The following is an 85,406-nucleotide window of genomic DNA, read 5'->3' as shown; positions in this document are numbered from 1 at the left end:
TGACCTGCGGGGAGCAAACTTTGAGAGCCGAAAGATCGGCTCAGGTGGCCGGCTTCATTTCGGAATGGTGGCCGACATCAAATCGGAAGCACGGCCGGCTTCAAATCGGAATCGGTGGCCGGATTGAATCGGAATTCGCAAAGAACATGAACAAGCCCGTTAATCTCACCCTCGCCGCTGCGGAAGCGGTGTATGCGGCGGCAAAAGCCAAAACCAATGCGGCCCTGCTTGATCGGTTTATTTTTGAAAAAAGGGCGGCCCGCTCTTTTAGGAGCTATAAGCGGGCAATCGAATACCGCAGGTGGTCCACGGCAAACTACCACAAGGCGGTGGAGGCCTTGGAGGCCGCAGGGCGGGCCGTGTGGGCCGCGCGTTGACGCCAGCCAAGGGCCGGGGGCATATCAGTTGCCTCCGGCCATATCCTACACCTGACGCAAGTTGACTCCGGCCATTCCCTCAAGACCTTAGCTTGGGGAGCGTGGGTTTTGTGCCTGCCGTGTGCGATTGACAGCAGCGATCTTTGCAAGGCGGGCACGTTCCAGCGCCTCAGCCGTGCGATCTTGGTCGCGCTCTAGCCTCCGCAGCACGTCAGCTGAGGTATCCCTTGCACGGGCCGCGCAAAGCGCCAGCCGGGCCTTGTCATGGGCGCGCGCGGCGCGTTCATGGGCAAGCCTCGCGGCCTGGACATTGACCGGTAGTTCGGCCTCCGGCAACGGCAATGGGAATTCGGTCACAGGTCAATCCTTGCTCAAAGCTCGCCGCCGCTCAGCGCAACAGGCCGCGCTCGACGCCCAAACTGATTAAATTCTGTAGCTCTTCAATGGTGAGGTTGCGCAGGTCAATGGGCGGGCGAGGCGCGGGCGGCGGTGGTGGTAAGGCGGCGGGCTGGTCCAATTTGAACAGACGCCGAAGCTGGCGAGATTGTTCTTCATTCGAGGGTCTCATGGCGCAACTCCTTCGACGGATACATGGCCGCATTTCAGTGCCGCAAGGCGGGCGCGGGCAGCAGCGGCGCGTTGCCGGGCGGCCTCAGTACGTCGCAGCAGTTCAGCCAGCACGGGGCTAACGGGCGCAGGCGACGGGGCGGCGGCGGGCGGCGGCGATGGCGCGTATTTCTCTTGATAGTTCTTGAAGGCCCGCGCACGGGACTTAGCGAGCGCCTTGGCCCTTGCGGCGGCGGTGGCTTCCGCTTTCCGCATTCGCTCGGCCTCGGCCGCAGCAGCCGCGTCAGCAGCCACGCGCGCCGCGCGCTCACCTTCAGATTGCGCCCAAACGAAGGCGGCATGTGATCTTGCCCACAGATTTACCGCCTGCTCATATTGGACACGGAGTTGCCGGGTTACGTCTTCAAGCCGGGCCGCCGCGTGGCAGTCATTTGCCGCATAGGCGCGGGCGCGTGCGCGCTGGGCATCCCTCAGCTTTATGCGAAGGGAATCCTTCAGTACGAACGCCCTCATGAGCGTCTGTCGCGCCAGTTCAAGATTGGACATGCTGGCGGGCCTCAGGTGGTGGGCAGGCGGCGGGTGAGGTTCGCAAGCCTCTGCTGGGCATCGGCAAGGGCGGCGCGTTCGGCGGCGGCGGCGGTGCGTTGGCTGATTTGCGAGGACTTGCGGCCAATCCATTTGTTGCAGGCGTCATTGACAGCCCGCGCCGCAAGGATTGCAGGAGCGTTCGGCGTGGTGGCGGACAGGGTGACGAACGCCGCATGAGCCGCCGCGTGCAACCGCACGGACTCGCCGTATCTTTGCAGGGCGTCATTGTCGCCGGTGGCGGCGGCAGTGCGACAACGATCACGAAGGGCGGTCACGCGGTCAAGGGCATCGGCAGCCTGTTCAAGATCAGACATTGTGCTTGTCTCCCGGTGGGATTGTTGGCCGTCCAAAATCAAGGATGTACGGCGGCTCATGACTGACAGGAGCGGGGCCGGTATTGGGCGGCAAGGCGGGCTTTGTGGGGCGGCGCGCGGCGCGCACGGGCGGCGGCAGTGCGGCGGCGGGTTGAGGCGGGCCGCATGGCGCGGGCGGCATGTGGTTGCACTCATCGTCAATCGGGGTGCAGGCATCCCCCCAACGCCCGCGCACCAACGGAAAGAGCGGGCTAAGGGATGCGAATGTGTCAAAGGCGGCAAAAAGGCGGTGCAGCATGGCGGGGGGTTCCAGTGAGGCGGGGCCGCCGCTGCTGACGGGTACAACAGCGACGGCCCCTTTACTCCCGCGAAAGTCACGACCGAGCCAGACGCGCCCTCAAACGGGAATCTTTGAAATGATGCGAGGCGGCGCGGCGGCAACCGCCTCGCTGCCCGTCAGGCCATTGTAGGAGAACAACGCCTGACGGGCGGTTGACCGGGCGGCAGCCCAATGCCAATCGTACCGCCGCCGGTCAAACTGAAGTCACCAAATGCCCGCCATCTTTTTGGCGGCGATTTCGCCGGGCGTCACAAGGATTGCGCGGCGGCTCTGGCGACCCATGCCGACCACGAAACTTTCCCGACCGTAGAAATTCGTCTGGCGCATTCCGTCATTGCCAATTGTGCTGCGAGCCTCGATGACGCCAGCGGGAACGGAGTCGTTCGAAATCGCCGCCTTTTCAGCGTCGGCGTAGCATTGCCGCTCAAGGTTGAAAAAGGCGGCGTCGGGCAGCGCCATGAAGTCCACCTTGCGCAAGGGATTATCCGCGGACAATCTCATTGCGACCTCATTTGCGCAGCGGCGGCGATAATCCGCGCTCGACTCCAACGGCATGGCGCGGGGAGCGGTGCGGCCGAACGGCTCCAAAATAGCGTCGGCGCGCGCCTGATATTCCCGGCAGTTCAGATCAGCGGTGCGCTGTCCTTCGATCAGCCGCTCGCGTTCACGCCGGTTTTCAAGCGCGTCATTGCGGGCGCGTTCGGCGGCGCGGGCGGCGGCCTGCGATTTTTCAGCCGCGTCAATCGACTTGCGAAGGCTTTCCACCTGCGCAGTCAGACGCTCGACCATTTCTTCCTTCGACTCTGCCATAGGTTTTCTCCTTAATTCGTGCGCCAAACCGGCACGGCGGCGTTGTGTGACCGGGGATCATCTGAAAACGGCGGACCTGACGGCGGGCCGCCTGCGTCCCAAACAGGAATTGCGCTGGAATCTGCGCCCTGATCGCTGCCGTGGGCGGTGGCCAGGTCAGCGACCACGCGAACGGGAATTGCGCCGCCGTCATCTGCCTGCGAATTTGGCCAAGGTCCGCCGCCGGGCTGGGCGACAAAATAGACGGGCTTGGCGCTCTGGCGGTCGCGCTGATCATTGGGCGGCGCGACGGTCCACGTTGGCTTGCCCGTCAAAAAAACGGGTAATGCGCCGCCGCTCATGTTCTGTTTGTTGGGATATCCCGCCATTGGTCAGGAATTCCCGTTGCTGATTGGGCCGGAGCGCTGGGTTTTGCCCGCCGCGCCATATTCCGGGGCCAGCAGGTCAGGGGCGGGCCGGTTGCCGCTGGGGGCCTCGCGTTGCAGGCTTGAGCGTGCGCCGGGGGATTTGATCGGGCCAGCATTGGGAAGCGGGCGGCTGATCGGGCGGCCAGATTTCATGTGCGACTCCTGCGCTGGCGCTGGGCAATTTCCTGCTCAAGGGCGTGGTGCAGTTGAACGTCTTCCTTGAGGAAGTCCTTCGCCGGACGGGGAAGTATCGCGGGCTGATTTGCCGATCCCACAAACAGCAGCACCGTGTCGGGGTTTGCCGCGCGATCCGTCAGCAGCGCGCTTGCGGCGGCCCTGAGGGGATTTGGACTTTTGGAAATTACGGTTTCACCACATCGCCTTGTGACGCGGTAGTCGCGCCCGCCAAGATGTGTGAGCATCAAAACTATTTTCTCAGCCATGGTCGCCGCCCTGTTGACAAGCAATAATGCCATGTCAAGCAAAAAACGCCAGCTTTTTACGTTGTAAATACCACTTTAATTTGCACTATTACTCAGTAGCGCCGGGCAATTGCACGCCTGCGACAAGTTGCGTATATATATTTACTGCATCTTGTTGCTCCATTCGACGGCGAAGGAGTAGTTTGTTGGTGCATTTCCCTTGCTTGGCGTCACGCTCTGCTTTTTGCACGCACGCACGGCAGGCGTTCAAATGGTTCTTGGCTTCTTGAATGGCAATGTCCTTGGCGGTATCCAGAATTTTGGGGTCTCCATCGGCACAGAGTTCTATAATAGGGCGGGCCTTGTGCGATTAAGTTCTTGATGTCCCTGAGCAGAGTGGGGTTGGTTATCAAGTCAGGTGCGAGTTATGAGCGCCGTGGCGGTGATGTTGACCCCAGCGGCGGCGGCGGCTTGGCGGTCAATGGATAAACCACCAAACGCCGCTGGCCGCGAGAACCGCCAGAAACGAGTATGCGAGAATTTGCCCAACCAGGCTTTCCTCGCGCGTCAAGGCAGGAGCGTTTTTTGAGCGGAATTGTGGGATAAGTTGCCGGAAGAAAACAAATGGTAGACTGACAATGAAGGCGACGCCCAAGGCGACGCCCACGGCGACTGCGAGATAACCAAATGCTGAGCTAAGGAAGCTAAGCGTGGCATTGAACATGGCGACGGTGAAGTGGTTGTACAGCCACCAGACGGCCGAGAAGAGAAGGGCGTTCAGGATAACGAACCCCGCCAATTCTGCCGCCAATTCGCGCATGGCCTCTTTGAACTCTTGTTTGGTCATGATGGATGTCCTGTGGTGGGGCCGTAGTGCGGGAATGGGCGTTAAATGGCAATGCCATGTTCGGCGGCCAGCGTCTTGCCAGCCGGGGTGAATTCCAGCCCGTTAAATCCGGAGCCATCAGGAACCGCCTGAGCTTGATAATCGGCTGAATCGCGCAAAAGGCTGTGGGCGATGGGGATAAGCGCGCGAAACACCGCCGATAACGAACCAATGCAAAGGTGAAGCTGATATTCAAGGTGATTGAACGTCGATTCGTAACAGGGGATAGCGGTGAGCGGAAAAGTGGTCACTCCAGCGCTGGGCGATAACTCATTTACCTGCCCGCACTGCGGCGCAAACTCGCACCAAACTTGGCTTAAGGCGTATCTCGACGGCTATGAAAAGGACTCTCGCCCCAACATGCCCGATTATAGTGCCATTGAGCGTATCAAAGCACATCGAGACCTTGACAAAGATGAGCGCGCTAATCTGCTCGATTGGATCGATAGAAAGCTAAAGAGAGAGTTATTTTTAGAGAAACCAAAAGAATACGGGGTTCATCTCAGCACCGAACTGGGAAACCTTCACATTAGCCAGTGTTACAGTTGCAAAAAGTTTGCGCTGTGGGTCGCGGATAAACTGATCCATCCTTCACAAGCCAGTGAGATCAAACCAAACCCTGAGATGCCCGACCACATCAAACATGATTTTTTGGAAGCTGCGGCAATCGTGGACGCCTCTCCAAGAGGAGCAGCGGCACTTCTGAGGCTGTCCATTCAGAAGCTGCTGGCGCATCTCGATCTTCCCGGCAAGAACATCGACGCCGATATCGGCGAGTTGGTCAAACGCGGGCTTGATGGCCGTATACAGATGGCGCTCGACGTCGTCCGGGTCATTGGCAACAATGCGGTCCATCCTGGTCAGATCGATCTCCGTGACGACACGGCAACCGCCACCAAACTCTTTGGTCTTGTAAACATTATCGTGGAGGCGTTGATAGCGACGCCCAAGCACATTGAGACCATGTTCGCCGCGCTCCCGGCAGGAGCCTTGAAGGCCATCGAGAAGCGCGACGAGCCGAAAGAAGATTAGGCGGCGGACACGTCATAAACCCCGGACGATTCCATATGAATTTCTTTCAAAGGCTTACCCTTCGTCTCTTGAGACGCCGCCCAGAGGATTACCTCACCACCGCAGAAGTCCACCAAAGGCTTGAAGCACTTTCGACAGGTCAACCTTCTGAGGAAGAGCTACGCGCGTATGCCGAATGGCGTGCGACAAATCCCAGCCCGCCCACTCCTGATGACCCGCAGCCTTGGCGCAAATTCATCAGGCAGAAGCCATCCCAATCGGTTTTCGTGTTCACGGAAGATGAAACCGGGCGTAAGGCCTTTTTCACGCTCCAATGCAAATACGGCGATAACAAAATCGAGCCGAACAAAGGGATCGTGGCCATGGTCCTCGATGCGGAGCGAGAATTCGACGCACCGACACCCGTCAAGGTGGAGGCTGACGGCAAACAGACGGCGGTTCTCCGCGTGGCGTCCCGTGACGGAGGTTTCGTTGTGCTGGCGAAAACCTCGGGACGCGGCGAACTTCTACGTCCCGGCGATTTCGTAATATGGGTCCCGAGGAATTACAGCAATGACGTAGCCGAAACTTCCAACGACGCGCGTTTCGGCTGGGTTGGATCAATTCCGGCCAAAATCAAAACACAGGGTCCCCCATTCGAAAATATTTGCCGATATCGGTGAGGGCGGAGCGGTATGCGCTGGCGCGCGAGGGCGGCCTTCAGGGGTGGTTCCGGTAGGCTAGCGCTGGCGGTGGTGTCGTTGCCGTCTCGGGCGCTGTCTGGCCGCCGTGACCGCTGCTCAAGTCAGGTCGTCGGGCGGGGCCGCGCCTGCCGGGGCCGCGCCTGCCGGGGCGGCGGGGGCCGCATGTGTGCGCCAGTCACCCCGCGCCCGGCGCAACTGCTCAAGCTGCTCGGGCGTGGCGTCCGCTTCATCGACACCGAAGATGAATATGCGGGGGTGGTCGCTGGCGCCTCCGTACACGCAGACGTCGCCGTAAACCTCATTGGACAGCAGCGCGCCGCCGGTCACGTGGAAGGTTCCGCCGGAGGTTTTGAGAATGGTTTCCACGGTGTCAGATTCCATCCCACCAGACACCAGAATTTGGACGGCTGGCCCCGTGCCCGTGGCCTGTCGGAATGAGGCGATCAGGTCATGGGCTTCTTTTTTGAGCGCAGACAGGTTCAACGGGGGATGCCCTTAAACGCGGCAACCTCCGCCCGGAATTGCTCAAGCAGAGTTTCAAGGTCTGCTGTGGCCGACACTCGCACGTAGTCGCTCAGGTTGGCGATAAGCAGACGGGAGTGATCGAGGTCGAGTTCGCCGTTTGCCGCCATTTGGGAAATGCGCGCAATTTGCTCGCCCGCCTCAATGGCGTTCCGAGGCTTGGTGAGGCCGAGGCCATTGACCACGAACTTGGTCGGCGCGACCTTGCTCTCAAAGTAGGGAGTTGCGTAATTAAGAGCTTGGAGCTTAAGAGCCGGGTCAACTTTCGGCTCATGCGCCATAGCCATCATTTCGAGGGGGCCGCGTTCCCAGCCGCGTTTTTCGAACTCATCGAGCAGGGTTTGCGTGCGCTTATTCGGAGTTCCCTTCGGTCGCCCGTTCCTATTGGTCAAGGTTTCAGGATGACCTTTATTTCCAGGTACTTTGACGTTTTCACCAGTCATCGGAATATTTACTCAGGAGTTGCCTGTAGAAGCATTGTCATACATGGGCAGCCTCGTGGCAACGCTTTTGTTTGGGCCGCTATGTGGGGCCGTCGCGGGGCACAGCGGGCCGCTGGCGGCGGTCGTGGGCTGGGCCGGTGGGGTAGCCGCAGACGGGCCGCCTCAGCCGCCCCAGCACGACCGCCGTATGGCACAGCTTCCAGCACACCGACCCCCTGCCCTCAGCCCCGCGCGATATTCCACATTGGTATCGCTGACGTTTTCCTCGTCGGACACGGCTTGGGCAGCAAGTTTGATACGGGGCGGCGGCGCGTCCCCGTTCCTGACAAACCTGCTTGCGCGCATGAGGCCCCTTTAACCAGCATGTGGGTGCGCCCAATTGTGGTGAATTGTGGCGGCCTGACAAACCTGCTTCACGTGTGAGGCCCGGCTGCGCTAAAAACCGTGCCCGTTATAAAAAAGGGGGGTTTCATATCAGACTACGCTACGCAATCAGGTTTGTCAGGTTTTGCAACCGACGCGTGTAAATGATGCCAATACAACCGCCCCTTTTAAAACGGTGGGTCATAGGCATCCCGGCTCCGGTTCGAGTAGCGTGGCCCCGCCGCCCGCCGCGCTTCCGCCTTTTGGCGCTGTTCCTCAATCCTTTCATTGCGCCGGTCGTTGAAGCTGTCATCCATAATTTCACGCAACAGCTCCTTGTCCTTTTTCTCCTTTTCAGCCCTTGCGGCAAAGTATGGGCGCACGCCGGGGTCCAAGTTCCATTCTGTCGTCAAGGGCCAGTTTTTATTCGGCGCAAGCCATCCGCCAGCCTCGAAAATCGAAATGACCTTTTGAACCTCATTCGCTGGCTTTCCCCTCAGCCCCCGAACATTTGAGCCAAAGTCAGACAGCACATACCTATCTTTTCCGCAGGTCAGCATCCAGCTTCCAAGCTGAGTTATTGGGTCTTGGCCTGAGGCTCCACCGATCATGCGGTAAAATATCGCTGCGTGTGGGATAATGAACTTGAGTACAATCTTCTCAACGCTTTCGATGGTCGCAAGGGATACCTGTTCCTTGGCGCGGTTTTTAGGGTCAGCCGCAAGGTGCAGTAGCAGCGCCAACCTGCCCGCAAGCCCGTCGAGCTTGCCGATGTACCCATTAAACCCTTTGGCCACGCCTTCGGTCACTTGCGTGAGACCAAAAAGCCGCTGGCGCAGATCGGTAAAAATTTCTATCGCATCATCCGTCATGTAAAGTGTCGTTTCAGCGGGCACGAGCAGGGCGGAATCCATCAGCCGCTCGTAATCCTGTTCTGAATATAAATCGCTATCATCCTCACCAAAAGTTGCATCTGCCATCATAACCGGGGTAAAGCGTTGCAAAAATCCGTCACTGGTCAGGGCCTTACCAAGTTCAGCAAATTTTTCAGTCTGTATTCCACCAAGAATTGAGACGGAAAGGTTTTCAATATCCCGGTCTGGTTGACTGCCCCGATCAACCGTGTGCCCTCCACCATTGTATGCCTGCAACCAAAACGGGCGGTCGCCGCCTTTTGAATAACGGTCAATGCTTTCAATAAATCCCGCAAGTTCATCGCGGTATAAAAGGGCTCCGCCGGGACTGTATTCCAACACCTTCCCTGCGCCTTCGATGGTAGTATCCGCCAGCAGTAGGCGGGCAGGTGATGGTGGGGCGTCAGATTTCTTGCCCTCATTGGCCAGATGCTGCGCAAGTTGACGCTTATATTCGCTTTTCCGCTTTCTTTCTTCTTTATTCAACACAGCAATTACACGCTCAAGCGCAGGTGACTTTTTTGCAGATACATTGCCAATAAGCGCAATCCAAAGGTTCGGGTGAACATAATACTTGTCCTGGCGCTTGAGCTTGAGGCGGATGCGATGGTCAAGCGCTCCTGAAAATACGCCCAGAGCGCCCATGGCCAGCGCGGACACGTCACAGCCAATAAATTCGGCGTTGGTTTCGGCATACTGGCGCAGATTGTCTGGTAGCGTTTCGACGGGGAATGGTGGTGCAGCAAAGCCAGACCAAGGATTGAAATATGGTAGGCGCTTGGCTTGTGGCGGCGGTGGCGGTGGCGGTGGCGTGCCCCCGTTCATCCCCGGCGGTGGCGTCGCACCGTTCAGCCCTGACGCCGTAGACGCCGACCCCATTGCCGGTTTCACCTCCCCTTCAAACTCCGCTAAAAATGCTTCCTCATCCGGCAAAACGTGCTGAAAGATTTCAGCAAGCCAGTTGAACGCCTGCCATGGGTCCGGTGCAACACCAGCCGCGATAATAAGGTCAATGGCCGTATATCCCAGCATAGGGCCGAAGTCCTTAATGCCGTCGAAGCGGATATTAAGGTTGAGCTTGCGTTGCTCAACTGGCATTGGCCCCAGCCCGCTATCCCGCCAATATGCGACGGCTTTATATCCCCCGTCCTTTTTGCAACAGCGGGGCAAGCCAAGCGCCGGAACCCATGCGTCAAGATGTTCGAGCGCCAGATCGTTCATTTTCCTGAAGGCTGACTCGTCCTCGCCGGGCTGGCGCGGCTGGCGGGGGACACGCGGGGCGGCGGTCGCTTCACGCATAAGGCCAAAGCTGTCAAGGACCGCATCGACCCTTGCGACGGCGTCGTCGGGCAGCAGCGGCAGTTCCCCAATATCGGTGTTTTCCAGAGTCTGCTCTGTCAGGTAGCGATAAGGGCGGCCTGTATCAGGATGCCAACTTGGCGGCAGAACCGTTTGATTGCCTTCAGCCAAGAACTCGACAACAGGCCGGGCCTGCCCATTGGCATCCTTCCGCCTGAGTTTGACGGGCTGAAACCCCGGCGCATGAAAGAATAGTGTCTTGCCCTTTTTGCCGAACTTGGCGATGGGCGACACAGGCAAAACGGCCTCAACCGCCGCAATCAATGCCGGGTCTGTGCTGTCGATATCCACCGCCACCAGATCACCGGACGCCCTGCCCAGCACGACGCAGACGCCCTGATTGTCATTTGGGTTTGACCAGTGATCGACTTCGGCCGGGGTCGGCGGCGCATCAATAAAGCGCTTGGTCCACTGGCCCATCTTCCGCCAAGTGTACCGGCTGCCGACCCTGACATAATCGCCCGGCATTTTGGTGCCCGGCAGTGCCGGGATTGCGCAATAGCCTCGTGCAAGCAACTGATTTGCGGCGGCGGCATAGGGCGAAGAACGCCTTGGATTCGACGCGCCGTCCTGCTTATGTTCCTTGGGGGAGTTTGGAGTTTTATCTTGGTCCACCACAATAATCCTTGATTATCTTGGGCGGACTCAAGCAGGCTTTGGTATAAAACGCTTTACAGCGTCGCCTACCTGTGGTAGATTAATACCACGTCTAGCCTATTACTTGCGCCCGCGTCCGTTGTATTGGTCTGCATCGAACTCGTCCTTGGTGGTGGCAAAGACATGGAAATAGGGGCCGCGCCTTCAGCAAGCGCGGCCTTCATTATTCAGGCCACGTGCATAAAGCACAATTGCCGTCGCATTTGCCCTCGGGGCCGGTGATCCCCACAACCTTGTCGCCCTTCCAAATGGGCGCGCAGTCTCCAGGCGGCAGCTGCTCAATTTTGCGCAGTTCGGGATCGTTGGGGCCGGTCATTGCGCGGCCTCCCCTTCAGCCGCCGCACGAGCCGCACGGGCAGCAGCCATCCGCCGGTTCATGTCGTCACGCCGGGCGACGAAGTCCGCCTGACGCCGCTCCAGTTCCGTGTCTATTGCGGAAATCTCCTTGTGCAACGCCGGGCGCTGCCCAACGGTGGCCAGCGCCAAATCAGACAGGCGCTCACGGCGCAGGGAGTTGAGGTCGTTAATGTTGAGGGAGGCGAGGTCGTTCATGGTCATGCCGCCCTCCCTTCGTCCGCAGCCCTGCGGTCCTTGGCCGCGCGTTCAGCCTCAGCCGTGGACCCGTACATGCGCGCGTTTTCAAACTCGATGACGTCCGCCAGCCGGTAGAGGAAGCTGCGTGTCCCCAGCCGAACAAACTTGGGGCCGGTGGCGTTGGCGCGCATCGCATTGACGGTTGCGACAGACTTGCGCCAACGCGTCGCGAGTTCGGCGGTGGTCAGCACCGCCCCCATGTCATTATTGTCCATTTCATAAGCCTCCAATAGCAATGAAACCCTAACATGGGCTATGTTGGTGCTATTAGCAAGCATTGACATAATAATAATTTCATGTTTACCAGCCAGATGCCCTTTGTAAACTCCTTTATACTAGCCTCAACCTTCAACTCGCCTATGCTCCATTGCCAATATCCCCGCCGTTACTGGCATAGCAAACGCGTAGCGCCGCTCCCTGTCAAAGGAACGGCGCTCGTAAGGTCTTGAAATATAATGCTTAATTCAGTTTTGTAAAATGCGTTTGACCGCAGTGCATGCTCATGTCGCCTTCCATTCAAGAGAGGAACATATGGGCGCGACAAGCAGGGTTCAGGCCAGACAATTTATGGCGCAAAAAGCGGCAGCTCATTTGCATAGGGGGAAATGACGCGCTCTGGCGCGACAAGTTTTGTCCTAGCCAAGTTCTGTCCTAGCCAAGTTCTGTCCTAGCGGAGAATCACAATGACATCGATCGAGACGACCGCCTTTGCCGGCCTCGAAAAGGAAAATCGCCTTCTCAACGCGGTTTTCAAAGGCCCCACCGGCAAGCCCGGCTATTACGGCTTTCGCGGCGATTTCGCGTTGAAATTCCAGGAGCAGCTCGCCGACGAAGCGCGCCCGCCGGAATACAAGCTCGAGCAGATCGTCGCGGTCGCGAAGGAAGGCGCCGGCACGATCGAAATCCTCGCCGGCTATCTGCACGATTTCGCCTATTTCGAAACCTTCAAGGAGGTCGTCGGACCGCTGCTGAGCCCGGAAGGCAGCTATTTCATTTTCGTCAACAACATTGATTTGCTGGCGAAATACACCATGCCGCTCGGCGATGCGACGATCACCGTCCTGCCTTGCGACGAATCCACCGTCTGGAAAGAGCTCAGCGATTTCACGGGCCTTGACAAGAACGACTTCAAGAAGCTCGACGGCGGCGGCAAGGTGCAGCTCATTCTCGAAAAGGCGGTTGAAGTCAAAGAAGCGTACGAGTCCATCTCCTACGAGCAGGGCCTCGCGCGCGCCGAGCCGGTGAAGAACCGCAACGAGAACCGCCCGGTCTGATACTTCCGCCTTTCGCAAAAAAACAGCGCGCCCCGCAGATCGCGGCGGCGCGCTTTTTCTTGCGCGCGCCGGACGGGCGCGCGCATTTTTTCAGCCTCGCAAAAACTCAGGCGACGATGACGCTATTATCATCGTCATCGTAATCTTCCTCGATCATGGTGACGCCTTTGATGCAGATGTCGCCATCGATCACCTCAAGATTGAGCGGCGACAGACTCTCCCCCTTGCACGGGCCGCTTGAACAGCGTCCGGTGCCAAGTTCGAACAAGGCGCCGTGCTTGCCGCACATCAGGCGCAGGCCCGACGGATCGAGGAACGCCTCGCGCTCCCAGTCCAGCCGCGTCCCGTGATGCGGACAGCTGTTGGTATAGCCGAAGACTTGCTTGCCCCAGCGCACAATGACGACCGGAAAGTTTATCTGCTCGCCCGCCTCGTCGAGGATGGCGAGGTCGAAACCTTTCGCTCGCTGGCTTTGAATGTCGTTGAGTTCGCAGATGACATAAGCGACGTCGGACATGGTCTCGATTTCTCCTCGTGATCGTCAGGCGGCGGCGCCGCCGGCCTGTTTCGGCGTTTCGCCCAGCTGCGGCTGACCTTTGCCGAGCAGCAACCCGTTCAGGTCGCGTGAAAACTCCGCCCAGGCGGCAGCGATGTCGCGCATGATCGCCTGCTGATATTCCTTGGCGAGTTTATGTTCGTCCGGGAAATTCGACAATGCGCAGGATGTGCTGTTGAAGGCCGCGACATCATCGAAATATTGCTTGAGGAAATCGCTGAAAGGCTGCTGCAACAGCGGCGTGAGGGCGCAACGGCCCTTCTCGACCGCGACCCCGGCCAGATCGAAGGGCAGGCTCTCCGCCTTGTCCAGCGCCTGTCCGAAAAAGGCCTCTGCCGCGCTCAACATCGCACGCTGGGTGATCTGCTCGCGCGCCTGGGTCGCCAGGCTCGCATTCATACGGCGGCGATAATCCTCGAACACGCCCTGCCCCTGACGCTCGACCCAGGCCGAAAAGCGCCGCAGGCTGGCTTCATTGACGGTTTCGCCGGGCACCGGGAGGTTGGACTCGTCTTCGACCGCCGTGTCGCGGATGATGTCGCGCCCGATGCGCTGCGCCGCCTCCAGCGCGCCTTCCATATAGCCGGCCTGACGCGAACCTGTCTCTGACCCGCCCAGATGCAAGCGTCCGCCCCAGAGCGCCCGCCGCAGCATGGGATTGGCGGTGGTGCGCGCCTCCTCGCGGCCGCGTTCGCGGTCGAGCGCGCTACAAGTCTCGGCATCATTGGCCCAGTCCTGATAAAAATGCTCGCGGCCTTCCAAAGGGATGCCGAAGACCTGTTCGAACTGACTGTGCATCAATATCGGCAGGCCGACGCGGAACGCTTCGCGCAGCTCCGGGCCGAGCGCAAGGAAGCCGCCGAGAGCAGCCTCCGCGCCCCGAGCGTCGCTGGCGTCGAAAATTTCGTCGAACACTGCCTGCTCATGCGTCACGAAGGCGTTGCCCGATTGCCCGGATTCACGCCAGGCCGCGCTCCCGAAGGTCGTCACGGCCTTGGCCTGCGCCGCCATCCAGGTCGGGGCGTCGCGCATGGTCTCGCGCATGGTTTCGTCGAGCGCCGGCGCGAAGGCGATCCGCTCTTCCGCAAGGCGCGGCGGCAGCGCGAGCACCACGCGGCGCGCTTCGACGACGCGCGTCGCCCCACCCTCTTCAATCGTCAGCACGACATGGTCTTCGCCGTCGCGCAGACCCACGATCTGGCAATCCTGATGGAGGCGGTCTTGCGGCAATTGGCGCCGCAGCGCCTCGATGACCTTCTGCGCGCCGCCCGCGATGCGCCGCGCGCCGCCATGCACGCCGCCGGCGACCTCGATCTTCTCCGGCTTGGCGTCGGCCTCGCTGAGCCGAAGTATCGCGCCTTCGTCAAACTGGGCGAAGCTCTCGAGGCCAAGCTCGGTCAACAGGGCCGTCAGCAAGGGCTGCCGTTCCGGCCAGAACCAGGATGCGCCCAGATCGATCGCATGGCCCGACAATTTGCAATCGATTGTCAGGATGCGCCCGCCCCAGCGTTGTCGCGCCTCGAACAGTTCGAAGTCCCGCCCGCGTCGCGTCAATTGCGCCGCCAGGGCCAGTCCGCACAAGCCTCCGCCGACGATCGCCGTGTCCAACATGTCGCTCTCCGCATGATTTGCGACATCGCCAAGCAAGAATCGCGCAGCTTTTCCCGTTGGGGCCAAAAAGACCGACAAAAAGGTCGTGATGGCGACGCAGGCGCGAGCTTTGCGACAGCCTTTGTTGTGGCGCGGGCGTTCTGGCACAAAACTTGATGAGGTTGGCCAGGGTTACAACAGGAGATGGGAATGAACCTCGCTTCGGCTTTCGCCAATCTTTCCAATGATGAAATCAAGGCCTTGCTCGACGGCGGCTCGCTCACGATCTATTCCGTCGCTCGGCCGATCAGCGCCGACCTGCCGGTCGAGTTCAGCAGTGCGCTCGCCGTCCTCACTTTCGCGACCCCGGCTTTCGGCGCCCCGGACGGCGATCTGGAAACGCCCGCTTTCACCGCCGAAACCTTCGCCGCGACCCATGTCGGAACGCCCGGCTTCGCCCGCGCGACCAAGGCCGACGGCACGGTCGTCGCCGATTTCTCGGTCGGCCCCGGCGACCGCGAGGTCAAGCTCGGCGAAGTCTCCTGCTCGCCCGGGGCGCCGGTGAAGGTCGTGGCGTTCAAGTTCAAGAGCGTCGGCGACTGGCCGGAGCGTCCCGACTATTACAATGCGCATCCGCGTCCCGGCTATTCGCTGCCGGCCGTGCCCTGATAGCGCCGTCACATGCGGGCGGCCCGTCCACGGGCCGCCCGTGTTCCAACCGAGAGGGGTTTTTCGACCATGGCGACACTGGTGAAAACAACGCAGGACGGACGCAAGGTCGAGGTGGTCGGCCGGGCGATTACACTCGGCGGCAGGCTTGAGACGGATGAAGTGGTTCCGGTAAAGGACATTCCAAACCGCAAGGCGATCCTCGCCGTCGCGCCGGACGCCGTCTATATGGCCGGCCGCATCGCCCTCACCGAAGCGGAAGGCAAGATTGCGCTCGAAGCTTTGGCCAAGGCCGAAGAGCAGTTCCTCACGAATCCAAAGGCGATCGAGGAGCGATTCCGCTACGCCGCACGCGCCCGCGAGGCCGAGCTCGGCATCGAGTAAGGACCGCGCGCTTCGTCTGAAACGAAAACCCCGCCGCAATCGCGGCGGGGTTTTCATGGCCGGAGAAGAATTTCAGATCCGCTCTTCGCGATAGATATGCGTGAGTTGGGCGACGCCTTCTTCGGAGCCGAAGCAGGAGGCGAAATCATTGCAATCGGAGCACACCGGCGCGGGGCACAAGGTGAAGCCCTCAGAACCACACACCAGACGATAAAGGAATTTCTTCCATTTCATGTCGCCGGTATTGCGCGCCTTGAGCCGGGGAAAATGGCGCTCCATCAATTTCGACAACTCACCACGATCGCGCAATCCGAGATCCTGCCATAGATGACGCGGCTCCTGGCACCGCCGCGCTATGAGCGTCGCCAGCGGCCGAACGAATTGAATCGGCCCCTCCGCATACATCAACAGAATGTCGACGATCGATTTTTCTTCCGGGCCTGGCGCCGGACGATCAGAGCCGACCATTTTCGCTAGCGCCTCGGCGGCCTGAGGAAACATTTCCTGCCCGATGGCGGCAAGAGCAGCAACGTCCAGACCGCTCGTCCGCGCGAGCGCGGACTGCTCCTCGCCCGCCTGGGCGATCGCAACCGCCAGGATGCTGGCGAAGACATGCCGATCGAAGCTATCGCGGCTGGAGGCGGCGCCCGCCTCCATCAACCAGCGATAGGCTCGATCGGGGCTCATCAGGCGGCCTGCGCGTCAGGGCTGTGAGTCTGACAATTGGCCGGGCAGACGCGGGCGCAGGCGCCGCAGCCGATGCACGCGCCGACGTCGGCCATCACCATGACTTTCTTCTCGACTTCATCGTCTTCGTCGTCATCGAGCGAAACGATATCGCCATCCTCATTGATGCCTTTGAGGGTCATAACTTCACGACCGCAGACCTTGTAGCAGCGGCCGCAGCCGATGCATTTCTCGGGGTCGATCGCCTGAAGATAATCGGGTTTCCAGTCCCGCCCGTCGCGCGCATTCGCCATGAGCCTCGCCTTTCCAGTTACGCCGTTTCGAGAGATTTCAGCTGCTCGCGCTTCGCCTCGAGTTCAGCGAAAGCGTTGTGGGCCTTTTGCGCGACGTCGAGAATCGTCTGCCAGTTCACCGGCAGCTCTTCCGACAAGTCATGCAGGTTCATTTTCGCGTTCATCGCGCGCGCCGAGAGCTTTTTGATCTCAGCTTTCAGGGTCTCGATATCGCTCATGCTGGGCCTCAATAATTCGCGGCGGCCGGGAATTCGGCGATCATGTCGAGGCCGGCCTTGACCTGCTTTTCGCCTTCTTCCGCCAGCTTGGCGAAGGTCTCGAAGCCGAAGCGATGCACGTCGCGCAATTGCTTGTTCACGACGATGAGACGGCCGCCGATCAGCACCATGCGGCCGAAGCCCTCGTGGCTCATCTTCAGCATGGGCGTGACCATGACGCGCGATTCGCGCTCGATCGCCAGGCCAACCGCATTGTAGAACAGCTCAATGCGCCAGATCGTCTCCGGATCCGGATCCGCGATGATCGGAATGGCCTTACGCTGTTCCTTGGTGACGATATATTCGGAAATCAATTGCGCGTCGCTTTTGGATTCCCAGGCGCCGTGCGAATCCTGGGCGCGCCAGACTTTCACCAATTGCTCCAGGAAAGGCGATTCCTTCAGGATCGCGGCGTCGTCGACGATGGCGGCTTCGGTCATCTTGTCCTCTTTGTTCTGGCCGGACGTAGGCGCCGGCTGTTCTGAAAGGCTGGAAGGCTCAGTCCTCGAAATCGAAGGCGCGTTCCTTGCCCTTGCCCATGGCCTTGCGCAGGAACGGCGGCGGATTGCCTTTGAGCACTTCCTGCAGCTTGTTGAGCAGATCCTCGATCACCTCGGGCTGCGAGACCTTGATCGGATGAATGTTATTGGCGACGACGCGCGCCGCACCGGAGCCGCCGATCGCCGCCACATAGAGAATGGCGCAATCCTTCACGGCTTCTATTTTCGGCGCGAGCTTGTCCTCGTTGCCATCTTCCTGAAGATCGCCGTCGAAGGCGATATGCTCGATCAGGCTATGGCCGTTTTCGTCGAGCTCATAAATCGAGATGTTCTTCGCCCAGCCGAAATGCGCGTCGACACGCTTCAAGTCCTGTGTAGCAAATGCGACTTTCATGGACCCGCCCTCTCTTCGCCAGACTTAATTCGCCAAGCTCGTTGCAATCGCGGCGCCAGCTTCTTGCGGCGCCGATTTGACGTCGTCGGGACCCCAGGGATTGCGCCAGGTCTCGGTCGTAACCTCATGATTTTCTTCGCGGTCCGCCATGATCAGATTAGCGACCTGGAAGATCAGATCGCGTCCGCCGCGATAGCCGACGGATAATTTATGGCCGGCGCCAAGACGGTCGAACATCGGGATGCCAAGGCGATGGAAGGGAATCTTCAAACGCGCCGCCGCCTGACGCCCATGCGAATGGGTCACGAACAAATCGCAGCCCTTGTCGCGCGCCTGAAATTCGAGATCTTCGAGATCGCCAATGACGACCTCCTCGGCCGGCACTTTCTCCAGCACGGGCGATTGCGTCGTCGTGATCGCGACCTCGATATGAGCGCCCATTTCATGCAGGAAAGAGCCGACGTCATAGAGCAGGTCGGGCTCGGCGCCGATCGCGAGCTTGCGGCCGCCGATGTGGAAATGGCCGTCGAGCATGGCGTCGACGAGCTGCCCCCGCTGGCGGCGATATTTCGCCGGCGCCGGGCGGCCTGAGATTTCCGTCAGGAAGGCGATCAATTCATCATTCGCTTCAAGTCCGCACAGCCGCTCAAACAGCCGGAAAGGAACCCCCGCCTTCTTTTCCAGCGCCTCGGCCGCCGCGCGCATCTGCGCGCCAATGGCGATGGTCCAGCCGGCGTCGCCCATGGTCGCGACTTCGTCAACGCCCACGCCGCCAATCGTCGTCGGCGTGAAATCATCGGGAATATGGCCGTCGAGCGAACCACCGAGATCCGGCAGGAAGGTCGGCTCAAGGCCGAAATCCTCGATGATCGTGCGCAGTTCCTCGATGTCGCCCGGAGTGAGGTGGCTGCCGGGCAGAACATTGATGCAAGTCGGATCGCGCCGCGCCGCATTGGCCGGCGCCTCGACCAGGTCCTCGACCAGCCGCGTCACCGCCTTTTCCCAGCCGTCCTGGAAGGCGTCCTTGAAATCGGGCGTCGAAACATAGACCATCGGAAAATTGCGCAATTCCGGATGGTTCTGGCGGATCAGCTCGATATAGCCGAGCACATCGTCGCCCTTGGTTTCGGTGACGCCGGTCGAGGCGATGCCGATGATCTCCGGCTTGGTGCGCTTGATGATGTTCATCACCGCCTGCTCGACATTTTCATAGCCGCCGAGCACTGTCGCGACTTCACTCATCGCAGTTGTCTGAAGTGGGATGGCTTCCTTGAAATGGCGCACGAACAGCACGAGGCCGAACGAGGTGCAGCCCTGCGAGCCATGCAGCAAAGGCATGGAGCCGCGCAGGCCCATGAAGGCAAGAGCGGCGCCGATGGGCTGGCTCATTTTCAGAGGATTGACCGAACAGGCTTTCTTGGAAGTTACGACCTTGGCCATGTCGCTCACTCCGCCGCAACGTTCTGAAGTTCTGTCGGTTGTCCGACAACGACGCCAGCTTCCAGAATTTCCTCGATGCGCAGCGCGCAGGCGCCGCAGCCGCCCGAAGCATTCGTCTTCTCGCGCACGCCTTCAACGCTCGTGAGGCCGAAATCGCGGATCGCGTCCTCAATGGTTCCGAGCGTGACGCTTTTGCACATGCACACCGCCTTGGCGCGACGAACCTGCTCCGCCTTGACGGGATCGGCGGCAAGCGCCGCCTCTTCCTGCGCGATCTGCGCCAGCGCCTTGTCCTGCCAGGACTCGCCGGGCTTCGCCCAAGGCGCGGGCTTGCGCACCTGCTCCCAGACCGGGTTGTAAAGCGTCTTGTCGATTTCCTTGACCAGCTTCACCATGCCGATATAGCCCATATAGGCGTGGTGGCGCTCCTGGTTGATGTCGAGCCAGGGCATGGTCGCCTTGAGGGCGATGAACTGCGAGCGGCCGCCCGACAACATGATGTCGGCCCTGGCGTCCTTCAGCATCTTGTACATTTCGCGCGGCGTCATATCGTCGATCATATGCGCGTCCTGGCCCATCAATTCCTTGATGCGCTCCTTGTCCTCGCGGGTCGATTTCTTGACGCTAGTGCCAACCAGCTCCAGCCCAGCCTCTTGCAGCGCCGCAACCACCGACCAGGATTTCACGCCGCCGGTGATGAGAAGAACCTTCTTGCCCTTGAAGCGCGGCTTGTACTTGGCGATCGCGGCCCAGGCCCTCGCCTCTTCGCGCGCAATCAGCTTTTCGGTGCGCTCCATCAGTTCTTCCGGCGCGCCTTGCGAAATCAGCAGGTGCGCGAGTTCGCGCAGCGAATCGCTGCTGTCTTCGATGCCATAGAACGAGCCTTCGAAGAAGGGGATGCCATAGCGTTCCTCCATCTTGCGGGCGACGTTGATCATCGCCTTCGAGCAGACCATCATCGACGCCTTGGCGCGATGCGCGGAGGCGACTTCATTGTAGCGGCCGTCGCCGGAAATGCAGGACAGGACGCGAATGCCCAACTCGTCGAGCAAAGGCTTCACCTGCCACAATTCGCCGGACAGGTTGAATTCGCCGATGATGTTGATGTCATAGGGCGTGGTGTATTCCGGCTCGACCGTGCCGATGACGTGATCGAGCAACGCCTCGCCGGCGAGCTTGTTGCCGAGGTTCTTGGGTCCGACAAAGCCCGGCGCGTTAACGGGAATAACCGGCTTGCCGAATTTTTCCGACGCCGCCTTGCACACGGCGTTGATGTCGTCGCCAATCATCGCCGGGACGCAGGTCTGGTAGACGAAGATCGCCGGTGGATCATATTTCTCGATGATCTCGCGGCAGGACTTGAACAGGCGCTTCTCACCACCGAACACGACGTCGGTTTCGTTCATGTCCGTGGTGAAGCTGGTGCGCCAGAGATCCGATCCGGACGAGGCGGCGCCGCGATTGTCCCAGCTGTTGCCCTCGCAGGCGATGGGGCCATGCACGAGATGGGCGACGTCCGTGAAAGGCTGGAGGGCGATCTTGGCTCCATCGAAGGCGCAGCCGCCGGCCGCGCCGCCGGGCTGCAATTGTTTTGTGCAACCCTTCTTCTTTTCGGCTTCCGATTTATTGGCGTTCTTGGCGCAGCTCGGCTCGTTGAAAACATCTTGAATGGTCGCCGAAAGGGAAGTCATCGCGTCTCTCCTGTCAGTTCGGCCGCGGCCTTCTTCAGGCGCGGAGGCGGGCGACACCTGTCGCTTTTCCGCCAGTTGGAGGCTTTGATGGGGAGGCAGCAATTTTGGCGCCGCGGCGCCTCCAGCGCGCCCCGCGTGCTGGCCCAAAGAGAAAGGCCCGGAGCGGCGGATGCGCCCCGGGCCTTGTTTGGCAGGATTGTCGGTTTGTAGCCAAACCGACAATGAACCTGATCAGCGAATGATATCGAACGAGTAGTCGGTCTTCGCCGGGACGTTGGTGGCGAGATCGATCGTGTCGAAGATCTTGTCGAGGATCGTCACGAGAACGTTCATGCCGCCCTGATAGCCCCACACCGGATAGCGATGCTTGTGGTGACGGTCGAAGATCGGGAAACCGATACGGATCAGCGGGGTGCCCGTGTCGCGCTCCAGATATTTGCCGTAGGTGTTGCCGATGATGAAGTCCACCGGATCCGTGAACAGCAGCGAGCGCATATGCCACAGGTCCTTGCCGGGATAGACCTTGCAGTTCTTGCCGAAGGGCGAGCTGTCGAACAGCGCCTGCATCTTCTTTTCCCAGGCCTTGCCGCCATTGGTGGCCAGGACCGTGGTGGGCTCGGCGCCGAGTTCGAGCAGGAATTCCGCCAGGCCGTAGCAGAGGTCGGGATCGCCGTAGATCGCGAACTTCTTGCCATGAATGTGGGCGCTGGAGTCGGCGATGGCGTCGACAAGGCGGCCACGCTCACGGGCGAGCGATTCCGGGATTTCCTTGCCCGAGATGCGGGCGAGGGTCATCAGGAAATTATCGGTGCCCTTGACCGAGATCGGGTGGTTGAGGGCCACGACTTCCTGGCCATGCTCGGCGATGAGCGGCAGGGTCTTTTCGGTGCAATATTCCTGCATCGAAATGGTCGCCTTGGCGTTGATGGCCTCGAGCGTCTCTTCGATCGTGGTGCCGCCATCATACATGCGGTACTCGCCATCGGTCGGGGTGTCCCACACGTCCGAATTGTCGCCGAGGATCGTGTACTTGATGCCGAACTCACCGAAGATGCGCTTGATTTCACGCAGGTTGCCGACGGTATAGCCATCGAAGCCGCCGAGGAAGTTGATCGAGTCATTGGGCTTGCGCTCAAGCTTTTCGATCGTTCCGGCGCGGCCGTCCCAGAAGTAGCTGATGATGCCCTTCATGGCGTTGTCGTAGCCGGTGATGTGGCTGCCGACGAAGGCCGGGGTGTGGGCGAACGGAACCGGATAGTCTTCCGGGATCGAACCCTTTTCACGGGAGGTCTTGATGAAGGCGTTCAGATCGTCGCCGATGACTTCCGCCATGCACGTCGTCGAGACGGCGATCATCTTCGGCTTGTACATGCTCAGCGTGTTGGCCAAGCCGTCAATCATGTTGTTGAGGCCGCCGAACACCGCGGCGTCTTCGGTCATCGACGAGGAGACGCAGGACGTCGGCTCCTTGAAGTGACGGGAGAAGTGCGAGCGGTAATAAGCGACGCAGCCCTGCGAACCATGGACGAAGGGAATGGTCTTTTCGAAGCCGACGGCGACGAACACGGCGCCGAGCGGCTGGCAGGCCTTGGCCGGGTTGACGGTCAGAGCTTCGCGCTTGAAGTTCAGTTCCTTGTATTCTTCCGTCTTGGCCCACTCGCGGACCCGCTCGACTTCCGCCTCGTCACGCGGATTTTCGAACATCTTTTTCTTGTTCGCCAGCATTTCCTGGTATTCCGGACCCCGGAACAGGTCGAAATGGTCGAGTACGTGATCGGCGTTCTGCGTCATGATAAAGCCCTCTGCTGTCGGTAATTCGCGGCTGGCGCCCGTCTTTCAACGGGCGCCTGCCGCGCGCGGTCACTCGGCCGCAAGGAGTTTGGAGTTGGAGTCGTCTTTCCAAGGCGCCTTGGCCATTTTCCAGACCGGCGCATTGATGGCCATATCCATGTCGCGAGCGAAGATCGCGAAGCCGTCATAGCCGTGATACGGGCCGGAATAATCCCAGGAATGCATCTGGCGGAAGGGCACGCCCATTTTCTGGAAGACGTACTTTTCCTTGATGCCCGAGCCCACCAGATCCGGCTGGACCTTTTCCACGAATTTTTCGAATTCGTAGCCGGTGACGTCGTCATAGATCAGGGTGCCGTCCTTCACATAGTGCTGGGCGGTGCGCTGATAGTCGTCGTTATGGGCGAACTCATAGCCCGTGCCGACAACTTCCATGCCGAGGTCTTCGTAAGCGCCAATGACGTGGCGCGGACGCAGGCCGCCGACGTAGAGCATGACAGTCTTGCCTTCGAGGCGCGGACGGTACTTGGCGATGACCGCTTCCATCAGAGGCTGATACTTGGCGATGACGCGCTCGGCGCCTTCCTTGATCTTGTCGTCGAAGAAGCTGGCGATCTTGCGCAGCGATTCGGCGATCTTCGACGGGCCGAAGAAGTTATATTCGCACCACGGAACACCGAACTTTTCTTCCATGTGGCGGGAGATATAGTTCATCGAACGGTAGCAGTGCAGAACGTTGAGCTTCGCCAAAGGCGTATTCTCGAGTTCCGCCAGCGAGCCGTCGCCGGACCACTGGGCGATCACGCGCAGGCCCATTTCTTCGAGCAGGATGCGCGAGGACCAAGCGTCGCCGCCGATGTTGTAATCGCCGATGATCGCAACGTCATAGGGCGTCGATTCGAACGGAGCAGGCCGGTTCGGATCCATCTTGTCGAAAACGTAATCGCGAACGGCGTCGTTGGCGATGTGGTGGCCGAGCGACTGGGAGACGCCACGGAAGCCTTCGCAACGAACCGGAACGATGGTCTTGCCGCCGAATTCCTTCGACTTCGCCTTCGACACCGCTTCGATGTCGTCGCCGATCAGACCGATCGGGCATTCCGACTGGACGGTGATGCCGTTGTTGAGCGGGAACAGCTCCTGGATTTCGTCCATGATCTTGGCGAGCTTCTTGTCGCCGCCGAAGACGATGTCCTTTTCCTGGAAGTCCGACGTGAACTGCATGGTCACGAAGCTGTCGATGCCCGTCGTGCCGATGTAGTAGTTACGACGAGCGGCCCAGGAATACTGGCCGCAACCCACGGGGCCGTGGCTGATGTGGATCATGTCCTTGATCGGCCCCCAAACAACGCCCTTCGAGCCGGCGTAAGCGCAGCCGCGAATGGTCATCACGCCGGGGATCGACTTGATGTTGGACTTGACGCCGCAATCGGACTTGCCGGCCTCGTGAACATTCAGATGTTTCGCACGGCGCTTCGCTGTCTTCTCGGGATAGACGGCCAGCACCTCTTTGATCAATTCCTTGTTGCGCGCCTTGATCTCAGCAACGCTCTCATTGTTTGCAACACTCATGTCGCCACCTCTCGCTTGCGTGCGCCGTTCGGGAGTCCGGCCCCCGGAAGGGGCCGGACCGTTTCTTCAGGCGATCTTTAGGCAGTCAGCTCGGCCGCGGTCTTGCCGACCTGGCTCTCGTCGACCTGGGCCATGACGCCATGCTCCATGAGCAGGTCTTCCAGCTCGTCCATGGTGATCGGGGTCGGGATGATGCCGTTGCCCGAATTGCCATGAACCTTGGTCGCCAGGTTGCGGTAGTGCTGGGCCTGCTGCGAGTCGGGCGCATATTCCAGAACCGTCATGCGGCGCAGCTCAGCGTGCTGAACGATATTGTCGCGCGGCACAAAGTAGATCAGCGTGGTGCCGAGCTTCTTGGCCAGCGATTCCGCCAGTTCGAGTTCCTTGTCGGTCTGGCGCTCGTTGCAGACCAGGCCGCCCAGGCGCACGCCGCCGGAATTGGCATACTTCAGAATGCCCTTCGAGATGTTGTTGGCCGCATACATGGCCATCATTTCGCCGGACATGACGATGTAGATTTCCTGAGCCTTGTTCTCACGGATCGGCATGGCGAAGCCGCCGCAGACCACGTCGCCGAGAACGTCATAGGAGACATAGTCGATGTCTTCGTAGGCGCCGTTCTCTTCGAGGAAGTTGATCGAGGTGATAACGCCACGACCCGCGCAACCAACGCCCGGCTCCGGACCACCGGACTCAACGCAACGGATGTCGCGATAGCCGACCTTCATCACGTCTTCGAGTTCGAGATCTTCGACCGAACCGGCGGCGGCGGCCAGCGACAGGATGGTGTCCTGGGCCTTGGCGTGCAGGATCAGACGGGTGGAGTCGGCCTTGGGGTCGCAGCCGACGATCAGGATCTTCTGACCCATTTCGGAAAGAGCGGCGAGCGTGTTCTGCGAGGTGGTGGACTTGCCGATGCCGCCCTTGCCGTAGAAGGCGATTTGCCTGAGTTTAGCCATTTGATGCTCCTAAAAAGTGTCCGTGTGGCATGAACTTCGCGCGTTCTGCGCGAGACTGTTTCTCTCTGTCAGAAACGGACCCGCTTTGACGGGAAGGAACGAAACGCTCGTCTAGCGTCTGCGTACGTTCAGCCCTTCACTCGCCGTTCCGCTGACAATGATTGCAACCGCCGTGCCAGAATTTTTTATCTGTAAGATCGTTGTTTTTATTGGTGTTTATCTAAAGCCTGCGCTGTGGTCGGTTCTGTGAAAAATCCGACAGCATCGTCGCAGCTGCGGCAAACAAGACACGTTTGTCGCAATTTCGCGGACGGCTCCGGCCACGCTCAAGCCGATGTCGCGTGGTCGGAACGGAAATTGCACAAGGAACGGGCGGGCCTTCGCGGCAACGACGCGCGGGCAATTCGATCCTTACGATAGAGAACGATAGAGGCGGCGATGCAGATTGGCGTTGAGACATCCAAGGCGGTCGACCAGCGGCGGGTTTTCGTGGTGGACGAGGACGAGATCATCCGCTCCGTGCTGCAATTCATGTTGCATGACGAGATCGAGACGCATGAGCTCGCCTCGCCGGAAGAAGCTTTCGAGAAGGGCCAGGACTGGCTTACGCCCCATCTCGTTCTGCTGGGCGTATCCTGGATTCAAAAGCAGGGCATGGGCGTGATCGACGCCTTCAATACGAAATATCCGGGCGTCCGCATTCTGATCGTCTGCGACAAAAGCGAAGAGAAGTTGGCGGTCGAGGCCATGCAGGCCGGCGCCCATGGCGCGATTGTCAAGCCGCTGACGATCGAGGCGGTGCGCAAGAAGGTCGACACCGTGCTCGGACGCGGCGGCGCCGCGCCGTTGGTTCAGCTCAACATTGTCTGAGCGGGCGCGACCCGCGACACAAGGCCCGAGGATCGCTGATGGCGCTCGTTACTTTCTATGAAAAGCCCGGCTGCGGAACCAATCGCAAGCAGAAGGCGATGCTCGCCGCCGCCGGTCACGAGGTCGACGAGCGCAATTTGCTGACCGAGCCCTGGACGAATGAGCGCCTGCTGGCCTTTTTCGGCGACATGCCGGTGGCGGGCTGGTTCAATCCAGCCGCCCCGCGAGTCAAATCCGGCGCGGTCGATCCGGCCGGCCTCGGCCCGGAGGAGGCGCTCGCGCTGATGCTGGCGGAGCCGCTGCTGATCCGTCGCCCCCTGATTGAGTCGGCGGGACAGCGTTGCGCCGGCTTCGACAAGGAGCCTGTTCTGTCCCTGCTCGGACAAAGCGCGGAAAATCGTGAAAGTCTGGACGCCGCCCAGGGCTGTTCGCGCCCCGCAGGTCCGCCCTGCCCGGCCCCTTCGGATCGCCGCGCCGAAAATGCCCATTCTGAAGAAGCCCATCCTGACAAAGCCTATGTCGAATAAAGCCGCGCTCTATCACGAGCGGACGAAACATCGCTTCACCGGCTACGCCAAGGGCCCGGACACGCTGGATTGGGACCTCCAGCCCAATCCTTTCCGCAGCTTCGAGGGCGCGGCCCGCGCGGACTTGCCGTTGGCGCCGGAAGATCTGCCGGCCACTCCGGCGCTGACCCGCGAGTCGCTTGGCGCCTTGCTGCATCTGTCGATGGGGCTTTCGGCCTGGAAGCAATTCGGGCCGGACCGCTGGGCCTTGCGCTGCAATCCGTCGAGCGGAAACCTCCATCCGACCGAGGCCTATGTCCTGGCCGAAGGCGTCGACGGACTCGATGACGGGCTGTTTCATTACCTTCCGCGCGATCATGCGCTGGAACAAAGGCGGCGGGACGACTCCGGACAAAAGTCCGACACGCCCTGCCTGTGGATCGGACTTTCCTCCATTCATTGGCGTGAGGCCTGGAAATATGGCGAGCGCGCCTTTCGCTATTGCCAGCTCGATCTCGGCCACGCACTCGGCGCCTTTTCCTATGCCGCCGCCGCTTTGGGCTGGCGCGCGCAACTGGTCGAAGGACTCGACAGCGCGCAAATTTCCGCCCTGCTCGGTCTCGACCGCGCGGAGGATTTCGGCCGCGCCGAGAAGGAAGATCCGGACGCCTTGATTCAGATTTTCCCCACGGTTCACGGCGACGCCGTCAGGGCGCCCGCGCTGAAAGCCGGCGTCTGGACCGGACAGGCCAATCTGCTCGACCGCTGGCCGATGTACCGCTGGCCTGTGATCGGCGAGGTCGCCGAAGCGACGCTCGGCTCCGTCGCAGCCGAGCCCGTCGCGCCGTCTACTTTGGCGCAAAGCGAGAGCGCGCTGCCGGCCGAACTCATCCTGCAACGGCGCAGCGCGCAACATTTCGACGCACGCCATGTCATGCCGGCGGAAGAGTTCTTCGCTATTGTCGAAAGCGTGACGGCCCGGCCGCGCGCGCCTTGGACAGTCTGGAATTTCGCTCCGCGCGTTCATCCCATCCTGTTCGTCCATCGCGTCGCGGGGGTCGAACCGGGACTCTATGCCCTACCGCGCGGCGCCGATTCCCTGGCGCTGTTGCGACAATCGCTCGACCCGGATTTTGTCTGGTCGCGCGTCGCGGGAGCGCCGGAAACCCTGCCGCTTTATCTGCTCAAGATCGGCGACGCGCGTGGAGCGGCGCGGCGCCTGTTCTGCAACCAGGCCATCGCGTCGGACTGCTGTTTCGGCATGGCCATGCTGGCGGAATTCGACGCCGTCGAGCAAAACCCCTGGAGCTATCGCGGCCTGCATTGGGAGGCCGGTCTCATCGGCCAGGCGCTCTATCTCGAAGCCGAACGCTACGGCCTGCGGGGCACGGGGGTGGGTTGTTTCTTCGACGACGAGACCCATGAGTTCATCGGCCTGAAATCAAGCGCGCTTCAGACAGTCTATCACTTCACCCTGGGCGGGCCGCTCACGGACTCGCGCATCGCAATTGAGCCCGCCTATCCCGACAAGCAACGCGCAAAGGCCAAAACGCCATGATTCAGGATCCCGATCTCGTGGCCTGGCTCCGTCAGGAAGGCTTTTCCGGCGACGACATCCACGGCCGCGGCGCGAATGAGATAACGCCCTTGATGCTCGCCGCGTTGAAGGGCGATTGCGACATGGCGCGAAAGATCCTGGCGTGCGGCGGTGAAATCGCCGCGCGCAACGGCGACGGCAACAACGCCTTGTGGCTTGCCTGCGTCGAGCGCCATCTCGACATGATCGACCTGCTGATCGGCGCGGGAATTGATATGGACAATCTCAACGACAATGGCGCCACCGCGCTGATGTACGCCGCGTCGTCCGGGCGCACCGATGTCGTCGCGCATCTACTGGCGCGGGGCGCGGATATCGCGCTGGAGACTCTCGACGGCTTTTCGGCCATGGACATGGCCGCCAATATCGATTGCCTGAACCTTCTGCGCGCGGCGCGGAAGAAAGCCCGCGCCGACATGACAACCGCCTGAAAGACAATCGCCTGAAAAAATGGCGGGAAGCGATCCGGCTCTGGCTTGCGGTCGCCGGCGCTTCCCGCCCATCCGGCGACATGCGCCGGACGTTGAAATATCCGCGCCTCAGCGCGTCAGCACCACCACCAGGCGTTCGACCAGCTGGCCGCCCTTGAGGTGGGTCTCGACGATCTCGTCGATGTCCTCGGGCGTTTTCGGCGCGTACCAGACGCCTTCCGGATAGACGACCATCAACGGGCCGGCGCGGCAGAAGCCAAGGCAGCCCGAGGCGGTGAAGCCAATTTCCGGAAGACGCTCGGCTTCGAGCTTCTTCGACAGGCGGTCCCACAGCGGCTGGGCGCCCTGCGCGCCGCAGGAGCCGCGCGGATGCCCCGCCGGTCGCTGGGTGTAGCAGGCGAAGACGTGGCGCGTGTAGAGCTGCGGCACGTCAGCGAAGGTGGATGCGGTTTCGGTCTCCGTGCTCATGCCGAGACCTTCTCCACGGCCTTGTCGGCGAACAGCTGGGTTAGCTCGCCCGAAGCCGCCATTTCGCGCACGATGTCGCAGCCGCCAATGAATTCGCCCTTCACATAGAGCTGAGGAATCGTCGGCCAGTTCGAGAAGGTCTTGATGCCCTCGCGGATATAGGGGTCGGCGAGAACGTTGACGGCGTCAAATTTCACGCCGAAGCCGTTGAGGAGCTGCACCACGGCGGCGGAAAAACCGCATTGCGGCTGAGCCGGCACGCCCTTCATGAACAGAACCACATCGGCGCCATCGACAATGGACTTGATGCGCTCACTGGTTTTTTCCGTCATCGAATGACCTCTCGATTGGTTCGTCACGTCTGCCGGAGCAGGCCGGGCAGAGCAGAATGGCGCGGACGATGAAAAGTCCGCTCGCGCGCTGCAATGCAAAAGTGGGACCATCGCCGCGCAGACGCCTTTGCCCGGCGCCTGCCTTTCGGGCGAAAATTTAGCAGAAAATGCGCGTCGGTTTAGCGACAAGTGTCCGTGTCCGAAACGCGACGCCGCTCCCGGCCCCGCTTTTGCAGGCGTTTGGACGAAAACTTCCCTGTCCAGAGGACCAGAAATGCCCATTCCCTTTCCGGCTCCAGAGCCTGAAACAATCAATTTCGGCGAGCTTCCCCCCGAAATCGACGATCTGCTCCAGAAAGGCGTCGTCGCCTACCGCCGCGATTTCGTCCAGGCGGAACAGCTGTTCCGCGAGGCGCTCGCCGCCGGGCCCGAGGAGCTGCCGGCCTATTATTGCCTCTATAAGATCCACACCTATCACGGCAATCTCGACGAGGCCCGCGCCGCCGCCCAAACTGGCATGCAGAAGGCCGCGCGTCAGGCCGGATGGCCTGAAAACTGGCGCGAATGGGTCCCGCAAGAGGAGATCCCCGACGGGGCCGGACGTTTCGCCCTCTATACGTTGAAGGCCCTCGCCTTCATCCATCTGCGCCGCGACGAAAGCGAGCAAGCTGGAGAGATCCTCGACGCCCTGCGCCAGCTCGATCCAACCGGCGCCGTCGGCTGGCCGGTCATCGCCGAACTCGCCGCCGGCGTCGCCCGGTGATCCACTGTGGCGCCGCCCTTGCATTCTCAGCAACGGGCGCTGCGGCGCACAAAAGGCGGGGCGCAAGCCACGTCGAACGGCGCCGCGCAAGCCATTGATTTCAATCCAACACTTGCGAAAGTCGGAAGTCTGACATGAGCGAAGAGACGGACACCCTTCAGGACCTTGCGGACCAGAAGTATAAATATGGCTTCGTTTCGGAAATCGAATCCGACTTTGCGCCCAAGGGCCTGAACGAAGACGTTATCCGCTTCATTTCGGCGAAAAAGGACGAGCCGGACTGGTTGCTTCAGTATCGCCTGGACGCGTACCGCCGCTGGCTGACGCTCGAAGAGCCGACCTGGGCCAAGCTGGATTATCCCAAGATCGACTTCCAGGACGCCTATTATTACGCGGCGCCGAAGAGCGACAGCGACAAGCCGAAGTCTATCGACGATGTCGATCCCGAACTTCTGCGCGTTTACGAGAAGCTTGGCATTCCGCTCCATGAGCAGGAAGTTCTCGCGGGCGTCGAACAGCGCAAGGTCGCGGTCGACGCGGTGTTCGATTCCGTCTCGGTCGTCACCACCTTCAAGGAAGAACTCGGCAAGGTCGGCGTGATCTTCTGCCCGATCTCGGAAGCGCTGAAGACTCATCCCGAACTGGTGAAGCAATATCTCGGCACCGTGGTTCCCGCGTCCGATAATTTCTACGCCACGCTGAACGCCGCCGTCTTCTCCGAAGGCTCGTTCGTCTATATTCCGCCGGGCGTGCGCTGCCCGATGGAGCTCTCCACCTATTTCCGCATCAACGCCGCCAAATCCGGCCAGTTCGAGCGCACGCTGATCATCGCGGACAAGGGCTCCTACGTCTCCTATCTGGAAGGCTGCACGGCGCCTCAGCGCGACGAAAACCAGCTCCACGCCGCGGTCGTTGAACTGATCGCGATGGAAGACGCCGAGATCAAATATTCCACGGTGCAGAACTGGTATCCCGGCGACGAGAACGGTAAGGGCGGCATCTATAATTTCGTCACGAAGCGTGGCGACTGCCGGGGCGACCGCTCAAAGATTTCCTGGACTCAGGTCGAGACCGGCTCGGCCATCACCTGGAAATATCCGTCCTGCGTTCTGCGCGGCGACAATTCGGTCGGCGAATTCTATTCGATCGCCATCGCCAATAATTACCAGCAGGCCGACACCGGCACCAAGATGCTGCATCTGGGCAAGAACACGTCGAGCCGCATCATCTCGAAGGGCATTTCGGCGGGCAAGGCGCAGAACACCTATCGCGGCCTGGTCAGCATCCACGCCAAGGCCGACGGCGCGCGCAACTTCACCCAGTGCGACTCGTTGCTCCTCGGCGACCAGTGCGGCGCTCATACGGTGCCTTACATCCAGTCGCGCAATCCGAAAGCCATTCTGGAGCACGAGGCGACGACCTCGAAAATTTCCGACGACCAGCTGTTCTATTGCCTGTCCCGCGGCATTCCGACCGAGGAAGCGGTGGCGCTGATCGTCAATGGTTTCTGCCGCGAAGTGTTGCAGCAACTGCCCATGGAATTCGCTGTCGAGGCGCAAAAGCTCGTCGGCATCAGCCTCGAAGGGAGCGTTGGATAATGCTTGAGATCAAGGACCTCCACGTCAACGTGTTTGGCAAGGAAATTCTCAAGGGCCTTTCCCTTACTGTGCCGCCGGGCGAAGTCCATGCGATCATGGGCCCCAATGGCGCCGGCAAATCCACCACCTCCTACACGCTCGCCGGACGCGCGGGCTATGAGGTGACGGGCGGCGAGATCGATTTCTATGGCGAGGACGTCACGGCCCTGTCGCCGGAAGAACGCGCCGCCAAGGGCATTTTCCTCGCCTTCCAATATCCGATGGAAATACCCGGCGTCTCGACCATGAACTTCCTCAAGACGGCGATGAACGCCCAGGCGAAATTACGCAATGAGCCGGAGCTCGACGCCGCGCAATTCCTGCGCACCGTGCGCGCCGCCGCCAAGGAGCTGAACATTTCCGAGGACATGCTCAAGCGCCCGCTCAATGTCGGCTTCTCGGGCGGCGAGAAGAAGCGCAATGAGACGCTGCAGATGGCGCTGCTGAAGCCCAAGCTGGCGATCCTCGACGAAATGGACTCAGGCCTCGATATCGACGCCCTGAAACTGGTCGCGGAAGGCGTCAACAAGCTGCGCGCGCCGGACCGCTCGTTCCTCGTCATCACCCATTACCAGCGCCTGCTGGATTACATCGTCCCCGACGTGATCCACATCCTGGCCGGCGGCAAGATCGTGATGTCCGGCGACAAGAGCCTGGCCCTGCAACTCGAAGAAAATGGCTACGACGCCGTCATCAACAAAGCCGCGTGAGGGCGATATGGCAAAGGTGGTCTCGCTCGACAATCTCCTGGCCAGCGTAGCGGCGCGGCGCAGCGAAGCCGCGCCCTGGCTGGGCGCGCTGATAGATGCAGCCAGCGAAAAATTCGCTCACGTCGGCCTGCCGAACCGCCGCGTCGAGGCTTGGCGCTATTCGGACCTCGCCAAGGCCCTGCACGAGACGGTCAAGGTCGAAGCCGATCTCGACACGCCGCCGGTGCTGGCCGAAGCCTGCGTCGCCGCCTTCGAGAACGGCGTGCTGAACGATACCAAATCCTCTTATTGCGCCATGGGCGCACAGAGCCTGCGCAAGGTACTGGCCGAGAAGGACTCGCCTGTCGCCGGGATCATCGGCCGCGTCAATCCGCAGGCGGATCATCCGATCATCAATCTCAACACCGCCTTGATGGAAGAGGGGCTCGTCCTTCAGGTTCCGAAGGGCGTGACTTTGGCGACCCCACTGCACCTGCGCTTCAACTGGAGCGGCGTGGATGCGGCGTCCGCCGACGGCCGTCATCTGCGCATCCTCGTGGTGCTGGAGGAAGGCGCGGAGGCGACCCTGTTCGAGTCGCATGACGGGGCGCCGAGCTTCGCCACTGTGGTCACCGAATTGAGCCTCGCGCCCAATTCCAAACTGACCCATGTCCGGCTGGAAAACTTCGCCGCCGCAGCGCGGCAGACCGCCGCGACGGTCGGCGCAATCGGCGAGAAGGCGGCCTATCGCGGCTTCTATTTCTCGCAGGGCGGACATTTCGCCCGGCATGAGGCGCTGTTGAAGCTCGCCGGCGAAGAAGCCGACGCGCGCATCGACGCCGCCTATATGGTCGCGGACAAGCGCCATTGCGACAACACCACGGTGATGGACCACGCGGTTCCCAACACCACCTCAACCCAGGTGTTCCGCGGCGTTCTCGCCGGCTCCTCGCGCGGCGTCTATCAGGGCTGCGTCAAGGTCGCCCAGGCGGCGCAGAAGACGGACGCCCGCCAGCTCAGCCGCGCCATGCTGCTGTCGCATCGCGCGGAAATCGTCACCAAGCCGGAGCTGGAAATTTTCGCCGACGACGTGAAATGCAGCCATGGCGCGACGGCCGGCGAATTGGACGCCAACGCCCTGTTCTTCCTGCGGGCGCGCGGCATTCCGGAAGCCGAGGCGCGCGCCATGCTGGTCGAGGCCTTCCTGATCGAGGCGATGGACACGGTCGAAAACGAGGCCATGCGCGAGATCGTCATCGCCTGCGCGCACAATTGGATGCTTCGTCATGCGGGCGAGGCCTCCCATGTCGAATAACGCAGCCGCCCTCAGCCAGACGATTCCGGCAAACCTCGCCAAAACGCCGGCCTTCGACGTAATGGCCGCGCGCGCGGATTTCCCGATCCTGTCGCGACTGGTCTACAACAAGCCACTGGTCTATCTGGACAATGGCGCCTCGGCGCAAAAGCCGAAGATCGTGCTCGACGCGATCCTGTCGGCCTATTCCGACACCTACGCCAATGTCCATCGCGGCGCGCATTTCCTTTCCAACGAATCGACGGTGGCTTTCGAAAAGGCGCGCGAATCCGCCCGCTCCTTTGTGAACGCCAAAAAGGTCGAGGAAATCATCTTCACCAAGGGCGGCACGGAGGCGATAAATCTCGTCGCTTCGAGCCTTGGCGCGGAAATCGGCGAAGGCGACCAGATTGTCATTTCCGAGATGGAGCATCACTCCAATATCGTGCCATGGCATTTCCTGCGCGAGCGCAAGGGCGCGGAAATCATCTGGGCGCCTCTGGCCGCCGACGACAGTTTCGACCTGGCGGCCTTTGCCAAGCTGCTGACGAAAAAGACCAAGCTGGTCGCCGTCACCCACATGTCCAACGTGCTGGGCACGGTGACGCCGGTGGCGGAAATCATCCGCCTCGCCCATGCGGTCGGCGCCAAGGTCTTGATCGACGGTTGCCAGGGCAGCGTGCATGAGATCGTCGACGTACAGGCGCTGGATTGCGATTTCTACGTCACTACCGGCCACAAGCTCTATGGCCCCTCGGGCATCGGCTTCCTCTATGGCAAATATGAATTGCTGGAGGCGATGCAGCCCTATCAGGGCGGCGGCGAAATGATCGCCGATGTGTATCGCGATCGCATCACTTACGCCACGCCGCCGCATCGTTTCGAGGCCGGCACGCCGCCGATCGTCGAAGCCATCGGCCTCGGCGTCGCGCTGGACTACATGATGGGCCTCGACCGCGCCGGAATCGCCGCGCATGAAGCGGCTCTGCTCGCCCACGCCACCGAGGAAATCGACAAGCTCGGCAAGGTGCGCATTTTCGGGCGCGCCCCGAACAAGGGCGCCATCGTGACCTTCGACGTGGAAGGCGCGCATCCGCAGGACGTCTCGATGATTCTCGACCGGGCCGGCGTCGCCGTCCGCGCTGGAACGCATTGCGCGCAGCCCCTGATGACCAAGCTCGGCCTGACCGCATCCGCCCGCGCCTCTTTCGCGCTCTACAACACGCATGACGACGTCGAAGCCCTCGTCAAGGGAATCCGCCGCGTAATGGAGCTGTTCGCATGATTGAAGGCCAGACCGCCGCGATGTCGGAGGATTCGGTCGAACTGCCCGAGTGGACCGGCGATCTCGAGACGGACGTGATCGCCGCGATCCGCACGGTGTTCGACCCGGAAATTCCAGTGAATGTCTATGACCTCGGACTGATCTACCGGCTGGACGTCGCGAACCCCGATCTCATCGACATCGACATGACTCTCACGGCGCCCGGCTGCCCCGTGGCGGGAGAAATGCTGCGCCAGGTCGAGAAGGCGGCGCTGCTGGTCCCGGGGACGAAGGCCGCCAAGGTCAATCTGGTGTTCGACCCGCCATGGGACGCGCAAAAAATGTCCGACGAGGCCAAGCTGGAACTCGGAATGCTTTAACCATCGGCCGCGCCCGTCGGCGCGGATATCAGGGGGCATTTGTAATAGCCGCTGATATTTAAGGTCAACAGGAGTCGATTCATGGACGAGCTTTACGCAATCTGCCGGACCTTCGAAATCGACGATAACGACGCCCGGGGCTTCACGCTCAAAAAGGCTGGCGGAGAGAATGGCGAAGGCACGCCCTGGTCGATCATGATCTCCCGCAAGGGCTCGAATTATTACGCCTTTGAAAACGCCTGCCCGCATCAGGGCAAGACGATCGACGGCGGCGGCGGCGAATTGATGGACGACGAAGGCAATTTCCTCGTCTGCCGCCACCACGGCGCGCAATTCGACCTCGACACCGGCCATTGCTTTTCCGGCCCCTGCCAGGGCAAGGCGCTGACGCCGATCAAGGTCGTGGTGGATGACGGCGACGTCTGCATCACGGGCGTCGAACTGGCCGAAGAAGACGGCCTCGACCTTGCCGATTCCGATGTGCCGGAAGTTGTGATCACTGGCGACTGAAATCCCGGAGCCCTAAAATGACAGACACGGCGGAACTCATCCGGCGCAAGCAGGCCATCAATCTCGCGGTCGTCCATTCGGACGCCGACGCCTTCATCGCCGCCTTTCCGGGCTGGCTTGAAATCACCGCCTTCATCAGCGCCCAGCGCGCGGGTGAGGCGACGGTTCCCGCCGACGGCGTCACCCCGGCGCTGACCCCGCTCCAACTCAAGAGCGGCGGCGTCGTCCATGTCGCCAAGGACGCCCTTTTCTCCTATTGCATGACTGCATCGCTCAAGGGCGACAAGGAAGCGGTCGACAAGGTCGAGCAAGGGCTGAAGGCGCTTTATGGCGACGACTTCCCCGGCGCCACGGCGATGTGGAGCTTCCGCTCCAAGATCGAAGAGCCGGTCTCGCTCGAAGATCATGTCGGACAAGCCGCGCAAAAAATGCTGGCCGGCGAGCCGCCGCCGCCGCCGATGCGCGCCGCCGAAAACTGGACCACCGGCCTTCGCTTTCTGGAAAAGGCGCGCAAGTCCAATTTCCCGCAGGAAATCATCTATCCCCTCGCCCTGTGGACGCGGGGCAGATGGAGCGAGACGCTCGAAAAAGGCATCGCCTTCCTGGCGCATATCGAGGATAATGTGCCGGTGTTGCGCGAGGTTCTCGACGAGCCCCGCAATGACGAGCCCTTTATCGCCAATGTGCTGCTGAAAATGGCGCCGGCCGTCGACCGCGAACTCAACGACGAGGCCCAGGGCTTCCTTAGGTCGCTGGCGCGACGCGGCTGAACCGCCCATAGCCCGGAGACCGCATGACTTTCATCGCCATGAACCGATTCCGTGTCGCGCTCGGCCGGGAGGCGGAATTCGAAACCATCTGGCGCAATCGGCAGAGCGACCTGCCGTCCATGCCCGGTTTCGTCGTGTTCCAGCTGTTGCGCGGACCAAGCGACGAGCAGGCGACCTTGTTCGTCTCCCATACCATTTGGGAGACACGCGGCGATTTCGAGGAATGGACGCGCTCGGAAGCCTTCCGACGCGCCCATTCCGGCGCGCCGAAAACGACCGGCCTCTATCTCGGCCCGCCGCAATTTGAAGGCTTCGAGGCCGTTATGGAGACGACCCGGTCAGCGTGACCAATGCCGACAGGATATGTTTCCTCATCAACACGACACGCGTGTATTCGACAAAACGAGCGCAAATTTGTGCGGAATGGCGCGATTCGAGCTCATTTCGCGGCGTTTTTTCTGGCCTGACTAATGCTTCAGAGTCTTTGTGCGGTCGCTCCGCGCGACTCGCGCCAAAAACTCAATAAGGCGATAGCGGAGGCGAGACATGAGCGCGACTGGATTTTCTGCCTTTTTTGCCGACAATTCGGCGCCCCTGGCCGTTATTCTCGGCACCAATGAAGTCGCCTCCGCCGTCGCCGTGAAGCTGCGCAAGGCGCATTTCAGCATCATCCTCAGCCACGACCCCTACCCGCCCGTCATCCGGCGCGGCATGGCCTTTTACGACGCCTTGTTCGACGATGTCGCCATCATCCATGGCGTGACCGGCGAGCGCGCCGAAACAGCGCTCGAACTCGCCGACGCCGCCTCGCGCAAGAACTGCATCGCCGTCACATCCTTGCAATTATGCGACCTGCTCGCCCTGCGCCGCATCCCCATCCTGATCGACGCGCGCATCCAGAAGCGCGTCGTCACGCCCGACTTCCGTTACTATGTCGGCCTGTCCGTGGGATTGGGCCCCAATTTCACCATTGGGGAGAACTGCGACATCGCCGTCGAAACTCTGCCTGCGAACGCGGGCGCGCTGGTCGCGGAGGGCTCGACGGCGGACGATGACGGCGAGCCTGATGCGCTTGGCGAAGTTGGGCGGGAGCGCTTTATCATCGCGCCCAGCGAGGGCGTGTGGCACACGCCGTTTGATATCGGTGCCACGGCCACGCGGGGCCAGAGCCTCGGCAATCTTGCCGGCATTTCCCTGCACGCTCCGATGGATGGCGTATTGCGCGGCGTCGCCCGCGACGGCGCCTTCGTTCCGGCGGGTGTCAAACTGATCGAAATCGATCCGCGGGGCCGGCGCGCCAAATGGACCGGACTGGATGCGCGCAGCCGCCTGATTGCGGATGCGACTCTGCTCGCGATCCGCGACGCGCAAAAGCGCCGCAAACGCGCGCCAGGCTTCGCGCAAACTCCTTTTTGAATCGACATTTTCGCCATGCCTCCGCAGATTCCCCGCGCCGAACTCGAACGCCTGCTTTTCGACGATGCGCCGCTTGGCGACCTCACCACCGATATGCTCGGACTTGGCGCCCGGCCGGGGCTGATGCGATTCTCCGCCCGCAACGCCATGGTCGCGGCCTTGACGGCCGAGGCCGCCGAGATCCTGACTCTTACGGGCGCGAGCGTGGAACTCTGCGCCGAAGACGGCCAGCGCCTTGAGCCGGGCGCCGAGATCCTTCGCGCCAGCGGACCGGCCAGCGCCTTGCTGCGCGGCTGGAAGGTCGCGCAAACGCTGATCGAGGTCTGGTCGGGCGTCGCCACTTCCGCGCGCGACATCGTGGAGGCGGCGCGCGCCGTCGCGCCGGACGTCTGCGTCGCCTGCACGCGCAAGAACACGCCGGGGGTGAAGGGCTTCGCCGTCGCGGCGGTCAAGGCCGGAGGCGCGGTCATGCATCGCCTCGGCCTGTCGGAGACGATTCTCGTCTTTCCCGAACATCGCGCCTTTCTGCCTGATGATTCGCTCATCGATATCGCCGCGCGCCTGCGCCGGGCCGCGCCGGAGAAAAAGTTGGTGATCGAGGTGGGCTGCGTCGAGGATGGCGTCTCCGCCGCGCAGGCTGGCTTCGACGTGATTCAGGCGGAGAAATTCGATCCCGCAAAAATCGAGGAACTCGTCGCGCGGACGCGCGTGCTTGCGCAACCGCCGGTCATCGCCGCGGCCGGCGGCGTCAAGGCGGCCAACGCGCGAGACTATGCGCTGGCGGGCGCGCAAGTCCTCGTGACCTCCGCGCCCTATTCCGCCCCGCCATGCGACGTTTCCGTCTGCATTTCGCCCATATAAAAGCCGTGTTTCAGCTGAGTTTTTGCCTGATTTTTTGAATGCTTCAAAAAAAGCGACATTTTTTGTTCAGCTTGCGACAAAAATGAGCGGCGCCATTTGATCTTGCTTGTTTTTTGGCGTTTGAAAGCCGTCATCGCAGGCTTATCCTGAGATCACACAAGCGATCTGGGCAAGGATGCCCCCAACGCGGATGTGACGCCTTCCATCCGTGTCTCGCGCTTTTTTCTATGTGGAGAAGACGATCTTTCGGGTCTGCGCGAATCGATCGGGAGCCGCATGATGGCAACAACGGAAAAAGTTCTCTTCGCGCCGGCTTACAAAGACGTAGCGCTTGCCGGCGTTTACGAAATATCCAAGATCCTCACCGGGGCGCAATCGCTGGAGCGGACGCTGGGCGCCGTGATCGCGGTGCTTTCCTCCTTCATGCAGATGCGACGCGGCTTCATTCTCGCGCTGGATGAAGACGGCGAGCCGGAAATCACGGCTTCGTCGGACGCCTCTCCCAAGCCCAATGGCGCCAAGACCCTGCTGCCGCAGAAAGTGATCGACCATATCGTCGCCACCGGCGTGCCGCTGGTGATCGAAGACGTTTCGATCCATCCCTATTTCACCGGCACGGCCTATCGCCATCTCCTGCCGCCGATGACCAAGGTCAGCTTCCTCGGTGTGCCGATCAAGGTCGACGGCGTCGCCAAGGGCACGCTGACCGTCGATCGCGAATGGAACAACAAGCTCGATTTCCGTCTCGAAGACGACGTGCGCATGTTGACCATGGTCGCCAATCTGGTCGGACAGGCGATGCGTATGCATGCGCTGATTGCGCGCGACCGTGATCGCCTGATCAAGGAACAGCACCGGCTGGAAAAGGCGCTGACCGACGTGCGCCTGCCGTCACCCAAGCCCTCGCCGCGCGGCAAGTCTGATTTCATCGTCGGCGAGAGCGCCGCGATCAAGGCGCTGCTGCAGCGGATCGAAGTCGCCGCGCGCTCCAACGCCACCATACTCCTGCGCGGCGAAACCGGCACCGGCAAGGAGCTGTTCGCCCGCGCCATTCACGAGAATTCGCCCCGCGCCAAGGGCGCTTTCGTCAAGGTCAATTGCGCGGCGCTGCCTGAGACGGTGATCGAATCCGAATTGTTCGGCCATGAGAAAGGCTCCTTCACCGGCGCGGTGAACCAGCGGATCGGCCGTTTCGAACTTGCGAATGGCGGCACGCTGTTCCTGGATGAAATCGGCGAGATTTCCGCCTCCTTCCAAGCCAAGCTGCTGCGCGTTCTGCAGGAGGGCGAATTCGAGCGCGTCGGCGGAACCAAGACGCTGAAGGTCGATGTGCGCATCGTCTGCGCCACCAATCGCAATCTTGAAGAAGCCGTGGCCCGCAATGATTTCCGGGCCGACCTGTATTACCGCATCAATGTCGTGACGCTGGTGACGCCGCCACTGCGCGAAAGGCCTGGCGACATCGAGCTGCTCGCCAAGCGCTTCCTCGACCAGTTTTCGCGCGAAAACGGCATCGACCACAGCTTCTCCATCAAGGCTCTCGACATTATTTCGCACTGCGCCTTCCCCGGCAATGTGCGCGAACTTGAGAACTGCGTCCGCCGCACCGCGACGCTGGCGAGCGGCGAGGAAATCCTCGAATCCGATCTCGCCTGCTGGCAGGGCTGCTGTCTTTCCGCCACCTTGTGGAAGGGCCATAACAATCTTGTCGGCCTGCACCCCCATCCGACGCCGCAACCGACATTGCCGCCCATCACGGCCATGCCCGCGCCCAAGGCCAAGGCGCCGCCGATGCCGGAACCTGTCGCCCCGCCGGCCGCCGCCGAGCCCTTTGTCGCGCCGGCGCCGATCGACGCCACGCCGGCATTGGCTGGGGCCTGCGCGGACCATGCCCTGGACGCCATGGAGCGCGGATTGCCCCATGAATGCCCGGCGCCCGACAACTGCCCGGTCGTTCATCCCACCAAGAGCGAACGCGAACGGCTGATCGAGGCGCTCGACAAGACCGGCTGGGTGCAGGCCAAGGCGGCGCGCCTGCTCGGCCTGACGCCGCGCCAGATCGGCTACGCCTTGCGCAAGCAGAATATCGACATCAAGAAATTCTGAACTCCCTGCGGCCCGTTTTGGCCAACTTCCTCACGGACGCGAGTCCGTGAGTTTTTTTGCCATCGGTCTGGCGCGGCCTTTGCTAACGCGATTCGATAGAACGAATTTGCGAGGCCGAGCATGGCGACAACCGAAGAGACGGAAGCCGCGGTCGATTGGACAGGCCGACCGTTCTCCTGCCAGGACTGCCCGCACAAGGATTTGCGCGCCGGCGGGCGCTGCGTGCTCGGCCGCATTTGCGTGCGCGACAAGCGCTCGAAGCGCATCGATGGCTTCTTCGCCGGCAATCCCGAGCTCGCCGGGGACTATCTCGACCATCTCTATTTTGAAGTCCGCGCGCTCGCCGCCAAATACGCCAATCCATTCCAGATCGCCCGCCTGATGAAGGACCGCGAGCCCGAGGTGCGCGCCATGGCGGCGCTGCGCCTGCCGATCGCCCGCGTCCGGGATATGAGCAAGGACAAGGATCGCGCGGTTCGGATCGCCTGCGCCCTGCGCCTCGAAGGCGCCGACCTCGTGGCTATGGCGCATGACGAGGACGAACATGTCCGCCTGACTGTCGTACGGCGGCTCGACCCTTCCCTGCTGCCGCTCATGTTCGACGACCCTTCCGCGACGGTGCGCCGCTATATCGTCGGGCGCGCGCCGCCCGATCGCCTGTTCGGCCTTTTGCACGACAGCGATCCGGTGGTCCGGCGCGAGGCGGCGGAGCGCGTGGCGCCGGACGCGCTGGCTCAGTTGCTGAACGACCCCGATCTGCGTGTGCGCTTCGTCGTCGCCGACCGCGCGCCGCGCGACGTCGCCCTCCGCCTGACCGACGACGAGGACCTCGAGGTGCGCGCGCGGGCGCGCGACCGCATGGCCGAGCCGAGCGCCTGACCGACAAAAAGGCGGGCGGCATACAAAGCCGCGTCGGTTCGCCAAGCCTTGACGAACACTTCTGTAGGAATGCTGACAGGTTCGTTTCGCGGTCGACGCGCCGTAAAAACAGGCGCCAATCTATCTCATTGTTTTTTAATATCTTAAATGACGCCAAGCGGGTTGGTACGGAGCTTGCGACGCCTCGCCCGAAATCAGCGTTCCTCGGTAAACGATTGCGGATGAAACCGCCGGAGGCGAATATGCATTTTGTCGTCTGCATCAAACAGGTTCCGGACTCGGCGCAGATCCGCGTCCATCCGGTGACCAACACGATCATGCGGCAAGGCGTGCCCACGATCATCAATCCCTATGACCTGTTCTCGCTCGAAGAAGCCCTTCGGCTTCGCGACAAGGTCGGCGGCGAAGTCACCGTCCTCACCATGGGCCCGCCGATGGCCTCCGATTCCCTGCGCAAGGCGCTGACGATCGGAGCCGACCGCGCCGTGCTGCTGACGGACCGTTTCTTCGCCGGCTCGGACACGCTGGCCACCACCTATGCGCTGGCCCAGGCGATCCGCAAAATCGGCGAGACCTTCGGGCCGCCGGACATTGTCTTCGCGGGCAAGCAAACCATTGACGGCGACACCGCCCAGGTTGGCCCCGGCATCGCCAAGCGCCTCGACATGCTCCAGCTCACCTATGTCTCCGGCATCGTCGATCTCGACAACGAGTCCCGCGTCATCAAGCTGGAGCGCCGCTCCGAAGGCGGCACGCAATTGCTGCAATCCCGGCTGCCCTGCATGATCACGATGCTGGAAGGCTCGAATGTCGTGCGGCGCGGCCGCATCGACGACGCCCTGCGCGCCGCCCGCGCCGAGATCGTCACCTGGAGCGCCAAGGACGCCGGCATCGAAGATCTGCAGCTCTGCGGCCTTCGCGGCTCGCCCACAGTGGTGAAAAAGGTGTTCGCGCCGCCGGCCCGCGCCGAAAAGGCCGCTTTGGTCGAAATCGGAGCGACGCCCGGCGACACCGCCGAAGCTTTCATCGAAGCGATTTTCGCCAAATCCCCCGCGCTTGAAGCCGATGTGGCCAAGCTCGCTTCCGGATTTTGACGCCGCCCGCAAGAATTTGAGGATGGGAACATGAGCGAACAGAAACCCGCGCCGCAGGCGGCAGGCAGCCGCGCTTCGATGAAGAAGGAGCTGCCGGAGAAATATCGCAACCACAAGCACGTCTGGGTCTATATCGAGATGGAGCGCGGCGTCGTGCATCCGGTCTCGTTCGAGCTGCTCGGCGAAGGCCGCAAGCTTGCCGACCAGCTTGGCGTCGATCTCGCCGGCGTCGTCATGGGCGCCCCGGGCGAGGACGTCAAACAGGCTGCGCGCGAAACCTTCGCCTATGGCGCCGACGTCGTCTACCTGGTCGAAAATCCGGTGCTCGCCGATTATCGCAACGAGCCCTATTCCAAGGCGCTGACCCAGCTGGTCAACGCGCACCAGCCGGAAATCTTGCTGCTTGGCGCGACCACGCTGGGCCGCGACCTCGCCGGCTCCGTGGCGACGACCCTGCTGACCGGCCTTACCGCCGATTGCACCGAATTGCGGGTGGACGACGACAAGTCGCTCGCCGCGACCCGTCCGACCTTCGGCGGCTCGCTGCTCTGCACGATCTACACCCTGAACTACCGCCCGCAGATGGCGACCGTGCGTCCGCGCGTCATGCCGATGCCGCCGCGTCAGGAAGGCCGCGAAGGCCGGATCGTTCCCTTCGTCACGGACCTGACCGAATCCGACATCATCACGAAGATCCTGAGCTTCATGCCGGATCGCGACTCCAACAAGTCGAACCTCTCCTTCGCCGACGTCGTCGTCGCCGGCGGCATGGGCCTGCAAAGCCCCGAAAATTTCCAGCTGGTCAAGAATCTCGCCGCCGTGCTCGGCGCCGAATTCGGCGCCTCGCGTCCGTTGATCCAGAAGGGCTGGGTCACGGCGGACCGCCAGATCGGCCAGACCGGCAAGACGATCCGGCCGAAGCTTTATATCGCCGCCGGCATTTCCGGCGCGATCCAGCATCGCGTCGGCGTCGAAGGCGCCGACATGATCGTGGCGATCAACACCGACAAGAACGCGCAAATTTTCGATTTCGCCCATCTTGGCATCGTGACTGACGCGATCCGCTTCCTGCCCGCTTTGACGGAAGCCTTCCGCAAGCGCCTTTCCCCCCATTCCAATGACCGGCTCGCCGGCTAATTGCAGGAGACGAAGACAATGATCGACGAAAAATTCGACGCGATCGTCATCGGCGCCGGCATGGCTGGCAACGCCGCCGCCTATACGATGGCCTCGCGCGGACTGAAGGTTCTCCAGCTTGAGCGCGGCGAATATCCGGGCTCCAAGAACGTGCAGGGCGGCATTCTCTATGCCGACATGCTCGAAAAGATCGTGCCCGATTTCCGCGAAGAGGCGCCGCTGGAGCGCCGCCTGATCGAGCAGCGCTTCTGGTTCATGACCGACAAGGCCCATACGGGCATGCATTATCGCTCCGACGAATTCAATGAGGAGCGTCCCAACCGCTACACCATCATCCGGTCGCAGTTCGACCGCTGGTTCGCGCGGCAGGCGCAGTCGAAGGGCGCCATCCTGCTCTGCGAAACCACCGCGATCGAACTGATCCGCGACGCCTATGGCAAGGTCGTTGGCGTGCGCACCGACCGTTCGGGCGGCCCGATCCACGCCGATGTCGTCGTGCTGGCGGAAGGCGTCAATGGTCTGCTCGGCACGCGCTCGGAACTGCGGCCGCGCCCCAGCGCGGCGCATGTCGCGCTCGCGGTCAAGGAAATGCACTTCCTGCCGCCGGAAGTCATCGAAGCCCGCTTCAACCTCAAGGGCGATGAAGGCGCGGTGATCGAAGCCGCCGGAACCATTTCCGAAGGCATGGCCGGAATGGGCTTCATCTATACCAACAAGGAAAGCATTTCGATCGGCATCGGCTGCCTGGTTTCTGATTTCGCGGAAAGCGAGACCTCGCCGGCGAAACTGCTCGACATCTTCAAAAAGCATCCCTCCGTCGCGCCGCTGATCGCCGGATCGGAAGTGAAGGAATATGCCGCGCATCTCATTCCGGAAGGCGGCTACAAGGCGGTCCCGCAATTATTCGGCGACGGCTGGGTGATCTGCGGCGACGCGGGCCAGCTCAACAACGCAATTCATCGCGAAGGCTCCAACCTCGCCATGACGTCGGGCCGTCTCGCCGGCGAAGCGATCTTCCAGATCAAGTCGCGCCGCGATGCGATGACCAAGGCCAATCTGTCGCTCTACAAGAAATTCCTCGACGAGAGCTTCGTGCTGAAAGACCTGAAGAAGTACAAGGATATGCCCGAGCTTCTTCACACCCAGGCCCAGAACCTCTTCCTCACCTATCCGCAGCTCGTCTCCAAGGCGATGGAGAATTTCCTCCGTGTCGACGGCAAGCCGAAGATCGAAAAGGAAAAGGACACGTTCCGCAATTTCCGCAAGGCGCGCGGCTTCGGGCTGATCGGCGACGCTTTCCGGATCGCCCGCGCCTGGCGCTGAATCTGGCGCTCAACAGCTTCTTCCAGCGAAAGGGGAGATGGTCATGTCTATCGAGGGCGAGTTCCAAAAGGTCGAGGAAAAGCTTTTCCAGAACCGCTATCTGGTCGATTCCGGCCAGCCGCATATCCTGGTCGCGCCGCATGAAAAGCCGTCCAAGAATCTGCTGGCCATGACCCATCTGTGCCCGGCCGGCTGCTATTCGCAGGCTGAATCCGGCCAGGTCGAACTGACCGCCGACGGCTGCCTGGAATGCGGCACCTGCCGCGTCTTGTGCGAAGAATCGGGCGACATCACCTGGAACTATCCGCGCGGCGGTTACGGCATCCTGTTCAAATTCGGCTAAGGCCAGGCGCCGCCCTTCGCAACGGCGAGGCTCCCCACAGGGGCGCGCGTCCGCGCATCCTCGCCAAAAGGCGACCGTCTGATATAATCGCGCTCTGCACGGCAGGAGCGCGCATGCAGATTGAGCGTAACATGACGGCCACGCCAGAAGGTATGGCCGAATTGCTGGCCCGGCAGCGCCGCGCCTTCCAGGATGAAGGCGCGCCATCCCATGATCAGCGCCGCGCCGACATCTCGCGCCTGCGCGACGCCTTGAAGCGCCGGGCAGCCGCCTTCGCCGCGGCCGTATCGGACGATTTCGGCGTGCGGGCGCGGCAGGAGACCTTGCTGGCGGATGTGTGGCCATCGCTCCAGGCCGCGCATCACGCTTTGCGGCATTTGCGGAGCTGGATGAAGCCGCGCCCTGTGCCGGTGGGGCTGGAGCTCATGCCGAGCCGCGCGCGCATCCTGTCGCAGCCGCTTGGCAATGTCGGGATCATTGTGCCCTGGAACTATCCGGTCCAGCTCGCGCTTTCACCTCTGATCGGCGCTCTCGCCGCCGGCAATCGCGTCATGCTCAAGCCCTCGGAGCTGACGCCCCGCACCTCGGACCTGCTGGCGGCCATGCTGGGCGAGCTGTTCCCCCAGGAGCAGGTCGCGGTCGTTCTCGGCGGCCCGGATGTCGGCGCCTCTTTCGCCAGCCTGCCTTTCGATCATCTGTTCTTCACCGGCTCGACCGCCGTGGGGCGGCGGGTGATGCAGGCGGCGGCGCAAAATCTAACCCCGGTCACGCTGGAACTGGGCGGCAAATCGCCCTGCGTCGTCGGGCCGGACGCCGATCTGGACCAGGCCGCGCTGCGAATCGCCAATGGCACATTGTTCAGCGCCGGGCAGACCTGCATCGCGCCCGATTACGCGCTGGTCCCTCGCGACAAACTCGAGAGCTTCGTCTCGGCCTTTGTAGCGGCGGCGAAAAAGCTCTATCCGACCCTTCGCACAAATCCGGATTACACCTCCATCGCCACGCCCGCGCATTATGCCCGGCTGGTCGGCGCGCTAGCCGAGGCGCGCGAGGCCGGCGCGCGGATCGTCGCCATCGCCCCGGCCGGAGAAGACGACATGGCGGCTGAGCGGAAGATCGCGCCGACCTTGCTGATCGACCCTCCCGACGATCTCATCCTGATGCGCGACGAAATTTTCGGGCCGATCCTGCCGGTGAAGACGTACGACAAGCTGGATGAGGCGATCGCCTTCATCAATGCGCGCCCCCGCCCGCTGGCGCTCTATTACTTCGGCGTGCACGCCGAAAGCCGCGACGTGGTCCTGTCCCGCACCATTTCCGGCGGCGTCACCATCAACGAAACCTTGTCGCATATCATCGTCGAGGGCCTGCCCTTCGGCGGCGTTGGCCCGTCCGGCATTGGCGCTTATCATGGCGAAGACGGCTTTCGCGTCTTTTCCCATCGCCGTGGCGTCTTCATGCAGGGACCGGTGGACACCAAAATGCTGCTGCGCCCGCCCTATGGCCGATTGTTCGCGGCGACCATCGGGTTCCTCATGCGGCGCTAGAGCCCCGATCCGATAGAATCGGATCGGGGCTCTAGCCTTTTGTTTTGACGCGTTTTCTTCACGCGAACCGGCATCCGCTTCGCTTGAAAACGCTATAAAGCATTGGCGCAAACACGCCCCTGCCGCTGCGCAAGCATTCGAACTCCGCTAGTGGCGGCGCGGCCGGCTAGAATGCTATAAAGCAGGTCGGGTTTTGATTCAGCCGCCAACGGGACTTCGATTTCCGCATGTGGATCGTCAGCATCGCGCTCAAGCGCCCCTATACCTTTCTGGTCATGGCGCTGACCATCGTGCTGGCCACGCCATACATGCTGTTGACCATGGCCACGGACATCCTTCCCGAGATCAATATCCCGGTCATCAGCATCATCTGGTCCTATTCCGGCCTGTCCGCACAGGAAATGGGCTATCGCATCACCGGCCCGAGCGAACGCATCCTCACCACGACGGTCAATAATATCGAACATATCGAATCGCAGACGCTTTCCGGCGTCGCAGTGGTGAAGATCTTCCTGCAGCAGGGCGCCAATCTGCAGACGGCGCTGGCCCAGACCGTCGCGACCGAACAATTCATGATCAAGTCGATGCCGCAGGGCACGACGCCGCCCATCGTGCTGACCTATTCGGCCTCGTCGATCCCGGTGATCCAGCTCGCGCTGTCGAGCAAGACGCTGGCCGAACAGGCCGTCAATGACGCGGCGATGAACAATCTGCGGCCGCAACTGGTGACCATTCCGGGCGTCGCCATTCCCGCCGCCTATGGCGGCAAGCAGCGCATCGTCTCGGTCGATATCGACACCGAGGCCCTGCTCGCCAAGGGGCTGTCGCCACTCGACATCGTCAACGCCGTCAACGCCCAGAACCTGATCCTGCCGTCAGGCACGGCGAAGATGGGGCCGACCGAATTCACCATCGGCATGAACGGCTCGCCGGACAATATCGAGGCCCTCAACGACCTGCCGGTGCGCACGCTCAACGGCGCGGTGACTTTTCTGCGCGAGGTCGCCCATGTCCGCGACGGCTTCTCGCCGCAGACCAATATCGTGCGCATCAATGGCGAGCGCGGCGCTCTGTTGTCGCTGCTCAAGACCGGCAACGCCTCCACCCTGAGCATTGTCGACAACCTCAAGGCCATGCTGCCCAGGGCGGAAAAGCTGCTGCCGGTCGGGATCGATGTGCGCCCGCTGTTCGATCAGTCGGTCTTCGTCAAGGCCGCCGTCTCGGGCGTGTTCCGCGAGGCGCTGATCGCGGCGGGCCTCACCGCCGCATTGATCCTGCTGTTCCTCGGCAACTGGCGTTCGACGTTGATCATCGCGGTGTCGATCCCGCTCTCGATCCTGTCCTCGCTGCTGGCGCTGCAATTCCTCGGCGAAACCATCAATATCATGACGCTCGGCGGCCTCGCTCTGGCGGTCGGCATTCTGGTGGACGACGCCACGGTCACGATCGAGAACATCGAACGCCACCTGCATCTGGGAACCGATCTCTACGACTCGATCTATGAAGGCGCCGGCGAAATCGCGCTGCCCGCCCTGGTTTCGACCCTGTGCATCTGCATCGTTTTCACGCCGATGTTCTTCCTGGCGGGCGTCTCGCGCTATCTGTTCGTGCCTTTGGCGGAGGCCGTGGTCTTCGCCATGATCGCGTCCTACATCCTGTCGCGCACGCTCGTCCCCACCTTGGCGCTCTTGCTGCTGCGCACGCCCGGCGCGGAAAGCGCGCGCAGGAACTGGTTCGAGCGCATCCACCACGGCTTCGACGCCGCCTTCGAACGGCTGCGCGGGGGCTATATTGTGCTGCTCAGCGTGCTGCTGACGCGCCGGCGCGCCTTCGGCCTGTCCTTCTTCGCCTTCTGCCTCGGCTCGCTCGGGCTGACCTTCGTGCTCGGCCAGGATTTCTTCCCCAGCGTCGACGGCTCGGCGATCCGCCTGCACATGCGCGCGCCCACCGGCACGCGCGTGGAGGAAACCGCGCGGCTCGCCGATCAAGTGGACCGATTCCTGCGCCAGACCATCCCCGCCAACGAGCTGGAGACGATTCTCGACAATATCGGCCTGCCCTATAGCGGCATCAACCTGTCCTATGGCAATTCCGGCGTCATCGGCACGCTCGACGCCGAGATCCTGATCGCGCTGAAGGAAGACCACCGCCCGGCGCATCTCTATATCGACGCGTTGCGCCGGACCCTGCCGGAGAAATTCCCCGGCGTGGAGTTCTTCTTCCAGCCGGCGGACATCGTCACGCAGATCCTCAATTTCGGCCTGCCCGCCGCAATCGACGTGCAGTTCCTTGGGCAGGATATGAATGTCAGCTTCGCCCATGCCGCGCGCGTGGCCGCCGAAATCCGCAAGCTGCCCGGCGCGGTGGACGTCCACATTCATCAGCGGCTCGACCAGCCGAGCATCAGGCTCCAAATGGACCGCACGCGCATGCAGCAGGTCAATATCAACGCCAATACGGTGGCGCAGAACCTGCTGATCTCGCTTTCCGGCAGCCAGCAGACGTCGCCCTCCTTCTGGCTCAGCCCCAAAAACGGCGTGTCCTACAATGTCACGGCGCAGACGCCGCAATATCGGATTTCGACGGTGGACGACCTGATGCGCACGCCTGTGATCAGTTCGACCGGCGCGCCGCAAATTCTCGGCAATCTCGCCCAGGCGCAGCCCGCGGTCGAGGCGGCGGTGATGTCGCGCTATAATCTCCGCCCGGCGATCGATATTTATGTCAGCGTCGAGGGCCGCGACCTCGGCGGCCTCACCCGCGATATCAACCGTCTGGTGAATGACGCGCGGCCCGACCTGCCGCGCGGCTATGACATCTACCTGCGCGGCCAGGCGCCGACCATGCAGGATTCCTATGTCGGCCTCGGCGTCGGCGTCGCCGTCGCCATCGTACTGGTCTATCTGCTGATCGTCGTCAATTTCCAGTCGCTGCTCGATCCGCTCATCATCATCAGCGCCTTGCCCGCCGCGCTCGCGGGCATCATCTGGATGCTGTTCCTGACCGGCACGCATCTTTCGGTGCCTGCCCTGACCGGCGCGATCATGACCACAGGCGTCGCCACGGCCAACAGCATCCTGCTCGTCTCCTTCGCGCGCGAGCGGCTGCACGCGGGCTCCCCGCCGCTGTCCGCCGCGCTGGAAGCTGGCGCGACGCGCATCAGGCCGGTGCTGATGACCGCTTTCGCCATGATCATCGGCATGATTCCGATGGCGCTCGGCCTCGGCGAGGGCGCCGAGCAGAACGCGCCACTCGGCCGCGCGGTGATCGGCGGTCTGCTTTTCGCCACTTTTTCCACCCTTCTGTTCGTGCCGCTGGTTTTCGCGGGGGCGCATAGCCTGCGCGCCCGCCGGACCAGTCAAGAGACGATGCCGCCACCGTGACCAAGACAACCCACGAAAATCTCGCCCTCCACAGCGACGACGGGCATCTGCATCTGCCGCGCCGCCAGCGGGTATGGCGCAACGCCCGGCGGGCCGGCGTGGTCGTTCTGGCGCTTCTGGCGCTCGGCGCCGTGCGCGTGTTGATGGGCCGGGCGACCAGCAGGGCGGAGCTGGAGACGCAATCGCTGGAAAGCCAGCGCATTTTCGTCAGGACCGCGACCCCCGTCCCGAGCAAGTCCGGCGGCATGCTGAGCCTGCCGGCCACGCTTCGCGGCGACAACGAGACCGCGATTTACGCGCGCGTCAGCGGCTATGTGCAAAGCTTCGCGGTCGAGATCGGCGCCCGCGTAACCACGGGGCAGCTTCTGGCCGAACTCGACACGCCCGAACTCGACCAGCAGGTGCGGCAAGCCGCCGCACAGCTTGAACAGGCCAAGGCCAATGTCGTGCTCGGCAAGGTCGCGCTCGACCGCTGGCAGAAGCTTTTCAAGGAAGATTCTGTCGCCCGGCAGGCTTTGGACGAAAAGCAGAACGCCTATGACACCGCCGTGGCCGCGCAGAACGCCGCCGCCGCGAACCTCCGGCAATTGCAGGCAACCACCGCCTTCAAACGAGTGCTCGCGCCCTTCGACGGCGTCATCACCGCCCGCAATGTCAATGTCGGCAATCTCGTCAACGCCGGCAGCGGCGGAGTCTCGCTGTTCTCGATGGCGACCACCGACCCGCTGCGCGTCTTCGTGGACGTGCCGCAGGCCTATGTGAACCTCGTGCCCCTGGGCGCCAAGGTCGCGGTGACGCAGCCGGAATTGCCGGGACAGAATTTTACGGCGACCGTCACGCATATCGCCGGCGCCATCGACGTCGCCACGCGCTCGCTGCGCGTCGAATTGATCCTGCCCAACGCCGAAGGGCGGCTGAAGCCCGGCGCCTATGTGCAGGTCGCCTTGCCGCTCACGCCCAAGGGGGCGCTGTCGATTCCCGCCAATACCCTGCTGTTCCGCGCCGAGGGGCCGAATGTCGCGGTCGTGGACGCTTCCGACACGATCCGCCTGCGCCCCGTGACCATCGCCCGCGACCTCGGCGCGACGCTGGAGATCTCGGCAGGCGTCGAGGCGGACGACCGCATCGTGATCAACCCGCCGGATTCGCTGATCAATGGCGAGGGCGTGAGTATCGTCCCGGCGCCGACTCCAGGTGCGGCGAAATAGGCGAACCAGCGCGCATGTAAAAACGTCCTCCGCCCGGAGGCGGAGGACGGCGGGTCGCAAAAGACAGCTGAAGCTGCGTTACGGGCAGCGGTCCCAGAAGCCGTTCCGGCGCGTGGAATCCGTATAGAACCAGCAATAATTTGGGCCGGGAGGCGAACCTGCCCAGGAAGCCGCGCTTGCGGCCGCGATGACGCCCAGAGCCGCCCCCGCGGCGATGGCGCCGCCGGCCGGCCACCAATAAGAGCGGGGCCGGACCCACGCCCCGCCGCGATAACGGACGTTCGGACCGCGATAAAGGCCGCGGTTGACATGCACGTTGCGATTGACGTGCACATTCCGGTTTACATTCACGTTCCGGTTCACATTCACGTTGCGGTTGACGTTTCCGCGAACATTGCGGTTCACGTTCACGTTGCGATTGATGTTTCCGCCGCGATGCATGCCGCCGCCACGGGGACCGCCGCCGCCGCGCCGCGCCAGAACAATCGCGTCGTCGAAATCCGCCGTCGGATGAACGCCCGGGATCCCCAGCGCCTCGGACTGGGCGGGAAGGAAGGACATGAGCGCGGCGATCACCGCCATACGCGTGAACAGTTTTCTTTTCATTGGCGTTTTCTCCGATAGCGGCAGATCATTCAGGCGGTCGAGATCCGTGGCGCGGACGCGATCATGCCGCGATGCGACGCCCGGAAACATTGAACTATTTGCGAGGGCGCAATGCAGCGCGGCCCCGCTAGCCGCCCCCAACAGCGCCTTGACGCCTCAGATCGCCGCGACGTCGAACCCCGCGACGCTTTCAGCGCCCTGCGTCGCCGCCAGGAAATAGCCTTCCGCATGCGGCAGGACATGGCCGGCGAAATGCCGGGCGAGCGCGATCTTGCCGCGCAGGAAACTGGCGTCCGCGCCGTTCTCGTCGAGCAATTGCGCCGCCCGCGCCGCCTGGCGCGCCAGCAGCCAGAAGCCGATGACGGCGCCAAACTGATAGAGCAGCGGCACGGCGGCGGACGCCGTCTGCGCGGGCGCGGCGCCATGGGTCGCCAGCACCCATTCGACCGCGTCCCGCAACCGCGCTGCGGGCGCCTTCAACGCCTGCCCAAGCGCCGCGATGTCCGGCTGCGCCGCTCCGGAAAATTCGGCCGCCGTCGTTTCGATTTGCTGAATCAGCTGGCCCGCCGCAGCGCCGCCGTCGCGCGCGATCTTGCGGCCGACGAGGTCGAGAGCCTGGATCGCCGTCGTGCCTTCATAGATCGGCGTGATGCGGGCGTCGCGGAAATGCTGGGCGGCGCCGGTTTCTTCGATGAAACCCATGCCGCCATGGACCTGCACGCCAATCGAGGCGATCTCGACCGCGTTTTCCGTGCACCAGCCCTTCACCACCGGGATCAGCAGATCGACCAGCGCCTGCGCGGCGGCGGCCTCGGCCTTGTCCGGCGAGGCGTGGGCGATATCCATCTGTCCGGCGGCGAAATAGGCCAGCGCCCGCATCGCGTCCACGCGCGATTTCATGTCGAGCAACATACGCTTGACGTCGGGATGATAGGCGATGGGCGCGCCCGCCTGGGCGCCGATCGGCCGGCCCTGAATGCGCTGAAGGGCATAGTCGCGCGCCTGCTGGAACGCGCGCTCCGCGATGGCCACGCCTTCCAGCCCGACATTGAGGCGGGCGTGGTTCATCATGGTGAACATATATTCGAGTCCGCGATTGGCCTCGCCGACCAGATAGCCGATGGCGCCGTCCTTCTCGCCGAAGGACATTACCGCCGTCGGGCTGCCGTGAATGCCGAGCTTGTGCTCGATGGAGGCGCAGACGAGGTCGTTGCGGGCGCCCAGCGAACCATCCTCATTGACGAGGAATTTCGGCACGATGAACAGCGAGATGCCCTTCACCCCGGGAGGGGCGTCGGGCAGGCGGGCGAGCACGAGATGAATGATGTTCTCGGCGACGTCGTTCTCGCCCCAGGTGATGAAAATCTTGGTGCCGGTGATGCGGTAAGCGTCGCCGTCCGGAACCGCGCGGGTGCGGACGGCGGCGAGGTCGGAGCCCGCCTGCGGCTCGGTGAGGTTCATCGTGCCGGTCCAGGTCCCGGCGACCATATTAGGCAGATAGAGCGCCTTCTGGGCGTCGGAACCGTGATGGTCGATGGCGGCGGTGGCGCCGAGCGTCAGCATCTGGCAAAGGGAAAAAGCCAGGTTCGCCGCCGTCCACATTTCCAGCACCGGCGTGGAGACGAGGTTCGGCAGGCCCTGGCCCCCATGGTCGAGCGAGGCGGGCATGGCGTTCCAACCATTCTCGCAGAAGGCGGCGTAGGCCTCCTTGACGCCGTCGGGCGTCGTCACCACGCCGTCCTTGCAGACGCAGCCCTGCCTGTCGCCCGGCTGGTTCAGCGGCGCCAGCACGTCGCCGGCGAATTTGCGCGCCTCTTCGAAGATCGCCTCGATCAGATCGTCCGACACTTCTTCATTGCCCGGAAGGGCGGCGATCCGGGCAAGGCCGCCGATTTCCTTCATCGCGAAGATCATGTCGCGGATCGGCGCTTGATAGGCGGTCATGCAGGAAACTCCGGGGAAGCGTCGCGACGGCGACGATGATTTCAAATTCTGCGGGCCGGCGCAGGCCAGCCGCGCGCAAAGCTAATCCGCGCGTCCTGCGAACTCAACCGTCGCGACATTCCTCTTTTGCCTAACGCGGCGCGCTATTGCGGCGGCGGCGTGACGCCAAGCAGCGCCGCCGCGCCGAGCACGAACAGGCCCAGCGCAAGCTCGCAGCCCACGCTCGCGCGCGTTTTCGCCAAAGCCCCCGCGCCGGAGGCATGCGATTCGTGCAAGCGCGGCAAGGCGACGAAGCGATTGTAACAGGCGAGCGCCAGCATGGCGGCGACCAGCGCGGCTTTGGCGCAGAGAACATAGCCATAATCGGCCAAAAACAATGCGTGGAGCGACGAACCGACGCGGAATGCGACATTGGCGACGCCGCTGATCAGAATCAGCGTGACTGCCGGCAGGGCAAGGATGGAAAAATGCGTCAGGGCCGCGACGGGATTGCCGGCCTCCTCCGCCTCGCCCCGATCCTGCGTCGCCTGCAGCACGAAAAACAGCGGCGGCAATCCGCCAAGCCAGGCGGCGCCGGCAAGGACATGGGCGCTATAGGCAAGGATCATCAGCGCGCCCCAGAGCCCCGCCCCGCCCTCCGCCGCATGGCCGAGCCAGGCCTGATCGACCAGAAGAAACGCGCCGATTCCCATCAGCGCGGCCCGCCACGCCGCCCCGGGCGAGGCCGCGACGGCCACAGCGCCGCCCAGCAGAAACAGGCGAAGGAAAGCGACCGGGCCGAACTCGGTCTGAAAAAAGAACAGAGTCAGCGTTTCGCGATCGAACAGCCTGTCGAATCCGCCCGCCATATTGGCGACGAGCGCGCCGACCCAGACCAGCCCCGACGCGGCGGCGACAGGCGCCGCCCATCGCAGCAGACCATCGGTGGCGTGGCGCGCGCGAAAAAATCCGGCCTCCATGCCGAGCCAGAACAGGGGCGCTCCGAACAGGATGAAAACCGACCCGAAATGAACCCATCGCGCAAGGACAAGCAGGGGGAGGATCGGAAAGGCCTCGCTGCCATAGGCAGCACTCAAGCCCTCCATGATTCAGCCCCGCTTCCCTTCCGCGCCAGGGGCCCGGGCTGAACCGGCTTAATGGCCGGGCCGGCCCCGCGCCAACTCACGGCGCGACCGTGAATTTATACGAGCCGGAACTGCGATGGGAATCGACCGAAACCACATGCCAGGTCACGACATAAAGTCCCGGCTTCAGCTTCTGTCCGATCGGCACGCGCATCACCTTGGGGCTCGCCGGATCGACAACGGCCTTTCCGGTGGGGATGGCCGCGCCTTCGGCGGTCTTAAGCTCGGCGCCCGAGAAGGACGCCACGATGTTTTGCGTGAAGGCGATCTGCAATTCGCCCGGCGCGCCCTGCGCCGTGCCGCCGACGGCTGGGACGGCGTGATCCAGCATGGCGTGCGCCCAAGCCGCAGCCGGGGCGAAGAGGGCGGCGCCGAGCGCCGCCGCGACAAAGGAAATTCGAAGTTTTCTCATCATGCCCTCCTCAATAGCGGCCGCGCGCCTGCGGCGCGCCGAACAAAGGCTTGCCAATGGAATTGGGCGCGATGTCGTCCAGATAGAAATCCACCGAAGCCATCACGCCGACATGCGCGCCGCTCGCGGAATTGATCGGAATCTGCGCCATCACGCCGAGCTGAAAATTATTGCCGACATAATAGAGCGATGGCCCGACCACGCCAGTCGTCACATTGGTTCCAAATTCGCCGGGAACGGATGGCTCCAGATTGGACAAAGGCGTGGTGAAGACCGCCTCGAAGGCGGGGATCAGCCGCCGGAAAAGTTCCGGCACTTCCCGCACATGGGCGTTCATATAGAGCAGACTGTATTGCAACGTCGCGCCATAGGTGACGGTGGTGGCGTTGAGGCTGCCGTCGGCGTTCGATGAGCGGGTCGGCACGGTGAAATCATATTCGCCGGTGATGGCGAAAGGCTTGAGCCAATCGGCGGAGGCGTCGCCGAAACCCTTGCCCGCGAAGAGTTTGAAGGTCACGGTCGTTACCGGGTCGGAAGGCAGCGAGGCGCTTTGTGGGCTGCCGCTATTGCCCCATTCGGCGCTGACGGCGGTCGAGACGATCGACTCGGATTTGGCGTCCTGCCACATCACATATTTGAGCTGGGTCTCGATATTGCCCCAGCCATAGGCGTTGGGCCGCCTTTGCCAGCTATAGCCCTCGGACCCGACCGACAGCGCGAGATTGGCGGTAATGGTCTTGGAATATTCCCAGCCGAGCGAATAATTGATCGAGCCGGGCGAGCCGTCGGGATTGGCGGCGGTCATAGTGGTGAAGGTCGGCAGGTTCAGCTCGTCATTGACGCCGGGATCGTCGATGGCCAGCGTCGCGGGAAAGACGCGGTCGCCGACAATGGTGTGGGCCTGCGCCGGCGAGGCGCCCGCGAGCAAAGCCGCGCAGGCGGCGAGGGCATAAGTTCTGGGCGCGCGGCTTGACGCGCGCGTGAGGAAGGAAGCTTTCATTTCGGTCTCTTGATCTGGTCTGGCCGCCAAAAGGCGGGTGGCGCGCGCCCAAAAGGGCGACGCCCGCGAACACGTTGCTACGCGATGTTCAGACGAGAACCGGAGGACCGCGCGGCGGCGGCGTTTGCAGCGGCGGCGCGCGCGGCGACAATTGCGGCGCCGGCACGGCCAGCAAGCCGATCAGGCGTTGGTCTGCGCGCGCGACAAGGTCCGGAAGCGGCGCGCCGGCGAGGGCGCAGCCGAGCGTCTGGCACATCGGGCAGGAATCCGATGTGCCGTGCTCATGGCCCTTGCCCTGTTTGCTGTGGTGCGGGCAGTCGGGCATGGCCATTTCGGCCACATCGACTTGAGCCACATCGACTTGGGCCATATCGACTTGGGCCGTCAGCGCGGGCCGCGCAGGCGCGAGGAACAGGCCCATAGTTTGCAGGGCGAAGACGAGCGCCATCAGCCGAACGAGCCATGCCCGCCGGAAAATGTCGCGCCTCTCTTTCGGCAGCCCCGGCGTCAAATGAAGCCCCACCTTATCGCAACAGAAAGCTTTGGCATTTTTGCTGGCGAATTCAAAGGCTTTCGCGTCTCGTCCTTGAATCCGCCGCCGCCTGTCGCCTGAAGGACACAGACGCGCGCATTATCCCGCGCCGTCCCCAGCCGCACTCTCGCGCCGCCCCGCGCCGCGTTCCGTCGCGATGGCGCGCTCGCGCCGCAGCGTCAGAATGCGCAACGAGTCGTAGATCGGCTCGTTGCGGGCCAGGGTCGGAACCAGCATGGCGGTGAAGCAGGCGCCGAGCATGGGCAATAGCAGGGTGGTGCTGGCGGTCATTTCCGTCACCAGCAAGATGCCCGTCAAAGGCGTGCGAACTACGCCCGTGAAAAAGGCCGCCATACCAACGAGCGCGAAGGATTCGGGCTCGATCCCGGCGCCGGGAAAAAGCGCCTTGCCCAACAGGCCGAGCATCAGGCCCGATTGCGCGCCAAGCGTCAGCAGCGGCGCAAACAGCCCGCCCGGCGCCCCGGAGGCATAGGAAATCGCGCCGAGCGCGAAGCGCGCCAGAAAGACCAAGGCAAGACCGATGAAATCGCCTTTACCGGGCAGGACTCCTTGGCCAAGCAAGGCGCTCTGGGTGAGCGCATCGCCGCCGCCGACCAGCGACGGCGTGAACCAGGCCAGCGCCCCGACGCCTCCGCCGATCGCCGCCGCGCGCAAAACCGGCGGAATGCGGGTCAGCCCCTCGCAAAAGGCCAGCGTCGCGAGCAGCGCGCGATTATAGGCGATGGCCAGCGCGCCCGCGACGCCGCCCGCGACAAGGAACAGAAGCAGCGACCCAGCGGAAGCCGGCAGGAGCGCGGCGACATGGAAATCCGGCGCGTCGCCGAGCAGCAGGCGCGCAAACGCTATGGCCGTCGCCGAGGCCGCGAGCGCGGCGATGGCCATGCGGCGCTCGAACCTTTGCGCCAGTTCCTCCAGCACGAAGACCGCGCCGGCGATTGGCGCGTTAAAAGCCGTGGCGAGACCCGCGCCCGCCCCCGCCGCGAGCAGCACCCGGCAATCGGCGGCGCCCAGCCCGAATAGCCGCCCAACCTGATGGGCAAGGCTCGCGCCCATCTGCACGCTCGGCCCCTCGCGGCCCAAAGCCAATCCGGAGCCGATAGCAAGCAGGCCGCCGAAAAACTTGACCGGCAACAGCAGGAAAGGCGCGGGCGCGGCCTCGCCATGCAGTACCGCTTCGACATGGGGAATGCCGCTGCCCGCCGCATGGGGCGCGTAACGCCGGGCCAGCCAGGCCGCAAGAGCCGTGGCCGCGCCGCAGAGAAGCACGACAGCCAAAAAGCCGGACGCGGACCGGCCATGCATCCAGCCAAGCGTCGAATCGCGAAAACCATCCGCCCGGTCGAGCGCAAGGCGGAAAATCGCGCCGATCAGCCCGGCGGCGGCGCCGGTGGCCAGCGCAAGCAGCGCCAGCGTGGCGAGGCCGCGCGTTTCGTCTTCCGTCCGCCCGCCATCCTGCGGCATCTCGCTCATCCCAGCCGCTCCGCCGCCGCCAATGGTCCGCCTTCATCTTGGCAGGAAAGAAGACGCGGCGGCAAGCTGCACGCTGCATCGCGAGATTTTGTTTGACAGCGGCGGGCGCACTGGTTCCGATGCGGTCAAGCTCCTTACCGGCCGTCGAAAAAGGACCGTCGATTCGGCCCGTTTCCGCAGCGACCTATCGGAAATCCGCGAATGGAACTCGACCCCGTCCTCCTGTCCCGAATTCAATTCGCCTTCGTGGTCAGCTTCCACATTATTTTTCCCTCCTTCACCATCGGCCTCGCCGCGTGGCTCGCGACCATCGAGGGCATGTCGATGGCCACGCGGAACCCGGTCTACCGGCGGCTGTTCGATTTCTGGCTCAAGGTCTTCGCGCTGTCCTTCGCCATGGGCGTCGTCAGCGGCATCGTCATGGCCTTCCAGTTCGGCACGAATTGGAGCGCGCTGTCGGAGCGCACCGGCTCGATCCAGGGGCCCCTGCTCGGCTATGAAGCCTTCACCGCCTTCCTGCTGGAGGCGTCCTTTTTCGGAATCATGCTATTGGGGCGCGACCGGACGCCGCCCTGGTTCTATTTTTTCTCCTGCTGCATGGTCGCATTGGGGACGATGCTTTCGTCCTACTGGATCCTTTGCAACAACAGCTGGATGCAGGTCCCGCTCGGCCATACGATCGTTGACGGCAAGCTCATCCCGGACGATTGGAAGGCCATTCTGCTTGGCCCGGTTCAGCGCATCCGCTGGCCGCATATGCTGCTCGGCGCCTTCCTCACCACCAGCATGTGCGTCGCCGCGACGGGCGCCTGGCATCGCCTGCGCGGAACGGCCTGGGAGGAATCGCGCGTGATGCTGGATTGGGGCCTTGGCCTCGCCGCAGTGCTGATTCCCGCGCAAATCCTGTTGGGCCATCTGGCCGGGGACATCGTGCACAAATATCAGCCCGCCAAATTCGCGGCGATCGAGGCGCGCTGGCATGACGAGCAGCCCGCGGCGGAAGTGCTGGTCGGCTGGCCGGACGAAGCCACGGGACGCAATCTCTATGCGCTGTCCATCCCGCGCCTGGGCAGCTTCATCGCCACCGGAACATGGGATTCGAAGGAAGTCGGCATCGATTCCTTTCCAGTCCAGGACCGTCCGCCCGTGCTGATACCGTTCTGGACCTTCCGCATCATGGTGGGCATGGCCCTTGTGATGATGGCCATTTCCTGGGGCGGCGTTCTCCTGCGGGTGCTGGGGCGGCTCGAGGACGAACGCTGGTTCCTTTGGCTGGCCTTCCTCTCCTTCCCCACCGGCTTCGTCGCCGTGCTCGCCGGCTGGTTCACCGCCGAAGTCGGCCGCCAGCCCTGGGTGGTCTATGGGCTGCTGCGCACCAAGGACGCCGTGACGCCTTCGCTTTCGACGCCCATGGTGCTGGCCTCCCTCGCCGGCTATATCCTCGTCTATTCCCTCATCTATGCTTTCGGCGTCGTCTATTTCTATCGCCTGATGCGCGACGGGCTGACGCGCAGGACGCAGCCCGCCGCAGGCTATGGCCTGAACACGGAGCCCGTGCAATGAGCCCCGCCGCGCCTTCCGACCTCGCCCTGTTCTGGGCCGGGGCCATCGCCTTCTCCATTATCGTCTATGTCGTTCTCGACGGCTTCGATCTCGGCGTCGGCATGTTGTTCGGCGCGACGCGCGATCCCGAATTGCGCGAAGAGATGATGGGGTCGATCTCGCCCTTCTGGGACGGCAACGAGACCTGGCTGATCGTCGTCGGCGCCTCGCTTTTCGCGGCTTTTCCCGCCGTCTACGCGATCTTCCTGCCCGCCTTCTATTTCCCGGTTCTGCTCCTGCTGTTCGGCTTGATGTTCCGGGGCGTCGCGTTCGAATTTCGCGGGCGCGGCGGGCCTTCGAGCCTTTGGAGCGCCGGCTTCTGGATCGGCTCGGGCCTTGTCGCCTTCGTCCAGGGCGCAGCCGTTGGCGCAATGATCCTCGGCATTCCGATCAAGGACAATCAATATGCCGGCGGGCCGTTCGAATGGCTGCGGCCCTTGCCCGTGCTGTGCGGAATTGGCCTCATGTTCGGCTATGGCCTGCTCGGCGCCGGCTGGCTGATCCTGAAATCGCCGACCCGCCTGCGCGACTGGGCCTATCAACGCGCGCCCTTTCTCGCCGGGGGCATGGCCGCGACGCTCTTTCTCGCCACCATCGTGACGCTGGTCCAGGCGCAAGGCGTGGTGATGCGGCTGACGGAACGGCCCTGGGCCGCGCTTTTCGCGCTGGCTGGCGCGCTGTCGCTGTTCGGCGCGCTGCGCGGGGTCAAGTCGCGCCGCGACGGCCAGCCCTTCGCCTTCACGATCCTGTTCTTTCTCTCCGCCTTTGGCTTTCTGGCGGCGGCCTTCTGGCCCTTTATGATCCCCTATAGCGTCACGGTGGCCAGCGCGGCGGCGCCGGAATCCTCGCTGTCCTTCCTGTTCTGGGGCGCTGGTCTCGTCGCCTTGCCGGTCGTTCTGATCTATTCAGTGGTCGTTCACGCGGTGTTTTGGGGAAAGTTGCGGATCCAGGGCCATTAAGCCTCGGGCTCCGCATCGCCCCCAATGCTCTGCTCGCCCCCAAAGGGGTTGACGTGCGGGCCGCGAGCCGCCATGCGAAGGCGCGTCCCATGCGACGGGCCGAGGACCGTATATGACCGCCTTCCGATTTATCGAACTCGTGCTTCTTGTGATCGCCGGCCTGCTGCCGATCATGAATCCATTCAGCACGGCGCCGCTGCTGATCGCGCTCACCGCCGGAATGACGCCGGAGGAGCGTAACCGCCAGACCCTGCTCGGCTGCCTCTACGCCTTCTGCATCCTCTCGACCTTCCTGATCGCGGGCCGGTTCATCATCGGCTTTTTCGGCATCTCCCTGCCCGGCATTCGTATCGCCGGCGGCCTGCTGGTCTCGACGCTCGGCTTCCGCATGGTTTTCCCGCCGAGCGCCCCGGCCGGCGAGAAGGTCGCCGCCCAGAAGGACATCGCCTTCTCCCCGCTCGCAATGCCTTCATTGAGTGGTCCCGGCTCGATTTCCGTAGTTTTGGCCACTTCGGCGCAAATTCCGGACGACAAGATCGCGCTCGGCAATGTCATCGTCCTGATCGGCATCGCCCTGACGACCCTGTTCACCTGGCTGGTGCTGCGCGGCTCGATCCTGCTCGTGCGCTTCCTCGGCCCGAACGGCATCGACGCCATGACCCGCATGTTCGGCTTCCTGCTGATCTGTATCGGCGTGCAATTCGTGCTGATTGGAACGAGCGATTTCTTCGTGCCGCTGTTCAAGACCGGCGGTTGATTCAGACTAGCCCCTTCAGCTCCACCGGCGCCCAGCCATTCAGCTCCATTTGAACCGCAAGCAGCACCGCGCGCGCGATGGCCTGCTCGCCTCTGCCGACGCCGGAAAAAGGCGTCAGCGGATCGAGCGCGACTTCGGCCAAGGCCTCACCCTCGGCCACCGCCGCCCCGGGCCGGCGTAAACCGACCAGACGCCCGGCGCGCGGCGCGGTGATCGGCGTCTCGCCGAGATGGCCGAGCAGGTCGCCACGGGAAACCATTTCGCCGATCTCGCGCTCTGCCCGGAACCGCCCCGAATGCGGCGCTTCGGCCAATCCAGCCGTGTGGAAGCCAATCTCGCCGCTCGCCTCGACGCGCGGCGCGCTTCCCGCCCGGATCACGGCGCCTGGGTCCGGCCCGTCCGTCGCGATCACGACGTCGCAATCCTCGCCCGCGACAGACCCCGGCCCAAGGCCGACGCGGAAGGGAGCGTAGAAGGAATTCATCCGCCCTGCGCTTGCGCTTTCGCCGCCGCAGTCGACGATCACGTCCCAGGGCCAACGCTCGACCGCGCCGACGACCGGGCGCGCGAGGACAGGAATGAAACTTTTTTGGCGCAAACCTGCCAAAAATTCCCGCTCGCGCCGGACCATCCGCGCTTCCACCCCATCGAGACAGGCGCGCCCGCCCGCCCAGGCATCGGCGAAAGACATCTTGCGGCGCAGGATTTTCGGGTCTTCGGCCTGGTAAATCGCCACCGCATAGCCGGCCAGAAGCAGCAGACGCGCCGCCGTCGAGGCCAGGGGGCCCATTCCAAGCACCAGAATGCAGGTTTGCTCGCTCATTGTCCCGACCGAAGATCGCCGTAGCTGGCGCGAGACAAGCAAGATTGCCGCCGCTTTCGTATCGAACTTCAGTTCAACGCATATGTCGGCAATCCGGGCCTCCAGGGCCTTTCTAAACGACATGTATCGGGACTAAGCTGGACTGGCCGTCTCGTGATGGCTCGAAGTCCCATACCGAGTGCTTGTCCCTTCAAAGATTTTTCGGGAGATCAAAAATGAAGAAATTTTTCTTTGCCCTTGGCGCTCTTGCGCTGCTCGCCGAGCCTGTCGCCGCCCTCCCTGTTCTCGTCTCGCAAGACGCCGCTGTCGTTGGCGTCCAGCCGACCAAGACAGTGACGGCTGTCGGCGCCGCGCACCGTTCCACCCGCCGCACCGTGCGCCGCGTCAACCGTCGCTGATCCGAACGGACGCCGACGCAGGCCTGACCAGCCGCGTCGGCGATTTCCTTTGAGACCGCTTTGGCCGCTGGCCGCGAAAAGCTTTGAGCCCCCTTTTCGTTCGTACTATGTTCATGCGAACACGCCCCGATTCGCAAAATCGGGGACGCTGGGGAGAAGCTGGTGAGCGCGGCCGCCTATCTCGACAAACTCAATGCAGAGCAGCGCCACGCCGTAGAATTCGGCGTCGGCGGCGCTTCTTGCGGCGGGCCGCTGCTCGTCATCGCTGGCGCGGGCTCCGGCAAAACCAATACGCTGGCCCATCGCGTCGCTCATCTGATCGCCACGGGCGCCGATCCGCGCCGCATTCTCCTGATGACTTTTTCGCGGCGCGCGGCGTCCGAAATGTGCAGGCGCGTGCAGCGGATCTGCGCCGAGGCGCTCGGCGCCAAGGGCGATTCGCTGGCCTTCGCGCTGGCCTGGGCCGGCACTTTTCACGGAATCGGCGCGCGGCTGCTGCGCGAATATGCGCCGCTGATCGGGCTCGACGCCGATTTCACCATTCACGACCGCGAGGACAGCGCCGACCTGCTCAATCTCGTGCGCCACGACCTCGGCTTCTCGAAGACGGAAAAGCGGTTTCCAGCCAAGGCGACATGCCTCGCCATCTATTCCCGCGCCGTCAATGCCGAACGGCCGCTGGATGAGGTTCTGGGCAAGAATTTCCCCTGGTGCGCCGGCTGGAGCGAACAGCTTCGCGCGATGTTCGCGGCCTATGTCGAGGCCAAGCAGAGGCAGAACATCCTAGATTACGACGACCTGCTGCTTTATTGGGCGCAGATGGCCGCCGAACCGGCGCTTGCCGCCGAAATGAGCGGACGCTTCGACCATGTGCTGGTCGATGAATATCAGGACACCAATCGGCTGCAGGCTTCGATCCTGACCGGCCTGAAGCCGGACGGGCGCGGACTCACCGTCGTCGGCGACGACGCCCAATCGATCTATTCCTTCCGCGCGGCGGAGGTGCGCAATATTCTGGAATTTCCCGGCCAGTTTGCGCCCCCCGCCAAGATCGTCACGCTCGACCGCAATTACCGCTCGACCCAGCCGATCCTCGCCGCCGCCAATGGCGTCATCGGGCTGGCCAAGGAGCGTTTCGCCAAGAACCTCTGGACGGAACGCGCGTCAGCGCGACTGCCCGCGCTCGTCGTCGTGCGCGACGAGACCGGCCAGGCCAATTACATCGTCGAAAAGGTGCTTGAGGCGCGCGAGGCCGGCGAAAAGCTCAAGTCGCAGGCCGTGCTGTTCCGCGCCGCCCATCACAGCGGCCCGCTCGAAGTGGAGCTGACCCGGCGCAACATTCCATTCGTGAAATTCGGCGGGCTCAAATTTCTCGACAGCGCCCATGTCAAGGATTTGCTGGCCATGCTGCGCTTCGCGCAGAACCCGCGCGACCGAATTGCAGGCTTTCGCCTGTTGCAGATCCTTCCAGGCGTCGGCCCCTCCACCGCCCGGCGCGCGCTCGACGAGATCGGCACGCAAAGCGACCCTGTCGCGGCGCTGGCCGCCCTGCCCTCGCCGGTGAAGGCGGGCGATTTCTGGCCGGGATTCGTCGCCGCCGTGCAGGACCTGCATGGAGCGCAGGCGATCTGGCCCGCAGCGATGAGCCGCGCCCGCGCATGGTATGAACCGCATCTCGAACGCCTGCACGAGGACCCGACGACGCGCCAGATCGACCTCGTCCAGCTTGAGCAGATCGCCGCGACCTATCCCTCGCGCGAACGCTTCCTGACCGAACTGACGCTCGACCCGCCCGACGCAACCAGCGCCGAGGCCGGCGTCCCGCTGCGCGACGAGGATTATCTCATCCTCTCCACCATTCATTCCGCCAAGGGGCAGGAATGGAAATCGGTCTTTCTGCTCAATGTCGTGGACGGCTGCATTCCATCGGACCTCGCCACCGGCTCCAGCGCGGAGATCGAGGAGGAGCGGCGCTTGCTCTATGTGGCGATGACCCGGGCCAAGGACAGCCTGCATCTGCTGATCCCGCAGCGCTTCTTCACGCACGGCCAGCACAGTCGCGGCGACCGCCATGTCTATGCCGCGCGCAGCCGCTTCATTCCCGAGTCCCTCACGCCCAGTTTCGAAAAAGTCTCATGGCCGCCTCCCGCCGCCGAACCCACTGGACACGGATCGGCGCATCAAACGCGGATCGATCTTGGCGCGCGGATCGACCTGGGCGCACGAATGCGCGGCATGTGGCGATGATCGTTTGATGTTGAGCGGCTCGACCGGCGCGCTGCAAGCGTTGCCGGTCCGGAGCGGCGATGCTAGCATTCCACCGCACCGCAATATTCGAGGCCTTCATGTCCCCCGGCGCGCCGACACCAACCAAAGTTCTCGCGGCCCGCCTCGCCTTTTTCTTCGGCCTGTGGCTCATGATCGCGGGCTGGACGGCCAAGGACCTCCCCGTTGGGCTTGTCACAGCGGGCGGCGCGGTCTGGATCAGCCTCCGGCTCCTGCCGCCGGGCCACGCCCAGCCGCGCCTCGCGCCCCTTGCCGCCCTCGTCCTGCGCTTCCTGCGCGGCTCCATTTTCGCGGGCTTCGATGTCGCCCGCCGCGCGCTTTCGCCACGCCTCGATCTCAATCCGGGTTTCGTCGCCTGCCCCTTGACGCTCCCGTCGGGCGAATCCCGCAACGCGTTCTGCCTATATCAGAGCCTCCAGCCGGGAACCCTGCCGACCGGCGCCGAAGGCGGGACTCTGCAAGTCCACGCTCTCGACAGGTCCCAACCGGTTGCGGCCAATCTGGCGGCGGACGAGGCCTTGTTCAAAAAGGCGACCGGCTATGAATGAACCGCTGCTCGCCGCGGCGGGCCTTATCGTTCTCACCGTGGCCGTCGGCCTCGTCCGCATTTTGCGCGGCCCCGACGACGTCGACCGGCTGATGGCGGTTCAGTTGCTCGGCACGGGCGGAATCGCGGCGCTGCTGCTGACCGCCTACGCCACCGGCGTCCCGGGCGTCGACGATGTCGCGCTGGGGCTCGCCCTGCTCGCCGCCTTCGCCACCATGGCCTTCGTCAATCTGCTCGAAACAGATGACGACGAGACCGAGTTGGGAGAGACCGAACCATGATCCCGCTGGTCGATCTTTTCAGCCTCTGCGCGATCGGTGCTGGCGTCTTCTTCTTTTTCGCCGGTACCGTCGGGCTGCTGCGCTTTCCCGATTCCCTCACCCGCCTGCACGCGCTCGCCAAGGCCGATAATCTCGGCCTCGGGCTGGTCGCGCTCGGGCTGCTGCCGCGCGCGGATTCGGCTCTCGCCGCCTTCAAGCTCATCGTCATATGGGCTCTGGTGCTGCTCTCCGGCGCCTCGACGGCGCAATTGATCGGCCGCGCCTTGCGTCGAGGCCGCAAATGAGCGTCCTTCCCTTTCTTGACGTCGCCCTCGCCCTGCTGGTCGTCGGCCTCGCCGTCTGGACCATCGCCGCGCGGGACCTGTTTGCTTCCGTCGTGGGCTATGTCGCCTATGGACTGTTGCTCGCATTGGTTTGGGTGCGCCTTTACGCGCCCGACGTCGCCCTGACGGAAGCCGCCGTCGGCAGCGGCGTCACTGGCGTCCTGCTGATCACGGCGGGCAAGCGCCTTGGGGCGGCCCGCGCCGGCGAGGCCGGACCGTCGCCAGGGCTTGCGCTCAAGCTGTTCGCAGGCGCGCTGGCCCTGCTCGTCGCCGGGGCGCTGGTGGCCATCATCCTGATCCTGCCCGATCCCGCCCCAAGCCTGGCGCCGCAAGCCGCCGCCGCAGCGGACGGCCCCGGCGCGGGCCTCGGCAATCCCATCACGGCCGTGCTGATCTCCTATCGCTCCTTTGACACCATGCTGGAGAAGGTCGTGCTGATCCTCGCGGTGCTCGGCGTCTGGTCGGTCGGCGCGGACAAGGCCTGGGGCGCCGCGCCGGCGCCGCTCGGACGGCGCAATCCCTATGGCGCGACCGTCTTTCTCGCCCAGATGCTCGCCCCCGTCGGCGCCGTGATTGGCGTCCATATCTTCTGGGTCGGCGCCGACGCGCCCGGCGGCGCCTTTCAGGGCGGCGCCCTGCTCGCGGCCATGTGGATGATCGCGATGATGGCGCGGATCACCGAACCGCCGCGCGTCGACGCGCGCTGGCTGCGGCTGGCGCTCGTCGCCGGCCCCGCCGTCTTTCTTATCGCCGGCCTGGCCGGCCCACTCATGGCGGGGAGTTTCTTCGCCTTTCCGCACGCCTTCGCCAAGCCGATCATCCTGTTCATCGAGGCCTTCATGCTGCTGTCCATCGCGGTCGCCCTGCCGGCCTTGGTCGCCGGGCCGCCGAACGGGAGGTCCGAATGAGCCCCTGGGTTCTCGCCGGGCTGGTCGGGGCGGCTCTGGTCGGCCTCGGCCTCTATGGCCTCATCCTGCATCCGCACCCCTTGCGCAAATTGCTGGCTTTCAACCTCATCGGCAGCGGGGTCTTCCTGGTCTTCGGCATTGTCGCGCGGCGCGGCGCCGCCGCCGGCTTTTCGTTCGATCCCATCCCGCAGGCCATGGTCATCACCGGCATCGTCGTCGCCTTCGCCGCCAGCGCGCTCGCCGTCGCGCTGATCCTGCGCCTTCACGCAGAAAGCGGGCGAGTCACGCTCGATCCAGAAGCCTGGACCAAACCAGACGACGGAGCCGCCAAATCGTGATGCCGCCTGACCCCACTACGCCGGGCGGCGCCCTGCTCGTTCTCGCGATCCTGCTTCCCTGCGCAGGAATCATCCTGTCCTTCGTACTGGGAGGCCGCAATGCCGAGCGCGTCGCGCTGGGCCTCACGCCATTCGGATTCGCGCTGGCCTGCGCCATCGCTTTTCATGTCGCCAGCGCGGGCAAGCCGATTGTCTATGCCTTGGGCGGTCTGGCGCCGCCGCTCGGCATCGCTTTGCGCGCGGATGGCGTTTCGGCGGTCATGCTGGTCGCGGCGGCCGTAATCCTGACGGCGGCGGGCTTCTATGCCCGCGCCAAATTCGCCACGCCCGAGGGCGGTCCGGAAAGCCGCAGCGCGCTGACCTTCTGGATCATGCTGCAGGCGATCTGGGCGGCGCTGACCATTATTTTTGTCGGCGGCGACCTGTTCAATCTCTATGTCGCGCTGGAGCTGCTCACCTTCGCCGCCGTCCCGCTGGTCTGTATCGACGGCCGTCCGGAAACGCTCGCCGCCGCCCTGCGTTACCTGCTTTTCGCCTTGTTCGGCTCGATTTCCTATCTGCTCGGCGTCGCCTTGTTTTACGGAGCCTATGGGACGCTCGACATTCCCCTGCTTGCGCAGAGGGTTCAGTCCACGCCCATCGTGTGGTTGGCCGCCGCATTGATGACCGGCGGGCTGCTCGCCAAGACGGCTTTGTTCCCGCTCCATCTCTGGCTGCCACCCGCCCACGCCAATGCTCCCGCCGCCGCCAGCGCCGTGCTTTCGGGCCTCGTCGTCAAAGGCTCGTTCTTCCTGACATTGCGGCTGTGGTTCTATGTCCTTCCGGCGCTGTCGGCGGCGGGAGCCGCCAATATTCTCGGCGCGCTCGCCTTGGCGGCGATCATCACGGGCAGCGTATTGGCCCTTCGACAGGCGCGGCTCAAGCTGCTGATCGCCTATTCGACCGTGGCGCAGATCGGCTATCTGTTCCTCGTCTTCCCTCTCGCGACCGGGGCCCATGTCTGGAGCGGGATAGGCTGGAGCGCGGGCGTGATGCAGATCCTCGCCCATGCTTTCGCCAAGGCGGCCATGTTCCTTTCGGCAGGCCTGCTTGCCGAGGCGCTCGGCCATGACCAGATCGCCCGGTTCGCCGGCGCCGCGCGGGCCTTGCCGATGACCTTCCTGACGCTGGGCCTCGGCGGGTTGTCGCTGATGGGGCTGCCGCCGAGCGGCGGCTTCAGCGCCAAATGGCTGATGCTTCAGGCCTCCGTCGCGTCCGGCCAATGGGTCTGGACGCTGCCCGTGCTGGCGGGAGGGTTACTCGCGGCAGGCTATGTCTATCGCATCCTCACGCCGGCCTTGTCGGAGGGCGACATCATGCTCAAGGCGCCGCCGAAGCGCAGCCGCGAGGCGATCGCTCTTGGCCTCGCCCTGATCGCGCTTGCGCTGGGCTTCGCGCCGCAAGGCTTCTTTGACTTGCTTGAAATCGGCCGTCCGCTGGCGGCGGGGACGCTGCAATGAGCCATCTTTCCTCGACGCTCCTTGTCGCCAGTTTGGCCGCGCCGCTGGCCCTGCTCGCCGCCTGTTTCGTCAAGAATTGGCGTCCGCGCGCGCTTGCCCTGCAATGGCTCGCGCCCGCGCCCGGCCTCGCCGCCGGCCTGCTTGGCCTGACCGCCGCGCCGGCCTCCTTCGACCTCCCCGGCTTGGGCTTCACCCTGCGTCTCGATCCGCCCGGCGCGCTTCTACTCGCCGCCGCATCCCTGCTGTGGATCGTCGTCACCGCCGCCGTCTGGCGCGAGCGGGCGCCGGATGAGCGTTTCGGACTCAGCTGGCTGCTGACCATGGCGGGAAGTCTCGGCGTGTTCATCGCCGGCGACCTCGTCTCCTTCTATCTTGTCTATGCTCTGGTCAGCATCCCGGCCTATGGGCTGTTCGCCTTCTCGGACGACGCCGAAAAGAAACGCGCCGGGGCGATCTATATGGCCTTCGCCATTCTGGGCGAGGCGCTGCTGTTGCTGGCTTTTGCGGCGCTCGCGGCGGGCGAGCCGCATGGGAGTTCGCGCATCGCCGACATGATGGCCGCCCTGCCGGCCTCGCCCTGGCGCGACGCGATTCTGGCCCTGATCGTCGCCGGTTTCGGCATGAAAATGGGGCTGATCCCCTTCAACGGCTGGATGCCGCTAAATTACGCCGCCGCGCCGATCCCCGCCGCCGCCGTGCTCAGCGGCGCAGGCGTCAAGGCCGGCGTGATCGGGCTGATCCGCTTCCTGCCGCTCGGCGTCCCCTTGCAAGGCTGGGGCGAGGCCCTGGCGGCGCTGGGGTTCCTGACCGCCATTTACGGCGTGCTCCTCGGCCTGACCCAGCAAAACCCCAAAACGATCCTCGCCTATTCCAGCATCAGCCAGATGGGCGTCATCGCCGCCGCGCTGGGCATGGCGCTCGGCGCCGGAGACATTTCTGCTTCCGGCGACGTCGCCTTTTACGCGGCCAATCATCTTCTGGTGAAGGCCGCGCTGTTCCTGACCATCGGCGCACTCGCCATGCGCGGTGCTCCTCTCGGCGGCTGGACGCTCGCTTTGGCGGCAACGCTCGCGCTGAGCCTCGCCGGCCTGCCCTTCACCGGCGGCGCCTTGGCCAAGCTGGCGTCGAAGGCGCAATTCGTCAGCGGATGGGCGGCGAGTCTCGCCACCCTGTCCTCGATCGGCACGGCCCTGCTGATGACCCATTTCGTGGCGCGCCTCGACGCGCCGCCGCCCGACGCCGCGCGGGAATGCCCGTCGGCTCTGGTCCGGTTTTGGCCGGCCGTCGCGCTCGGCGCGATCCTGCTGCCCTGGCTGTTCTTTCCGGCATTCGGATACGTCTCCAAAGCTTTGGAGATCGCGAAAATCTGGGAAGGGCTCTGGCCTGTCTTGCTCGGCGTCGGCCTCGCGTTGGGGCTGCGGCGCCTCGGCTGGACCGCGCCCCGCGTGCCGGCGGGCGACAGCATTGTCCTGTTCGAAGGGGCCTTTACCCGCTTGCTTGCCCTCGGGCCTGGTTTTGAAACGCTCGACGCCCGCCTGCGGCAATGGCCGGCGGCGGGCGTCTCCTTGCTCTTGATCGTTCTCGCCCTGCTGGCGGCAGGCGTTTTAGGCTAACGCCTTTTCCGGCTCCTTGACCCGCAGGAAGATCACGTAAAGCGCGGGCAGAACGATCAGCGTCAGCATGGTCGCCACGAACAACCCGCCCATGATGGCGAAGGCCATCGGCCCCCAGAACACCGTCGGCGCGATCGGGATGAAGCCGAGCACGGTCGAGATCGCGGTGAGCATGATCGGCCGAAAGCGCGAGACCGCGCCCTCGACAATCGCATCCCAAAGTTCGCGGCCCTGCGCGCGCTCGGCCTCGATCTGCTCGATGAGAATGACGGCGTTGCGCGCGATCATGCCCATCAAGGCCAGAATGCCGAGAATGGCGACGAAGCCAAGCGGACGGCCCGACAGCAGCAAGGCGCCGACAATGCCGATCAATCCCATCGGCACAAGGCTGAGCACCATGGCGAGACGGCTAAAGCTGTGCAGCTGCGCCATCAGGAACAGCAGCATCAGGAACAGCATCAGCGGCACCATCGCATAGACCGAGGCCTGAGAATGCGCGCTTTCCTCGACCGTGCCGCCGACGGCGATGCGATAGCCCTTCGGCAGACTGGCCTGGAGCTTTTCCAGAGCGGGCGCCAGAGCGGCGACGGCGCCCTCGGGCGTCGCGCCGGGAGCGACATCGGCCTGCACCGTCAGGGTCGGCACGCGGTCGCGCCGCCAGACCAGCGGAAATTCCTGGTCATAGTCGAACCGCGCGATCTGGCTCAGCGGCACGGTGCGGCCGCTCGGCAGCGGAACCTGCAAGCTCTGCAAGGTGTCAAGCGAAACACGCTGCTCGTCCTGCGCGCGGGTGACGATATCGACCAGATAGATGTCGTCGCGCACCTGCGTGATCGGCGCGCCGGTCATCACCGTGTTGAGATAGGCCGAAAGCGCCTGCGAGCTGAGGCCCAGCAGGCGGGCCTGATCCTGGTCGATCTCGACCCGAACCTTGCGCGCGGGCTCCATCCAGTCGAAATTCACGCGGCGCAAATGGTTGTCGGAACCAAGCAGCGAACCAAGTCGCAGGGCGATTTCCCGCACCTGGCGGATTTCGGGACCGCTAACGCGATATTGCACCGGCCAGCCGACCGGCGGGCCAAGCTCCAGCGGCGAGACGCGGGAGACGACGCCCGGGAAATCCTCGGCCAGCTTCTTTTCCAGCGTCGCGTGCAACCGGTCGCGCGCGGAAACATCCTTGGCGATGACCACCGCCTGGGCGAAGAAGTCATTGGCCAGCTGGACGTTGAGCGGCAGGTAGAAGCGGATCGCGCCGCGCCCGACATAGGTGCTCCAGCTGGCGACGTCCGGATTGTCCTTGAGCACGGCGTCGAGCTTGGCCGCGACCTTGTCGCTGGCGAAGATCGAGGCGTTCTGCGGCAAGGTGAGATCGACCACCAGTTCGGGCCGGTCCGAGGCGGGGAAGAACTGGCGCGGCACCAGAGGCAAGGCGAGCAGCGAGGCTGTGAAAAAGGCGAGCGTGATCGCAATGGTGATCCAGCGATGGCGCATGGCCGTCAGCAGGATCGAGCGGAACCCCTCCATGATCCGGCTGGGCTTTTCCTCTGTCTTCTTTTCCGGAACCTTGAGCAGCCAGACGCCGAGCAAGGGCGCGAACAGCACCGCGACGAACCAGGACACGATCAGCGCGATGGAGACGACCGCGAAGATCGAAAAGGTGTATTCGCCGGCCGAAGACCTGGCGAAGCCGATCGGCACGAAGCCCGCCGCCGTGATGAAGGAGCCGGTGAGCATGGGAAAGGCGAGCGAATCATAAGCGACGGTCGCCGCCTTTTCCTTGCTGTCGCCCGCCGCCATGCGCGAGATCATCACGTCGACAGTTGTCATGGCGTCGTCGACCAGCAGGCCGAGCGCGATGATCAAGGCGCCGAGCGAAATGCGCTGCAGGTCGATCCCGATAAATTCCATGATCGGGAAGATGATCGCCACCGTTAGCGGGATCGACAGGGCGACCACGGCGCCGGGACGAAAGCCGAGGCTGACGATGGAGCAGGCCATGATGATGGCGATGGCCTGCCACAGCGATTCCATGAATTCGCCGATGGCGTTCTTGACCACCACGGGCTGATCGGACACCAGCGCGACATCAATGCCGACCGGCAGATCGGCCATGTCGGCGTCGATTGCCTTTTTCACATTCTGGCCTAGCGCCAGAATATCGCCGCCGTCGCGCATGGCGATGGCGAGGCCAAGCGCCGGCCTGCCATTGACGCGGAACAGGGGCTGCGGCGGATCGACCAGAATGCGGCGCACTTCGGCGATGTCGCGCAGACGGATCAGGCGTCCGTTAGACAGGAAATTGACGTCGAGCAGGTCGTTCTCGGAGCGGAAGGCGCCGGTGACGCGGAGCGACAGCTTCTCGTCGCCGGTCTGGATTTCGCCGGCGGGGAGCACGGCGTTCTGCGCCTGCAGCGCGGCGACCAAAGCGGCGCGGTCGATCCCCATGCCCGCCAGCTTGCTGGTCGAGAATTCGACATAGATCTGCTCGTCCTGCGCGCCGAGAATCTCGATCTTGGAGACGTCGGGAACCTGCAGCAGCTTGGAGCGCATCGCCTCGACATGGTCGCGCAATTCGCGGTGGCTGAAGCCGTTGTCGGCGGTGAAAGCGTAGATCAGGCCGTAAGTGTCGCCGAAATCGTCGTTGAAGCCGGGGCCGACCACGCCCTGCGGCAGGGTCCGCCGCATGTCGCCGACCTTCTTGCGGACCTGATACCAGATGTCCGGCACTTCCTTGGCGGAGGTCGAGCCCTTGAGATTGACGAAAATCGTGGTGAGGCCGGGGCTCGTGTAGGAGCGCAGGTAGTCGAGGCCCTTGGTCTCCTGCAATTTGCGCTCGATCCGCTCCGTCACCTGAGTCAGCGTGTCGTCCAGCGTCGCGCCCGGCCAGGACGCCTGCACAATCATGGTGCGGAAGGTAAAGGCCGGGTCTTCGCTGCGCCCGAGGCGGAAATAGGACGACAGGCCCGCGACCACGATCGCGATCATCGCGAAAATGATGAAGGATCGATGCTTGAGGGCCCAGTCGGAAAGATTGGGACCAATCATGATTGCGCTCCGACCAACCGGACCTTCTGGCCGGGATGCAGCGCCTGCACGCCCGCCGTGACGACGATCTCGCCGCCGTCGAGCCCGCCCGAAATCACCACCGTTCCGGGATCGAAGCGCAGCACCTCGACCGGCTTCAGCGCGACGGTCAGGCCTTCGGGATCGACCACCCAGACGGCGGGGCCGCCCTGCGTCGCGGTTAGGGCGCTGGCGGGAAGCGTCAGGCCGTGGCCGTGATCAACCTCCAGCCGCCCGGACACGGTCGCGCCGAGACGCATCGCGGCCGGGGGATCATTGACGGCGACGCGGACCTTGAAGGTGCGGGTGACGGGATCGGCTTGCGGATCGATCTGCCGCACCCGGCCTTTGGCGACGACGGTGGGGTCGTCGGTCAGGGCGAGGACGACGTCGGAATCCGGCGGCGCGGTGCGCAGCACTTGCGCGGGAACGTCGAACACGGCGTCCCAGCCGGTATCGCGCGCGACCGTATAGACCATCTGCCCGGCCTGCACGACTTCGCCCGATTCCGCCGCGCGGCGGGTTATCGTGCCGGTTACGCCGGCCTTGAGCTCGGTATAGCTGACGCGGTCCTCGGCGATCTCGACCTGGGCCTTGGCGTCGTCCACGGCCGCCTGCGCGGTCCGCAAGGCCTGCTGCGCCTGCTCAAAATTGGCGCGCGTCGTCCAGCCCTGCCGCAACAGGGTCTGCTGACGGTCGAAATGATTGGAATCCTGCTCAAGCCGCCCCTTGGCCGAGGAAAGCCCCGCCCGCGCCGAGCGCAGGGTATTCAGCTCGTTCTGCGGATCCAGCCTGGCGACGACCTGGTCCGGCGTGACGCGCGCGCCGACATCGACGGAACGCTCGATGATTCGACCGGAAATACGGAAAGCGAGCGCGACTTCCTTCTCAGCCAGAATTTGCCCGGTGAGGACGATGGTCTGGCCGAGGCCGCCCTTCTCGACCACGACGGTGCGGACGGGACGCGGCGGCGGCGCTTCCTCCGCCGTCTCGCGCTTGCAGCCTGAAACGAGAAGGACGAGAGCCGGCGCGGCCGCCATCAGGAGACGAGAAACGCGCCGGGACAAAGAGGAAGAGCGGGAAGAAGACAAGATTCGAACCCCGTTTTAGCGGATTCAGGATAAGGCTGCGGGCGCCTTCAGAACGAACCGACAAGCGAGCCAAGCACGATCACCACCACCAGCGCAATGATGGCGCCGAGAATGCCGACCATGAAAATGTCCTTGTAGCTCGCGCCATGGCTTGAGCCGCAGACGGACAGCAGCGTGACCACCGCGCCATTATGCGGCAGGCTGTCGAGCGTGCCGGAGCCAATCACGGCGACGCGATGCAGCAACGCCGGATCCATGCCGATCTGGGCCGCGCGCTGGAGATAGGTCGCGCCGAGGGCGTCGAGCGCGATGGTGAGCCCGCCCGAGGCCGATCCCGTGAGCGCGGCTAGCGTGTTGGTCGCCACCGCCAGCGACACCAGCGGGCCGCCGCCAATGCCGAGCACGGCGTCGCGCACCACGCTGAAGGCCGGCAAAGCGGCGACGACGGCGCCGAAGCCCACCAGGCTGGCGACGCTGATCGCCGGCAGAGCCGAGGCGTTGACGCCCGCGTCCATGGTGGCGCGCAGATTTGGAATGCGCCGCCAGTTGAGGGCGAGAACGGTCAGGATCGCCAGGGTCAAAGCGGTCAGCACCGACCACACGCCGGTGACGGCGGCGGGCGAAACTCCGCCCCATTCCGGCTTCGCGAGGAAGCTCAGGTCGAGGCGCGGCAGCACGATCAGCGACAGGACGACATTGACGAGAATGACGACCACGATCGGCGCGGCGGCGACCGCGAAGGACGGGCGCGTCTTGGCGATCTCGCCATGGGCGATTTCGGCCGGATCGAACTCGTGCGAGGCGGTGGCCCGCTCGCGCAGGGTCTCGTCACTGGCGAGGTCGCCGGCGGTCCTGGTCGCGCCATCGCCGAAGCCTTCGCCACGGGCGTGCGCCGCCGCCTCCTCGCGCGCCAGCCACCACAGGCCGAAGCCCAGCATGATGGCAGAGGCGATCACGCCGAGGCCCGGCGCCGCGAAGGGCGTCGTGCCGAAGAAGGGCATGGGAATGGTGTTCTGGATCGAGGGCGTGCCCGGCATGGCCGACATGGTGAAGGTCGACGTGCCGAGCATGATCGCCGCCGGCATCAGCCGGCGCGGAATGCTCGCGACCCGGAACAGGTCCTGCGCCATCGGTGCGATCACGAAAAAGGCGACGAACAGGCTGACGCCGCCATAAGTGACCACCGCGCCGCCGAGCACCACCGCCAGAATGGCGCGCTTGGTCCCGAGCTTTTCGGTCATATAATCTGCGATCGCCGAGACCGAGCCCGTGTCCTCCATCAGCTTGCCGAACAGGGCGCCAAGGAGAAAGAGCGGGAAGAACTGCGCCAGAAAACCCGAAGCGCTGCGCATAAAAGTCTGGGTCCAGTGCGCCAGCAGCGGTTCGCTCGAAAAGAAGGCCGCGACGATCGCCGCGATCGGCGCAAGCAACAACACGCTCCAGCCCCGGAAGGCGAGCCAGATCAGAAGGCCGAGGCCGGCGAGGATGCCAAGAAGGCCGATGACGACAGGCAGGCTCACGATCAGCACTCCGCGAGAAGAACGTCGAGATCGGCGGTGGCCCGTTTTCCAAGGTCGTCACCATGCTCGGCGAGGAATCCCTCCGCCGTCTTGCGGCCCTCCTCTTTGAGCAATTGCAGGAAGGCGCCCTCGGCGTTGAGCTTGGAGGTGGCGCCAAATTCCTGGAGCTTGTCCGTCACGATGCGGTGGGTGCGCATTTCCGCCCAGCGGCGGCCTTCGCCGCTGCCGGGATCGGCCGCCTGCCGCAGCAGCGCGATCATGCGCAACTCCTTCAGCAGCGGGGCATTGAAGGAGATTTCGTTGAGACGGTCGAGGATTTCGCTGGCCGTGCGCGGCGTCTCGCGGCGTTCGCGCGGATTGATCTGCACCAGAATCACATCGCTGGCTTCGCTCTCGCGGACCAGAGGCGAAATGGTCGGGTTGCCGGCATAGCCGCCATCCCAATAGGGCTCGCCGTCGATCTCGATCGCCTGGAACATGGTCGGCAGGCAGGCGGAGGCGAGCAGGACATCCGGCGTAATTTCCTTGTTGCGGAAAATCCGCCCGCGCCCGGTGTGGACATTGGTCGCGGTGATGAACAGCTTGATCGGCGCCTCGTTGAGATGGGCGAAATCGATACTTTCCTCAAGCAATCCCCGGATGGGGTTATGGCCCATCGGATTGAGATTATAGGGCGAAACCAGCCGGCTCATGAGGTCCAGCATGATATAGCCGGGAGAGGTGTCGAGCGACCAGCGGTTCAGCAGGCGATCGAGCGGCGAGCGCTGGATCGGGCTGAAGCGAGCGGCGTCCGCGACGCGGCCCCAATAGGCGTCCAGCGCCTTGCGGGCGCCCGCCGCCCCGTCCTGCATGAACCCGCTAACCAGCACGGCGGCGTTCATCGCGCCCGCCGAGGTGCCGGAAATGGCTTCGATTTTCAACCAGGGCTCTTCGAGCAGCCGGTCCAGCACGCCCCAGGTGAAGGCCCCGTGCGAGCCGCCGCCCTGCAAGGCGAGATCGACAAGAACATTTTCGCGCGCAGCTTCGACCTGACGTCCGGTTTTAACTGCCATGCAAGCCCCAATGCTAAAATAGGAAAAATGATCTGGTTACAGGACCCATCCGGGACCGGTCCGATGACTTTCGCAGAGGCGGCCGCATGTGTGCAACGCACCAATCTACCTCAACTTTTCGCAGTCGCCGCCGTTTCCGTCAACCGGAAACGCCATTTGGCCTAGATCCAGCGGCTTTTAAGGCCCAATGTGGCGAGCAAACGCCCGACAATCGCCTTTCGCCATAACAATCCATCAATAGTTGAATGCTAAGAGCTGAAGCCGAAATCCGGAAACGCGCCGGACGGCGTCGTCAACGGCTCTGCCGGCCTTCCGGCGAAATCGCACCAAGAAATGACCGCTGTGAGCCGAGATCTTGCCTTGTTCGATTTCGATGGCGCGCTGACCCGCCGCGATAGCCTGCTGCCCTTTCTCCGGGAAGCGATCGGCCCGCTGGCCCTGGCCCGCGCGCTGGCGGCAAGCTCGCCCTGGCTCGCCGGCCACGCCTTCGGCCTGACCGGCAATGACGACGCCCGGGAGCGCCTGCTCGCCGCCGCTCTTGGCGGACGCGACATCGAAGATCTCCGCGCCGTGGGCGCCGCGTTCGCCCGGGATGGCGTTCCGCGCCTGTTGCGCGAATCCATGATGGCGGAGGTCCGGCGGCGGCGCGACGAGGGCCGGCTCTGCATTCTGGTCGGCGCCTCGCTCGATCTCTATCTCGAGCCCTGGGCCAGCAGCGAAGGCTTCGACCATGTGATCTGCTCGCGGCTCGCGCTCGACGCCGAGAGCCGGGCGACCGGCGCGCTCGCCGGCGGCAGTTGCCGAGGGCGGGAGAAGGTCAGGCGAATCTACGCATGGCTTTCCGCCCAGGGCGCGATCGGGCAAGGCGGAATCGGACATTGCGCCGCCTACGCCCGGTTCGCCTCCGACGCGCCGATGCTGGACATGGCAGACGAAGCCTTTTGGGTGGACGCCGCGGGAGCCCCGAAGCCCGCGCCAAAGCCCGCGCCAAGATCGCCAGCTTCCGCCGCTTGAACAATGGGAAGGCTGGCCCGCCTTTTATCGCGCGACCGGCGTCAATCTTTCATTTTGGATACGGCCCGTTAACCCGGTCGCGCGCTTTCGATTAAACTCGCTCGCATGTTTTCGCACTAAAAGAGTCTCCCATAGCCAGCGCGCGACACAGAGTGCGTACCGGCAGGAATTTCAGGGAGAACTGATTATGCGCAGACTGATTTCGAGCTTCCTCGGCAATGAATCCGGAGCGACCGCCGTGGAATATGGACTGATCGTCTCCTTCATCGCTTTGGCCGTCATCGCGGGGTTGAGGACAGTCGGAACCAATCTCAACCTCAAATTCACCTCGGTCTCAAACGGCTTGAACTAGGCTTCGCCTTCTGGAAGCTTGGCGGCTCCAGCGCCATGCGCAGGAAAGCGCGAGCGCGCTTTTCAAAAATGATCGCGGTCGATTCGGTCGGCGCGGGACGCAAGTTTTTCTCCGCGCTCGCTGCGGAGCTGCCCCGCGTCGAAGGTCGCGCCGTGCGGGCCCGTGACGCTTCTGACGATGTGCCCATTGATGGTGAGCGCCCGCGCATGCACGAGGGCGCCATCGAAGGTGAGGCAGGAAGCCGAACGGGACTCGGCTCGCCGCGTGACGCTGTAGTAGTTTACATGCCAACCAGCCATGTCGATCACCTGTTTTTTCGCAGCACGACCAGCAGCGTAGCGGCGCCTCGTGGCGGGCCTGCGGCGGGAGGATGGCAATTTGGGCAATTTGGGCGATTTGGACGACGCGCCAGTCCGGGGGGCGACATTTTGAAATGAGGCCTCCCGCCGCCGCAAGTTTGACACAAGTGCGGGCGATCATGATCTCAATTCCAAGGCGAGCTCGGATGTACAGCCGCCAAGGAGGCAGCCCCGCACGGTGAAAACCGATTGCGGGGTTTATCGTTTCTCGCCCATGCCGTCGAATTTTCAGGCCGTCGGATTGGCTGCCGCAGCCCTGGCTCCTATGGTTCGGATTCAGTTCCAACCTTGCTGGCGTGGCCTTGGACCATCGAGGAACAAGCACAGGGCGGCGAAAGGCGTGTCCCTATGTCCATATGCTATATTCATGGCGCCTTTTTCCGCCCCTTCGCCAGACCAGGCGACGGCATCATGCCCTCGCTGGCGAATATGCTCTTTTCGCTCGGTCTCGCGGCGTCAATCACCCTCGCCTCTGCTCATGGCGCCGCCGCCCAGTCAAGCCCGTCGCCGGGAGCCGAAGACATGCTGTTCGAGCAGAATTGCGCCGGCTGCCACGGCAATCCTGCGACCCGCGCTCCCGCCCGCGCGTCGCTTCAAGCGATGTCGCCCAATTTCATCGTCGAGGCGCTCGCCAATGGGCTCATGAAAGCGCAAGGCGAGAGCCTTTCGTCGGACCAGCGCATCGCGTTGGCGGAATTCCTGACCGGCAAGAAAATCGGGGCCGAGGCTCCGATGGCGGGGCGCTGCAAGGACCCGACGCCGTCATTTTCGCCCGACGGACCGTCTTTCAATGGTTGGGGCGCGAATGTCGAAAATTGGCGGCTCCAGCCGCAACCGGGCGTCGCCGCGGCGCAACTCGGGCGCCTTGAGCCGAAATGGGCGTTTGGCGTTCCGGGCGTCGTGGCGATGTTCGGCCAACCTTCTGCCGTGGGAGGCCGCGTTTTCTTCGGAGCCCAGAACGGCCACGTCTATTCGCTCGACATGCAGTCGGGTTGTTATTTCTGGGATTACACGGCTGGCGCCGGCGTGAGGACAGCCGTCACCCTGGGCCAAATCGCCGGCCGGGACGCGGCATTTTTCGGCGACCGCCGGGGACGCGCCTATGCGATCGACGCGGCGACCGGCGAGACCATCTGGAAAGTCACGGCGGATGACGACACGGCCGTCCAGATCACCGGCTCGCCAGTGCTGTTCGAAGGACGGCTCTATGTGCCGATATCGGTGGGCGACGACAGCGCCGCCATCAATCCCAAGTTCGAATGTTGCCGCGGCAGGGGCGCGATCGTCGCGCTCGACGCGGCGACCGGAGCGCTGGTCTGGAAGACCTATACGCTCCCGCAGGCGCAGCCGCAGGGCAGGAACGCGATCGGAACCCAGCTGTTCGGTCCGTCGGGCGCTTCGATCTGGGCGTCGCCAACGATCGACGCCAAGCTCCGGCTCTTATATGTCGGAACCGGAGACAATCACTCGGCCCCCGCAACCACGACCAGCGACGCCGTCCTCGCCATCTCGCTCGATACTGGCGACATCGTCTGGTCGCGCCAATTACTGGCTGGCGACATGGGAAATGGCGCGTGTCTTTCAGCCGATAAAACCAATTGCCCTGAACCACATGGACCCGATTACGATCTTGGCTCCTCCGCCAATCTGATCGCGCTTGGCGACGGCAAGCGCCTGCTGACGATCGGGCAGAAGTCTGGAATTGTCTGGGCGCTCGATCCAGACGAGCGCGGGCGGATCGTCTGGCAAAGGCGCGTTGGAGCGGGGGGCCCGCTGGGCGGCGTCCAATGGGGCGTCGCGACCAACGGGAAGGCCGTATATGCGGCGGTGTCCGACCTCGCGATCATTGATTTGGCGCTCGGACAGCCGCTTGTGCTTGACCCGAGCAAGGGCGGCGGGTTGCACGCGCTTGAGGTTGCGACCGGCGACGTGCTGTGGAGCGCGCCCCCAGCAAAAGCCTGCGGAGAGCGAAAAAATTGCAGTCCGGCGCAGTCGGCCGCCGTCACCGCGACGCCGGATTTTGTCCTGTCCGGCTCCGTCGACGGTCACATCAGGGCCCATGCGCCCGCCGATGGGCGTCTATTGTGGGATTATGACATGGTCAAACCGTTCGAGACCGTCAATCGCGTGGATGCACGCGGCGGATCGCTGGATTCTGGCGGTCCAACGATTTGTGGCGGAATGATTTTCGTGAATTCGGGATACGGACTTTATGGCGGCGAGCCCGGCAATGTGCTGGTCGCTTTCGCGCCTCGCCCCTGAAAGCCCGCACTCAATCTGCCGGAATTGCGGTTTTCGACCTGCGCAGCATTGCCGCCGGGGCTTAAGAGCGCGGCAGGAGTGAAAACGTCATCGGACAAATCCGAGACCGATAATTCCGGACAGGATAAGGAAGATGGCCACGATATAATTCAGGAACCGGGGCGCGATGAGGATCAGAACGCCTGCCGCCAAGGAAACGATTGGCTGGAGATGAGTAATTCCTAAAGTGACGTGCATATTCAGGCGCTCCAAACCGGTCAGAACCGACTCAGCCTTCTATATGGCAATTCCGGCTTGTCGAAATCAATCCAAGGCCATTCCTGACCAATAACGAGGAGTTCGCCACCTGGCTGCGGGCGCTTGCGCTTTAACGGCAGCTACGGAATGGCGGCTTGTTGATCGTAGCCAGGGGCGATAGACAGAACTAAGCACAACACGATCGAGGACCACGCCAATGATCGGTTTCCTCTTGCGCGCGACGATCGTCGGCGTCGGCCTTTGGCTTGCTTCACGGCTTGTGCCGGGCGTTGAAATTCGCACGACAGCAGCCCTGATCTGGGCGGCGCTGCTGCTGGGGCTCGTCAACGCCGTCATCAGGCCGATCCTTGTCATCCTGACGCTGCCGATCACCCTTCTCACGCTCGGGTTGTTCCTGCTGGTCGTCAATGGCCTGATGGTCGAACTGGTCACCGCGCTATTGCCGGATTTCGTCGTCCACGGTTTTGGCTCGGCGGTCCTGTGCGCGCTCGTCGTCAGTCTGACCAGTTGGTTTGTTTCCTGGTGCATTGGCCCGCGAGGCAAGTTCGAGGTGGTGATCGTCCGGCGTTGAACGCCAGAGACAGCGCGATGGTCCGCTTCGCGCCGTCAGGCCCGTCGCTCGACGGGCGCAATCCAGACCCGGCGCTTTTCGCTTCGACGCAAAAAGTCGATCGAGCAGACACGCTGAAGTTTTTCCGCGTCGAGATGGCGCACCAGATCGCTCGCGCCCAATATTGTCGCGCCATCGATGGCCAGGATCATATCTCCGGTCATCAGGCCAGATTGGTCGGCCGGCCCCTGCGATTCTACCTGGGTCAGAACGGCGCCGGTGTTTTGCGTGAGTTCATGTCGCAAGATGAGGCGCCTCGGCAGAATATGCGTCGCCGCGCCAACGCCGATATAGGCGCGACGGACGCGTCCATGACGAATGATTTCGCCAAGAACGAATTCGGCAGTACTCGAAGCGACGGCAAAGCAGATGCCTTGCGCCCCGCTGATGACGGCCGTGTTGACGCCGATCACCTCGCCAAGCGAAGAGACCAGCGGGCCGCCGGAATTGCCCGGATTCAATGCGGCGTCGGTCTGGATGACATCCTCGATCATGCGGCCGTTCTTTGAGCTGAGCGAGCGGCCCAGCGCCGAAACGATTCCCGCCGTCACGCTGGCGTCAAAGCCCAGCGGATTGCCGATGGCGACCACCAACTGCCCGCGCCGCAAGACTTTGGAATCGCCAAGGCGCGCCGCCGGAAAAGTCGCGTTTTCTTCAATGCGCGCGAGCGCCAGATCCGTATCGAGATCGCGGCCGAGAATGCGAGCCGAAAACTTGCCGCCGTCAAGCGTCGAGACCTCTGCCGTTTTGGCGGCGTCGACGACATGCGCATTGGTGACGACGAGCCCATCGGGAGAAACCAAAAACCCGGAACCGGAGCCAATTCGTCGGCCGTCCGCCCGCCGCGTATCGAGCCGAACGACGCTCGGCCCAACCGCATCGACAATAGAGGTCACGGCGTCGGAATAGGCGTCGAGCATGACGCGTTCTCGCGCAGCCGCGTTGCCCGGCGTCGTTTCGTCTTCCGGGCGCGACGCCGCCTCTTCGCCGAGGCTATGGCTCTCGTCGAGGCAGAATTTCAGGGAATGATCGAACATGAACTGCATATGGGCGGAGTTGGCCCCGCCTTCAAGGCGCGCTCTTTTGGGCAGCCCATAGCAACGAAGCTAAGGGTTCCTTCGAGCCGAATGCTGCGGTGCAATTATGCAGGCATTTGAGGCGATTTCGGTCAACGACTCTTTTCGAGTCCCTGCGGCTCAAGCGTGGTGCGCAGAACCGTCAGCGTCCGTTCGATATGGTCCATGGTGAGTTGGCACGCAAGCTCGGCATTGCGGGCGAGCGTGGCGTCGAAAATGGCGCGGTGCTCGGCATGGACGTCGCGCGGAATCGTGCGCTTGGATAGGGCAATGCGGCGGTAACGCTCGGACTGTTGAAAGAGCAGGCCGATCATATGATGCAGCCAGCGCGATGGGCACGCGGCGATCAGCGCGTGATGAAATTCGCGATTGCGCGCCTCGAATTCGCTCAGCGACCCTGCGGGGTCTTCTGCGAGGCGCTCCTCGACCTTGGACAGCCGGTAAAAGGTGGCGACGATCTGGCTTTCCCAGGCCTCGTCGCCAACCGCGATCGCCTGCCGCAACGCCTCGGTTTCGAGCAGCTTGCGCACCTCGGTCAGATCGCGAAAATCCTCGAGCGACGCGGGCGCGACGCGAAAGCCGCGCTGCCCCTCGGAGGTCACCAGCGCCTCGCCGAGCAGGCGCGTCAGCGCCTCGCGCATCGTGCTGCCGCTGATGTTGTAGCGCGCCCGCAATTCCTCCGTCCGAAGCTTTGCGCCCGGCTCATAGGCGCCGTCGAGAATCTCGCGCCGCAAGGTCGCATAGGCGCCCTCGACGAGCGTCCTGCCGGCCTTCGGAACGATTTCCCGATCATCCTCGGTCCTGTCGATGGTCATGCCCTGTCGCCCTTGCAAATGAATCTCGGCTAGCACCCATTATAACGGTGAAAACCACGTTTGTGGACTGTTTCTAGGAATTAGAGATATATGTGAAATATCGACATAAAAGGACATATCCTAAAAATATCGATATTTATGTTGACTGTCGTTTTATGGCGGTCTAAAAAACTGAAAATCAAGAGCGAGGCGCCAGTCAAGAGCGCTCCTGTTGATTTCCGTTTGGAACTGACCCGGGATTTTCACTGAGAAGTGACCCGCCTTTTTATGTTCCTGCGGTCAGGTTTTGGTCAAGGCATTGGCTTTCTCCTTTCGTCCTTTTGCGGTTGCGGCGCTGGCCTTGAAGCG

Annotated in this window: 90 protein-coding genes; 46 read left to right on the top strand and 44 right to left on the bottom strand. The window is 63.2% G+C overall.

Features of this window, described 5'->3' with window-relative positions; all coding sequences use genetic code 11:
* On the top strand, positions 1–377 hold a 377-nt coding region (locus QZ409_RS05230), incomplete at its 5' end, for a hypothetical protein (RefSeq protein ID WP_296707523.1).
* A gap of 564 nt (positions 378–941) precedes the next feature.
* Here QZ409_RS05230 and QZ409_RS05225 read toward each other — a convergent pair.
* The 8 genes from QZ409_RS05225 to QZ409_RS05190 form a co-directional block, all read right to left on the bottom strand.
* The gene (locus tag QZ409_RS05225) at positions 942–1,490 is read right to left on the bottom strand and encodes a hypothetical protein (protein ID WP_296707522.1); all 549 of its coding nucleotides are present in this window, start codon (positions 1,488–1,490) and stop codon (positions 942–944) included.
* 11 nt (positions 1,491–1,501) lie between these two features.
* The gene (locus tag QZ409_RS05220) at positions 1,502–1,846 is read right to left on the bottom strand and encodes a hypothetical protein (RefSeq protein ID WP_296707520.1); all 345 of its coding nucleotides are present in this window, start codon (positions 1,844–1,846) and stop codon (positions 1,502–1,504) included.
* Positions 1,847–2,390: 544 nt separating this feature from the next.
* On the bottom strand, positions 2,391–2,996 hold the full coding sequence (locus QZ409_RS05215; protein ID WP_296707518.1) for a hypothetical protein: 606 nt from the start codon (positions 2,994–2,996) through the stop codon (positions 2,391–2,393).
* Between the two features lie 11 nt (positions 2,997–3,007).
* Positions 3,008–3,337: a hypothetical protein gene (locus QZ409_RS05210; protein ID WP_296707516.1), complete on the bottom strand. Its 330-nt coding sequence runs from the start codon at positions 3,335–3,337 to the stop codon at positions 3,008–3,010.
* Between the two features lie 30 nt (positions 3,338–3,367).
* The gene (locus QZ409_RS05205; protein WP_296707515.1) at positions 3,368–3,556 is read right to left on the bottom strand and encodes a hypothetical protein; all 189 of its coding nucleotides are present in this window, start codon (positions 3,554–3,556) and stop codon (positions 3,368–3,370) included.
* Complete coding sequence (locus QZ409_RS05200) at positions 3,553–3,846, bottom strand: hypothetical protein (protein ID WP_296707514.1); 294 nt, start codon at positions 3,844–3,846, stop codon at positions 3,553–3,555. The genes QZ409_RS05205 and QZ409_RS05200 overlap by 4 nt, the downstream gene beginning before the upstream one ends.
* A 457-nt stretch (positions 3,847–4,303) precedes the next feature.
* The gene (locus tag QZ409_RS05195) at positions 4,304–4,672 is read right to left on the bottom strand and encodes a hypothetical protein (RefSeq protein WP_296707513.1); all 369 of its coding nucleotides are present in this window, start codon (positions 4,670–4,672) and stop codon (positions 4,304–4,306) included.
* A gap of 41 nt (positions 4,673–4,713) precedes the next feature.
* A complete protein-coding gene (locus QZ409_RS05190; protein WP_296707512.1) occupies positions 4,714–4,962 on the bottom strand; it encodes a hypothetical protein in 249 nt (82 codons plus the stop codon).
* Between QZ409_RS05190 and QZ409_RS05185 the strand changes: the two genes are divergently transcribed.
* Both QZ409_RS05185 and QZ409_RS05180 read left to right on the top strand, forming a co-directional pair.
* Entirely contained in the window at positions 4,943–5,743 is an 801-nt protein-coding gene (locus QZ409_RS05185) for a DUF4145 domain-containing protein (RefSeq protein ID WP_296707511.1), read from the top strand. The genes QZ409_RS05190 and QZ409_RS05185 overlap by 20 nt on opposite strands.
* Before the next feature lie 35 nt (positions 5,744–5,778).
* Complete coding sequence (locus QZ409_RS05180; RefSeq protein WP_296707510.1) at positions 5,779–6,405, top strand: hypothetical protein; 627 nt, start codon at positions 5,779–5,781, stop codon at positions 6,403–6,405.
* A gap of 117 nt (positions 6,406–6,522) precedes the next feature.
* On the opposite strand, the gene QZ409_RS05175 is transcribed toward QZ409_RS05180, so the two are convergent.
* The 6 genes from QZ409_RS05175 to QZ409_RS05150 form a co-directional block, all read right to left on the bottom strand.
* Positions 6,523–6,909: a hypothetical protein gene (locus QZ409_RS05175; RefSeq protein ID WP_296707509.1), complete on the bottom strand. Its 387-nt coding sequence runs from the start codon at positions 6,907–6,909 to the stop codon at positions 6,523–6,525.
* Positions 6,906–7,391, bottom strand: coding sequence for a hypothetical protein (locus tag QZ409_RS05170; RefSeq protein WP_296707508.1), 486 nt, complete (start codon positions 7,389–7,391; stop codon positions 6,906–6,908). Before QZ409_RS05170 ends, QZ409_RS05175 begins: the two co-directional genes overlap by 4 nt.
* Positions 7,392–7,942: 551 nt before the next feature.
* Positions 7,943–10,642 (bottom strand): DUF3987 domain-containing protein, encoded by a 2,700-nt coding sequence (locus QZ409_RS05165; RefSeq protein WP_296707507.1) that lies wholly within the window; start codon positions 10,640–10,642, stop codon positions 7,943–7,945.
* A 205-nt stretch (positions 10,643–10,847) separates the two neighbouring features.
* On the bottom strand, positions 10,848–11,000 hold the full coding sequence (locus QZ409_RS05160; protein WP_296707506.1) for a hypothetical protein: 153 nt from the start codon (positions 10,998–11,000) through the stop codon (positions 10,848–10,850).
* Positions 10,997–11,242, bottom strand: coding sequence for a hypothetical protein (locus tag QZ409_RS05155; protein ID WP_296707505.1), 246 nt, complete (start codon positions 11,240–11,242; stop codon positions 10,997–10,999). Before QZ409_RS05155 ends, QZ409_RS05160 begins: the two co-directional genes overlap by 4 nt.
* On the bottom strand, positions 11,239–11,493 hold the full coding sequence (locus tag QZ409_RS05150; RefSeq protein WP_296707504.1) for a DNA-binding protein: 255 nt from the start codon (positions 11,491–11,493) through the stop codon (positions 11,239–11,241). Before QZ409_RS05150 ends, QZ409_RS05155 begins: the two co-directional genes overlap by 4 nt.
* A gap of 468 nt (positions 11,494–11,961) precedes the next feature.
* Between QZ409_RS05150 and QZ409_RS05145 the strand changes: the two genes are divergently transcribed.
* Positions 11,962–12,552, top strand: a complete 591-nt coding sequence (locus QZ409_RS05145) for a hypothetical protein (RefSeq protein WP_296707503.1) — start codon at positions 11,962–11,964, stop codon at positions 12,550–12,552.
* A 106-nt stretch (positions 12,553–12,658) separates the two neighbouring features.
* Here QZ409_RS05145 and QZ409_RS05140 read toward each other — a convergent pair whose 3' ends face one another.
* Positions 12,659–13,069, bottom strand: coding sequence for a Rieske 2Fe-2S domain-containing protein (locus QZ409_RS05140; protein ID WP_296707502.1), 411 nt, complete (start codon positions 13,067–13,069; stop codon positions 12,659–12,661).
* Between the two features lie 24 nt (positions 13,070–13,093).
* A complete protein-coding gene (locus QZ409_RS05135; RefSeq protein ID WP_296707501.1) occupies positions 13,094–14,719 on the bottom strand; it encodes an FAD-dependent oxidoreductase in 1,626 nt (541 codons plus the stop codon).
* A gap of 189 nt (positions 14,720–14,908) precedes the next feature.
* Here QZ409_RS05135 and QZ409_RS05130 point away from each other — a divergent pair, with 189 nt between their 5' ends.
* Together QZ409_RS05130 and QZ409_RS05125 are read left to right on the top strand one after the other, a co-directional pair.
* A complete protein-coding gene (locus tag QZ409_RS05130; protein ID WP_296707500.1) occupies positions 14,909–15,367 on the top strand; it encodes a hypothetical protein in 459 nt (152 codons plus the stop codon).
* An 81-nt stretch (positions 15,368–15,448) separates the two neighbouring features.
* Positions 15,449–15,751 carry a hypothetical protein gene (locus QZ409_RS05125; RefSeq protein WP_296707499.1) on the top strand — a complete coding sequence of 101 codons (303 nt, stop codon included), beginning with the start codon at positions 15,449–15,451 and terminating at the stop codon, positions 15,749–15,751.
* 72 nt (positions 15,752–15,823) lie between these two features.
* On the opposite strand, the gene QZ409_RS05120 is transcribed toward QZ409_RS05125, so the two are convergent.
* The 10 genes from QZ409_RS05120 to nifH all read right to left on the bottom strand — a co-directional run bounded on the left by QZ409_RS05120 (position 15,824) and on the right by nifH (position 25,335).
* The gene (locus tag QZ409_RS05120; protein ID WP_296707498.1) at positions 15,824–16,438 is read right to left on the bottom strand and encodes a nitrogen fixation protein NifQ; all 615 of its coding nucleotides are present in this window, start codon (positions 16,436–16,438) and stop codon (positions 15,824–15,826) included.
* On the bottom strand, positions 16,438–16,731 hold the full coding sequence (gene fdxB, locus QZ409_RS05115) for a ferredoxin III, nif-specific (RefSeq protein WP_296707497.1): 294 nt from the start codon (positions 16,729–16,731) through the stop codon (positions 16,438–16,440). Before fdxB ends, QZ409_RS05120 begins: the two co-directional genes overlap by 1 nt.
* 17 nt (positions 16,732–16,748) lie before the next feature.
* Positions 16,749–16,949: a CCE_0567 family metalloprotein gene (locus QZ409_RS05110; protein ID WP_296707496.1), complete on the bottom strand. Its 201-nt coding sequence runs from the start codon at positions 16,947–16,949 to the stop codon at positions 16,749–16,751.
* An 8-nt stretch (positions 16,950–16,957) separates the two neighbouring features.
* A complete protein-coding gene (locus QZ409_RS05105) occupies positions 16,958–17,428 on the bottom strand; it encodes a NifX-associated nitrogen fixation protein (protein WP_296707495.1) in 471 nt (156 codons plus the stop codon).
* Between the two features lie 58 nt (positions 17,429–17,486).
* Positions 17,487–17,882, bottom strand: coding sequence for a nitrogen fixation protein NifX (gene nifX / locus QZ409_RS05100; protein WP_296707494.1), 396 nt, complete (start codon positions 17,880–17,882; stop codon positions 17,487–17,489).
* Positions 17,883–17,906: 24 nt separating this feature from the next.
* Complete coding sequence (gene nifN, locus QZ409_RS05095) at positions 17,907–19,322, bottom strand: nitrogenase iron-molybdenum cofactor biosynthesis protein NifN (protein WP_296707493.1); 1,416 nt, start codon at positions 19,320–19,322, stop codon at positions 17,907–17,909.
* A 5-nt stretch (positions 19,323–19,327) separates the two neighbouring features.
* Positions 19,328–21,013 carry a nitrogenase iron-molybdenum cofactor biosynthesis protein NifE gene (nifE, locus tag QZ409_RS05090; protein WP_296707492.1) on the bottom strand — a complete coding sequence of 562 codons (1,686 nt, stop codon included), beginning with the start codon at positions 21,011–21,013 and terminating at the stop codon, positions 19,328–19,330.
* A 231-nt stretch (positions 21,014–21,244) separates the two neighbouring features.
* Positions 21,245–22,804 carry a nitrogenase molybdenum-iron protein subunit beta gene (gene nifK / locus QZ409_RS05085; RefSeq protein WP_296707491.1) on the bottom strand — a complete coding sequence of 520 codons (1,560 nt, stop codon included), beginning with the start codon at positions 22,802–22,804 and terminating at the stop codon, positions 21,245–21,247.
* A 69-nt stretch (positions 22,805–22,873) separates the two neighbouring features.
* Positions 22,874–24,376 carry a nitrogenase molybdenum-iron protein alpha chain gene (gene nifD / locus QZ409_RS05080; protein ID WP_296707490.1) on the bottom strand — a complete coding sequence of 501 codons (1,503 nt, stop codon included), beginning with the start codon at positions 24,374–24,376 and terminating at the stop codon, positions 22,874–22,876.
* Between the two features lie 77 nt (positions 24,377–24,453).
* Positions 24,454–25,335 carry a nitrogenase iron protein gene (gene nifH / locus QZ409_RS05075; RefSeq protein ID WP_296707489.1) on the bottom strand — a complete coding sequence of 294 codons (882 nt, stop codon included), beginning with the start codon at positions 25,333–25,335 and terminating at the stop codon, positions 24,454–24,456.
* Between the two features lie 438 nt (positions 25,336–25,773).
* On the opposite strand from nifH, the gene QZ409_RS05070 reads away from it, so the two are divergent.
* The 4 genes from QZ409_RS05070 to QZ409_RS05055 are packed head-to-tail and all read left to right on the top strand — an operon-like array spanning position 25,774 to position 28,739.
* Positions 25,774–26,205 carry a response regulator gene (locus QZ409_RS05070; protein WP_296707488.1) on the top strand — a complete coding sequence of 144 codons (432 nt, stop codon included), beginning with the start codon at positions 25,774–25,776 and terminating at the stop codon, positions 26,203–26,205.
* A gap of 38 nt (positions 26,206–26,243) precedes the next feature.
* Positions 26,244–26,732, top strand: a complete 489-nt coding sequence (locus QZ409_RS05065) for an ArsC/Spx/MgsR family protein (protein WP_296707487.1) — start codon at positions 26,244–26,246, stop codon at positions 26,730–26,732.
* Positions 26,722–28,269, top strand: a complete 1,548-nt coding sequence (locus QZ409_RS05060) for a SagB family peptide dehydrogenase (protein WP_296707486.1) — start codon at positions 26,722–26,724, stop codon at positions 28,267–28,269. The genes QZ409_RS05065 and QZ409_RS05060 overlap by 11 nt, the downstream gene beginning before the upstream one ends.
* Complete coding sequence (locus QZ409_RS05055; protein ID WP_296707485.1) at positions 28,266–28,739, top strand: ankyrin repeat domain-containing protein; 474 nt, start codon at positions 28,266–28,268, stop codon at positions 28,737–28,739. Before QZ409_RS05060 ends, QZ409_RS05055 begins: the two co-directional genes overlap by 4 nt.
* 108 nt (positions 28,740–28,847) lie before the next feature.
* Here QZ409_RS05055 and QZ409_RS05050 read toward each other — a convergent pair whose 3' ends face one another.
* Positions 28,848–29,207 (bottom strand): (2Fe-2S) ferredoxin domain-containing protein, encoded by a 360-nt coding sequence (locus QZ409_RS05050; RefSeq protein WP_296707484.1) that lies wholly within the window; start codon positions 29,205–29,207, stop codon positions 28,848–28,850.
* On the bottom strand, positions 29,204–29,539 hold the full coding sequence (gene grxD, locus QZ409_RS05045; RefSeq protein ID WP_296707483.1) for a Grx4 family monothiol glutaredoxin: 336 nt from the start codon (positions 29,537–29,539) through the stop codon (positions 29,204–29,206). The genes QZ409_RS05050 and grxD overlap by 4 nt, the downstream gene beginning before the upstream one ends.
* 274 nt (positions 29,540–29,813) lie before the next feature.
* Here grxD and QZ409_RS05040 point away from each other — a divergent pair, with 274 nt between their 5' ends.
* The 20 genes from QZ409_RS05040 (at position 29,814) to QZ409_RS04945 (ending at position 52,143) form a co-directional block, all read left to right on the top strand.
* Positions 29,814–30,302 (top strand): hypothetical protein, encoded by a 489-nt coding sequence (locus QZ409_RS05040; RefSeq protein WP_296707482.1) that lies wholly within the window; start codon positions 29,814–29,816, stop codon positions 30,300–30,302.
* A 134-nt stretch (positions 30,303–30,436) separates the two neighbouring features.
* On the top strand, positions 30,437–31,900 hold the full coding sequence (gene sufB, locus QZ409_RS05035; RefSeq protein ID WP_296707481.1) for a Fe-S cluster assembly protein SufB: 1,464 nt from the start codon (positions 30,437–30,439) through the stop codon (positions 31,898–31,900).
* Positions 31,900–32,649, top strand: a complete 750-nt coding sequence (sufC, locus tag QZ409_RS05030) for a Fe-S cluster assembly ATPase SufC (protein ID WP_296707480.1) — start codon at positions 31,900–31,902, stop codon at positions 32,647–32,649. The genes sufB and sufC overlap by 1 nt, the downstream gene beginning before the upstream one ends.
* Before the next feature lie 7 nt (positions 32,650–32,656).
* Entirely contained in the window at positions 32,657–33,943 is a 1,287-nt protein-coding gene (gene sufD, locus QZ409_RS05025; RefSeq protein ID WP_296707479.1) for a Fe-S cluster assembly protein SufD, read from the top strand.
* A gap of 61 nt (positions 33,944–34,004) precedes the next feature.
* A complete protein-coding gene (locus QZ409_RS05020; RefSeq protein WP_296707533.1) occupies positions 34,005–35,207 on the top strand; it encodes a SufS family cysteine desulfurase in 1,203 nt (400 codons plus the stop codon).
* Positions 35,204–35,566: an iron-sulfur cluster assembly protein gene (locus QZ409_RS05015; protein WP_296707478.1), complete on the top strand. Its 363-nt coding sequence runs from the start codon at positions 35,204–35,206 to the stop codon at positions 35,564–35,566. Before QZ409_RS05020 ends, QZ409_RS05015 begins: the two co-directional genes overlap by 4 nt.
* Before the next feature lie 81 nt (positions 35,567–35,647).
* Positions 35,648–36,076 carry a Rieske (2Fe-2S) protein gene (locus QZ409_RS05010; protein ID WP_296707477.1) on the top strand — a complete coding sequence of 143 codons (429 nt, stop codon included), beginning with the start codon at positions 35,648–35,650 and terminating at the stop codon, positions 36,074–36,076.
* A gap of 17 nt (positions 36,077–36,093) precedes the next feature.
* Positions 36,094–36,846, top strand: coding sequence for a hypothetical protein (locus tag QZ409_RS05005; RefSeq protein WP_296707476.1), 753 nt, complete (start codon positions 36,094–36,096; stop codon positions 36,844–36,846).
* 23 nt (positions 36,847–36,869) lie between these two features.
* Positions 36,870–37,193, top strand: a complete 324-nt coding sequence (locus QZ409_RS05000) for an antibiotic biosynthesis monooxygenase (protein ID WP_296707475.1) — start codon at positions 36,870–36,872, stop codon at positions 37,191–37,193.
* Positions 37,194–37,392: 199 nt separating this feature from the next.
* Positions 37,393–38,262 (top strand): xanthine dehydrogenase, encoded by an 870-nt coding sequence (locus QZ409_RS04995; RefSeq protein WP_296707474.1) that lies wholly within the window; start codon positions 37,393–37,395, stop codon positions 38,260–38,262.
* A gap of 15 nt (positions 38,263–38,277) precedes the next feature.
* The gene (gene modD, locus QZ409_RS04990) at positions 38,278–39,123 is read left to right on the top strand and encodes a ModD protein (protein WP_296707473.1); all 846 of its coding nucleotides are present in this window, start codon (positions 38,278–38,280) and stop codon (positions 39,121–39,123) included.
* 276 nt (positions 39,124–39,399) lie between these two features.
* Positions 39,400–41,229 (top strand): nif-specific transcriptional activator NifA, encoded by a 1,830-nt coding sequence (gene nifA, locus QZ409_RS04985; RefSeq protein ID WP_296707472.1) that lies wholly within the window; start codon positions 39,400–39,402, stop codon positions 41,227–41,229.
* A gap of 120 nt (positions 41,230–41,349) precedes the next feature.
* Entirely contained in the window at positions 41,350–42,108 is a 759-nt protein-coding gene (locus QZ409_RS04980) for a 4Fe4S-binding leucine-rich repeat protein (RefSeq protein ID WP_296707471.1), read from the top strand.
* 242 nt (positions 42,109–42,350) lie between these two features.
* Positions 42,351–43,202, top strand: a complete 852-nt coding sequence (locus QZ409_RS04975) for an electron transfer flavoprotein subunit beta/FixA family protein (protein ID WP_296707470.1) — start codon at positions 42,351–42,353, stop codon at positions 43,200–43,202.
* Positions 43,203–43,232: 30 nt separating this feature from the next.
* A complete protein-coding gene (locus QZ409_RS04970; RefSeq protein ID WP_296707469.1) occupies positions 43,233–44,339 on the top strand; it encodes an electron transfer flavoprotein subunit alpha/FixB family protein in 1,107 nt (368 codons plus the stop codon).
* Between the two features lie 18 nt (positions 44,340–44,357).
* A complete protein-coding gene (locus QZ409_RS04965) occupies positions 44,358–45,662 on the top strand; it encodes an FAD-dependent oxidoreductase (protein ID WP_296707468.1) in 1,305 nt (434 codons plus the stop codon).
* A gap of 37 nt (positions 45,663–45,699) precedes the next feature.
* Positions 45,700–46,005, top strand: coding sequence for a ferredoxin family protein (locus tag QZ409_RS04960; protein WP_296707467.1), 306 nt, complete (start codon positions 45,700–45,702; stop codon positions 46,003–46,005).
* Positions 46,006–46,118: 113 nt separating this feature from the next.
* Positions 46,119–47,552, top strand: a complete 1,434-nt coding sequence (locus tag QZ409_RS04955; RefSeq protein WP_296707466.1) for a coniferyl aldehyde dehydrogenase — start codon at positions 46,119–46,121, stop codon at positions 47,550–47,552.
* 227 nt (positions 47,553–47,779) lie between these two features.
* Positions 47,780–50,935: an efflux RND transporter permease subunit gene (locus QZ409_RS04950; RefSeq protein WP_296707465.1), complete on the top strand. Its 3,156-nt coding sequence runs from the start codon at positions 47,780–47,782 to the stop codon at positions 50,933–50,935.
* On the top strand, positions 50,932–52,143 hold the full coding sequence (locus QZ409_RS04945; protein WP_296707464.1) for an efflux RND transporter periplasmic adaptor subunit: 1,212 nt from the start codon (positions 50,932–50,934) through the stop codon (positions 52,141–52,143). Before QZ409_RS04950 ends, QZ409_RS04945 begins: the two co-directional genes overlap by 4 nt.
* Before the next feature lie 78 nt (positions 52,144–52,221).
* On the opposite strand, the gene QZ409_RS04940 is transcribed toward QZ409_RS04945, so the two are convergent.
* From QZ409_RS04940 to clcA, 7 genes are all read right to left on the bottom strand, one after another.
* On the bottom strand, positions 52,222–52,749 hold the full coding sequence (locus QZ409_RS04940; RefSeq protein WP_296707463.1) for a hypothetical protein: 528 nt from the start codon (positions 52,747–52,749) through the stop codon (positions 52,222–52,224).
* Positions 52,750–52,905: 156 nt separating this feature from the next.
* Positions 52,906–54,693 (bottom strand): acyl-CoA dehydrogenase, encoded by a 1,788-nt coding sequence (locus tag QZ409_RS04935; protein WP_296707462.1) that lies wholly within the window; start codon positions 54,691–54,693, stop codon positions 52,906–52,908.
* Positions 54,694–54,836: 143 nt separating this feature from the next.
* Complete coding sequence (locus QZ409_RS04930; RefSeq protein ID WP_296707461.1) at positions 54,837–55,769, bottom strand: CopD family protein; 933 nt, start codon at positions 55,767–55,769, stop codon at positions 54,837–54,839.
* Positions 55,770–55,854: 85 nt separating this feature from the next.
* Complete coding sequence (gene copC / locus QZ409_RS04925) at positions 55,855–56,229, bottom strand: copper homeostasis periplasmic binding protein CopC (RefSeq protein WP_296707460.1); 375 nt, start codon at positions 56,227–56,229, stop codon at positions 55,855–55,857.
* Between the two features lie 10 nt (positions 56,230–56,239).
* Positions 56,240–57,229 (bottom strand): hypothetical protein, encoded by a 990-nt coding sequence (locus tag QZ409_RS04920; protein WP_296707459.1) that lies wholly within the window; start codon positions 57,227–57,229, stop codon positions 56,240–56,242.
* An 88-nt stretch (positions 57,230–57,317) separates the two neighbouring features.
* On the bottom strand, positions 57,318–57,677 hold the full coding sequence (locus QZ409_RS04915; protein WP_296707458.1) for a hypothetical protein: 360 nt from the start codon (positions 57,675–57,677) through the stop codon (positions 57,318–57,320).
* Between the two features lie 183 nt (positions 57,678–57,860).
* Complete coding sequence (gene clcA, locus QZ409_RS04910; RefSeq protein ID WP_296707457.1) at positions 57,861–59,252, bottom strand: H(+)/Cl(-) exchange transporter ClcA; 1,392 nt, start codon at positions 59,250–59,252, stop codon at positions 57,861–57,863.
* A gap of 201 nt (positions 59,253–59,453) precedes the next feature.
* On the opposite strand from clcA, the gene QZ409_RS04905 reads away from it, so the two are divergent.
* From QZ409_RS04905 to QZ409_RS04895, 3 genes are all read left to right on the top strand, one after another.
* Positions 59,454–60,815 (top strand): cytochrome ubiquinol oxidase subunit I, encoded by a 1,362-nt coding sequence (locus tag QZ409_RS04905; protein ID WP_296707456.1) that lies wholly within the window; start codon positions 59,454–59,456, stop codon positions 60,813–60,815.
* Positions 60,812–61,813, top strand: a complete 1,002-nt coding sequence (gene cydB / locus QZ409_RS04900) for a cytochrome d ubiquinol oxidase subunit II (protein WP_296707455.1) — start codon at positions 60,812–60,814, stop codon at positions 61,811–61,813. The genes QZ409_RS04905 and cydB overlap by 4 nt, the downstream gene beginning before the upstream one ends.
* A gap of 112 nt (positions 61,814–61,925) precedes the next feature.
* Entirely contained in the window at positions 61,926–62,570 is a 645-nt protein-coding gene (locus QZ409_RS04895) for a MarC family NAAT transporter (RefSeq protein ID WP_296707454.1), read from the top strand.
* A gap of 1 nt (position 62,571) precedes the next feature.
* Here the strand turns inward: QZ409_RS04895 and QZ409_RS04890 are convergent, their stop codons facing one another.
* On the bottom strand, positions 62,572–63,393 hold the full coding sequence (locus QZ409_RS04890) for a hypothetical protein (protein ID WP_296707453.1): 822 nt from the start codon (positions 63,391–63,393) through the stop codon (positions 62,572–62,574).
* Between the two features lie 215 nt (positions 63,394–63,608).
* Between QZ409_RS04890 and QZ409_RS04885 the strand changes: the two genes are divergently transcribed.
* The 9 genes from QZ409_RS04885 to QZ409_RS04845 all read left to right on the top strand — a co-directional run bounded on the left by QZ409_RS04885 (position 63,609) and on the right by QZ409_RS04845 (position 71,586).
* Positions 63,609–63,791, top strand: a complete 183-nt coding sequence (locus QZ409_RS04885; RefSeq protein ID WP_296707452.1) for a hypothetical protein — start codon at positions 63,609–63,611, stop codon at positions 63,789–63,791.
* A 159-nt stretch (positions 63,792–63,950) separates the two neighbouring features.
* Complete coding sequence (locus QZ409_RS04880; RefSeq protein WP_296707531.1) at positions 63,951–66,038, top strand: ATP-dependent helicase; 2,088 nt, start codon at positions 63,951–63,953, stop codon at positions 66,036–66,038.
* Between the two features lie 59 nt (positions 66,039–66,097).
* Positions 66,098–66,625 (top strand): Na+/H+ antiporter subunit E, encoded by a 528-nt coding sequence (locus QZ409_RS04875; RefSeq protein WP_296707451.1) that lies wholly within the window; start codon positions 66,098–66,100, stop codon positions 66,623–66,625.
* The gene (locus tag QZ409_RS04870) at positions 66,618–66,905 is read left to right on the top strand and encodes a monovalent cation/H+ antiporter complex subunit F (protein ID WP_296707450.1); all 288 of its coding nucleotides are present in this window, start codon (positions 66,618–66,620) and stop codon (positions 66,903–66,905) included. Before QZ409_RS04875 ends, QZ409_RS04870 begins: the two co-directional genes overlap by 8 nt.
* Positions 66,902–67,189, top strand: coding sequence for a monovalent cation/H(+) antiporter subunit G (locus tag QZ409_RS04865; protein WP_296707449.1), 288 nt, complete (start codon positions 66,902–66,904; stop codon positions 67,187–67,189). The genes QZ409_RS04870 and QZ409_RS04865 overlap by 4 nt, the downstream gene beginning before the upstream one ends.
* A complete protein-coding gene (locus QZ409_RS04860; RefSeq protein WP_296707448.1) occupies positions 67,186–68,136 on the top strand; it encodes a hydrogenase subunit MbhD domain-containing protein in 951 nt (316 codons plus the stop codon). The genes QZ409_RS04865 and QZ409_RS04860 overlap by 4 nt, the downstream gene beginning before the upstream one ends.
* Entirely contained in the window at positions 68,133–68,474 is a 342-nt protein-coding gene (locus QZ409_RS04855; protein ID WP_283364402.1) for an NADH-quinone oxidoreductase subunit K, read from the top strand. Before QZ409_RS04860 ends, QZ409_RS04855 begins: the two co-directional genes overlap by 4 nt.
* Positions 68,474–69,973: a proton-conducting transporter membrane subunit gene (locus QZ409_RS04850; protein WP_296707529.1), complete on the top strand. Its 1,500-nt coding sequence runs from the start codon at positions 68,474–68,476 to the stop codon at positions 69,971–69,973. Before QZ409_RS04855 ends, QZ409_RS04850 begins: the two co-directional genes overlap by 1 nt.
* Positions 69,970–71,586: a proton-conducting transporter membrane subunit gene (locus tag QZ409_RS04845; RefSeq protein WP_296707447.1), complete on the top strand. Its 1,617-nt coding sequence runs from the start codon at positions 69,970–69,972 to the stop codon at positions 71,584–71,586. The genes QZ409_RS04850 and QZ409_RS04845 overlap by 4 nt, the downstream gene beginning before the upstream one ends.
* On the opposite strand, the gene QZ409_RS04840 is transcribed toward QZ409_RS04845, so the two are convergent.
* From QZ409_RS04840 to QZ409_RS04825, 4 genes are all read right to left on the bottom strand, one after another.
* The gene (locus QZ409_RS04840; protein WP_296707446.1) at positions 71,578–74,631 is read right to left on the bottom strand and encodes an efflux RND transporter permease subunit; all 3,054 of its coding nucleotides are present in this window, start codon (positions 74,629–74,631) and stop codon (positions 71,578–71,580) included. The genes QZ409_RS04845 and QZ409_RS04840 overlap by 9 nt on opposite strands.
* On the bottom strand, positions 74,628–75,689 hold the full coding sequence (locus QZ409_RS04835; protein WP_296707445.1) for an efflux RND transporter periplasmic adaptor subunit: 1,062 nt from the start codon (positions 75,687–75,689) through the stop codon (positions 74,628–74,630). Before QZ409_RS04835 ends, QZ409_RS04840 begins: the two co-directional genes overlap by 4 nt.
* Before the next feature lie 98 nt (positions 75,690–75,787).
* Positions 75,788–77,242: a GntP family permease gene (locus QZ409_RS04830; protein WP_296707526.1), complete on the bottom strand. Its 1,455-nt coding sequence runs from the start codon at positions 77,240–77,242 to the stop codon at positions 75,788–75,790.
* Between the two features lie 20 nt (positions 77,243–77,262).
* Positions 77,263–78,312 carry a patatin-like phospholipase family protein gene (locus tag QZ409_RS04825; RefSeq protein ID WP_296707444.1) on the bottom strand — a complete coding sequence of 350 codons (1,050 nt, stop codon included), beginning with the start codon at positions 78,310–78,312 and terminating at the stop codon, positions 77,263–77,265.
* 342 nt (positions 78,313–78,654) lie between these two features.
* On the opposite strand from QZ409_RS04825, the gene QZ409_RS04820 reads away from it, so the two are divergent.
* Entirely contained in the window at positions 78,655–79,326 is a 672-nt protein-coding gene (locus tag QZ409_RS04820) for an HAD-IB family hydrolase (RefSeq protein WP_296707443.1), read from the top strand.
* Between the two features lie 187 nt (positions 79,327–79,513).
* Complete coding sequence (locus QZ409_RS04815) at positions 79,514–79,678, top strand: Flp family type IVb pilin (protein WP_296707442.1); 165 nt, start codon at positions 79,514–79,516, stop codon at positions 79,676–79,678.
* Positions 79,679–79,740: 62 nt separating this feature from the next.
* Here QZ409_RS04815 and QZ409_RS04810 read toward each other — a convergent pair whose 3' ends face one another.
* Complete coding sequence (locus tag QZ409_RS04810) at positions 79,741–79,986, bottom strand: hypothetical protein (RefSeq protein WP_296707441.1); 246 nt, start codon at positions 79,984–79,986, stop codon at positions 79,741–79,743.
* A gap of 399 nt (positions 79,987–80,385) precedes the next feature.
* Here QZ409_RS04810 and QZ409_RS04805 point away from each other — a divergent pair, with 399 nt between their 5' ends.
* The gene (locus tag QZ409_RS04805; RefSeq protein WP_296707440.1) at positions 80,386–82,299 is read left to right on the top strand and encodes a PQQ-binding-like beta-propeller repeat protein; all 1,914 of its coding nucleotides are present in this window, start codon (positions 80,386–80,388) and stop codon (positions 82,297–82,299) included.
* A gap of 87 nt (positions 82,300–82,386) precedes the next feature.
* Here the strand turns inward: QZ409_RS04805 and QZ409_RS04800 are convergent, their stop codons facing one another.
* On the bottom strand, positions 82,387–82,536 hold the full coding sequence (locus tag QZ409_RS04800; RefSeq protein ID WP_296707439.1) for a DUF3096 domain-containing protein: 150 nt from the start codon (positions 82,534–82,536) through the stop codon (positions 82,387–82,389).
* A 217-nt stretch (positions 82,537–82,753) separates the two neighbouring features.
* Here QZ409_RS04800 and QZ409_RS04795 point away from each other — a divergent pair, with 217 nt between their 5' ends.
* On the top strand, positions 82,754–83,128 hold the full coding sequence (locus QZ409_RS04795; protein ID WP_296707438.1) for a phage holin family protein: 375 nt from the start codon (positions 82,754–82,756) through the stop codon (positions 83,126–83,128).
* Positions 83,129–83,163: 35 nt separating this feature from the next.
* Here QZ409_RS04795 and QZ409_RS04790 read toward each other — a convergent pair whose 3' ends face one another.
* On the bottom strand, positions 83,164–84,204 hold the full coding sequence (locus QZ409_RS04790) for a trypsin-like peptidase domain-containing protein (protein ID WP_296707437.1): 1,041 nt from the start codon (positions 84,202–84,204) through the stop codon (positions 83,164–83,166).
* Positions 84,205–84,335: 131 nt separating this feature from the next.
* Positions 84,336–85,058: an FCD domain-containing protein gene (locus tag QZ409_RS04785; RefSeq protein ID WP_296707436.1), complete on the bottom strand. Its 723-nt coding sequence runs from the start codon at positions 85,056–85,058 to the stop codon at positions 84,336–84,338.
* Between the last annotated feature and the right edge of the window lie 348 nt (positions 85,059–85,406).

This window comes from Rhodoblastus sp., from assembly GCF_019449565.1.
GTDB lineage: Bacteria > Pseudomonadota > Alphaproteobacteria > Rhizobiales > Beijerinckiaceae > Rhodoblastus.
The sequence above is the reverse complement of the archived record's forward strand: the minus strand, read 5'-3'. Positions and strand labels throughout refer to the sequence as shown.

What these genes read in the sequence shown, in the direction of transcription:
- QZ409_RS05225 (WP_296707522.1), bottom strand. Translation starts at nt 1,490, where the DNA reads ATGTCCAATCTTGAACTGGCGCGACAGACGCTCATGAGGGCGTTCGTA.
- QZ409_RS05220 (WP_296707520.1), bottom strand. Translation starts at nt 1,846, where the DNA reads ATGTCTGATCTTGAACAGGCTGCCGATGCCCTTGACCGCGTGACCGCC.
- QZ409_RS05215 (WP_296707518.1), bottom strand. Translation starts at nt 2,996, where the DNA reads ATGGCAGAGTCGAAGGAAGAAATGGTCGAGCGTCTGACTGCGCAGGTG.
- QZ409_RS05210 (WP_296707516.1), bottom strand. Translation starts at nt 3,337, where the DNA reads ATGAGCGGCGGCGCATTACCCGTTTTTTTGACGGGCAAGCCAACGTGG.
- QZ409_RS05205 (WP_296707515.1), bottom strand. Translation starts at nt 3,556, where the DNA reads ATGAAATCTGGCCGCCCGATCAGCCGCCCGCTTCCCAATGCTGGCCCG.
- QZ409_RS05200 (WP_296707514.1), bottom strand. Translation starts at nt 3,846, where the DNA reads ATGGCTGAGAAAATAGTTTTGATGCTCACACATCTTGGCGGGCGCGAC.
- QZ409_RS05195 (WP_296707513.1), bottom strand. Translation starts at nt 4,672, where the DNA reads ATGACCAAACAAGAGTTCAAAGAGGCCATGCGCGAATTGGCGGCAGAA.
- QZ409_RS05180 (WP_296707510.1), top strand. Translation starts at nt 5,779, where the DNA reads ATGAATTTCTTTCAAAGGCTTACCCTTCGTCTCTTGAGACGCCGCCCA.
- QZ409_RS05170 (WP_296707508.1), bottom strand. Translation starts at nt 7,391, where the DNA reads ATGACTGGTGAAAACGTCAAAGTACCTGGAAATAAAGGTCATCCTGAA.
- QZ409_RS05160 (WP_296707506.1), bottom strand. Translation starts at nt 11,000, where the DNA reads ATGACCGGCCCCAACGATCCCGAACTGCGCAAAATTGAGCAGCTGCCG.
- QZ409_RS05155 (WP_296707505.1), bottom strand. Translation starts at nt 11,242, where the DNA reads ATGACCATGAACGACCTCGCCTCCCTCAACATTAACGACCTCAACTCC.
- QZ409_RS05150 (WP_296707504.1), bottom strand. Translation starts at nt 11,493, where the DNA reads ATGGACAATAATGACATGGGGGCGGTGCTGACCACCGCCGAACTCGCG.
- QZ409_RS05145 (WP_296707503.1), top strand. Translation starts at nt 11,962, where the DNA reads ATGACATCGATCGAGACGACCGCCTTTGCCGGCCTCGAAAAGGAAAAT.
- QZ409_RS05140 (WP_296707502.1), bottom strand. Translation starts at nt 13,069, where the DNA reads ATGTCCGACGTCGCTTATGTCATCTGCGAACTCAACGACATTCAAAGC.
- QZ409_RS05135 (WP_296707501.1), bottom strand. Translation starts at nt 14,719, where the DNA reads ATGTTGGACACGGCGATCGTCGGCGGAGGCTTGTGCGGACTGGCCCTG.
- QZ409_RS05130 (WP_296707500.1), top strand. Translation starts at nt 14,909, where the DNA reads ATGAACCTCGCTTCGGCTTTCGCCAATCTTTCCAATGATGAAATCAAG.
- QZ409_RS05120 (WP_296707498.1), bottom strand. Translation starts at nt 16,438, where the DNA reads ATGAGCCCCGATCGAGCCTATCGCTGGTTGATGGAGGCGGGCGCCGCC.
- fdxB (WP_296707497.1), bottom strand. Translation starts at nt 16,731, where the DNA reads ATGGCGAATGCGCGCGACGGGCGGGACTGGAAACCCGATTATCTTCAG.
- QZ409_RS05110 (WP_296707496.1), bottom strand. Translation starts at nt 16,949, where the DNA reads ATGAGCGATATCGAGACCCTGAAAGCTGAGATCAAAAAGCTCTCGGCG.
- QZ409_RS05105 (WP_296707495.1), bottom strand. Translation starts at nt 17,428, where the DNA reads ATGACCGAAGCCGCCATCGTCGACGACGCCGCGATCCTGAAGGAATCG.
- nifX (WP_296707494.1), bottom strand. Translation starts at nt 17,882, where the DNA reads ATGAAAGTCGCATTTGCTACACAGGACTTGAAGCGTGTCGACGCGCAT.
- nifN (WP_296707493.1), bottom strand. Translation starts at nt 19,322, where the DNA reads ATGGCCAAGGTCGTAACTTCCAAGAAAGCCTGTTCGGTCAATCCTCTG.
- nifE (WP_296707492.1), bottom strand. Translation starts at nt 21,013, where the DNA reads ATGACTTCCCTTTCGGCGACCATTCAAGATGTTTTCAACGAGCCGAGC.
- nifK (WP_296707491.1), bottom strand. Translation starts at nt 22,804, where the DNA reads ATGACGCAGAACGCCGATCACGTACTCGACCATTTCGACCTGTTCCGG.
- nifD (WP_296707490.1), bottom strand. Translation starts at nt 24,376, where the DNA reads ATGAGTGTTGCAAACAATGAGAGCGTTGCTGAGATCAAGGCGCGCAAC.
- nifH (WP_296707489.1), bottom strand. Translation starts at nt 25,335, where the DNA reads ATGGCTAAACTCAGGCAAATCGCCTTCTACGGCAAGGGCGGCATCGGC.
- QZ409_RS05070 (WP_296707488.1), top strand. Translation starts at nt 25,774, where the DNA reads ATGCAGATTGGCGTTGAGACATCCAAGGCGGTCGACCAGCGGCGGGTT.
- QZ409_RS05065 (WP_296707487.1), top strand. Translation starts at nt 26,244, where the DNA reads ATGGCGCTCGTTACTTTCTATGAAAAGCCCGGCTGCGGAACCAATCGC.
- QZ409_RS05060 (WP_296707486.1), top strand. Translation starts at nt 26,722, where the DNA reads ATGTCGAATAAAGCCGCGCTCTATCACGAGCGGACGAAACATCGCTTC.
- QZ409_RS05055 (WP_296707485.1), top strand. Translation starts at nt 28,266, where the DNA reads ATGATTCAGGATCCCGATCTCGTGGCCTGGCTCCGTCAGGAAGGCTTT.
- QZ409_RS05050 (WP_296707484.1), bottom strand. Translation starts at nt 29,207, where the DNA reads ATGAGCACGGAGACCGAAACCGCATCCACCTTCGCTGACGTGCCGCAG.
- grxD (WP_296707483.1), bottom strand. Translation starts at nt 29,539, where the DNA reads ATGACGGAAAAAACCAGTGAGCGCATCAAGTCCATTGTCGATGGCGCC.
- QZ409_RS05040 (WP_296707482.1), top strand. Translation starts at nt 29,814, where the DNA reads ATGCCCATTCCCTTTCCGGCTCCAGAGCCTGAAACAATCAATTTCGGC.
- sufB (WP_296707481.1), top strand. Translation starts at nt 30,437, where the DNA reads ATGAGCGAAGAGACGGACACCCTTCAGGACCTTGCGGACCAGAAGTAT.
- sufC (WP_296707480.1), top strand. Translation starts at nt 31,900, where the DNA reads ATGCTTGAGATCAAGGACCTCCACGTCAACGTGTTTGGCAAGGAAATT.
- sufD (WP_296707479.1), top strand. Translation starts at nt 32,657, where the DNA reads ATGGCAAAGGTGGTCTCGCTCGACAATCTCCTGGCCAGCGTAGCGGCG.
- QZ409_RS05020 (WP_296707533.1), top strand. Translation starts at nt 34,005, where the DNA reads ATGGCCGCGCGCGCGGATTTCCCGATCCTGTCGCGACTGGTCTACAAC.
- QZ409_RS05015 (WP_296707478.1), top strand. Translation starts at nt 35,204, where the DNA reads ATGATTGAAGGCCAGACCGCCGCGATGTCGGAGGATTCGGTCGAACTG.
- QZ409_RS05010 (WP_296707477.1), top strand. Translation starts at nt 35,648, where the DNA reads ATGGACGAGCTTTACGCAATCTGCCGGACCTTCGAAATCGACGATAAC.
- QZ409_RS05005 (WP_296707476.1), top strand. Translation starts at nt 36,094, where the DNA reads ATGACAGACACGGCGGAACTCATCCGGCGCAAGCAGGCCATCAATCTC.
- QZ409_RS05000 (WP_296707475.1), top strand. Translation starts at nt 36,870, where the DNA reads ATGACTTTCATCGCCATGAACCGATTCCGTGTCGCGCTCGGCCGGGAG.
- QZ409_RS04995 (WP_296707474.1), top strand. Translation starts at nt 37,393, where the DNA reads ATGAGCGCGACTGGATTTTCTGCCTTTTTTGCCGACAATTCGGCGCCC.
- modD (WP_296707473.1), top strand. Translation starts at nt 38,278, where the DNA reads ATGCCTCCGCAGATTCCCCGCGCCGAACTCGAACGCCTGCTTTTCGAC.
- nifA (WP_296707472.1), top strand. Translation starts at nt 39,400, where the DNA reads ATGATGGCAACAACGGAAAAAGTTCTCTTCGCGCCGGCTTACAAAGAC.
- QZ409_RS04980 (WP_296707471.1), top strand. Translation starts at nt 41,350, where the DNA reads ATGGCGACAACCGAAGAGACGGAAGCCGCGGTCGATTGGACAGGCCGA.
- QZ409_RS04975 (WP_296707470.1), top strand. Translation starts at nt 42,351, where the DNA reads ATGCATTTTGTCGTCTGCATCAAACAGGTTCCGGACTCGGCGCAGATC.
- QZ409_RS04970 (WP_296707469.1), top strand. Translation starts at nt 43,233, where the DNA reads ATGAGCGAACAGAAACCCGCGCCGCAGGCGGCAGGCAGCCGCGCTTCG.
- QZ409_RS04965 (WP_296707468.1), top strand. Translation starts at nt 44,358, where the DNA reads ATGATCGACGAAAAATTCGACGCGATCGTCATCGGCGCCGGCATGGCT.
- QZ409_RS04960 (WP_296707467.1), top strand. Translation starts at nt 45,700, where the DNA reads ATGGTCATGTCTATCGAGGGCGAGTTCCAAAAGGTCGAGGAAAAGCTT.
- QZ409_RS04955 (WP_296707466.1), top strand. Translation starts at nt 46,119, where the DNA reads ATGCAGATTGAGCGTAACATGACGGCCACGCCAGAAGGTATGGCCGAA.
- QZ409_RS04950 (WP_296707465.1), top strand. Translation starts at nt 47,780, where the DNA reads ATGTGGATCGTCAGCATCGCGCTCAAGCGCCCCTATACCTTTCTGGTC.
- QZ409_RS04940 (WP_296707463.1), bottom strand. Translation starts at nt 52,749, where the DNA reads ATGAAAAGAAAACTGTTCACGCGTATGGCGGTGATCGCCGCGCTCATG.
- QZ409_RS04935 (WP_296707462.1), bottom strand. Translation starts at nt 54,693, where the DNA reads ATGACCGCCTATCAAGCGCCGATCCGCGACATGATCTTCGCGATGAAG.
- copC (WP_296707460.1), bottom strand. Translation starts at nt 56,229, where the DNA reads ATGAGAAAACTTCGAATTTCCTTTGTCGCGGCGGCGCTCGGCGCCGCC.
- QZ409_RS04920 (WP_296707459.1), bottom strand. Translation starts at nt 57,229, where the DNA reads ATGAAAGCTTCCTTCCTCACGCGCGCGTCAAGCCGCGCGCCCAGAACT.
- QZ409_RS04915 (WP_296707458.1), bottom strand. Translation starts at nt 57,677, where the DNA reads ATGGCGCTCGTCTTCGCCCTGCAAACTATGGGCCTGTTCCTCGCGCCT.
- clcA (WP_296707457.1), bottom strand. Translation starts at nt 59,252, where the DNA reads ATGAGCGAGATGCCGCAGGATGGCGGGCGGACGGAAGACGAAACGCGC.
- QZ409_RS04905 (WP_296707456.1), top strand. Translation starts at nt 59,454, where the DNA reads ATGGAACTCGACCCCGTCCTCCTGTCCCGAATTCAATTCGCCTTCGTG.
- cydB (WP_296707455.1), top strand. Translation starts at nt 60,812, where the DNA reads ATGAGCCCCGCCGCGCCTTCCGACCTCGCCCTGTTCTGGGCCGGGGCC.
- QZ409_RS04895 (WP_296707454.1), top strand. Translation starts at nt 61,926, where the DNA reads ATGACCGCCTTCCGATTTATCGAACTCGTGCTTCTTGTGATCGCCGGC.
- QZ409_RS04890 (WP_296707453.1), bottom strand. Translation starts at nt 63,393, where the DNA reads ATGAGCGAGCAAACCTGCATTCTGGTGCTTGGAATGGGCCCCCTGGCC.
- QZ409_RS04885 (WP_296707452.1), top strand. Translation starts at nt 63,609, where the DNA reads ATGAAGAAATTTTTCTTTGCCCTTGGCGCTCTTGCGCTGCTCGCCGAG.
- QZ409_RS04875 (WP_296707451.1), top strand. Translation starts at nt 66,098, where the DNA reads ATGCTAGCATTCCACCGCACCGCAATATTCGAGGCCTTCATGTCCCCC.
- QZ409_RS04870 (WP_296707450.1), top strand. Translation starts at nt 66,618, where the DNA reads ATGAATGAACCGCTGCTCGCCGCGGCGGGCCTTATCGTTCTCACCGTG.
- QZ409_RS04865 (WP_296707449.1), top strand. Translation starts at nt 66,902, where the DNA reads ATGATCCCGCTGGTCGATCTTTTCAGCCTCTGCGCGATCGGTGCTGGC.
- QZ409_RS04860 (WP_296707448.1), top strand. Translation starts at nt 67,186, where the DNA reads ATGAGCGTCCTTCCCTTTCTTGACGTCGCCCTCGCCCTGCTGGTCGTC.
- QZ409_RS04855 (WP_283364402.1), top strand. Translation starts at nt 68,133, where the DNA reads ATGAGCCCCTGGGTTCTCGCCGGGCTGGTCGGGGCGGCTCTGGTCGGC.
- QZ409_RS04850 (WP_296707529.1), top strand. Translation starts at nt 68,474, where the DNA reads ATGCCGCCTGACCCCACTACGCCGGGCGGCGCCCTGCTCGTTCTCGCG.
- QZ409_RS04845 (WP_296707447.1), top strand. Translation starts at nt 69,970, where the DNA reads ATGAGCCATCTTTCCTCGACGCTCCTTGTCGCCAGTTTGGCCGCGCCG.
- QZ409_RS04840 (WP_296707446.1), bottom strand. Translation starts at nt 74,631, where the DNA reads ATGATTGGTCCCAATCTTTCCGACTGGGCCCTCAAGCATCGATCCTTC.
- QZ409_RS04835 (WP_296707445.1), bottom strand. Translation starts at nt 75,689, where the DNA reads ATGGCGGCCGCGCCGGCTCTCGTCCTTCTCGTTTCAGGCTGCAAGCGC.
- QZ409_RS04825 (WP_296707444.1), bottom strand. Translation starts at nt 78,312, where the DNA reads ATGGCAGTTAAAACCGGACGTCAGGTCGAAGCTGCGCGCGAAAATGTT.
- QZ409_RS04815 (WP_296707442.1), top strand. Translation starts at nt 79,514, where the DNA reads ATGCGCAGACTGATTTCGAGCTTCCTCGGCAATGAATCCGGAGCGACC.
- QZ409_RS04805 (WP_296707440.1), top strand. Translation starts at nt 80,386, where the DNA reads ATGTCCATATGCTATATTCATGGCGCCTTTTTCCGCCCCTTCGCCAGA.
- QZ409_RS04800 (WP_296707439.1), bottom strand. Translation starts at nt 82,536, where the DNA reads ATGCACGTCACTTTAGGAATTACTCATCTCCAGCCAATCGTTTCCTTG.
- QZ409_RS04795 (WP_296707438.1), top strand. Translation starts at nt 82,754, where the DNA reads ATGATCGGTTTCCTCTTGCGCGCGACGATCGTCGGCGTCGGCCTTTGG.
- QZ409_RS04790 (WP_296707437.1), bottom strand. Translation starts at nt 84,204, where the DNA reads ATGTTCGATCATTCCCTGAAATTCTGCCTCGACGAGAGCCATAGCCTC.
- QZ409_RS04785 (WP_296707436.1), bottom strand. Translation starts at nt 85,058, where the DNA reads ATGACCATCGACAGGACCGAGGATGATCGGGAAATCGTTCCGAAGGCC.